The 115,343-nt window shown below is 59.3% G+C and carries 93 protein-coding genes and 2 tRNA genes (1 of these 95 running past the window's edge); 54 read left to right on the forward strand and 41 right to left on the reverse strand.

The genetic code is table 11. From position 1 onward, the window contains the following. The 4 genes from hemE to hemA form a co-directional block, all read right to left on the reverse strand. Nucleotides 1–1,039: uroporphyrinogen decarboxylase (hemE, locus tag EPD60_RS12540; protein WP_131449832.1), on the reverse strand; the 1,039-nt coding region annotated here is incomplete at its 3' end. Next, nucleotides 1,036–1,752 carry a uroporphyrinogen-III synthase gene (locus EPD60_RS12545; RefSeq protein ID WP_131449834.1) on the reverse strand — a complete coding sequence of 239 codons (717 nt, stop codon included), beginning with the start codon at nucleotides 1,750–1,752 and terminating at the stop codon, nucleotides 1,036–1,038. The genes hemE and EPD60_RS12545, both read right to left, overlap by 4 nt. Next, nucleotides 1,739–2,722 (reverse strand): hydroxymethylbilane synthase, encoded by a 984-nt coding sequence (locus EPD60_RS12550; RefSeq protein WP_131449836.1) that lies wholly within the window; start codon nucleotides 2,720–2,722, stop codon nucleotides 1,739–1,741. Before EPD60_RS12550 ends, EPD60_RS12545 begins: the two co-directional genes overlap by 14 nt. Next, a complete protein-coding gene (hemA, locus tag EPD60_RS12555) occupies nucleotides 2,722–3,936 on the reverse strand; it encodes a glutamyl-tRNA reductase (protein ID WP_131449837.1) in 1,215 nt (404 codons plus the stop codon). The genes EPD60_RS12550 and hemA overlap by 1 nt, the downstream gene beginning before the upstream one ends. A gap of 289 nt (nucleotides 3,937–4,225) precedes the next feature. Between hemA and hemH the strand changes: the two genes are divergently transcribed. The 3 genes from hemH to EPD60_RS12570 all read left to right on the forward strand — a co-directional run bounded on the left by hemH (nucleotide 4,226) and on the right by EPD60_RS12570 (nucleotide 6,681). Continuing rightward, on the forward strand, nucleotides 4,226–5,317 hold the full coding sequence (gene hemH, locus EPD60_RS12560) for a ferrochelatase (protein ID WP_131449839.1): 1,092 nt from the start codon (nucleotides 4,226–4,228) through the stop codon (nucleotides 5,315–5,317). 88 nt (nucleotides 5,318–5,405) lie between these two features. Continuing rightward, the gene (locus EPD60_RS12565; protein WP_131449840.1) at nucleotides 5,406–6,134 is read left to right on the forward strand and encodes an SIMPL domain-containing protein; all 729 of its coding nucleotides are present in this window, start codon (nucleotides 5,406–5,408) and stop codon (nucleotides 6,132–6,134) included. Nucleotides 6,135–6,138: 4 nt separating this feature from the next. Beyond that, nucleotides 6,139–6,681: a CopD family protein gene (locus tag EPD60_RS12570; RefSeq protein WP_131449842.1), complete on the forward strand. Its 543-nt coding sequence runs from the start codon at nucleotides 6,139–6,141 to the stop codon at nucleotides 6,679–6,681. A gap of 217 nt (nucleotides 6,682–6,898) precedes the next feature. Here the strand turns inward: EPD60_RS12570 and EPD60_RS12575 are convergent, their stop codons facing one another. Both EPD60_RS12575 and EPD60_RS12580 read right to left on the reverse strand, forming a co-directional pair. Next, complete coding sequence (locus EPD60_RS12575) at nucleotides 6,899–8,077, reverse strand: PepSY-associated TM helix domain-containing protein (RefSeq protein WP_131449844.1); 1,179 nt, start codon at nucleotides 8,075–8,077, stop codon at nucleotides 6,899–6,901. A 133-nt stretch (nucleotides 8,078–8,210) separates the two neighbouring features. Then, the gene (locus EPD60_RS12580) at nucleotides 8,211–10,724 is read right to left on the reverse strand and encodes a TonB-dependent receptor (RefSeq protein WP_243647829.1); all 2,514 of its coding nucleotides are present in this window, start codon (nucleotides 10,722–10,724) and stop codon (nucleotides 8,211–8,213) included. A 466-nt stretch (nucleotides 10,725–11,190) separates the two neighbouring features. On the opposite strand from EPD60_RS12580, the gene EPD60_RS12585 reads away from it, so the two are divergent. From EPD60_RS12585 to EPD60_RS12595, 3 genes are all read left to right on the forward strand, one after another. Next, complete coding sequence (locus EPD60_RS12585) at nucleotides 11,191–11,847, forward strand: YdeI/OmpD-associated family protein (RefSeq protein ID WP_165871533.1); 657 nt, start codon at nucleotides 11,191–11,193, stop codon at nucleotides 11,845–11,847. A 93-nt stretch (nucleotides 11,848–11,940) separates the two neighbouring features. After that, nucleotides 11,941–12,993 (forward strand): serine hydrolase domain-containing protein, encoded by a 1,053-nt coding sequence (locus EPD60_RS12590; RefSeq protein WP_131449847.1) that lies wholly within the window; start codon nucleotides 11,941–11,943, stop codon nucleotides 12,991–12,993. Between the two features lie 70 nt (nucleotides 12,994–13,063). Then, nucleotides 13,064–13,999 carry a hypothetical protein gene (locus EPD60_RS12595; protein ID WP_131449849.1) on the forward strand — a complete coding sequence of 312 codons (936 nt, stop codon included), beginning with the start codon at nucleotides 13,064–13,066 and terminating at the stop codon, nucleotides 13,997–13,999. Nucleotides 14,000–14,068: 69 nt separating this feature from the next. Here the strand turns inward: EPD60_RS12595 and trxA are convergent, their stop codons facing one another. After that, nucleotides 14,069–14,758 (reverse strand): thioredoxin, encoded by a 690-nt coding sequence (gene trxA / locus EPD60_RS12600; RefSeq protein WP_131449851.1) that lies wholly within the window; start codon nucleotides 14,756–14,758, stop codon nucleotides 14,069–14,071. A 248-nt stretch (nucleotides 14,759–15,006) separates the two neighbouring features. Here trxA and EPD60_RS12605 point away from each other — a divergent pair, with 248 nt between their 5' ends. The 8 genes from EPD60_RS12605 (at nucleotide 15,007) to EPD60_RS12640 (ending at nucleotide 24,607) form a co-directional block, all read left to right on the forward strand. After that, nucleotides 15,007–17,439 (forward strand): heavy metal translocating P-type ATPase, encoded by a 2,433-nt coding sequence (locus tag EPD60_RS12605; protein WP_131449852.1) that lies wholly within the window; start codon nucleotides 15,007–15,009, stop codon nucleotides 17,437–17,439. Between the two features lie 432 nt (nucleotides 17,440–17,871). Then, nucleotides 17,872–18,057 (forward strand): cbb3-type cytochrome oxidase assembly protein CcoS, encoded by a 186-nt coding sequence (gene ccoS / locus EPD60_RS12610; RefSeq protein WP_131449854.1) that lies wholly within the window; start codon nucleotides 17,872–17,874, stop codon nucleotides 18,055–18,057. Nucleotides 18,058–18,157: 100 nt separating this feature from the next. Then, on the forward strand, nucleotides 18,158–20,359 hold the full coding sequence (ccoN, locus tag EPD60_RS12615; RefSeq protein ID WP_131449856.1) for a cytochrome-c oxidase, cbb3-type subunit I: 2,202 nt from the start codon (nucleotides 18,158–18,160) through the stop codon (nucleotides 20,357–20,359). A 5-nt stretch (nucleotides 20,360–20,364) separates the two neighbouring features. Continuing rightward, nucleotides 20,365–20,541: a CcoQ/FixQ family Cbb3-type cytochrome c oxidase assembly chaperone gene (locus EPD60_RS12620; protein ID WP_131449858.1), complete on the forward strand. Its 177-nt coding sequence runs from the start codon at nucleotides 20,365–20,367 to the stop codon at nucleotides 20,539–20,541. Between the two features lie 13 nt (nucleotides 20,542–20,554). Continuing rightward, a complete protein-coding gene (locus EPD60_RS12625; protein ID WP_165871534.1) occupies nucleotides 20,555–21,454 on the forward strand; it encodes a cbb3-type cytochrome c oxidase N-terminal domain-containing protein in 900 nt (299 codons plus the stop codon). 216 nt (nucleotides 21,455–21,670) lie between these two features. Then, nucleotides 21,671–23,107 (forward strand): cytochrome c oxidase accessory protein CcoG, encoded by a 1,437-nt coding sequence (gene ccoG, locus EPD60_RS12630; protein WP_131449862.1) that lies wholly within the window; start codon nucleotides 21,671–21,673, stop codon nucleotides 23,105–23,107. A gap of 129 nt (nucleotides 23,108–23,236) precedes the next feature. Further along, nucleotides 23,237–23,674, forward strand: coding sequence for a FixH family protein (locus EPD60_RS12635; protein ID WP_131449864.1), 438 nt, complete (start codon nucleotides 23,237–23,239; stop codon nucleotides 23,672–23,674). A gap of 228 nt (nucleotides 23,675–23,902) precedes the next feature. Next, on the forward strand, nucleotides 23,903–24,607 hold the full coding sequence (locus EPD60_RS12640; RefSeq protein ID WP_131449866.1) for a sulfite exporter TauE/SafE family protein: 705 nt from the start codon (nucleotides 23,903–23,905) through the stop codon (nucleotides 24,605–24,607). A gap of 153 nt (nucleotides 24,608–24,760) precedes the next feature. Here EPD60_RS12640 and EPD60_RS12645 read toward each other — a convergent pair whose 3' ends face one another. The 3 genes from EPD60_RS12645 to EPD60_RS12655 form a co-directional block, all read right to left on the reverse strand. Then, nucleotides 24,761–25,708 (reverse strand): alpha/beta hydrolase, encoded by a 948-nt coding sequence (locus tag EPD60_RS12645; RefSeq protein WP_131449868.1) that lies wholly within the window; start codon nucleotides 25,706–25,708, stop codon nucleotides 24,761–24,763. A 108-nt stretch (nucleotides 25,709–25,816) separates the two neighbouring features. Further along, the gene (locus tag EPD60_RS12650; RefSeq protein WP_131449870.1) at nucleotides 25,817–26,578 is read right to left on the reverse strand and encodes an IS5 family transposase; all 762 of its coding nucleotides are present in this window, start codon (nucleotides 26,576–26,578) and stop codon (nucleotides 25,817–25,819) included. 174 nt (nucleotides 26,579–26,752) lie between these two features. Beyond that, complete coding sequence (locus EPD60_RS12655) at nucleotides 26,753–27,145, reverse strand: DUF3471 domain-containing protein (protein WP_131449872.1); 393 nt, start codon at nucleotides 27,143–27,145, stop codon at nucleotides 26,753–26,755. Between the two features lie 213 nt (nucleotides 27,146–27,358). Here EPD60_RS12655 and EPD60_RS12660 point away from each other — a divergent pair, with 213 nt between their 5' ends. Then, entirely contained in the window at nucleotides 27,359–28,309 is a 951-nt protein-coding gene (locus tag EPD60_RS12660) for an aldo/keto reductase (RefSeq protein WP_131449874.1), read from the forward strand. Nucleotides 28,310–28,362: 53 nt separating this feature from the next. On the opposite strand, the gene EPD60_RS12665 is transcribed toward EPD60_RS12660, so the two are convergent. After that, on the reverse strand, nucleotides 28,363–31,047 hold the full coding sequence (locus tag EPD60_RS12665; protein WP_131449876.1) for a DUF7619 domain-containing protein: 2,685 nt from the start codon (nucleotides 31,045–31,047) through the stop codon (nucleotides 28,363–28,365). A 179-nt stretch (nucleotides 31,048–31,226) separates the two neighbouring features. Between EPD60_RS12665 and EPD60_RS12670 the strand changes: the two genes are divergently transcribed. Next, nucleotides 31,227–32,327 carry a hypothetical protein gene (locus EPD60_RS12670; RefSeq protein WP_131449878.1) on the forward strand — a complete coding sequence of 367 codons (1,101 nt, stop codon included), beginning with the start codon at nucleotides 31,227–31,229 and terminating at the stop codon, nucleotides 32,325–32,327. A gap of 154 nt (nucleotides 32,328–32,481) precedes the next feature. Here EPD60_RS12670 and EPD60_RS12675 read toward each other — a convergent pair whose 3' ends face one another. Together EPD60_RS12675 and EPD60_RS12680 are read right to left on the reverse strand one after the other, a co-directional pair. Beyond that, complete coding sequence (locus tag EPD60_RS12675; RefSeq protein ID WP_131449880.1) at nucleotides 32,482–32,928, reverse strand: hypothetical protein; 447 nt, start codon at nucleotides 32,926–32,928, stop codon at nucleotides 32,482–32,484. 53 nt (nucleotides 32,929–32,981) lie between these two features. After that, nucleotides 32,982–33,575 carry a hypothetical protein gene (locus EPD60_RS12680; RefSeq protein WP_165871535.1) on the reverse strand — a complete coding sequence of 198 codons (594 nt, stop codon included), beginning with the start codon at nucleotides 33,573–33,575 and terminating at the stop codon, nucleotides 32,982–32,984. 133 nt (nucleotides 33,576–33,708) lie between these two features. Between EPD60_RS12680 and EPD60_RS12685 the strand changes: the two genes are divergently transcribed. From EPD60_RS12685 to EPD60_RS12695, 3 genes are all read left to right on the forward strand, one after another. Next, on the forward strand, nucleotides 33,709–36,009 hold the full coding sequence (locus tag EPD60_RS12685; RefSeq protein WP_165871536.1) for a PAS domain S-box protein: 2,301 nt from the start codon (nucleotides 33,709–33,711) through the stop codon (nucleotides 36,007–36,009). A 263-nt stretch (nucleotides 36,010–36,272) separates the two neighbouring features. Beyond that, nucleotides 36,273–37,043 (forward strand): hypothetical protein, encoded by a 771-nt coding sequence (locus EPD60_RS12690; RefSeq protein ID WP_131449885.1) that lies wholly within the window; start codon nucleotides 36,273–36,275, stop codon nucleotides 37,041–37,043. Nucleotides 37,044–37,058: 15 nt separating this feature from the next. After that, nucleotides 37,059–37,820, forward strand: a complete 762-nt coding sequence (locus EPD60_RS12695; protein ID WP_131449887.1) for a hypothetical protein — start codon at nucleotides 37,059–37,061, stop codon at nucleotides 37,818–37,820. Between the two features lie 18 nt (nucleotides 37,821–37,838). On the opposite strand, the gene EPD60_RS12700 is transcribed toward EPD60_RS12695, so the two are convergent. Further along, the gene (locus EPD60_RS12700; RefSeq protein ID WP_131449889.1) at nucleotides 37,839–38,621 is read right to left on the reverse strand and encodes a CPBP family intramembrane glutamic endopeptidase; all 783 of its coding nucleotides are present in this window, start codon (nucleotides 38,619–38,621) and stop codon (nucleotides 37,839–37,841) included. A gap of 344 nt (nucleotides 38,622–38,965) precedes the next feature. Between EPD60_RS12700 and EPD60_RS12705 the strand changes: the two genes are divergently transcribed. The 5 genes from EPD60_RS12705 to EPD60_RS12725 all read left to right on the forward strand — a co-directional run bounded on the left by EPD60_RS12705 (nucleotide 38,966) and on the right by EPD60_RS12725 (nucleotide 48,239). Continuing rightward, nucleotides 38,966–41,404 carry an outer membrane beta-barrel family protein gene (locus EPD60_RS12705; RefSeq protein ID WP_131449891.1) on the forward strand — a complete coding sequence of 813 codons (2,439 nt, stop codon included), beginning with the start codon at nucleotides 38,966–38,968 and terminating at the stop codon, nucleotides 41,402–41,404. Nucleotides 41,405–41,864: 460 nt separating this feature from the next. Beyond that, nucleotides 41,865–45,197: an isoleucine--tRNA ligase gene (gene ileS / locus EPD60_RS12710; protein WP_131449892.1), complete on the forward strand. Its 3,333-nt coding sequence runs from the start codon at nucleotides 41,865–41,867 to the stop codon at nucleotides 45,195–45,197. 6 nt (nucleotides 45,198–45,203) lie between these two features. Beyond that, nucleotides 45,204–46,142, forward strand: a complete 939-nt coding sequence (locus EPD60_RS12715; RefSeq protein ID WP_131449894.1) for a TraR/DksA family transcriptional regulator — start codon at nucleotides 45,204–45,206, stop codon at nucleotides 46,140–46,142. A gap of 259 nt (nucleotides 46,143–46,401) precedes the next feature. After that, nucleotides 46,402–47,766, forward strand: a complete 1,365-nt coding sequence (locus EPD60_RS12720; protein WP_131449896.1) for an alkaline phosphatase D family protein — start codon at nucleotides 46,402–46,404, stop codon at nucleotides 47,764–47,766. Beyond that, nucleotides 47,763–48,239 (forward strand): YcxB family protein, encoded by a 477-nt coding sequence (locus tag EPD60_RS12725; protein WP_131449898.1) that lies wholly within the window; start codon nucleotides 47,763–47,765, stop codon nucleotides 48,237–48,239. Before EPD60_RS12720 ends, EPD60_RS12725 begins: the two co-directional genes overlap by 4 nt. Nucleotides 48,240–48,356: 117 nt before the next feature. Here the strand turns inward: EPD60_RS12725 and EPD60_RS12730 are convergent, their stop codons facing one another. Further along, the gene (locus EPD60_RS12730) at nucleotides 48,357–48,785 is read right to left on the reverse strand and encodes a GNAT family N-acetyltransferase (protein ID WP_131449900.1); all 429 of its coding nucleotides are present in this window, start codon (nucleotides 48,783–48,785) and stop codon (nucleotides 48,357–48,359) included. A gap of 170 nt (nucleotides 48,786–48,955) precedes the next feature. On the opposite strand from EPD60_RS12730, the gene EPD60_RS12735 reads away from it, so the two are divergent. From EPD60_RS12735 to EPD60_RS12750, 4 genes are all read left to right on the forward strand, one after another. Next, nucleotides 48,956–49,192 (forward strand): acyl carrier protein, encoded by a 237-nt coding sequence (locus EPD60_RS12735; RefSeq protein ID WP_072835589.1) that lies wholly within the window; start codon nucleotides 48,956–48,958, stop codon nucleotides 49,190–49,192. Between the two features lie 99 nt (nucleotides 49,193–49,291). Further along, entirely contained in the window at nucleotides 49,292–50,548 is a 1,257-nt protein-coding gene (gene fabF / locus EPD60_RS12740; RefSeq protein WP_131449902.1) for a beta-ketoacyl-ACP synthase II, read from the forward strand. 34 nt (nucleotides 50,549–50,582) lie between these two features. Next, nucleotides 50,583–51,326, forward strand: coding sequence for a ribonuclease III (rnc, locus tag EPD60_RS12745; protein ID WP_131449903.1), 744 nt, complete (start codon nucleotides 50,583–50,585; stop codon nucleotides 51,324–51,326). 385 nt (nucleotides 51,327–51,711) lie between these two features. Then, entirely contained in the window at nucleotides 51,712–52,683 is a 972-nt protein-coding gene (locus EPD60_RS12750; RefSeq protein WP_131449905.1) for a G8 domain-containing protein, read from the forward strand. Nucleotides 52,684–52,976: 293 nt separating this feature from the next. Here EPD60_RS12750 and mce read toward each other — a convergent pair whose 3' ends face one another. Beyond that, on the reverse strand, nucleotides 52,977–53,402 hold the full coding sequence (gene mce, locus EPD60_RS12755; RefSeq protein WP_131449907.1) for a methylmalonyl-CoA epimerase: 426 nt from the start codon (nucleotides 53,400–53,402) through the stop codon (nucleotides 52,977–52,979). 110 nt (nucleotides 53,403–53,512) lie between these two features. Here mce and EPD60_RS12760 point away from each other — a divergent pair, with 110 nt between their 5' ends. The 12 genes from EPD60_RS12760 (at nucleotide 53,513) to EPD60_RS12815 (ending at nucleotide 65,595) form a co-directional block, all read left to right on the forward strand. Then, the gene (locus tag EPD60_RS12760; RefSeq protein WP_131449909.1) at nucleotides 53,513–54,730 is read left to right on the forward strand and encodes an IscS subfamily cysteine desulfurase; all 1,218 of its coding nucleotides are present in this window, start codon (nucleotides 53,513–53,515) and stop codon (nucleotides 54,728–54,730) included. 135 nt (nucleotides 54,731–54,865) lie between these two features. Then, nucleotides 54,866–55,285, forward strand: coding sequence for a Fe-S cluster assembly scaffold IscU (gene iscU / locus EPD60_RS12765; protein WP_131449911.1), 420 nt, complete (start codon nucleotides 54,866–54,868; stop codon nucleotides 55,283–55,285). A gap of 121 nt (nucleotides 55,286–55,406) precedes the next feature. Then, nucleotides 55,407–55,757 (forward strand): HesB/IscA family protein, encoded by a 351-nt coding sequence (locus EPD60_RS12770; RefSeq protein ID WP_131449913.1) that lies wholly within the window; start codon nucleotides 55,407–55,409, stop codon nucleotides 55,755–55,757. A gap of 308 nt (nucleotides 55,758–56,065) precedes the next feature. After that, nucleotides 56,066–56,788, forward strand: a complete 723-nt coding sequence (locus EPD60_RS12775; protein ID WP_131449914.1) for an ABC transporter permease — start codon at nucleotides 56,066–56,068, stop codon at nucleotides 56,786–56,788. Then, a complete protein-coding gene (gldG, locus tag EPD60_RS12780; RefSeq protein WP_131449916.1) occupies nucleotides 56,785–58,488 on the forward strand; it encodes a gliding motility-associated ABC transporter substrate-binding protein GldG in 1,704 nt (567 codons plus the stop codon). The genes EPD60_RS12775 and gldG overlap by 4 nt, the downstream gene beginning before the upstream one ends. A gap of 45 nt (nucleotides 58,489–58,533) precedes the next feature. Continuing rightward, nucleotides 58,534–59,496 (forward strand): TerC/Alx family metal homeostasis membrane protein, encoded by a 963-nt coding sequence (locus EPD60_RS12785; RefSeq protein WP_131449918.1) that lies wholly within the window; start codon nucleotides 58,534–58,536, stop codon nucleotides 59,494–59,496. Nucleotides 59,497–59,640: 144 nt separating this feature from the next. Continuing rightward, nucleotides 59,641–62,079 (forward strand): bifunctional UDP-N-acetylmuramoyl-tripeptide:D-alanyl-D-alanine ligase/alanine racemase, encoded by a 2,439-nt coding sequence (locus tag EPD60_RS12790; RefSeq protein WP_131449920.1) that lies wholly within the window; start codon nucleotides 59,641–59,643, stop codon nucleotides 62,077–62,079. Between the two features lie 21 nt (nucleotides 62,080–62,100). Next, the gene (locus tag EPD60_RS12795; RefSeq protein WP_131449922.1) at nucleotides 62,101–62,700 is read left to right on the forward strand and encodes a helix-turn-helix domain-containing protein; all 600 of its coding nucleotides are present in this window, start codon (nucleotides 62,101–62,103) and stop codon (nucleotides 62,698–62,700) included. Nucleotides 62,701–62,795: 95 nt separating this feature from the next. Next, entirely contained in the window at nucleotides 62,796–63,719 is a 924-nt protein-coding gene (locus tag EPD60_RS12800; protein ID WP_131449924.1) for a hypothetical protein, read from the forward strand. Between the two features lie 22 nt (nucleotides 63,720–63,741). Then, nucleotides 63,742–64,248 (forward strand): GyrI-like domain-containing protein, encoded by a 507-nt coding sequence (locus EPD60_RS12805; protein WP_131449926.1) that lies wholly within the window; start codon nucleotides 63,742–63,744, stop codon nucleotides 64,246–64,248. 34 nt (nucleotides 64,249–64,282) lie between these two features. Continuing rightward, the gene (locus EPD60_RS12810; RefSeq protein ID WP_131449927.1) at nucleotides 64,283–64,819 is read left to right on the forward strand and encodes a hypothetical protein; all 537 of its coding nucleotides are present in this window, start codon (nucleotides 64,283–64,285) and stop codon (nucleotides 64,817–64,819) included. Between the two features lie 104 nt (nucleotides 64,820–64,923). Beyond that, nucleotides 64,924–65,595 carry a lipoprotein signal peptidase gene (locus EPD60_RS12815; RefSeq protein ID WP_243647830.1) on the forward strand — a complete coding sequence of 224 codons (672 nt, stop codon included), beginning with the start codon at nucleotides 64,924–64,926 and terminating at the stop codon, nucleotides 65,593–65,595. Between the two features lie 108 nt (nucleotides 65,596–65,703). On the opposite strand, the gene fumC is transcribed toward EPD60_RS12815, so the two are convergent. Beyond that, nucleotides 65,704–67,113 carry a class II fumarate hydratase gene (gene fumC / locus EPD60_RS12820; RefSeq protein ID WP_131449929.1) on the reverse strand — a complete coding sequence of 470 codons (1,410 nt, stop codon included), beginning with the start codon at nucleotides 67,111–67,113 and terminating at the stop codon, nucleotides 65,704–65,706. Nucleotides 67,114–67,192: 79 nt separating this feature from the next. On the opposite strand from fumC, the gene EPD60_RS12825 reads away from it, so the two are divergent. Continuing rightward, entirely contained in the window at nucleotides 67,193–67,819 is a 627-nt protein-coding gene (locus EPD60_RS12825; RefSeq protein WP_131449930.1) for a C40 family peptidase, read from the forward strand. Between the two features lie 4 nt (nucleotides 67,820–67,823). Here EPD60_RS12825 and EPD60_RS12830 read toward each other — a convergent pair whose 3' ends face one another. From EPD60_RS12830 to gltX, 5 genes are all read right to left on the reverse strand, one after another. Further along, complete coding sequence (locus EPD60_RS12830; protein WP_131449931.1) at nucleotides 67,824–69,227, reverse strand: hypothetical protein; 1,404 nt, start codon at nucleotides 69,225–69,227, stop codon at nucleotides 67,824–67,826. A gap of 159 nt (nucleotides 69,228–69,386) precedes the next feature. Beyond that, the gene (locus EPD60_RS12835) at nucleotides 69,387–70,163 is read right to left on the reverse strand and encodes an enoyl-CoA hydratase/isomerase family protein (RefSeq protein ID WP_131449932.1); all 777 of its coding nucleotides are present in this window, start codon (nucleotides 70,161–70,163) and stop codon (nucleotides 69,387–69,389) included. Nucleotides 70,164–70,213: 50 nt separating this feature from the next. Next, the gene (locus EPD60_RS12840; RefSeq protein WP_131450061.1) at nucleotides 70,214–70,630 is read right to left on the reverse strand and encodes a cobalamin B12-binding domain-containing protein; all 417 of its coding nucleotides are present in this window, start codon (nucleotides 70,628–70,630) and stop codon (nucleotides 70,214–70,216) included. Nucleotides 70,631–70,777: 147 nt separating this feature from the next. Beyond that, nucleotides 70,778–72,316, reverse strand: a complete 1,539-nt coding sequence (locus EPD60_RS12845) for a glycosyltransferase family 39 protein (protein ID WP_131449933.1) — start codon at nucleotides 72,314–72,316, stop codon at nucleotides 70,778–70,780. 125 nt (nucleotides 72,317–72,441) lie between these two features. Then, entirely contained in the window at nucleotides 72,442–73,959 is a 1,518-nt protein-coding gene (gene gltX, locus EPD60_RS12850; RefSeq protein ID WP_131449934.1) for a glutamate--tRNA ligase, read from the reverse strand. A gap of 221 nt (nucleotides 73,960–74,180) precedes the next feature. On the opposite strand from gltX, the gene EPD60_RS12855 reads away from it, so the two are divergent. After that, entirely contained in the window at nucleotides 74,181–74,813 is a 633-nt protein-coding gene (locus EPD60_RS12855) for a polysaccharide deacetylase family protein (RefSeq protein WP_131449935.1), read from the forward strand. Nucleotides 74,814–74,981: 168 nt separating this feature from the next. Here EPD60_RS12855 and EPD60_RS12860 read toward each other — a convergent pair whose 3' ends face one another. Next, nucleotides 74,982–75,875, reverse strand: a complete 894-nt coding sequence (locus EPD60_RS12860) for a hypothetical protein (RefSeq protein ID WP_131449936.1) — start codon at nucleotides 75,873–75,875, stop codon at nucleotides 74,982–74,984. Between the two features lie 165 nt (nucleotides 75,876–76,040). On the opposite strand from EPD60_RS12860, the gene EPD60_RS12865 reads away from it, so the two are divergent. After that, nucleotides 76,041–76,802 (forward strand): TatD family hydrolase, encoded by a 762-nt coding sequence (locus EPD60_RS12865; protein ID WP_131449937.1) that lies wholly within the window; start codon nucleotides 76,041–76,043, stop codon nucleotides 76,800–76,802. Between the two features lie 115 nt (nucleotides 76,803–76,917). After that, nucleotides 76,918–77,274, forward strand: coding sequence for a DUF3127 domain-containing protein (locus tag EPD60_RS12870; protein WP_131449938.1), 357 nt, complete (start codon nucleotides 76,918–76,920; stop codon nucleotides 77,272–77,274). 301 nt (nucleotides 77,275–77,575) lie between these two features. Here the strand turns inward: EPD60_RS12870 and EPD60_RS12875 are convergent. The 3 genes from EPD60_RS12875 to EPD60_RS12885 form a co-directional block, all read right to left on the reverse strand. Then, nucleotides 77,576–77,662 (reverse strand) — tRNA-Ser (locus EPD60_RS12875). An 83-nt stretch (nucleotides 77,663–77,745) separates the two neighbouring features. After that, nucleotides 77,746–78,183: a hypothetical protein gene (locus EPD60_RS12880; protein WP_243647831.1), complete on the reverse strand. Its 438-nt coding sequence runs from the start codon at nucleotides 78,181–78,183 to the stop codon at nucleotides 77,746–77,748. Nucleotides 78,184–78,355: 172 nt separating this feature from the next. Further along, nucleotides 78,356–78,877, reverse strand: coding sequence for a VIT1/CCC1 transporter family protein (locus EPD60_RS12885; protein WP_207896647.1), 522 nt, complete (start codon nucleotides 78,875–78,877; stop codon nucleotides 78,356–78,358). Nucleotides 78,878–79,693: 816 nt separating this feature from the next. Between EPD60_RS12885 and EPD60_RS12890 the strand changes: the two genes are divergently transcribed. Beyond that, nucleotides 79,694–80,023 carry a DUF5763 domain-containing protein gene (locus EPD60_RS12890; protein ID WP_131449939.1) on the forward strand — a complete coding sequence of 110 codons (330 nt, stop codon included), beginning with the start codon at nucleotides 79,694–79,696 and terminating at the stop codon, nucleotides 80,021–80,023. A 9-nt stretch (nucleotides 80,024–80,032) separates the two neighbouring features. On the opposite strand, the gene EPD60_RS12895 is transcribed toward EPD60_RS12890, so the two are convergent. Both EPD60_RS12895 and EPD60_RS12900 read right to left on the reverse strand, forming a co-directional pair. Beyond that, entirely contained in the window at nucleotides 80,033–80,731 is a 699-nt protein-coding gene (locus tag EPD60_RS12895) for a hypothetical protein (protein WP_131449940.1), read from the reverse strand. Between the two features lie 257 nt (nucleotides 80,732–80,988). Then, a complete protein-coding gene (locus tag EPD60_RS12900) occupies nucleotides 80,989–81,507 on the reverse strand; it encodes a glycine zipper domain-containing protein (RefSeq protein WP_207896649.1) in 519 nt (172 codons plus the stop codon). Between the two features lie 197 nt (nucleotides 81,508–81,704). Here EPD60_RS12900 and EPD60_RS12905 point away from each other — a divergent pair, with 197 nt between their 5' ends. Together EPD60_RS12905 and EPD60_RS12910 are read left to right on the forward strand one after the other, a co-directional pair. Next, nucleotides 81,705–82,076, forward strand: a complete 372-nt coding sequence (locus EPD60_RS12905; RefSeq protein ID WP_131449941.1) for a TM2 domain-containing protein — start codon at nucleotides 81,705–81,707, stop codon at nucleotides 82,074–82,076. Nucleotides 82,077–82,282: 206 nt separating this feature from the next. Then, nucleotides 82,283–83,557, forward strand: a complete 1,275-nt coding sequence (locus EPD60_RS12910) for a DUF2779 domain-containing protein (RefSeq protein ID WP_131449942.1) — start codon at nucleotides 82,283–82,285, stop codon at nucleotides 83,555–83,557. On the opposite strand, the gene EPD60_RS12915 is transcribed toward EPD60_RS12910, so the two are convergent. From EPD60_RS12915 to EPD60_RS12945, 8 genes are all read right to left on the reverse strand, one after another. After that, complete coding sequence (locus EPD60_RS12915; protein WP_131449943.1) at nucleotides 83,558–84,514, reverse strand: ligand-gated ion channel; 957 nt, start codon at nucleotides 84,512–84,514, stop codon at nucleotides 83,558–83,560. 124 nt (nucleotides 84,515–84,638) lie between these two features. Then, a complete protein-coding gene (locus tag EPD60_RS12920) occupies nucleotides 84,639–85,841 on the reverse strand; it encodes a cytochrome-c peroxidase (RefSeq protein WP_131449944.1) in 1,203 nt (400 codons plus the stop codon). A gap of 114 nt (nucleotides 85,842–85,955) precedes the next feature. Next, on the reverse strand, nucleotides 85,956–86,399 hold the full coding sequence (locus EPD60_RS12925; RefSeq protein WP_131449945.1) for a hypothetical protein: 444 nt from the start codon (nucleotides 86,397–86,399) through the stop codon (nucleotides 85,956–85,958). A 78-nt stretch (nucleotides 86,400–86,477) separates the two neighbouring features. Continuing rightward, nucleotides 86,478–87,353 (reverse strand): glutamate--tRNA ligase family protein, encoded by an 876-nt coding sequence (locus tag EPD60_RS12930; RefSeq protein ID WP_165871537.1) that lies wholly within the window; start codon nucleotides 87,351–87,353, stop codon nucleotides 86,478–86,480. A gap of 70 nt (nucleotides 87,354–87,423) precedes the next feature. Further along, on the reverse strand, nucleotides 87,424–90,165 hold the full coding sequence (locus EPD60_RS17015) for a hypothetical protein (RefSeq protein WP_165871538.1): 2,742 nt from the start codon (nucleotides 90,163–90,165) through the stop codon (nucleotides 87,424–87,426). Nucleotides 90,166–90,532: 367 nt separating this feature from the next. Beyond that, nucleotides 90,533–90,606, reverse strand: a tRNA-Asp gene (locus tag EPD60_RS12935). Nucleotides 90,607–90,780: 174 nt separating this feature from the next. Next, nucleotides 90,781–91,239 (reverse strand): DoxX family protein, encoded by a 459-nt coding sequence (locus tag EPD60_RS12940; protein WP_131449947.1) that lies wholly within the window; start codon nucleotides 91,237–91,239, stop codon nucleotides 90,781–90,783. A gap of 91 nt (nucleotides 91,240–91,330) precedes the next feature. Further along, complete coding sequence (locus EPD60_RS12945) at nucleotides 91,331–92,257, reverse strand: 1-phosphofructokinase family hexose kinase (protein ID WP_131449948.1); 927 nt, start codon at nucleotides 92,255–92,257, stop codon at nucleotides 91,331–91,333. A gap of 355 nt (nucleotides 92,258–92,612) precedes the next feature. Between EPD60_RS12945 and EPD60_RS12950 the strand changes: the two genes are divergently transcribed. Further along, nucleotides 92,613–92,987: an HAD domain-containing protein gene (locus EPD60_RS12950; RefSeq protein ID WP_131449949.1), complete on the forward strand. Its 375-nt coding sequence runs from the start codon at nucleotides 92,613–92,615 to the stop codon at nucleotides 92,985–92,987. A gap of 12 nt (nucleotides 92,988–92,999) precedes the next feature. Then, nucleotides 93,000–93,563, forward strand: coding sequence for a DsbA family protein (locus EPD60_RS12955; RefSeq protein WP_131449950.1), 564 nt, complete (start codon nucleotides 93,000–93,002; stop codon nucleotides 93,561–93,563). 155 nt (nucleotides 93,564–93,718) lie between these two features. On the opposite strand, the gene EPD60_RS12960 is transcribed toward EPD60_RS12955, so the two are convergent. Next, nucleotides 93,719–93,964: a hypothetical protein gene (locus tag EPD60_RS12960; protein ID WP_131449951.1), complete on the reverse strand. Its 246-nt coding sequence runs from the start codon at nucleotides 93,962–93,964 to the stop codon at nucleotides 93,719–93,721. A 95-nt stretch (nucleotides 93,965–94,059) separates the two neighbouring features. Beyond that, nucleotides 94,060–95,085 (reverse strand): flavin reductase family protein, encoded by a 1,026-nt coding sequence (locus EPD60_RS12965; protein ID WP_131449952.1) that lies wholly within the window; start codon nucleotides 95,083–95,085, stop codon nucleotides 94,060–94,062. 110 nt (nucleotides 95,086–95,195) lie between these two features. On the opposite strand from EPD60_RS12965, the gene EPD60_RS12970 reads away from it, so the two are divergent. From EPD60_RS12970 to EPD60_RS12985, 4 genes are all read left to right on the forward strand, one after another. Then, complete coding sequence (locus EPD60_RS12970; RefSeq protein ID WP_131449953.1) at nucleotides 95,196–95,720, forward strand: CAP domain-containing protein; 525 nt, start codon at nucleotides 95,196–95,198, stop codon at nucleotides 95,718–95,720. A gap of 187 nt (nucleotides 95,721–95,907) precedes the next feature. After that, on the forward strand, nucleotides 95,908–96,495 hold the full coding sequence (locus EPD60_RS12975; RefSeq protein ID WP_131449954.1) for a TMEM175 family protein: 588 nt from the start codon (nucleotides 95,908–95,910) through the stop codon (nucleotides 96,493–96,495). A 1,838-nt stretch (nucleotides 96,496–98,333) separates the two neighbouring features. Then, nucleotides 98,334–111,065: a PKD-like domain-containing protein gene (locus EPD60_RS12980; protein WP_131449955.1), complete on the forward strand. Its 12,732-nt coding sequence runs from the start codon at nucleotides 98,334–98,336 to the stop codon at nucleotides 111,063–111,065. Between the two features lie 5 nt (nucleotides 111,066–111,070). Beyond that, the gene (locus EPD60_RS12985; RefSeq protein WP_165871539.1) at nucleotides 111,071–112,090 is read left to right on the forward strand and encodes a PorP/SprF family type IX secretion system membrane protein; all 1,020 of its coding nucleotides are present in this window, start codon (nucleotides 111,071–111,073) and stop codon (nucleotides 112,088–112,090) included. Between the two features lie 75 nt (nucleotides 112,091–112,165). On the opposite strand, the gene EPD60_RS12990 is transcribed toward EPD60_RS12985, so the two are convergent. The 3 genes from EPD60_RS12990 to EPD60_RS13000 all read right to left on the reverse strand — a co-directional run bounded on the left by EPD60_RS12990 (nucleotide 112,166) and on the right by EPD60_RS13000 (nucleotide 114,468). Further along, entirely contained in the window at nucleotides 112,166–112,621 is a 456-nt protein-coding gene (locus EPD60_RS12990; RefSeq protein WP_207896650.1) for a PPC domain-containing DNA-binding protein, read from the reverse strand. A 98-nt stretch (nucleotides 112,622–112,719) separates the two neighbouring features. After that, the gene (locus EPD60_RS12995; RefSeq protein ID WP_131449957.1) at nucleotides 112,720–113,175 is read right to left on the reverse strand and encodes a DUF983 domain-containing protein; all 456 of its coding nucleotides are present in this window, start codon (nucleotides 113,173–113,175) and stop codon (nucleotides 112,720–112,722) included. A gap of 9 nt (nucleotides 113,176–113,184) precedes the next feature. Further along, nucleotides 113,185–114,468, reverse strand: a complete 1,284-nt coding sequence (locus EPD60_RS13000) for a UDP-N-acetylmuramoyl-tripeptide--D-alanyl-D-alanine ligase (protein WP_131449958.1) — start codon at nucleotides 114,466–114,468, stop codon at nucleotides 113,185–113,187. Nucleotides 114,469–114,536: 68 nt separating this feature from the next. Here EPD60_RS13000 and EPD60_RS13005 point away from each other — a divergent pair, with 68 nt between their 5' ends. Then, nucleotides 114,537–115,343 carry the 5' portion of an MFS transporter gene (locus EPD60_RS13005; protein WP_131449959.1) on the forward strand. It continues 339 nt past the right edge of the window, so only the first 807 of its 1,146 coding nucleotides appear in the window; the start codon lies at nucleotides 114,537–114,539; its stop codon lies off the right edge, out of view.

The raw sequence follows: 115,343 nt of genomic DNA on the forward strand, positions 1-115,343 counted from the left end.
CGATATTCGTTATCCGATATTCCTTCACAGCTTCCACAAAGGCCTTTGCATGATCCACCGGCACATTCGGCGTGATGCCGTGTCCGAGGTTGGCGATATAGCGCTGCGTGCCGAAGCCGTCGATCATTTCCTTTACCCAGGTTTTGATCTGCGGGATGGGTGCCAGCAGCTTTGCCGGGTCGAAGTTGCCCTGGATAGTGATGCGGTCGCCGGTCAGCTCGCGGGCCTTCTTCGGTGATACGGTCCAGTCGATACCGATACCCGCGGCACCCGAGTGGCTCAGGTCTTCGATGGCATACCAGGTGCCTTTGGGGAAGAGGATCACGGGTGCTTCGTCTTTTACGGCATTCGATATCTGCAGCAGGTAGGGCTGGGCGAAGGTTTTGAAATCCTCGGGGCTCAGCGCGCCGGCCCAGGAGTCGAACACCTGCACGGTGTCGGCGCCGGCCTTCACCTGTGCCTTCAGGTAGTCGATGGTGATATCGGTGATCTTCTGGAGCAGGGCATGCGCCAGCTGCGGCTGGGTGTAGGCAAACTGCTTGGCCTTGTCCCAGGTTTTGGAGCCCTTGCCTTCCACCATGTAGCAGAGGATGGTCCAGGGCGCGCCGGCGAAACCGATAAGCGGCGTGCGGCCGTTCAGTTCTTTTTTCGTGAGCGTGAGCGCGTCGAGTACGTACTTCAGGCTTTCTTCTGCGCCTTCGGTGATGAGCGCGTCTATGTCGGCCTGCGTCTGGATGGTCTTCGGCAGCGAGGGGCCTTTGCCTTCTTCCATCAGCACTTCCACGCCCATGGCCTGCGGGATCACGAGGATGTCGGAGAAGATGATGGCCGCGTCCACACCCACCTGGTCGATGGGCTGCAGGGTGATCTCGGTGGCGAGCTCGGGCGTCTGCACGCGGGTAAAGAAATCGTATTTGGCCTTCAGCTTCAGGTAGTCGGGCAGGTAGCGGCCGGCCTGGCGCATCATCCATACCGGCGGGCGTTCTACGGATTCGCCGCGGAGGGCGCGCAGGAGGAGGTCGTTCTTCAGTTCGCTCATAAATTATTCTTCGTTATAAAGGTCTCAAAAAACTCCATCGCTTCGCGCAGCAGGTCTTCTTTGCCCGGCTGCCGGGCGATCACCACCGTACCGCTGAAATGGCGGCGGATGGCGTCGGCGGTGGTGGTGCCGATGGCAAACAGAACGCTATGCTTTGCGGGCTGGTTGACGCTGAAATAGCTTTCCACCGCCGATGGGCTGAAAAAGAGCAGGGCGCGGTAGTCTTTGCCCACGCGCTGCGGGGTGGCGATGGTGCGGTATACTACCTGCTCGTTGATGCGGATGCCGGCTTCCCGTAGTTTTACGGGAAGAGTGTCGCGGCGGATGTCGCCGCAAAAGAAAAGCACTTCGGTTTCGCCCGCGGCGATGATGACGTCGGCGAGGGCCGCGGCATCGTTGGCCGTGCCGGCCACGGGCAGACCGAGCTCGCTTTCCACGAGGGCGCGCGTGCTGTGCCCGATGCAATACACTTTCCAGTCGGGGGCCGTACGCACCTGTGCCGCCACGGCTTCCACGGCGTTCATGCTGGTAAATACGACCGTATGCGCTTCGGTAGCCAGGAAGCGGATCCGTTGCGCCAGTGCAGTATCCTGGATGGCTTCTGTTTCGATAAAAGAAAGGCAGTTGACCTCAAAGCCGCGGGCGGCGGCTTCCAGCACCAGCGCGGCCGGGAGGGGGCGGGTGCTCAGTATGGCGCGATCAGCCTTTGGCATTGCGGATGGCTTCTACGATTTTTAGCACCCGGGGGTTCTGCAGCAGCTCGTTGGCCGCATCCACGCCGAGGTTATTGGCAAAAGCGATATCGGCCTGCTTCTGAATTTCTACCAGCTCCGAGCCGTCCGGCGCGCACAGGTTGCCTTCAAAGCGCACCTGGGCATACTCGATGCGGGCCAGCGCCGATATCGGTGTGGAGCAGCCGCCCATCAGGGTGCGGAGAAAGTCGCGCTCAACGCGCACGCATAATGCTGTTTCGGGATGGTTGAGCGGGCGCACCGACTCATAGGCTTCCGCGTCTTCGCTGCGACACACAATCATGATGGCTCCCTGTGCCGGTGCGGGGAGCATCCAGTCGAGGTCCACCGAAGTTGCCGGGCGCACCTCGATGCGCTCCACACCTGCGGCGGCGAAGATGGCGCCGGCCCAGTCGCTTTCGGCCACCTTGCGCAGGCGGGTGTTGACGTTGCCGCGCAGGTTCTCTACGTCGGTATTGGGATAGCGGTGCTTCCATTGTGCGATGCGGCGGATGGAGCTCGTGCCGATGGTGAATGGTGAATGGTCAATGGTCAGTGCTTGTTCTTCCCTATTCACCTTTGACCATTGACCATTGACCCAACCCAGCTTCGCGAGGTCGGACTCATTCTTATAGACGAAAATATCCTTCGTAGACGCGCGCTCCAGCACGGCCACTTCCTGGATGCCCTGCGCCAGTTGGGTAGGCACATCTTTCATGGAGTGCACGGCGATGTCGATGCGGCCGCTGAGCAGCGCGGCATCGAGGCTGCGGGTAAACACACCCTGTACGCCGAGGGCATAGAGCGGTGTTACCGTGTCGATGTCGCCTTCGCTTTTAATATATATGAGCTCGGAGCTTACGCCCTGCCCTTTCAGGAGGTTCTGAACGAGGGTGGCCTGCCAGACGGCAAGCTGGCTGTCGCGGGTGCCGATGCGGAGTGTGCGGGACATTAGTTCTGTGCGGAGATGAATTCGTTAAGGGCAGCGATATACTGGCATCCGCGCTCGTTGCGCTCTTTGATGCGGCCGGCGGTTTCGTTGAGCACGCGCTGGATCTGCACGTCGAGAAGACGGGCATGATGCGGGCACTCGGGGTGCTCGTGAAGGGCCTTCAGCTTCGCCTTCAGGTCTTTGAGCAGCGGCACGTGGCGGCGCATGTCGCACCACTCGGCAAATTCCTCCATCCCTTCTGCGATGATGGCTTTTGCCTTGGGCACTTCGGCCTGGCGCATGCGGAAAGTCTCGTCTTTGAGCTTCGACAGCTCGTCGACGTTCACCATGCGCACGTTGGGCAGGGTCTGGGCGTCGTCAGCCACGTTATAAGGAATAGAAAGGTCGATGATCAGCTTTTCGCCGGCACCTTCGAGGTGCTGGCGGAGGATGGTCTTTTGCTGCGCGTTGGTGGCCACGATGATGATGTCGGCCGCGCGGAGCTGCTCCTCCAGCGTTTCCACCGGCGCCCATTGCAGGCCCAGCTCGCCGGCGAGCTCCTGCGCTTTTTCAGGCGTACGGTTGATGAGGGTAATATTCTTGTTTCCGAGGTAGTCTACCAGGTTTTTGCAGGTGTTGCGGCCGATCTTGCCGGTGCCCACCAGCAGCATTTTCTTCTGGCTGCACTGCGGCACCTGGGCGCGGATGTATTGAACGGCGGCAAAAGCGGTGGAAACGGTGCCCCCGCTGAGCTCGGTGTTATTCTTTACGTTCTTGGAGGCCTGGAGCACGCTGTTGATGAGGCGCTCGGTGAAGGCGCCCACAAAGCCGCCTTCCTTGGCAAAGCGCACGGCCGTCTTCAGCTGGCCTACGATCTCGTAGTCGCCCAGGATCTGGGAGTCGAGGCCGGCGGCTACGTTATAGGTATGCTCCACGGCCTCGGTGCCCTGCTTGATATAGGCGGAGCGGCGAAAGGTGTCGGCGTCACCGGCGGTCTGGCTGCACAGCAGCTTTACCAGCTGGTTGGGGCAGTGGGCGATGCCGTAGATCTCGGTGCGGTTGCAGGTGGAAAGAACGAACAACTCGCCGATGCCTTCGGCGGCCGCGGCCGCCAGGATGCTGGCGTACTGGTCGTTGCCGATAGCAAAAAGCCCGCGAACGGAGGCGTCGGACTTCTTATAGTTGATGCCGGCAACGAAAAAGTTGTCGATATTTTTAAAGTAGTGGCTGTTCATGTCACAGGGGCTCAGATGCACGAGGGCAAAGGTACTTTGCGCGACGCCCGCGTCCTAACTTCTGTGTCATTGATCTGTCATAAGGAGGGGTGATCTTGCTCAGGGTGCGGCATGACTGCGATGGGATGGGGGCTTTGCCGGATGATTTGCGGGGAGAGAAAGAACGCAGATTTATTATGATCTTTTATGATGAGCGCGGATACCGGTACCAACATCAGCGTAAATCAAAATCAATCTGCGTATTCCGCATGCGGAATCTGCGTGCTTTCTCTACCGATATTTGCCGCCTATGAAGCGTGCTGTCGTACTCATGAACCTCGGCTCCCCCGACTCCACCGATGTAAAGGACGTGAAGCGTTACCTCGACGAGTTTCTGATGGACGGCCGGGTGATCGATAAGCCCCTGCTGTTTCGCGCGATGCTGGTGAAAGGCGTCATTGTTCCCTTCCGCGCGCCGAAGTCGGCAGAGGCCTACAAAAGCATCTGGACCAACGAAGGCTCGCCGCTCATCGTGCTCTCGAAGCAGCTCGCCGCCGCCCTCGACGGGGAGGTGGAAGAGCCCGTGGTGATCGCCATGCGCTACGGCACGCCGTCGCCGAAGGAAACCTTCGATGCCCTGCAGGCCGCGCACCCCGGGCTGGAGCAGGTGCTGCTCATCCCGATGTACCCGCACTATGCCATGAGCTCTTACGAGACAGCCGTGGAGTATGCCAAAGAACAGCACAAGGAAGGACGCTACCGCTTCCGCCTCGACTATATCAAGCCTTATTACGACAACGAAGACTACCTGCACGCGCTTTGCGAGAGCATCCGCCCTCACCTCGAAAAGGATTACGACCAGATCCTGTTTTCCTACCACGGCGTGCCCGAGCGTCATATCTATAAGGGCGACATCACCGGCCAGCACTGTATGAAGAGCGGGGCCTGCTGCGATACGCCTTCGGCGGCCCACCAGTATTGCTACCGCCACCAGTGCTGGGTGACCACCAAAGAGGTGGCGAAGCGCCTTGCCATCCCCGACGGCAAATGGGGCTTTTCCTTCCAGAGCCGCCTTGGCCGCGATCCCTGGCTGCAGCCCTACACGGCGCAGCGCCTGGAGCAGCTCCCGGGAGAGGGCGTGAAGAAAGTGGTGGTGGCCTGCCCGGCTTTTATCAGCGACTGCCTCGAAACCCTCGAGGAGATCGCCGAAGAAGGCAAGGAGACCTTCCTGCATGCCGGCGGTGAAAGCTTCGACATGATCCCCTGCCTCAACGTGCACCCGCTGTGGGTGCGGGCCATGGCCAGGTGGGTGCAGGAATACGCGCTGGGAAAGACGGATATGCTGCAGCGTGGCTCGGCGCACGAGCTGGTGCCGAAGGCGAAGTTTACCGACCTCATTTAGTTGATGGTGATTGGTCCCGCTCATTGACCATTCACCATTGACCATTGACCGATTGCGGCGGGAATACTACTTTCGGAAAAACGATTTTATGCGAAACCTGACGGCGGCCATCATCGGCATAGCAGTAGTAATTGCGGCGGCGCTCGGCGCGGCTGCCTTCCGGTACAAAGCGCGCGGGAGCGAAACCATCGTGGTGACGGGCCTGGCGGAGCGGGATTTCGTGAGTGACCTCGCCGTGTGGAACGGCTCCTATTCGCGCAAGTCGCTCGAGCTGCCCACCGCCTATGCCGCACTCAAGCAGGATGAAAGCACCATCCGCACCTTCCTGCGCGGCCGCGGGGTATCGGATGCGGAGATCGTTTTTTCGGCAGCCCAGATCAACCGCGAGTTCAACAACCGCACGAATGATAACGGCGCGGTGATCAGCCAGGAGTTTACGGGCTACAACCTCACGCAGACCGTCACGGTGCAGTCGAACGACGTGAACAAGGTGGAGCGCCTGTCGCGCGAGGCCACCGACATCATACAAAGCGGCATCGAGTTCAATTCGGCCGCGCCTTCTTACTATTACTCGAAGCTTGCCGATATCAAGATCGACCTGCTGGGCAAGGCCAGCGCCGATGCGCGCAACCGTGCCGAAACCATCGCCAAAAATTCCGGCAGCTCGCTGGGTGCGGTGCGTAAGGCCACCATGGGCGTGTTCCAGATCACCGGCAAGAACAGCAACGAAGACTACAGCTACGGCGGTGCCTTCAATACCTCCGACAAAAACAAAACCGGCTCCATCACCATCCGCATGGAGTTCGCCATCGACTAAAATCATGTACGCCTACCTCAAAGCACTGCACATCGTATTCATCGTTACCTGGTTCGCGGGGATGTTTTACATCGTGCGCCTGTTCATCTACAACACCGAAGCCAACGAAAAGCCCGAGCCCGAGCGCCGCATCCTGCAGGCGCAGTTCGCCATTATGATCAGGCGCCTCTGGCTGGGCATTACCTGGCCCTCGGCCGTCCTTACGCTGATCCTCGGCCCGACGGTGCTCTTCCTGGGCAACTGGCAGGCCACCTTCGGCGAAGAAGGCGGGCGCTGGTTGGAAGTGAAGCTGGCTTTCGTACTCGGACTGTATCTCTACTTCTTTTCGCTTCACCGGATCTATAAACAACAACTTGCCGGCAAATTCACCTGGAGCGCGCAAAAGCTCCGCGTGTGGAATGAGGTGGCCACCATCTTCCTCATCCCCATCGTGATGCTGGCGACGGTGAAGACCGGCATTTCGTGGCTGTGGGGCCTGCTGGGGCTGATCGGGTTTATTGTTGTTTTGATGAGTGCGATTAAGATCTACAAAACACTTAGGAAATAGCGCGCAGGCGCTTGCACAAAAGGGCCGCTTGCGGCCCTTTTGTCATGCTGAGCGGAGCGAAGGATCTGAGGTGGCGAATCGAGGAGACGTGCGTGAAAGCACAGAGCGGTTGCTTCATCTGGACTTTTTACTCTGGTCGTCCCTTCAGATGCTTCGCTCCGCTCAGCATGACAAAGGCAGGCCGAAGGCCTGCCTTTGTGCACCAACCGGTGAGGCCCTACTCCAGCTCCGTCTCAATCTCCTCCGTCAGCAGCACCTTTTTCCCGTCCTTTCTCCGCTTACGCGTGCGGTTCCACCACATGATGGTGCCGGTGATGGGGAAGGTAACGCCGAGGAGGCACACGATAAAGGCGAGGATCCTGGTGGGCGTGCCGCCGATGGAGCCGGTGTGTACGGGTTTGAAGGTGCCGCGTACCCGCGCGCCGAGGGAGCGCTCCTTCCAGGTGAGGTGGCCGAGGGGAGCGGCGCTGTATTGATCGAAGTAGAAGGCGTCGGTGGCCGACTCGTGCGGCGCACCCGTGCCCAGTAATTGTACGGTGAAGGGCGCCACCGAATCCTTCGGTGCCTGCAGGTTGTAGAAGTCGGCCCCGGGGCGCTGCGCCTGCGCGGCGGTCAGCACGGCGTCAAAAGTCGCGGGCTTCGCACCGGCTACGTAGGCCGACTTCGGCGGCTCGGGGCCCTTCATCGGCGAGCCCGTTACCGTATAAATGCTTTTATTGAACCACTCGAAGCTCCAGGCCAGGCCGGTAAAGGCCATGATAAACAGGAAGATGGCCGAGTAGAAGCCGAGCACGATGTGCAGGTCGTGGTTGAGGCGCTTCCAGGAGGCGCCCCACTTTACGGTCAGGCGCCGCTGCAGCACGGTGCGCGTTTTGGGCCACCACAGCACGATGCCGGTGAGCAGGATGAACAGGAAGAGCAAGGTGGACACGCCCACGATGTATTTGCCCACCGAGCCTTCGCCACCCAGCAGCCAGCGGTGCAGGGCGAAAACGGTATAGAAGTTCGACTCCCGGTAGCTGTATTTCTCCAGGATGGCGCCGCTGTAGGGGTTGACAAACACCGTGAAGCCGGGCTGCCGCTCGGGTGCCTTTCCGGCTTCCTTGCCTTCTTTCTTTTTGGCAGCCGTGATGCTCACTTCGGCCGAGCGGCCCGGGTCCGTGTACAGCCGGATGCCCGTCACCTTGGTACCGGGAAAGGCGTCCTTTACCCGCTGCACGAGACCGGCGGCCGGCAGCTTTTGCGAAGCCGGCGACACATAATAGCGCTCCTTGCTGGCGGCCATCATGATGTCTTTTTCAAACACCAGCAGTGCGCCCGTAAGGCAGGCGATGAGGATGACGAGCCCCGCGGCGAAGCTGAGGTAAAGGTGGATACGGCGGAAGAATACTTTCATGGTGGTGAATGGTCAATGGTCAATGGCCCGATGAGGATTAGTATTTGGCTGAACCGGCTGTTAAAGCGAATGGTGAATGGCGAAGGTCCTGATTGACCATTGACCATTCACCATTCACCCTGTCCAGGTTGTCTTAAAATTTATAGGAAAGCGTGCCCATCAACTGCCTCGGCGGGATCGGGTTTACGCTGTAGTTCTCGTGAACATACCAGTTGAAGGTGTTGGTGACGTTGCTCACCTTGGCCATCAGCGCAAAGCGTTTCCAGCTGTAACCGGCGCTCAGGTCGAGGGTGCTGTAGCCTTTCACCTCGAACATGCGGTCGCGCCACGAGAAGGGAGCCTTCGGAACGCTGGAGTTGGTATACGTGTTCTTCACCACGTCGCTGTTCCAGCCGGCATTGCGGTCGCCGATATAGAGGAAGGTGGCACCGAGCTTGAGGCCCTTCAGCTTGCCGGAGCCGATGGTGTAAAAAGCGCTCGCATTAGCCGTATGCGCGGGGTTGTTCACGAGTCGCTCGCCGGTTTTGAAGGCACCCGAAGTAGTGTCGTTTTTCGTGTAGCGCATGTAGTTGTAGCTGTAGCCGGCACGCAGGTCGAGGCCTTCGATGGGGCTGGCGGCGAGATCCAGCTCCACGCCATCGGAAATCGTCTGGCCCGACAGCATCCTGATATTGCTGTTGTTGTTGGGCGTAACGCCGTCCTTCAGGTAGGGCGCCGTTTGCGCGAGGTTGTTGTTCACGATGCGGTAGGCCGTTACGTTGGCCGAGAGGCGGCCGCCGAAGAGCTCGTTCTTCACCCCGACCTCATACTGGTTGATGGTGGAAGGCTTCAGGGGGTTGTTGTCTACGTCGATGCCCGTATTCACCGAAAAGGAATTGGTGTAGGAGGCAAACAGCGAGGTGTTGGACGTGGGCTTGTACACGATGCCGGCACGGGGCGAGAAGGCGCGGTCGATGCGGGTGGTGCCGATGAAGAGCGAGTCGTTGGCCAGCGTGGTGGTCTGCACGCCTTCCGTTACCACGTACGACATGCGGGCGCCGAGCAGGACATTGAACTTATCCGAAAGCTTCACGAGGTCCTGGGCATAGATGCCGAAGCGGTCAATGGGGCTGAAGGTGCGCGTTGCCTTGCTGTATTCGGGCAGGTCGGTGGCAGCGGCATATTTGCCGGGGTTCAGCAGGTTGATGCTGTCGTAGATGCCGGCGGCCAGCAGGCGGCCGTTGAAATTGCGGCGGGCGAAATTAAAGGTATAGGCCTCGGTGCCATAGTGGTCGGCGTCGATGCCCGCCAGGATGGTGTGCTCCCAATTACCGGTGTGCACCTTGCCGTTCAGGTTCAGCTGGCCGGTGTAGTACTGCTCTTCGGTCTGGATGCGGCCGAGCGAGCGGCCCCAGTTACCGGCCGTGTCGGCCTGCACGCGCTCCACCGACATATAGTCGCGCGAGTAGAACTGGTAGTTGAGGGCCGACTGCAGGTTCCAGTTGTCGCTGATGCGGTGCCTGAGGGTAGCACCGGCGGTCGATTGCTGGGTGATATTATACTGCCAGGGCGTACCGAAAAAGGCGCCGCGGGCTACCGGGGTGATGGTCTTGCCGCTCACGCTGCCATAGGCGCCGATGGTGCCGATGCCGAAGTCGGGGGTGAAGTCGTGCTTCAGGTAATCTCCCTCGAGCAGCAGCTCGGTGCGCTTGCCCAGCTTGAAGAGGAAGGAAGGGTTGATGTAGTAGCGGTCGGAGTGAACGCCGGCGCGGTAGGAGTCGGCGCTTTCAAAAGAGCCGTTGAGGCGGTAGGCTACTTTTCCCGACAGCGGACCGTACACGTCGAATGCAGGTTTGAGCAGGTTGTAAGAGCCGGCGCGGAGCGACACTTCGCCGCCGCGGGAGAATTTGGGCTGCTTGGTCACGAGGTTGACCACGCCGCCGGGCGCTACCTGGCCGAAGAGGATGGCGGCCGAGCCTTTCAGCACCTCCACGCGCTCCAGCGAGCCCATCTCGGGCATGGCGCCGGAGTTGAGGCGGGCGCCGTTCTTAAACAGGTTGCTCGATCCGAAGGCGTAGCCGCGGGCCGCGAAGCTTTCCTGCACGGCTCCGCGTGCGGTGGTCATATATACGCCGTTGACGTTGCGGATGGCGTCGGAGAGGCGCTGTACCTGCTGCTCGCGCAGCACGGGGGCGCCCAGCACGGTCACGGCCTGGGGCAGGTCCATCGGGTGGATGGCGGCCTTGCCGATGGCCGGCGTGCGGTCGTTGAGGGTGCGGCCCGAGGTAACGATCACCTCGGTGAGTTGCTTTTCGTTGAGGGCCAGGCGTACTTCGAGCGCCGTGGTGCTGCCCTTGCGCACTTCGATGGCGCGCTCCACCGCCCCGGTGCCGGTCATGCTCACCACGAGGGTATAGCTGCCTTCGGGGAGGTTGCGGAAAACGAAGGTGCCGGTTTCGTCGGTGGTGGTCGTCTTATCGGTGCCGCGTACCTGCACGGTGGCATAGGGGGCGGGCTGTCCGTCGGTGGTGAGCACGCGGCCCTGGATGCTGAATTCGGGTGTTTCGTTGGTGTGGTTCACGGCCGCAAAGGCGGTCAGGTGCTGCTCGGTCTGGGCGGCGGCGCCAAGGCAGCTCAGGGCCAGGATACAGGTAACAAATCCTTTCACTTCTGGAAATTTTTTGCAAAAGGACGACTTCCTGCCGGCATAGCAGTGCCGTATCGGGAAAAGTGGGTTACGGAAGACGGAAAAAGGCGGCAATGCAAAGCGGAAAATGTCTCCGGATTGCCTCCACGGCCGGGAATTGGGACAGAAAGGCTTTTAGCAGTTCCGAAATGACAGGCAGGCATGTGGAGACCGCGGTTATGATTAGCTGGCTGACAGAAATGCGGGTGAACGGGATAGATATGCTTTCGGAGTTCGTAGGTATATGGGCGGAGTCGATGATTATATACCCGGAGACGATAGAAATACAATCGAAAATGACAGGTAGGCAGCCGGAGCTGACAGGTAGGCGGCTGGAGGTGGCATTTACCCGCCCCGGGCGATCAGTTGGCGCTGTAAGTTCATTCGGGAAAAGATGGCTGTAGCAGAATGGTCCGGGGCGCTTATTTTAGCGAAACAAGCCCCTCTTATGCCTACCTCCATCGCCCGGAAACTGAAGATCAAGCCCGGAGCTACTTTATTGACCATCAACGCGCCGGACGATTTCGAACAAACACTCGATCCCCTGCCCGAGGATGTCCGGATCCTGAAAAAAGGAAAGTCCGCCGACCAGCTGCACTGGTTCGTGCGCAACCGCCTTGAAATGGAGAGCGGTCTCGCCGCGGTGCTGGAGCGGGTGCAGGGGGATACGGTGTGCTGGATCTATTACCCCAAGGGCAGCTCGAAACTGCAGACCGACCTCACCCGCGACAAAGGCTGGGAGGCGCTCCTGGCGCAGCCGGGCCTGCAATGGATCAGCCTCATCTCCTTCGACCCCACCTGGTCGGTGTTCGGGTTCCGGCGGCAGAACGAGGCCGACAAGAAGCGGGCGGCGGCCCCGAAAGAGCGGCCCATCTTCGACTACATCGACCCGGTAAAAAAGGAAGTGCGGCTCCCCGACGACCTGGCGGCGGCCCTGCACCCGGACAAGGCGGCGACCGCCTTTTTCAACAGCCTTTCCTTTAGCAACAGGAAGGAATACGTGGAGTGGATCGTAACCGCAAAGCGCGAAGAAACGCGCCGCCAGCGCGTGGAAGGCACGCTGGAGCGGCTGGCGAAGGGGTGGAAGAACCCAAGGAATATGTAGCCGCGCTCCCCGGGCCAGACTGCACCCTACTCCGGAACTCCCGGGGACCGGTGTTACGGCGGCGCTGGTCTGCGTTTTGCTGCAATACCCCCGATGAAATCCCTGCTACTTCCCCTCTTCCTGATCCTGTGCCTGGCGGGTGCCGCCCAGGATTCGGCCTACCAGAGCGTACTCAACCGCTGGCAGCGCGAGCACGGCTTCAGCGGAACCGTGTTGGTGTCGCGCGGCGGCCGCCTGCTGTGGAGCGGCGCCGTGGGCCATGCCAACCGCGAGACCTCCGCGGCGGCACAAAGCACCACGCCCTACCGCATCGCCGGGCTTACCCAGCCCTTTACCGCGGTCATGATCCTCCAGCTGAAAGAAGAAGGCAAGCTCGCCCTCGACGACACCATTGCCAAATACCTCCCGGGCTATACCGGCCCCGGCCGGGCCCGCGTCACCATCCGGCAGCTGCTCACCTACAGCTCGGGCATCCCCGAGTGCGGCGGCGGCACCGCCCGCGACATCGACCGGGCCACCCTCAAGCTCGACACCTTTATCAGCCGCTACTGCAGCGGCCCGCTGGAGTTCGAGCCGGGAACAAAGGCCCGGATGGGCAACGGCGACTATATCCTCCTCGGAAAGATCATCGAGCAGGCCACGGGCCGTACCTGGGTGGATAACCTGGAACGCCGCATCCTGCGTCCCCTGCGCATGAACAGCACCGGGGTAGTCGACGACAGCAAGCCCGTGCCCCGCCTCGCGCGGTCGTATAACTACAAGGACTCGGCAACGGGCTACCAGCCCGACAAGCCCTATTACACCGGCAACTACTACAGCGCCGGATCGCTCTATTCCACGGCCTACGACCTGATGCGTTTCGATGCAGCGCTTTTCGCGCACCAGTTGCTGCGGCCGGGCACCCTAGCCGATATGATCCACGGCAACGAAAAGCTGGGCAACGTAGCCCAGGGTGTGTGGGCCTCGGCGGGCCGCGGCTCCATCAGTTTGCCGTATATCTACGGGTCGGGGGCCATCAGCGGCAGCCGCGCCAACTGGATCCATGTGCTCAAGGGCGATATCGCGGTGCTGGTGCTGAGCAACACCAACCGCGGCGACCTGGCGCGCCTGTCGGAAGACCTGTACACCGTGGCGGTTCGGAAATAAAGGCAGGGCCCCGGTCGCGGCCTGCCCGGCTTCAGCCCGGCTTCCGTAAATTTGGTAAAACACACCTGCAATGAAGTTTACCAAAACACTGCTGGCCGCAGCTTCGGCCCTCCTGGTAGCCGGCGCCGCACAGGCACAGATCTTCGACAAGACAAAGGGTAAGAACGTGCAAAAGCTTCTCAGCGGGCCGGCCCACGTATATACCCGCAGCAGCGGTCCGTACAACGACCGCCTGCGCGCCGCTTTTACTAATTACTGGAAAGCCACGCCCGTTGAGTTTCATGATATCTCCAAAAGCTATCCCCGCCTCGAAAGTTCTTCGCTCGTATTTGCGCCCGCCGTGGTCGGCCTCACCGTGCGCGACCATGCCACGGCCATGAACAATCCTTTTTACGTAATGGCGGCCGCCAACCAGCTCGGCGAGATCGACGGCGACGCGATCGTGGCGGCCTTTCCCATCAACGGCTTTCACTACGAGTTCGACGTAACCGCTAGCGACAATATGTACGACCGCTCCCTGCTCCGCATCCCCTATATGGTGCAGACCATGAATGAGATGGTAACCCTGGTAAAGGCCGGCGGCAGCGAAAAGGAATTCTTCAAAACCGTCGACAGCCGCACGGCGCGCATTGCGGGCAAGACCCTGCTGATCCCCGCCGAGTTGCTGCAGGAGTGGGACGTAAACCCCAACACCACCGCCATGATGAAAGCCAACCTGGAAGCCGGCAAGAAGCCGATGAAGGCGATCCGGGTAGCCATCATGGAGCAGGGCGACATCAGCTTCGCCGGTAAATACAAGGTGCTGCCCGCCGCCGATATCATGAAGCTGGAGGAAAGTGCCGATGCCGACAAATACACGCTCTTCCTGCCCGCCATCGACAACAAGAAATACGTGATGGTGTACGACCTGAAGTCGAAGGAGCTGCTTTATTTCGAAACCACCAACATGGGCATGCGGGTGAAAAGCAAGGACTTTGAAAAGCTGAATAAGGCCATCGGCCAGTAAGCACCGGTTTCCATGAATAAAAATGCCGCCTGGGAAGGCGGCGTTTTTATTTGTATTTCTACGGATAGATTACTTGAGTTGCTTCACCACCGTCTTCTTCGGCACATAGCCCACGTTCCACCACTTCACCTTTTCGCCTTTGTACAGCACCAGCGTCGGCAGTGCCGCGATCTGGAGTTCGCGGGCCAGGATGGGGTTCTGGTCTACGTCGATGCGCACTACTTCAACGCTGCCGGCTTTTTCTTTGGCGATCTCTTCAAGGTAAGGCTTCATCACCTTGCAGGGGCCGCACCATTCGGCGTAAAAATCAACAAGCACGAGTTTGTCGGTTTTGAGCAGTGCATTGTACTGGCTCATATTCATCCCGCGGAGGGCGGCGCCTTCTTCCATGAGGCCCGCCTGGCGCCACTTCATGATGCCGCCGTCGAGCTCGTATACCTCGGTGAAGCCGAGGGCGCGCAGCTTGGCCGAGGCCGAAGCCGAGCGGCCGCCGCCCAGGCAATACACGAAGAGAGGCGTATTCTTATCGAGCGTCGCCACCTCCTGCTCGAAGCTGCCGCCGTTCCAGTTGATGTTGCGGGCATGCTCGAGGTGTCCTTTGGAGAACTCGTCGGGCGTGCGCACGTCGAGCACCACTTTTTTGGGCGTCTCGAAGATCTTGCGGGCGAAATCGTTCGCGGCCAGCAGGTTGGCGGATTGCGTCTGGGCCGAAGCGGCGAGCGCAATGAAGAGGGAGAGGACGGTCAGGAGGCGTTTCATGGAGTAAAAGTACGCCGGCCGGCGCTAGGAGAGAAGGAACGCGGATTTTTTATGATTTGTTATGATGAATGCGGATTTCGGTACCGACATCTGCGTAAATCATAAAAGATCTGCGTATTCCGCCTGCGGAATCAGCGTTCCTGCTCTCTGCCGTCGCGGAATATGACCGTAATCATCCTTTGCCTTGAGCCGTCTCACGGCTTCCCGCCTTTCCAAAAAAGACTTTTGCATCCTGATACGTCCCCCTCATGCCCACTACCCAAGCACCTCCGAAAGCCCCCGTGCTCAGCCCCGCCCCCGCGGCGGTGAGCTGCTACCACTGCGGCGAGGCCTGCGACCGCAGCCTGCCGCAGGACGACCACTTCTTCTGCTGCGAGGGCTGCCGCTTTGTGTATGGGCTGCTGCAGGAGAACGGGCTTTGCAACTACTACGACCTGAGCAAGACGCCCGGCATCAGGGTGCGCGGCAAGTTCAGCTCGGATCGGTTTGCCTACCTGGATAACGAGGATGTGCAGCGCCAGCTGCTGCGCTTTACCGATGGTCGCCAGAGCCACGCGCAGTTTCACCTGCCGCAGATGCACTGCGCCTCCTGCATCTGGCTGCTCGAAAACCTCCACGCCATCCGCCCCGGCGTGCTCCACAGCACGGTCAACTTCGGGCGCAAGGAGCTGTTCATCGCCTTCGACCCGGCGCAGGTGTCGCTGCGGCAGGTGGTGGAGCTGCTGGCCTTCGTGGGCTACGAGCCCGAGATCCGCCTCGGCGACGCCGACAAGAAGCGGGCGAAAACGGTCAGCCGCAAAGCCTGGTACCAGATCGGGGTGGCAGGCTTCTGCTTTTCCAATATCATGATGCTGGCCTTTCCCGACTATTTCGCTTCGGGTAAGATCGAGCAGGAGTCGCTCAAGCACCTGTTCAGCTACGTGAGCCTGCTGCTGGCCCTGCCCGTATTCTTTTACAGCGCCTCCGGGTTTTTCATCTCGGCCTTCCAGGGCCTGCGCCAGAAGATGCTCAACATCGACGCGCCGATTGCACTCTCCATCGGCATCACCTTTTCGCGCTCCGTGTACGAGGTGCTGAGCGGCGCAGGTCCCGGCTATTTCGACTCTATGAGCGGCATCGTGCTGTTCATGCTCGTGGGTCGCTGGTTTCAAAACAAGACCTACGACGCCTTTTCCTTCGACCGCGACTATAAATCCTATTTCCCGCTGGGCATCACGCGCCTCGTGGAAGGCGCCGAACAGCCCGGCACCATCTCCGACCTCAAAGCCGGCGACCGCATCGTGGTGCGCCATGGCGAGCTGGTGCCCGCAGATGCGGTGCTGCGCCGGGGCGAAGGCTATATTGACTACAGCTTCGTGTCGGGCGAAAACACGCCCCTGCACAAGCGCTCGGGCGAACTCGTATATGCCGGTGCCCGCCAGACGGGCGGCCGCATCGAGCTGGAGGTGGTGAAGACCGTTTCGCAGAGCTATATCACGCAACTCTGGAATAACAACGAAGGCGGCAGCCGTAAGCATACGGAGCAGAGCTTTATCCACCCGTGGAGCCGCTACTTCACGCTGGCCCTGTTTTCGGTGGCCGCCGGCGCGGGACTTTTCTGGAGTATCGTCAATCCCGCCAACGTGCTGCCGGCCGTGTCGGCGGCGCTCATCGTGGCTTGTCCCTGCTCGTTGCTGCTGTCGGCCACCTTTACGTTCGGCAATATGCTGCGGCACTTTGGCAGGCGGCGCCTCTACCTGAAGAACGCCTCGGTGATCGAGTCGCTGGCAAAGGTGGATACCGTGGTGCTCGACAAAACCGGCACGCTCACCTGCGCCGATGCCGCCGATATCAGCTTCACCGGCAAGCCGCTTTCCGATGCAGAGCGCGCCGCCGTATACAGTCTTGCCAAAGAATCGGTGCATCCCCTGAGCCGCCTGCTGGCCCGCGAGCTGCTGGCACAGGGCGCCGAAGCGCTGCCCCTCGATGCTTTTGAAGAAGTAACGGGTAAAGGCCTTGTCGCCCGCCTGGCGGGGCAGGAGCTGAAGCTCGGGTCCTTTGCCTTTGTCAACGGCAGCATGGCGAAAGGGAAAGGCATGGAGGTATGGATTGCCTTTGACGGCACGGTGCGCGGCTGTTTCAGCATCCGCAACCGCTACCGCGCCGGTGTGCCCGAACTGGTGGCGGCACTGCAGCAACGCGACTACCGGGTGCACCTGCTGTCGGGTGATAACGACGCCGAGCGGGAGCGACTTGTAGAACTACTGGGTGATAATGTTACGCTGGCTTTCAACCACACGCCGCAATCGAAACTTGAATATATCAAACTGCTCCAGGCCGGCGGCGCAACCGTGCTGATGCTGGGCGACGGCCTCAACGACGCCGGCGCGCTGATGCAAGCCAACGCCGGCGTCGCCGTGACGGAGAACACGGGCCAGTTCACCCCTGCCTGCGACGCCATCCTCGACGCCCCGGGCGTGCGCCTGGTGGAGCGCTTCCTCGCCTATGCCCGCAGCGGCAAGCGCGTGGTGACGGCTTCCTTCATCCTCTCCATCTGCTACAACATTGTGGGCGTTTCCATCGCCGTGCAAGCCGCTATGAAGCCGATGGTGGCGGCGATCCTGATGCCTGTTTCTTCGATCTCGATTGTGACGCTGGCTACCCTGGCAACGGGCTGGGTGGCTCGGAAAGTCTTTCGGTAGGCGAAGCCGACGCGAAGTGGTTTGGTAGCGCGCGAAGCGACCGCAAAGCGGTCATTGCGAGCGTAGCGAAGCAAACTCCTGCTTTACGTAGGGTGATCGGGGCAAGACGACTTTGCGAATTGAATCTCTTACTGGCTCCAGTCAGCGTTCAGGTCGGGGAGTTTACTTCGCTTCGCTCGCAATGACGGCCGAAGGCCGTCGCTTCGCGAGCTACCAACAGCATTCGCCCATTGCGCAAAGCGGAGCCGGGTTCGTCCTCCCTCATTACCTCATTCCCTCGTGCCTCACCCTCACTCCTCCATTATTCAAGTACTCCAGTATTCAAGTATTCCATGCTTCTCTCATCCACCTGACGAACGTCATCTTTTCCTTTGAGCCGCCTCACCGCGTCACGGAATTGTAAAAGCGAGTTTTGTGTCTTCAAGCAACAACATGAGTGTCTTAATCGTCCTGGTCGTGCTCTCCGTGATCGTCGCCGGCACCTTTCTCTACCTCTTCATCATCAGCGTGCGCAAGGGCCAGTTCGACGACGACTACACACCCTCGGTACGCATGCTCTTCGACGATACTCCTGCGGCAATACCGAATAATGAATATCGAATAACGGATAACGAATAACGAATATCGAATAACGAATATCGACGCTGGCGTCAATACAAGCAGCTAACACCGTTTACCTATCAAAACCGCTAAAACTTCTTAAACCCTTCTTTTTCTCATGGAAACGATCCGACAGGAAGCCGCGGTGCACGTTGAAGGCACCGCAACCGTTCAAAGAGAGCAGTTCTACTACGACAACGCCATCGTGCGCAACTTCGCGTTTGCCACGGCCGTATGGGGCGTAGTAGGCATGCTCGCCGGCCTCTGGGCGGCACTTATGCTGGTGTTCCCCACCTCCGTCAACCTGGGTGAATATTTCAGCTTTGGCCGCATCCGCCCGCTGCACACCAACGCCGTCATCTTCGCCTTCGTGGGCAACGGCATCTTCATGGGCTACTACTACTCCATCCAGCGCCTGCTTAAAACGCGCATGTGGAGCGACAAGCTCTCGAAGATCCACTTCTGGGGATGGCAGCTGATCATCGTGGCCGCCGCCATCACGCTTCCGCTCGGGTACACGTCGGGTAAAGAATACGCCGAGCTCGAATGGCCCATCGACATCGCCATTACCGTCATCTGGGTGGTGTTTGGCCTCAACATGTTCATCACCATCCTGAAGCGCCGCGAGCGCCACCTCTACGTGGCCATCTGGTTCTACATCGCCACCTTCATCACGGTTGCCGTGCTGCACATCGTCAACTCCGTAGAACTACCGGTGTCGTTCATGAAAAGCTACCCGGTATACGCTGGTGTGCAGGACGCGCTGGTGCAGTGGTGGTACGGGCACAACGCCGTAGCCTTCTTCCTCACCACGCCCTACCTGGGCCTCATGTACTACTTCCTGCCCAAGGCGGCCAACCGCCCGGTGTATTCGTACAAGCTTTCCATCATTCACTTCTGGGCCCTTATCTTCATCTATATCTGGGCCGGCCCGCACCACCTGCTTTATTCCGCGCTGCCCAACTGGGCGCAATCGCTCGGCATCGTGTTCTCCTTCACGCTCATCTTCCCCAGCTGGGGCGGTATGATCAACGGCCTGCTCACCCTGCGCGGTGCCTGGGATAAGGTGCGCGAAGACGTAGTGCTCAAGTTCCTCGTGGTAGCCGTTACCGCCTACGGTATGGCCACCTTCGAAGGACCGATGATGTCGCTGAAGAACGTCAACGCCATCTCTCACTTCACCGACTGGACCGTGGCCCACGTACACGTTGGCGGTCTCGGCTGGAACGGCATGCTCACCTTCGGCATCCTCTACTGGCTGCTGCCGAAGATCTTCCGCACGGAGCTGTACTCGAAGAAGCTCGCCAACGCGCACTTCTGGATCGCTACACTCGGCATCCTGTTCTGGGCCATCCCGATGTACTGGGCCGGCATCATGCAATCGCTGATGTGGAAGCAGTTCACCCCCAGCGGCCAGCTGAAGTATTCCTTCCTGGAGACCGTTACCTACATGAAGCCCTTCTACGCCCTCCGCGGCTTTGGCGGTGCGCTGTACGTGGCCGGTGCCATCCTGATGGTGTACAACCTGGTGAAGACCGTACGCAGCGGCAAGTTGCTGGCCAACGAAGCCGCCGAAGCCCCCGCGCTGGTGAAAGAATACAAGAAGCACAAAGGCGAGCACTGGCACCGCTGGATCGAGCGCCGCCCCACGCCGCTGCTCGTGTTCACCCTCATCGTAGTGCTGATCGGTGGTGCCGTGGAAATGATCCCCACCTTTATGGTGCAGAGCAACATCCCCACCATCGCCTCGGTGAAACCCTATACGCCGCTCGAATTGCAGGGCCGCGATATCTACGTCCGCGAAGGCTGCTACGTCTGCCACTCGCAGATGATCCGTCCCTTCCGTTCCGAAACGGAGCGCTACGGCGAATACTCGAAGGCCGGTGAGTTCGTGTACGACCACCCCTTCCAGTGGGGCTCCAAGCGCATCGGTCCCGACCTGGCCCGTGAAGGTGCCGGTAACAACCGCAAGAGCGACACCTGGCACTTCAACCACCTCGACGACCCGCAGTCGATCTCCACGGGCTCGGTGATGCCGTCTTACGCACACCTGGTGCGTCGCTCGCTCGATGTAGGTACCACGCCGGTGAAGATCAGGGCCATGCAGAAGCTGGGCGTGCCCTACCCTGAAGGCTACGAGCGCCAGGCCGTGAACGACCTCACTACGCAGGCCAAAGGCATCCAGGCCAACCTGAAGAAGGACTCGATCAACGTACCGGCCGACCGCGAGATCATCGCCGTGATCGCTTACCTGCAGCGCCTCGGCACCGACATCAGCAGGAAAGACACCACCAAAAATCCCATCGCACTCAATAAGTAAATGCCATGCTCAAGTTCATCAAGCAATACGCCGAAACGATCCAGGGGATCGATATCTACCCGGTCATTTCCATGGTGCTCTTTTTCGCTGTCTTTGTGGGCATGCTGTGGTTCGTGAAGATCATGACCCGCGATCATGCCAAAGAGCTCGCCGCACAGCCCTTCGAAGACGGAACCCTCTAAACTACCGACGCTCATGAAACGCAATAACTGCCTCCGCTATAGCCTCCTGCTGGCCGCCACCCTGGGCGCCGGCCTCATCGCCCGGGCCGAAGACGGCACCGCGGTACAACTGAAAGAAACCACCGGCTCGTCCATCAACGGCTACCTGCTGCTCGACGTGCTCTTCTTCCTGCTCCTGGTGCTGCTGCCCGTGATGCGCCGCATGGCCGGCCTCATCAACCCGAAAGAAGAAGCCGCCCCCCGCACCCTGCGCCAGTGGTGGAGCGACCTCAACCACCGCACCCTCACCAGGTCGATCCCGCTCGACCAGGAAGAAGCGCACCTGCTCGACCACGAATACGACGGCATCCGCGAGCTCGATAACTCGCTGCCGCCCTGGTGGAAATGGGGCTTCTACATCAGCGCCGTGCTGTCGGTAGCCTACTTTGTCTATTACACCTACGGCTCCGGGATGAACCCCGAACAGGAGTATGCCGCCGAGATGAAGCAAGCAGCACTCGACATCGAGGCTTACCGCAAGCTGGCCAATGATAACGTGGACGAAAAGACCGTCACTATGGCCGACGCCGCGGGCATCGCCAAGGGCAAGGAGGTCTTTCTGAAGAACTGCTTTATGTGCCACGGCTCCAACGGCGAAGGCGGTGTAGGTCCCAACCTCACCGACGACTACTGGCTGCACGGCGGCTCCATCAACGACGTGTTCAAGACCATCAAGTACGGCTACCCCGACAAGGGCATGCAAAGCTGGCAAAAGATGCTTTCGCCCGGCGAGATCAAGAACATCGCGTCTTTTGTAAAATCGCTCCGCGGCAGCAAGCCCGCCAATGGCAAGGCACCGCAAGGCGAGGAGTATAAGGAGGGGGGTGCGCCCGTTGCTGCGAAGGATAGCAGTAATGCGGTGGCCGCGAAATAGAGAAGGAACGCTGATCCCGCACGCGGGATACGCAGATCGCTTATGATTTACGCGGATGCCGGTACCGAAATCCGCATTCATCATAACAAATCATAAAAAATCCGCGTTCTTTCTCTCCGCCGAAGGCGGCATGACGAATGTTAGGTTTTGTTGTTCTGAAGGTCAGGACTTGCGCCATTAGCAAGACTGACCTTTGTTCTTTCCGACACCAGCATCATGGAAACGAACAAAACGCATACAACCTATACGACACCCCAAGCCTTCACCGGCGCCCGCGACGAGTCCTTCCGCGACACCATCGCCACGGTAGACGGCGACGGCAAGCGCCGCTTCATCTTTCCGAAAAAGCCGAAGGGCAAACTGTACAACCTGCGCACGCTGGCTTCGCTGGTATACCTAACGATCTTCTTCTCGCTGCCCTTCATCAGGTCGGGCGGGCACCCGCTCTTCCTGTTCAACGTGGTGGAGCGCAAGTTCATTCTCTTCGGACAGATATTCTGGCCCCAGGACTTCTTCATCTTCGCCATCGGCTTCCTCACCTTCATGGTGTTCGTGATCCTGTTTACCGTGGTGTTCGGCCGGGTGTTCTGCGGCTGGGCCTGCCCGCAAACGGTGTTCATGGAAATGGTGTTCCGCAAGATCGAATACTGGCTCGACGGCGATGCCAGCGCTCAGAAAAAACTCAAGGAGCTGCCCTGGAACGCCTTCAAGATCCGCAAGCGTGTCACTAAGATGGCCGTGTTCTATGCCATCTCCTTCATCATCGGCAACTGGGCCCTCGCCTACGTGATCGGGATGGAGAACGTAGTGAAGATGGTACACGACGGCATCGGCGCGCACCCCGTTACCTTCTCCACGCTTATCGGCTTTACCACCGTTTTCTTTTTCGTGTTCTACTGGTTCCGTGAGCAGGCCTGCATCGTGGTATGTCCCTACGGCCGCCTGCAGGGCGTGCTGCTGGATCGCAAGAGCATGGTGGTGGCCTACGACTACACCCGCGGCGAGCCACGCGGCAAGCTGAAGAAAGCCGGGACCCTCGACACCGGCGACTGCATCGACTGTGCCGCCTGCGTGCGTGTTTGTCCCACCGGCATCGACATCCGTAACGGCACCCAGCTGGAGTGCATCAACTGCACCGCCTGCATCGACGCCTGCAACGACATCATGACGAAAATTAACCGCGACCTCGGTCTCATCCGCATCGACTCGGAAGAGAACATCGCCCGCGGCAACAAGAAGTTGTTTACCGGCCGCACCCGCGCCTATTCGGCCCTGCTGGTGCTGCTGCTCGGCGTGCTGGTGACGCTCCTCGTTACCCGCCGCGACGTGGATGCCACCATCCTCCGCACCGCCGGCCAGATCTTCCAGACGCAGGCCGACGGCCGCCTGAGCAACATGTACAGCATCAAGCTGGCCAACAAGACCCGCCGCGATATTCCTATCACCCTCAAGGTGGAAAACCTTCCCGGCGAGATCGGCCTCATCGGCACCAACGTAGTCGCCCTGAAGGAAGCCTACTTCCAGACGCCCTTCTTCGTCAAGATCCCGCGCAGCGCCATCCATGCCCGCAAAACACCGATCGTGATCGGGGTGTATGAAGGCGACAAGCGGATAAGAAAGGTGGAGACGACGTTTTTCGGACCGGGGTATTGATCTCAGATCCCAGATGTCGGATCTCAGATCGGGGTGTACCGGACTAAAATCAAACATGCATCGATCGCCAAACAAATCAGACACCGGAGGTCGAAACATTTACACCGAACAATTCAAAAATCTTGAAATATGCAAATCTCCTGGGGCTACAAGATCGCGGCCATCTACATCCTCTTCGTCATCGGCATCCTCGCCCTCGTGTTCAAAGCCAGCTCGCAGGATGTGGAGCTGGTGACCGCCAACTACTACGAGCAGGAGCTCAAATACCAGGAGGTGATCGACCAGAAGGCCGCCGCGGCCAACTTGTCGGCACCGCCCAGGTACACGCCCACCACCGGCACCCTGCAGCTGCAGTTACCTAAAGAGTTTGCCGGCACCGCCTGGAAGGGTCATATCTATCTCTATCGCCCTTCCGATGCCGCGCTTGACGTACGCAAAGACATCAGCGTCACCGGCCGCGACTATACCCTCGTGCTGCCACGCGTGGCCCCCGGTATTTATACGGTAAAGCTGGCGTGGGAAGCGGGCGGGAAGAAATACTTTGATGAACAGACGGTGCGCTACTAAAAGCTGGCTCCAAAGCGCAGGTTTTAGTTCCTGATGCTGTGCATCAGGATGACAGGAGTCCGGGTTCTTGAAAGGCGGCCCGGGTTGTATTCCGAATCCGGGAGCTGCACCGCGGGCCGCCTGGTGTCATCCCTCGTTCCGCTTGTCATCCTGATCGCCCGCGATCAGGATCTATTTCCATGGTTGCTCCAGGAGTTATTTAAAGACAGCCTCTAAAACCTTTTCCAGATGTCAACCCCCGAAATAATCGTAACCGCTTTTTTGATGGGTGCCGCCGGCTCCCTCCACTGCCTCGGCATGTGCGGGCCCCTGGCCCTGTCGCTGCCGCTGCCGCAACAGGATATGGCGGGCCGTCTCAAGGGCGGGCTGCTGTACAACGCGGGCCGTATTACTACCTATACGGTGCTCGGGCTGGTGCTGGGATCATTCGGCGAGGTGCTGCTGCGTTCCGAATGGCAGCGCGGCCTCTCCATCGGCATCGGGCTGTTGCTGCTGCTCTATCTCTTTGGCGGGCAAAAACGGCTGGAGGGCGCGGGCGCCACGGCGAAGCCATTCCTGAAGCTGCGGAGCGCGCTCGGCGGGCTCTTTCAGAAACATAATTATGCCTCGGTATTCAGCATCGGCCTGCTCAATGGCCTGCTTCCCTGCGGGACCGTGTACCTGGCGCTGCTCACATCTTTTATGACCGGCTCCGTTTTGAAAGGCGGGCTCTTCCTCGCCTTCTTCGGTATGGGCACCCTGCCCGCGATGCTGCTGATGGTATTCTGGGGCGCGGCCTTGGGGCCGATGGTACGCACCAGGCTGCGCCGGCTGGCGCCGGTGGCGCTGGGTTTGATGGGCCTGCTGCTGGTGCTCCGCGGCATGAACCTGGGCATTCCCTACCTGAGCCCGCGATTTGCGGAAGCCACCGCCGGGGGCGTTGGATGTCACTAATCATCTGTTCGGCTACACCCCGGGGCCTGCAGCCCCCACTGCCCAGGCTGTGGGAGGGCATGGGACCTGTAGGACATTCGCAAAAACTGTAAGCGCAGAACAGGCATTGTGCCCTCTGCGAAATGCTGTGCGCCCTCTGCGGGAAATCAACCCCTATTGCCCGATATACCGCTCCAGGAACTGGCCCGTGTATTGCTTCCACTCCGGTGCATAGCGGCGCAGGTAGTTCTCGTGTCCGGCACCCGGGAAGGTATGCAGCTCCTTGGGGCCGGCGAGTCTTCCGAAGATGGCCTCGGTCTCTTCGCGCGTTACCTTTTCGTCTTTGTCACCCCAGAGCAGTAGGGTGGGGGTGCGGATGTGCGCGGCATAGTCTTCGGGGTTGTGGGCAAAGGCGTTGAAGCCGTTCTCGGCGCCGCCCCAGAAGAGCAGCAGGTAAGCCATCGGGAAGGCGGGTACACCCTGCGTGCGGAAGCGATTCTTTACGGTTTGCGTCATCGTGCCGAAAGGGCATTCCACGATGATGGCGGCGGCGCCCAGGCTGTCGGTGGCCAGCGCCCGCATGATGGCGGCCGCACCCATGGAGGTGCCGAAGAGCACGATAGGTCCGGGCTGCTGCCGGCGCATCCAGCGCGCGGCGTCCCGTACTTCTACGGCTTCGCTCCAGCCGATGGTGCACTGGTTGCCGGGCGAGCCGCCGGCACCGCGGAAGTCGAGCAGCAGGGTGCTGAAGCCCATGGCGCGGAAGGCGGCAGCCTTGTCGGTCATGCCGCCCTTGGAGCCGCCGTAGCCATGACAGAGCAGCACCGACCCGCGCGGGCGGGCCACGGGTACCCACCAGGCTTCGAGTGCCGCGTCGCTAAGGATCTGCACGCGCTGGAAGGCCGTGTCGGGCACCGCCATGTTGCGGGGGCGTGGATTGTGCGCGCCAAGAAAGAGCACACCCAGCTTTTGCGTAAAGCTCAGGCCCCGCTCGGGCGTTTTTGCAACAGCACCTTCCTGGAAGTGCGTGAAACGCCAGGCGTGCATCGCCGCAACGAGGTTGAGCAACACAAATAAAAGGAGCAGGGCAATACCGGTACGGCGAAGAAGGCGGCGGCGCATGGCTTAAAGATAAGCGCCCGGGCCTCCGCTGCCTGCAGCTCTCCCGTTGCCTTGTTCCGGGACACCGTGGGATCTCTAGGATATTCTCCAGAAACTGTAAGAGGCTGTCTAAAAATAAGTCATTAGTTTTTTGAGGGTTATGTGGATGGCGCACATCACGAGCATAGCGCGGGACATGAGGATGGTTTTTTCATAGTCTTTTGCGAGTCTTCGGTAGTTGATGATCCAGGCGAAGGTTCTTTCCACCACCCAGCGCACCGGAAGGGGCGAGAACCGGTGGGTGTGCCTGCGCGCAATCAGGATCCAGCGGATACGGCCTGAGGCGGTGAAGGGTGGGGTGCCCTCGTAGCCGCCGTCGGCGACAATAGTGCGCACCGAAGGACGGTCCTCCACATCATCACGCAGCACACGGGCACCTGTTTTGTCATGAACAAAAGCCGAAGTAACGCCGGCAGCCATGACCGTTCCCTGCGTATCGACGGCGAGGTGGCGCTTGCGGCCCTTGACCTTTTTTCCGGCATCATAACCTACTTCATCGCCCGATCCGGCAACGGTTTTCACCGACTGGGCATCAATGAGCAGCATCGAAGGCTCGCCGCTTCTGCCTTGACGGCGCCGCAGCTGGATGCCCAGAATATGCAGGGCCTGGTCCAGCACTCCGTAGCGTGCCCACTTGTTCAAATAGTACCATACCAGCCGGTAATCGCCATACTGCGGTGGAAGCGACCGCCATTTGCAGCCGTTTTGCAGCAGGTAGATAATACCGCTCAGGATCACCTGAAGGGAGCGCTTGCGCCGGCGTACCTTCGGCTCAAATATTGTAGCTACTTTATTCCAAAGGGCGTCAGGCACCTGATACAGAGTTTGCATTGTAACCAATGTTTGTTCACCTCTCTATCAGCAAGCAAGACGCCCTTTTCCTTTGGATCAGCTCAAACCAGACATACTGAAAACCAACTAACTAATTTTAGACAGCCTCTAAGCGAAGAACATACTCCGCGCACGCTGCGAAACGCTCCCTGCCCGCTGCGGAAAATAACCCTGCTACTCCTTCGTAAACAGCAGCTCCTTCCCGTGCTGGGTCAGCTTCATGGTCTTCGCCTTCGCGTCGAACTCCAGGGTCACATCGGCCCCGTCGAAGCGGAAGGTTTTGTCGTCCAGGGCATCGAGCAGTATGCTGCCCTGGCCGGTGGCCTCCGCTTCGAGGGTGCCGTCTTTTACGCGGATGGTGATCTTGCGGTGGAAGTTGGGGCAGCTGTAGGTGCCGGCATAAGCCGCCAGCCGCGCGGTGTCGGACGCGGCCGCCAGCGGCGCAGATACGGCGGTAATGACGGAGTTACTCACCGGCACGGAACCGGGCTTCAGCCCTCCGGGCGACTGTGCAAAGAGAACGGGCGAGAGGGCAAAAGCGAAGGCGGCAAGTAAAATTTTTTTCATGGTGGTTTTGGCGCCCCGGTTTAATGATCCGGGTAGCAGCCGGTCGTTAGACGCCGGGTGGAAGCAGTGGGTTACCGGTGAGTGGGTGTTTCCTGCGAAGGTTTTCTCGCAGAGCGCGCGAAACGCTCTGCGCCCTCTGCGAGAAGTCGCCCGAACAGCACCACCTGAGCTTGCCGAAGACGCCCGTCCCTAACTTTCCGCAAACTTTTAACCATGCAACTCCGCCCCCTCGGCCATACTTCTTTCCGCGTCGCGCCGCTGGCCCTTGGCACCAACGTCTTTGGCTGGACCGTCAGCGAATCCGAATCCTTTCCCATCCTCGACGCCTTCGTGGATGCGGGCCTGCAGCTCATTGATACGGCCGATTCTTATTCCACCTGGGTGCCCGGCAACAAGGGCGGTGAGTCGGAGACCATCATCGGCCACTGGCTCGCGCAGGGCGGGCGTCGCCACAAGATCGTGCTCGCCACAAAGGTGGGCTCCGATATGGGCGAAGGCAAGCGCCTCGACAAAGCCTACGTGAAGCGCGCCTGCGAGGCTTCGCTGCGCCGCCTCCGCACCGACGTGATCGACCTTTACCAGGCCCACTTCGATGATGAAAGCCTGCCCGTCAGCGAGCCCCTTGAAGCCTTCGATGAATTGATCCGCGAGGGCAAGGTGAAGGCCATCGGCGCCTCCAACTTCAGCCCGGCGCGCCTGCGCGAGGCGATCGGTTATTCGAAGGCCAACGGCCTGCCGGTGTACAGCGTGCTGCAGCCCGAATACAACCTTTATGCGCGGGAGCGCTTCGAAACCGAGTACCTGCCCATCGTGCGGGAGCACGGGATGGGTGTGATCAACTACTATGCGCTGGCCTCCGGTTTTCTTTCGGGTAAATACCGCAAGCCCGAAGACGCGGCCAAGAGCCCGCGCGGTGGCGGTATCGTAGGCAAGTACCTCAACGACCGCGGCCTTCGCATCCTGGCGGCGCTCGACAGCGTGGCGGCGCGCTACGGATCCGATCCCGCCACCATAGCCCTCGCCTGGACGATGGCCCAGCCCGGCATCACGGCGCCCATCGCCAGTGCCACCGGCACGATGCAGCTGCAGGAGCTGCTGCGGTCCGTAGAACTACGGCTCGACGAGGCGGCGCTGCAGGAGCTGAAGGAGGCGAGCAACTATTAAAACACAAAGCCGGGATCCAAGATCCCGGCTTTTGCATATAAGAGACATGCGATTTATTGCTTCACCACTTTCGTGCTGAAGGTCTGTCCCCCGGCCTGGACACGCACCCAGTATGCCGCCCCCGGCAGGTGGCTGATGGGTAGCGCGACCAGGTTCAGGCCGCGACGCAACGATACACGGGCCTGTGTTACAAGCGTGCCGTCCATCGCCCGTATTTCTACAGGAACCTTGTTGTAGGTCCGGTCGCTCTCCACGCGGAGCTGCAGCACATTGCCCGCCGGGTTGGGCGCGGCTACGATGGACAGGGTGCGCACTTCGAGGCCGGGCACCGCGGTCGTCACGGCTGTAAACACCGTGGTAAGCTCGTTGTTGGTGATCACCGGCGGGTTGTAGTCGAAATAGATAGCCGCCTTGTTGGCAATCACGTCGCCCGCCGCGATACCGGCGCGGGGCTTCACCGAAAAAGTAATATAGCCGTGGCTGGCCGGCTCGTTGTGCAAGGAGTCGGGGAGGTTGATATAGTCGAAGGCCCACTCCAGCTCGTTGCCATTGGTGACGGTGAGGCGGTAGGCGTGGCTGGCGGCCAGCATTTTGAGGCTCGACGGATCGATGCCGGCGCCGAGGGTGTCGCGTACCACCACGGTGGCCGCGGGGTAGTTGCCCGTATTCTGAAAACGGATCGTATAGGTCAGTGCCTCGCCACCCGCCGCCTGGGCCGTAGAAATACGGCCACCGTGTATTTCGCGCTTGTCGTTGGGATCGTAGGCGCCCAGCACGCGCTGCACCACGGTCATCGAGTCGTTGGCCAGTTCCATCTGCGCGCGGGGCTGCACGATGCGGATGCTGCTGCGCACCGTGTCGCCGAAATTGAGTGCCGGCGGCGGGTTGAACCGGATGATGATGCTGAAGGTGTCCGACTGTAGCGGCTGCAGGTTGAAGTAATTGAAGGTGATGGTGTCGGCAACATTGGTGGCCGGGGTGCGGGAGCTGCGCACGAAGGTGCTGCGGGCCGGCTTTACAAAGCGGAGCGACCCGGAGGAAGAGCCATTGTAAGTCAGGTTGGAGTAGGTTACCAGGTAGGTTGCCTCAAAGCCGGGCCGGGCAAGGGAGAGCGGTGTGAGGGTGGTCGACACATCGAACTTATCCCATTCGGGGGCGGCCGCGAAGTGCAGCGTATCGGAGAAGCTAAAGCCCGGGCGGTTGACCACGTGGTTTCCTCCTGCATCGAGGTTAGCCTCGAGCGAGAGTTCGTAGCGGCCGGTATCCGTATTGATGGTGTAATAGCCTTTGGCGTCGGTGTAGCCGAAGGTGGCGATGCCGTTTGCCTTGCGGGCCACCACTTTCTGGTAAGGCAGGTATTCGTCGCCAGGGTCGCGCGATCCGTTGCCGTTCAGGTCGAGAAACACCGATCCGGTAACGCGGTTGGTGGCGCCGAAGCATCCGTAGAGGATCGAGATATTGTAGATGGATATGTTGGTGAGCTGCGACTGGTGTTCATAGCCCCAGTAATAGGTGCGGTCGCCGCTGGTGCGGAGCAGGCGGTAGTCGCGCATATCGCTGAAGTTGCCGCCGCCGCCGAGGAAGGAGACGGTCAGCGGCCGGCTGCCCAACTCGGTACCATTGGCATAGCTCAGGCGAACCAGGGTCGGTGTGTCGATGATTGAGTTGGAACCTGCCCGGTATGCATAAAAGCTGCTTCCATCGCCTGCGTCGGCAAATGAATAAAGCGCCCCGCCGCGGTGGTTTTCGCGAACCCACAGCAGGTTGCCCAGGGTATCGATCTTAAAGACCCGTGGCGCCGGGGGGGTGGAAGCAAAGCCCGTACAGGATGAAGAGGCGAACAGGAAGCTATTGGCGTTCTGGCGGAGCGGCCGGTAAGTGGAAAGCAAATGCCCCGATGTTTGCGTGTAGGCACTAAGGGGTTGGGTCCAGATCGTTCCCATCGTATCGTTGATCATCGAGATCGAGGGGCCTAGGGGCGTCTGGCAATTATAGGGGTCGCCCAGCGCGAGAAAGAAGTATTTGCCGGGGGTAGCGGGTTCCACCACAAAAGCCGGACGGCCGTAGGTGGTGGATACCGGGATACATTTTTCAAGCAGGACGTTGAAGTTGTTATCCAGTTTCAGGAACTTATAGCTGGATGGATTGTTGGGATCGCACTGGCCTGCGGTGCTGCCGGATTGCGCATAGTAATTGAATTGCGCTGTCATCAGGTAGCCACTGCCGTCACTGAGTGGTGCAAGGCTCATGGGGGAATCTCCCACGCCGTCGGATAGCAAAGATTTTTGTGACAACAGTTGTCCCTGTGCGTTGAATTTGCCGATCCAGATATTGCCGGTGTTGCCGGTATTGCCTGCCACGTCGCCGTCGGTGGAATTGCTGGAGACGGCAAACAGGAAATTGCCGTCATTGGCGCGCTGCAGCAACACAATGCCGCTTTCTACGAGCGAGCCGCCGAAGCTGCGTTTCCAAACTACCTGCCCCATCGAGTCCACCCGGGTCAGCACAACGTCTTGCTGCCGGCCGGCAATAGGGTTATTGGGCTGGCGAATTTCCGATAAGCCGAAGATGTAGCCGCCATCGGGGAGCGCCAACGGGGGAACCGATAGCTCGGTGTTTCCATAGACGATGCCCATGTCGGCATAGTGTCGTTCCCAGCGAACCTGGGGTACCTGTGCCCTTGTGGTCCACGTACCGCATAGGAACAAGATGAGCAGCAGCAATTGGTTTGGCTTCATAAAGCGGTTTGGTTAGTTAGGCAGACAGCAGGCAGCAGGGTTCTGCTGCCCGGCCGTCTAAATATACGGAGGCTGGCAAAATTCTGCTTTGCGGCGGCTCATCCCATAAATCCGGCCGCTCCCCACATTTTGCCCCGATGTGCTTCGCGCTTTGCGCCTTTCGCACGAACTTCATCACCATGAAAGCGAATCAACTTCTTTTCGCCGTCCTGATGGCCTTCCAGGGCCTCGCCTGCGGCGCCCAGGGCAGCCGCACCTCCATCAGCAACCATAACGGAGAAACGCAGATCATCATCGAAAACAACAAGGAAGACCTTGACCTTACCTATAAGGGCGAGCTCGTGTTCAACGAGGCCGAGACGGCGATCGAGCGGCTTACGCCGGGCTCGCGCCTGCGCTTCCGCAACGGCGACAACAAGCTCGAAGTATCGGCCGACGCTTCGGGCGCCCTGCAATACCGCTGCAACGGCGGCACGGCCAGCGCGCAGCTGTCGGCCGGATGCGCGCCCCTGATGAAGCAGCTCGTCGACCTCGTGATCCGCAGCGGCGCAGGCGCCAAAGAGCGCGCCGCCCGCATCTATGCAAAAGGAGGCTTCAACACCCTGATGAAAGAAGTGGACCGCCTGCCCGGCGATTACGTCCGCAGCCTGTACCTCAAGGCAGCCATGGAGCAGCCCGCGCTTACGCCCGACAACTGGTCGTCACTGGCGGGCCGTATCCGCACCATCGAATCCGATTATGAAAAAGGCGTGCTCCTGAAGAAGCTGCTGGAAAGCCCCGCCGCCGCCGCCACCGCGCTGCCCGCTGTCTTCGACGCAGCTTCTACGATGGGCTCCGACTACGAGAAGGCCAATGTGCTGCAGGCCGCCTTCCGCCAGAAGGTCGACGCTTCCTGGTATCCCAAAGTGATGACGGTGGCCACCTCCATCAAGTCGGACTATGAGAAGGCGCGCGTGCTGAAGGCCGCCGCTGTCAGCCCCGGCATCGCTCCCGACGCCCTGCTGCCCGTAGCCGCCACCATCGGCTCCGATTATGAAAAGGCCGGCGTGCTCAAAATGCTGGCCGATAAAGCCGGAAATAACGAAGCCTTCTGGCTTTCGCTGCTCAACACCGCTCGCGGTATTCAATCCGATTACGAAAAAGCCGGTGTGCTGATCCAGGCGGCGAAGCGCATGCCGCGCACCCAGAAAGTGGTGGCCGAATACCGCAAGACAGCCGCCACCATTCAGTCGGAGTACGAGCTTGGACGCGCTACCAAGGCGATCGGCACGGAAGCGTGAGGAAAAATGAATATCGAATAACGAATAAGGAATATCGAATATCGAAGTGGCAAAGCCCGGGTGATTGTGCCCGGGCTTTGCTTGTTCGATACTTAATGTTCAATGCGCAATGTTCAATTGGGTTAGTACTTGTGCCTTGAAAATTGATCGTTGATTATTGAATATTCTCTTCATCCGTGTACACGCCCCACCAGTTGTCAGGGAAGGTGGCGATGCCTTCTTCGAGATGGTAAGGAAAGGTGTACTGCACCTGTCTTTTGGCGAGGCCGTGCCAGGTGTCGAGCACAACGGCGTCGGTGCCTTCGGGATAATTTTCGCCGGTGACCCGTGCATCCCAGGCAATGGCCCAGGCGGTGGCGCTGCCCTGCGCTACGAGCTTGCCGAAAACTTTTTGGTATTGCGCAATGACCGCTGCGCTCTCCGGCTGCTCGTTGCCTTCATAAACGCCAAGGGGTACCAGACCGCCGCTGACATCGAGATACGCACCTACCGGAAAGAACTCGCCATACTTTTCAATGAGGTCGGCACAAAAACCGACCAGGTATTGGATCAGCTCGTTGAGGTCCTGCTCGATGCGGGCTTCGTTTGGTTGGTTGGACATCGGGTAAAGATAGTCGGGAAAGAGCGACGTGCTTCGTCGTGCTCCATCGTGCCCTACAGGATCAGCATGCCTTTGGCGGACGCTTTGCGCCACGTTTTTCCGTCGGAATAAAAAACTGCGAGCAGTACGGCCCACTGGTCGCTCCATTGCGGGTCGGCAGACCGAAGGATGATGGCGGCCGACAGGAAGGCATAGCGTCTGTCGGTGCTGTACACAGGCTCCGAAATTTCAATCCGCAGGGGCGCTGCTTTTGCTTTCGCAGAAGTTGCGTAGCCTGCGCCCGACAGCCTTAGCGGGCGGGGACGCGCATTTCCAACTGCCCGCTGCAAGGCTTGCATTTCAGGTAAGGTGGAGATGTATCCGGGGAACTCCTCCGGCACAAAGCGGTTAAAGGGATGGTGTTCATCGCGCCGCCACTGCAGCAGCGTGGCGTAGGTGGCGGTATCAAGACCATTGATCCAGAAGGGCCCGGCGCACCACGCTATGGTGCTATCTGCCACCACGAGTGTCCGGGGTAGTTTCCACCCTGATGATTTCAGGAACTCAAAGTTAGACCGGTCGGAGAGCAGCAGCCGGAACAGGGTGCTGTCCTGCGCCATAGCGACGGAGCCGCACAGCAACAGCAGCAGGAGCTGGAGTTTTCGCATCGCATTCTATTTGGTAGGTATGAAGATAGCTTTCCGGCTTTTTGCCGCGGCGGTGCTCAGGAGGCGTTTGTTGGTTTTAGCCTACTTTCGGCTTTGCCGCAACGCAATCGTGACGGCGCAACCCTTAGCCTGCATGAAACAGAAAGCGGAGACGGATCCTCAACCCAAAAGCCTGTTCGGAAACGACGATGCGCGCTTCCGCAACCTGATACAACAGTCGTCGGCGGTCATCGCCGTGTTGCTGGGCGAGGAGTTGCGCATAGCCGAGGCCAACCCGGCGGCGCTGGAGCTCTGGCAGGTCGGCAGCGAAGTCATCGGCGAGCCGATCTTTGAGGTACTCCCGGAATTGCGCACGCAAGGTTTTCCCGAGTTGATGCGGCAGGTGCTGCATACGGGCATCCCGTACCGCGGCACTCAGTTGCCTACCCGCTTCGAGCGACCCGGCGGCGTGGCCGACACCCGCTACTTCAATACGGAATACACGCCGTTTTACGAGCAGGACACCATCACCGGCGTTATGCTGCTTGCTACCGATGTTACCGGACAGGTGCTGGCCCGCCAGCAACGCAGCATCGCCGAAGACGAGGTGCAGTCGGCTATTGCCGCCGCCGACCTGGGCTACTGGAACGTCGATCCGCGCAACTTCACTCTCAAGAGCAACCGCCGCACCCGCGAGCTCTTCGGGCTGCCGGCCGACCAGGAAGATGTAGACATGAAGTTCGCCATCGCGGCGATACACGACGACGACCGCGACCGCGTAGTGGCCGCCATCACGCGCACCATTACCGACCCGGCGCACAGCAACTACGATATCGAGTACCGCGTCGTTCATCCCGAAGACGGCGGCACCCGTTATGTGCGGGCCATCGGCAAATCCTATTTCGACAATGGGGTGGCTTACCGCTTCAGCGGCACCATACAGGACATCACCCGCAAGAAGCTGGCGGAAGAAAGGCTCCGCGCTTCCGAGCAGCGCTTCGGCGCGGCCATTTCCGCGGTGCAGGGCGTACTCTGGACCAACAATGCCGAAGGCAGGATGGTGGGCGAGCAGCCCGGCTGGTCGGCGCTCACCGGGCAGACGCAGGCCGAGTACGAAGGCTTCGGCTGGGCCACGGCCGTGCACCCCGACGACGCGCAGCCTACCGTGGAGGCCTGGACGGACGCCGTGCGCGCGAAAAAGAAGTTCGTTTTTGAGCACCGTCTCCGGCGCCGCGACGGCAGCTGGGGACGCTATTCGATACAGGCCATCCCCATCCTTTCCGATGACGGGTCGATACGCGAATGGGTAGGTGTGCACACCGACATCACCGAGCAGCGGGCCGCCGAAGAGGCGCTCCGGAACTCGGAGGCGCAGCTGCGGCTGCTCGCCGACTTCATGCCACAGATCGTGTGGGCCACCGACGCTACGGGCTACCATGATTTCTTCAACCAGCGCTGGTACGAGTTTACCGGCCTCAGCTATGAGCAAACGAAAGGCGAAGGCTGGTCGCTGGTGCTGCACCCCGAGGATGTAGCGCGCACCCAGCTGGTATGGCACCACTGCCTCGACACCGGTGCTTATTACGAGGTGGAATACCGGATGCGCCGTGCCGACGGCGAATATCGCTGGCTGCTGGCACGGGCAACGCCGGTACGCAACGACGAGGGCATCATCGTCCGCTGGTTTGGCACCTGCACCGACATTCACGACCAGAAAGCCTTTGCCAATACACTGGAGCGGCTGGTGGCGGAACGTACCGTAGAACTACAACGCTCCAATGACGACCTGCAGCAGTTCGCCCATGTGGCCTCGCACGACCTGAAGGAGCCGGTGCGCAAGATCGCCACCTTCGAAAGCCGCCTCTCCCACGAGTTCGGCGCCGAGCTTCCGGAGCGGGCGAAGGCCTATCTCGAAAAGATCCGCAACGCGGCCCGCCGCATGTATACAATGATCGAGGGCGTGCTCCGTTATTCGTCCATCAGTGAGGGCGAGCAGGCTGCCGGGCAGGTAGATCTCAACGAGATCATTGCCCAGATCCGTTCCGACCTCGAAGTGTTGATCGCCGACAAAGAAGCCCGCATTGAAGCAGGGCCCCTGCCGGTGCTTCCCGGCTCATCGACGCTGCTCTACCAGCTTTTTTACAACATTCTCAACAACGCGCTCAAGTTTGCGGCGCCGGGCCGCCCGCTGCAGGTGCGCATCAGCGCCGAAGCGTTGCCGGGCGCCACGCGCATCTCGGTTGCCGACAACGGCATCGGCTTCTCGCCTGCCAACCGCGAGCGCATCTTCAAGACCTTTACCCGCCTGCATCCCAAAGACCGCTACGAAGGCACGGGCCTCGGCCTCGCGCTTTGCCAGAAGATCGTGAGCCGGCACGGGGGCACCATCAGCGCCGAAGGCCAGGAAGGGGAGGGGGCTACGTTTATTGTTACGCTGCCGCTGCAGGCACGCTGAAAACCGGAAACGTCCAGAGCCTCGCGACGCGAGGCTCTGGACGTCATTGCGAGCGTAGCAAACTCCCTGACCTGAAGACTGACTGTAACCAGCAGAAGCTTCGATTCAAAGGTGTTTACGTCTGCGACCACCCTGCGGAAATTTGGAGTTTGCTTCGCTTCGCTCGCAATGACGATTATGCGGGGAAAAATCCCATAAAATCCTGTTCTTTTTCCCATGGCGGCGCCTGCCGGGGATTCTAGCTTGCGGTAAAAGAACCGATCATGCAAGAGAATATTCCCGGTGTATACAACTACTGCGACCGCTGGTGCGAGCGATGCCCGTTTACGGCGCGCTGCGCGGTGTTCGGGATGGATCGCGACCTCGACGCCGGGGCATCAGACCCGGAGGACGCGCAGTTTGCCGAAGCGATCTCCTCCCGCCTCACCGGTGCGCTGACACTGCTGCAGGAGGCCGCCGGGCGCTGGGGGCTGGAGCTGGAAGAGCCCACGCCCGAAGAAGCGGCAGCCTGCGCGGCACGGGAGGCATCCATCGAAGAAGCGCTCGACGGCAGCCCCCTGTTGGAGGCCTGCACCGAATTTGCCGATACCGTAGAATTACTGTTTGCCGACCTTGAAGCCTGGGACAGCCAGGGCCGTGAGCTTGCCCGCGCGGCCGCCCTCGGCATCAAAACCATCGACGAAGGCCTGGCCGAGATCGAGCTGCTTGCCGACTGCCGCCATGTGCTGGGCTGGTACCAGTATTTTATCGGCGTGAAGTTTCGCCGCGCGCTGCATGGCCGGTATTCCCATGATGAAGAGGACATGGGACTGCAGTGTGATTCCAACGGCTCGGCGAAGGTGGCACTCCTGGCGGTAGATCGCTCGCGCCTCGCGCTGACCACCCTGCTCCGCCTGTTTTCAAATGAAGACCGCATACTCGGACTGCTCGGCCTGCTCGGGCGCATCGAGCGCCTTGGGCGGGAAGCTTTTCCGGACGCCGAACACTTTTGCCGCCCGGGCTTCGACGAACAGCCCGCAATTGCCAACGTGTAACCCAAACCCCTGCTTATGCATACTTATATCGACGGTATTTACTGCTATTGCGATCATTGGTGCGAGCGCTGTTCCTTTACGGAGCGCTGCGCGGTATTCACGGGTACGCGGCTCCAGCCCGATGGCGACCCGGCCAGCCCGGAGTTCTGGCAGCAGGCCCTCGCTCATTTTGCTGCCACGCACGCAGGTCTTGCCGGCGAAGCGCTGGAACTGGATATTGATGTGCGGCCGCCTACCGAGGCGGAACTCGAGGCCGCGGAACAGCGGCAGGCGCTGATCGATGCGCGCCTCAGCGTGGAGCCCTTGCTTCGCCTGGCCGGTGCCTGGCAGGCGCAGCTCCTGGCACTGATGGAAGACACGCCTTACTGGCGGCGCCTCGCCCGCGCGGCCGCGCAACAGGCAACACTCGGCATCCGATCCCCGGATGCGGCGATGCGCGAAGCGGGTGAAGTGACCGAATACCTCCATGCGCTCCGTCGTTATGCCGAAGTGGTGACCGATCGCATCTCAGGTGCGTTGCTTTGCGACTTCGATGAGGCCGAAGGTCTTGCGGGCGGTGTGCCGGAGGGTTTGGTGAAGGTGGCCCTGGTGAGCCTCGATCGCTCACGGGAGGCGCTGTCGGGCCTTTACGGGATCTTCGCCGACGAGGATCGCATGTTGCCGCTCTTCTCCCTGCTCGGGAACCTGGAGCGAGCCATCACAACGGCCTATCCCGGTGCGCGTGCTTTTGTGCGTCCCGGGTTCGACGAGGCGCCGCCGTTGCTGGCAGCGAGCTGAGCCTGCGGTCTTCGGGGCTTACCCGGTGGCCAGCGGGCGCCGGCAGCGGAAGGTCAGCCAAAGCGATAGTCCGAGAATAGCAGCCTGCGTGACCAGGCCTGCCAGCTGCATCGCCTGCGGGTGATCGGGTATTCCCGCCTTCCACAGCGACCGGTAGCCCGGAAAGCCGCCTGCCAATGCCTGCATCACGTTGACGCCGAAGTGCAGTCCGGTAGGGAGGGCGATTCCGCCGCTCCTGGCCGCCGCGATGCCGAAGAGGAAGGACCAGACGCCGGGGCCTGCCAGGGCCTGAAGCGGGTGCCAGCCCGAAGCCATGTGGTAGACCGCAAAAGCGACGGCCACGATCAGCTGGGCGACGGGCAGCCCGTAGCGCTCTTCCAACAGGCGGAACGGGTAGCCGCGAAAAGCGATCTCTTCCATCCAGGCGAGGAACAACAGTGCCAGGTAGGGGAGGAGTTCCAGGGCACTGAAAGGTGCATGCGTACGGTAAAGCCCCGCGCCGCCGGTGCCGTACACCACGAGGAACAGGAGGGCGGTAAGCAAAAGCCCGGCGGCAAAGCCGGCAACGGCCAAGCCCGGCTGACGCCTTGCGGAAGTAACGACTGTCGCCCTTGAAGCAAACAGGTAGCAGCAGGCACCGGCGGCGATCATCCCTTGCAGCCCATACACGAAGCGTTCGTAAGCCGGGGGAAAGAACGGCTTGATCATACTGCCCTGCAGGAAAAGGAGTATTACAAACAGGGTCCAGAAGAGTGCTGCCCGGGCCAGCGGGTTTCGGGGGCGCGATAGCGGAAGGGGCATGTTAGCAATTTACCGGTGAAAGGCAAAGTAGGGCTTTTCTCCGACCTTTCGGCCGGGCTGAAACGTTTCACGGGCTAGCGCGGACGAAGAGCCCGGTGGCTTGGGCAGGTAGCTGATTGTCAATACTTTCGGCCAGGGGCTGGGGTTACAGAACCCATTTTTTAGGGAGTGATTCGGATGGATCCGGGCCGCAAACCATTCTACGAAAACGTTCGTCCTTGCATTCCGTCAATTCATCCCCGAATCTTCCCAATCATACACATTTAGGATGGTCACCCAATGGCATTGGGTCAAGTTTACGACACATTTCGTAAAACCATTCCAGCCTGACCAAACCACTTGTTATGAAGAAGACCTCTAACCTCCGTCGACTCCTGCTGCTCCTTTGCGCCCAGCTGACCGTCGTCCTTGCTTTTGCCCAGGGCAGCATCAACGGCACCGTGAAGGACAGCACCAGTGCCAAAGGCCTGCAGTATGCCACCATCGAGCTCTTTGCAGCCGCCGACCCGGCCAAGGCCGTGAAAAGCGGGTACACCAATGATAAGGGCCGCTTTAATATTACCGGTCTCGACAGCGGCCGCTACCTCGTGATCATCTCCCACACCGGCTTTGGCGAACGCCAGCAAACGGTGAACGTGGGCAGGAACGAAGCGGTAGCCATAGGCGAGGTGAGCCTCGGCGCCGTACCCAAGGAAATGCAGGGTGTGGTGGTGAAGATGCGGAAGCCGCTGATCGAATCGTCGGACGATAAGATCTCCTATAATGTCGCCAACGACCCCGTGGCCAAGACGGAAACCGCTATCGACATCCTCCGCCGCACGCCTTATGTGAGCGTGGACGGCGACGGCAACGTAACGGTCAACGGGCAGAGCAACTTCAAGGTGCTGCTCAACGGCCGCGAAACAGCCATGTTTGCCCAGAACGTGAAGGAGGCGCTCAAGGGCTTCCCCGGCGCGCTCATCACCAGGATCGAAGTGATCACTTCGCCCTCGGCCAAGTATGATGCCGAAGGTGTGGGCGGCATCATCAACATCATCACCGCCAAGAAGGTGGTGGGTTACAACGGCTCTGTCAATACCTATTATACCAGCACCGGCTGGTGGAATGCCAATGCCAACATCTCTGCCAAGTACGGCAAGCTGGGCTTCACCCTGTATTACGGCTCGGGCGGCGGTGTGAACATACCCGGTATCAACCGCACCACCACCACCAGCTTCGATCCGAATGCCCGTTATGCGAAGCGCGAGCTGTTCGGCAAGCGCTACAGCAACAACTTCTGGAATTTCGGCAACGCGGAGATCAACTATGAGCTCGACTCACTCAACACCGTAAGTGTGTACGGCAATATCTCGGGTGGCAAGGGCCGCCGCTCGCTCGACCAGACCATCACCACGTCTTACGCCGATGGCCGCCCGGATTCGATGAGCCTCTACATGGAAAACGCCCGCAACGAATATCCCACCAAGAGCGTCGGCGCCGACTACGTACGCAAGTTTGCCAATAACAAGGAGCGTGAGTTCAGCCTGCGCTTTAACGGCGAGTTCGGCACCAGCAACTCGTTCAATGACGCCGTGACGGACAACCCGGTTGCCAGCGACCGCTACGTGGTGAACAACAGTGAGGCCATGAACCGCCAGTATACGCTGCAGGCCGACTACGTGCACCCGATGAAAAAAGACATGAAGATCGAAGGCGGTGTCAAGACGATCCTGCGCCGCGCTTCTTCCGACTTCGAAAGCCTCGACCGCACGTCGGCGGTGGAGTCGTACAAGACCAACCCGGCCAACACCGACTTCTTCAACTACAACCAGGAGGTGTACAGCGCCTATGCCTCGTACAGCTTCAAGGTGAAGAAGGTGAGCTTCCGGGTGGGCGGCCGCTTCGAGCACACCGATGTAGACGGCAACTTCACGTCGGGCGCCACCCGCGTGCAGCAGGCCTACAATAACTTCCTCCCGAACGTGCAGATCAGCACCAAGGTGGGGCAGACCAACCTCGTATTCAACTTCAGCCAGCGGATCCAGCGTCCGTTCATCTGGAACCTGAATCCCTTCCGGATCAACAACGACTCGTTCAACGTCACCTTTGGCAACCCCGGCCTGCAGCCGCAGCTGATCCACAGTGCTTCGATCGCGGCCCGCGTAAGCAAGGGAAGCACCTTCTTCGGTCTCACCCTCAACGGCACGTACAGCGACAATATGATCGTGCAATACGCTACGTTCGACCCGGCCACCGGGGTTACCAGCACTACGAGCGGCAACCTGGGCAAGGAAACCGGCCTTAACCTCAGCGGTAACGTCAACGCCAAACTCTCCGAAAAATGGAACGTGTCGGTTAACGGTAACGTGCGCTGGTCGCAGGTGGAAAGCCGCGCCGATGCCCGGCAGAAGGCCAGCGGCTTCGGCGGAAATGCCAACCTCAACAGTAACTTTAACTGGAGCAAGAAGATCTACAGCTACGCTTACGCCGGCTATTTTAAGAACGCTGTAACCTTCCAGACCAACTACGCGTTGAACCTCTGGTACGGGATTGGTACAGGAGTAAAACTGTGGAACGATAAGTTCAACGTCTCGCTCGGTATCTCCAACTTCTTTGAGAAGGACCGCGACTACCGCAACGTGACCACGGCCCCGAACTTCCAGACCGTAAGCGTATCGACGCTGCCCAACCGCGGCTTCTCGCTCGGTCTCACCTGGAACTTCGGCAAGATGACCGAGAACGTATCGAAGAAGAAAGGCGTCACCAACGATGACCTCGTGGGCGGCTCCGGCGGCGGAAGATAAATGTCAGATCCCGGATCTCAGATCTCAGATTTGGCTTCGCAAACCAGATCGCAGATCTGAGATCTGACATCTGAAATGAATTACGCGTGTTTTTTTAAGTGTTAATAAGCCTTAAGTACAAAGCCCTTTTTTTGGGGCTTTTCTCTTTGAGGGAAAGGCATTGGAAGGGAAAGAAGGTTTTTGAACCGCGAAGAAAAGAAGTCAAAGAAGCGTTACACTAAGAATACGGGTCCCGCCTGGTGGCGGGACTTTTGTTGGCGATGAACCAACGTAAAAGCTTAGCGTAAACCTTAGCCCCTTCTTTCCTTAGCGGTGAAAGACCTTATTATCCTTTGCCTCCTTTCGGGTACGGAAAAGGCCGCCCGGAAAAGGGCCCACCGGGCCACCCGCAAATCAGACATCAGACATCCGACATCCGACATCCTCTTTGTACCTTCGCCCACATTTTCAAGTTTGAACAATGGAAAATCGATATAAAGAGTTCCGCCAGCTCAACCTTCCGGCTATCGAGAAGGACGTGCTGGCCCGCTGGGAGGCCGAACAGGCTTTTCAGAAAAGCGTGGAAGTACGCGAAGGCGCCCAGCCTTTCGTGTTTTATGAAGGTCCGCCGAGCGCCAACGGCATGCCCGGCATCCACCACGTGATTTCCCGTACCCTGAAAGACCTCGTGTGCCGCTACAAGACGATGCAGGGCTTCCAGGTGCAGCGGAAGGGCGGCTGGGATACCCATGGCCTGCCGGTAGAGCTGGGCGTGGAAAAGGAACTCGGCATTACCAAAGAGGATATCGGTAAGAAGATCTCGGTTGCCGAATACAACCAGAAATGCCGCGAGGCCGTGCTCCGCTACAAGCATAAGTGGGACGAGCTGACCACCAAAATGGGCTATTGGGTAGACCTGGAGCACCCTTATATCACCTTCACCAACGAGTATATCGAGAGCCTGTGGTGGTGCCTGAAGGAGCTGTACAACAAGGGCTTCCTTTATAAGAGCGTGTCCATCCAGCCCTATTCGCCGGCAGCCGGCACCGGTCTTTCCTCGCATGAACTCAACCAGCCGGGTACCTACCGCAACGTCAAGGACACCTCGGCCACGGTACTGTTCAAGGCGAAGGACGCCCGCTTTGGCGAAGACCACGGCGACTATTATTATATGGCCTGGACCACCACGCCCTGGACCCTGCCGTCGAACCTCGGTCTTACGGTAGGCCCGAATATCGACTATGTGCTGGTGGAGACCTTCAACCCCTACACCCACGAGCGCCAGAAAGTAGTGCTTGCCAAGGCCCTGCTGCACAAATACTTCAAGCCCGAGGGCGAGAACGGCGACCTCAGCACCGTGGCGCCCGACCAGAAGGTGCTGCCCTGGATGATCGTTGGCGAGCTGAAAGGCAGGGACCTCGAAGGCGCTGAATACGAGCAGTTGCTGCCTTTTGAAGCCAATTCGCTCGAGGCCGTTCAGGCCATCACCCCCGACGCGAAGCCCTGGCGGATCCTGCTGGGCGACTTTGTGACCACCGACGACGGCACCGGCATCGTGCATACAGCCCCGGCCTTTGGCGCGGACGACTACCGCGTGGGCAAAAAATACGGCATCGGCATCCTCACCCTCGTTGACCGCGAAGGCAAATTCGTGGAAGGCGTCGGCCCGTACAGCAACCGCTATATCAAAGATTATAAAAGCGCACCTGACTATGCGGATGTCAACGTCGACATCTCGGTTGACCTCAAAAAGGAAGGCCGCGCGTTTAAAGTAGAGAAATACGAGCACAGCTATCCCCACTGCTGGCGCACCGACAAGCCGGTGGTGTACTACCCGCTTGACGCCTGGTTCATCAAGACCACGGCCGTGCGCGACCGCATGGTGGAGCTCAACAAGACCATCAACTGGAAACCCGCCTCCACCGGCACCGGACGCTTTGGCCAGTGGCTGGAGAATATGGTGGACTGGAACCTGAGCCGCTCCCGCTACTGGGGCACCCCGCTGCCCATCTGGCGCACCGAGGATGGCTCGGAAGAAAAATGCATCGGCTCCATCGAAGAGCTGAATGCCGAGATCCGCAAAGCTTCCGAAGTGCTGGGCGGCGAAACCAACAAGCATTACCTGCACGACGGTATCCTCGACCTCCACAAGCCGTACGTGGACGAGGTGGTGCTGGTGTCTGATTCCGGCAAGCCCATGCGCCGCGAGCCCGACCTCATCGACGTGTGGTTTGACTCGGGTGCGATGCCCTATGCCCAGTGGCACTACCCGTTTGAAAATAGGGAGACGTTCAGGAAGAGCTTCCCCGCCGACTTTATCGCCGAGGGCGTAGACCAGACCCGTGGCTGGTTCTATACGCTTCACGCGCTGGGTGTGATGCTGTTTGACTCCGTGGCCTATAAGACCGTGGTTTCCAACGGCTTGGTGCTCGACAAGAACGGCCAGAAGATGTCGAAGCGCCTAGGCAATGTGGTGGATCCCTTTGCTACGATCGAGCAATATGGCGCCGACGCCACCCGCTGGTACCTCATCACCAATGCCTCGCCCTGGGACAACCTCAAGTTTGACCTGGAAGGCATCAAGGAAGTGCAGCGCAAGTTCTTCGGTACCTTATTTAATACCTATGGCTTCTTCTCACTTTATGCCAACGTGGATGGCTTTACGTATAAAGAGGCCGACATCCCGGTGGCCGAGCGCCCGGAGATCGACCGCTGGATCCTTTCGAGCCTGCAGACCCTGGTAAAAAAGGTGACCGCGGCCCTTGATGAGTATGAACCTACCCAGGCCGGGCGTCTCATCGAGGATTTTGTGGACGAGCACCTGTCCAACTGGTATGTGCGTCTCTGCCGCCGCCGGTTCTGGAAGGGTGAGTACGAAGGCGACAAGATCGCCGCCTACCAGACGCTTTATACGTGCCTGGAGACCGTGGTGCGGCTGATGGCTCCGATCTCGCCCTTCTTCTCCGACGAGCTCTTCCGTGCGCTCAACGCGGTTACGGGGCGATTTGCAGAGGCTTCGGTACACCATGTGCGCTTCCCGGAAGCTAAGGAAGAGCTTGTGGACACCCTGCTGGAAGAGCGGATGAGTGCGGCCCAGGAGGCTTCCTCGCTGATCCTGTCGATCCGCAAAAAGGTCAACATCAAGGTGCGCCAGCCCCTGCAAAAGGCGCTCATCCCGGTATTTAACCCGCTGATGCAGCAACAGTTGCAAAAAGTGGAAGATCTCATCAAGAATGAGGTCAATGTCAAGGAAATGGTATACCTTACCGACACGGAAGGCTTCATCCGCAAGAAGATCAAGCCCAACTTCATCGCCCTTGGCAAAAAGCTCGGCCCTAAAATGAAGGCCGTGTCGACTGCCCTGGGCGGCCTCGACCAGCACCAGATCGTACTTTTTGAAAAAGAAGGCCGTTATAACCTGGAACTGGAAGGTGGGGAGCTGGTAGAATTATTGCTGAGTGAGGTAGAGATCACTTCTGAGGACATCCCGGGCTGGTCGGTGGCCAGCAAAGGAGCCCTCACCGTGGCGCTGGACATCCAGGTGACACCCGAGCTGGAACAGGAAGGCAACGCCCGCGAGTTCGTCAACCGGATCCAGAAGATCCGCAAGGACAGCGGCTTTGAAGTGACCGACCGCATTGAGGTGCAGGTAGCCGCCGAGGGCGGGCTGGCCGACTCATTAGCGAAATTTAATGACTATATTCGCGCCGAAATTGGGGCCGATAAGCTGGAGATCTTACCCGGCTTGTCTGGTGGTACCGAAATCGAGGTGAATGATAAGACCCTCAGCGTCAATGTTTTAAAAAAGGGGTAAACCAACATGGCAACAAAGAAAGCAGCACCGAAGAAAGCCGCCGCGAAGACGGCAAAGCCGGCGCCCAAGAAGGCGCCAGCCAAAGCGGCCGTGAAAGCATCCGTCAAGCCTGCTGCCTCCAAAAACACCAAACCCGCGCCTAAGAAGGCGGTAGCTGTCAAAGCAGCTCCTGCCAAAAAGTCGGCCCCGGCCAAAGCGGCCCCCAAGGCAGCGCCCAAGAAAGCAGCCGTAAAGGCGGCTCCTAAAAAGGCAGCCCCGGTGCCCGCCAAAAAGGCCGCCCCGGCGGCAAAGCCGGTAGCAAAGGCCCCGGTCAAGGCTGCCCCGAAGGCTGCCGCGCCTCCTGCGCCTGCCAGGAAAAGCGCCGCCGAGCCGGTAAAAAAGCCGGCCGTTTCTGCTCCTTCCACGCCCGAGGTAAAGCCGGCTATCAAGCCGCTGACCCCGGCCAAAAAGAAAGAGGAGCCGAAAAAACCCTTTGTCATCCCTAAAACAACCACTACGAAATCCGTGAAGTACGATCCTGAGTTTACCAAGTCCGTTCTCGACAGCAATGGAAAGCCCCAGGAAGCGCCGCGTTCCTCGCAGCGTTATTCCGACGCCGACCTGACCGAGTTCCGCGAGCTGATCAACCGCAAGCTGGAGACCGCCAAGAAGGAACTGCTGTACCTGCAGGGCCTCATCACCCGCAAGGATGAAGGCGGCGACCTCGACGAAGGCCGCTACATGACCATGGAAGACGGCTCGATGTCAATGGAGCGCGAGCAGCTGAGCCAGATGGCCAGCCGCCAGATCCAGTTCATCGACCACCTAGAAAAGGCCATCATGCGCATCGAGAATAAGACCTACGGCATCTGCCGCGTCACCGGGAAGCTGATCGACAAGGCCCGCCTCCGCGCGGTGCCCCACGCGACGCTCTCTATCGAAGCGAAACAGATGATGAACAAGTAAATTGAAAACCCCGGCTGACGCCGGGGTTTTTTGATTTTACGATGTCCGATGTCTGATGTCTGATTTGGCTGGCGCACCCTTCCTGAGCCCGTCATTGCGAGCGTAGCGAAGCAAGCCCCTGCGGAAGGCACTGCCAATGACCGATGGGGCCGGAATATGCCGCAGGAGTTTGGTTTCAGGCTTTGCTTTTCTCAACGACGACCGGGAGCGTTCATTGTGACGAACTGCCGCCTATATTTGAAATCCAATCCCCCTTCCCATGAGCCGCCTCCTGCTTGCCTTCCTCGCCCTGATTTCGTTGAATGCCTCCGCACAGGTCATTTCGGGTCCCATGCTCGGGCCCGTGGAATTGCGCGATGCGATCATCTGGCTGGAGGTGGCGCCCACTGTGCGCTCCGTGAAGGTGGTCTATACCCCGGTGAGCAATATTGGCAAAAAGGTGGCGCAGCCTTCCGTTACTTATACAGGAAAGCTCGGCGCCGCCTCCAACCCGGTAAGCCTCGTGCTGGCTGACCTGGAGCCGAATACCGTTTACAATTACTCTATCATTATCGACGGCAAAGCCGTTCCCGGTGCCGGCGGCGCCTTCCGCACCAAGGAGCTGTGGCAGTGGCGCAAGCCCGCGCCCGACTTTTCGTTCCTGACCGGCTCCTGCGCTTACTTCAACGAGCCGGTGTACGACCGCCCGGGCACGCCTTATGGGGGTGATTCGAGCATCTTTCTTACGATGGCGAAGGAGAATGCCGCCTTTACCCTCTGGCTCGGCGACAACTGGTACTACCGCGAAGTTGACTTTTTCTCGCCCTCCGGACTCTGGTACCGCGCCCGCCGCGATCGGGCACAGCCCGTGCTGCAGCCCCTGTTGCGCAAGATGCCGCACTATGCCATCTGGGATGACCATGATTTCGGCCCCAACGACTCCGACAAAAGCTATACGCTCCGCGAAGAATCGCGCAAGGTCTTTACCAGCTATTGGCCCAATTCCTCGGCGGGTAGTGGCGGCGAAGGCATCTATACCAAGGTGAGCTACGGCGATGTGGACATCTTTATGATGGACGACCGCTGGTTTCGCAGTGCCAACGCCATGAATCCCGACGACAGCAGCGGCGCCCCGAACGCCGCTAAGCGGATGTGGGGCGCGCAGCAGCTGGAATGGCTGAAGAATGCGCTCCTGTCGAGCAACGCCACCTTTAAGATAATCGCCACCGGCAACCAGACCCTCAACCCGATGGCACGCGCCGAGTGCCTCCAGGATTATCCCGCCGAATTCAACGAGTTCCTCAGTTTCCTGCGGCAGGAGCGCATTGACGGTCTCCTTTTCCTTACCGGCGACCGCCACCACAGCGAGGTGATCCGCTGGGAGCGCCCGGGCAGCTACCCGCTGTACGACGTTACCAACTCGCCCTTTACTTCGGGCATTAGCAAGGTGACGGGCACGCCCGAAGCCGCCAACCCGGCGCGCATCGGCGGCACCTTGGTGGAGGCCCAGAACTACTCGCGGGTGCGCGTCAGCGGGGCCGGTGGAAAGCGGCGCCTGCAGGTGGAGTTCGTGGGCATCGACGGCCGCACGCTGGGCGCCTGGTCTGTATCCGAATCCGAATTAAAAACGCCCGCTGCACGATGACCATCCATTTTTCGTACAACCGCAAAGACGTCATCCAGGCACTGCGCTACCATTTCCTGAGCCGACCCGAGATCCGCGTGATGATCATCGTAGTGAATGTGTTTGCGCTCATGTCGGCGATACTTTTTTATATGAACCGCGCCACGCCCCTGGCCTTCCTGATCGGGTCGCTCACCTGGTTTGTGCTGATGACCGTGTTCTGGCTCCTGCTGCCGCTGACCGTTTACCGGCGCAACGACACCTTCCGCGATCACTTTACCATGGCCTTCGGCGACCAGGGCTTTACCCTCGGCAACGAGCGCGGGGAGCGGCCTTTCGCGTGGAGCAAGCTCAGTAAGTTCATGGAAACACCCGGCTTCTTCTACCTGTATTTCGACCCGCGCTCATTTTTTCTTGTTCCGAAGGGCAGCCTCAAAGACAGCGACGAAGTGTATGAGTTGCGGCAGATCTTTAAAGAGAAAATCGGGAAATAATGCGGTAATCCGGTAATGTGATAATGCGGTAATAGAAAAGCCGCTCCTCTGGAGCGGCTTTTCTATTAACTAGCCAAACGTTTTATCACATTACCGGATTACCACATTACCGCATTGCTAAAGTGCTTTTTCCATAACATAGTGGGGGATCGTAATTTCCCTGAATTCCTCGCCCTTTTTCTTGTAGCCCATTTTCTCGTAGAAGCCCTGGGCGTTCTTACGGGCATGCATGGTGATCTTTTTGTAGCCGCGGTCGCGGGCGATATTTTCCGCGAAGGACATGAGGGCTTTGCCGATGCCTTTGCCCTGGAGGTCGTTGAGTACGGCCATCTGGCGCAGGCGCACGGTGTCGGGCGCTTCTTCCACCAGCATGCAACAGCCAAGCAGGTGATCGTCCTCGTAAGCCACCATCAGGATATTGTCTTTTTCTTTTTCCAGCTCTCCCGGCTCAAAAGACAAACCGAGCGGCCGCCGAAGGATCTCCTCGCGCAGCTGCACCATTTCGTCGTATTCGGGCGTTCCGTGATCAATGATTTTCAATGCCATGTTCCCGCTTTGGAAGGCTTCAAGATACAACGAACGGCGGTTACGTGCAAATGCACTTTATTTGTGCCCCGAAGCAGTACCGTTGAACGGCCTTCCGAAAGAAATTCGGCGCGGGTTGTTTTATTCGGAAAACTTCTATTTTTGCAACTCTATAACCAAACTTTTACAAAATGTCAGACATCGCAGCAAGAGTAAAAAAGATCATCGTTGATAAGTTAGGCGTTGATGAGGCAGAAGTTACCAATGAGGCTTCTTTTACGAACGACCTCGGTGCCGATTCGCTCGACACCGTTGAGCTGATCATGGAATTCGAGAAGGAATTCAACATCTCGATCCCTGATGAGCAGGCTGAAACCATTACCACGGTAGGACAAGCGGTTTCTTACCTGGAGGAGCACGCCAAATAACTGCTACCGTCTTTACGGATAACTTATTTCCGCCTTCATGCATCTGCAGCGAAGGCGGTTTTATCTTACGCGAAACACATCTAATCCACCTCAGGCATTATGAAGGGTCTTAAACGTGTAGTTGTCACCGGGATGGGCGCCCTGACGCCGATTGGAAACACCGTCACCGAGTATTGGAATAACCTGCGCAACGGCGTAAGCGGCTGCGATACCATCACCTTGTTCGACGCCTCCAAGTTTAAGACCCGCTTTGCCTGCGAGCTGAAGGGTTTTGATGCGACCAACTTCCTTGATCGTAAGGAAGCGCGCAAGCTCGACCGTTTCACACAGACGGCCCTTGTCGCCTCCGACCAGGCGATGCAGGACTCGCTTCTTGAAAAGGAGACGATGAACCCCGACCGTATCGGCGTTGTGTACGCCTCCGGCATCGGCGGTCTCATCACCTTCCAGGAGGAAGTGATGAACTTCGCCAAGGGTGATGGCACCCCGCGCTTCAACCCCTTCTTCATCCCGAAGATGATCTCGGACATCGCCGCCGGCCACATTTCAATGCGCCACGGCCTGCGCGGTCCCAACTTCTCCGTTACCTCGGCCTGTGCCTCGAGCACCAACGCCATGATGGAGGCCCTCAACCTCATCCGCCTGGGCAAAGCCGACATCATCCTTACCGGCGGCGCCGAAAACGTGATCTCCGAGGCCGGTATCGGTGGCTTCAATGCCATGAAGGCCCTTTCCGAGCGCAACGACGACCCCAAATCGGCTTCCCGCCCCTACGACAAAGACCGCGACGGCTTTGTCATGGGTGAAGGTGCCGGCGTGGTGGTGTTTGAAGAGCTCGAGCATGCCCTCGCCCGCGGCGCCAAGATCTACTGCGAGGTAGCCGGCGCCGGTGCCACCGCCGACGCCCACCACATGACCGCGCCCCACCCCGAAGGCCTCGGCGCGCGCAACGTGATGCTCCAGGCGCTCGAAGACGCCGGCATGATTCCGGGCGATATCGACTACATCAACACCCACGGTACTTCCACGCCCCTCGGCGACGTGGCCGAGGTAAAGGCCATCGAAGCCGTATTTGGTGAAGATGCCTACCGCCTCAACATTTCTTCTACCAAATCGATGACCGGCCACCTCCTCGGTGCCGCCGGCGTAATCGAAGCGATCGCCTGCATTATGGCGGTGCAGAACGACATCTGCCCGCCCACCATCAACCATTTCGTCGCCGACCCCGAGCTTAACCCGCGCCTCAATTTCACCTTTGGTGAAGCCCAGAAGCGCGAAGTACGCGCGGCCCTGAGCAACACCTTTGGTTTTGGTGGCCACAATGCCTGCGTCATCTTTAAGAAATATTCTGCTTAAATTGCCGCAGCGCCATTAACGAAGCGTACCACAATTGGCATTCTGGGATTCCTTTTATAAGAAGAAGAAAGACGGCGACCCCTCTTTTAAAAAGCAGCTGAAAGGCCTGCTGGGCTATAGTCCCGGTAACGTAACCCTGTACAAGACCGCGCTCACGCACCGTTCCATCAAGGAAACCTCCGATGAGAACAACGAGCGCCTCGAATACCTGGGGGATGCCATCCTGAGCGCCCTGGTGGCCGAATACCTCTTCAAGCGCTATCCTTATAAAGGCGAGGGCTACCTCACCGAGATGCGCTCCAAGATGGTCAACCGCGCCCAGCTCAACGATATTGCCATCCGGATGGGGCTCAAAAAGGTGACCCTTTTCAATAAATCGGATGCCTCTCTGAAAACGAGCCAGATCTTCGGCAATACCCTGGAAGCCCTCGTTGGCGCCATTTACCTCGACCTCGGCTATAAAAAGACATCCCGCTGGATTCTGCACCGGATCATTCAGCCGCATATGTTCATGGACGAGCTGGAGGCCCGCGACATCAACCAGAAAAACAAATTGTACGGCTGGGCCAACAAGCATGGCAAGACCCTCGAGTTTGAAACGATCGGGGAGAAGCTCGAGAATGGCCGCCGCCTCTTTACGGTAGCCGCCGTGCTCAACGGCAAGGTCATCGCCGAAGGAAAAGCCTACAATAAAAAAGACGCTTCCCAGATCGCCGCCCAGAACGCGGTGGAGAAGCTCGGCATTGAAAATGCCGATTCTGCCGGCCACGGGTACTAAGCCGGTTCTTCCTATTTTCTTACAAAGTCTTTCTAAGGGTCTAGGTAATTCACTTAGGCTGCTTAAGCGCGTGCCTAAGAATCCTTAGGCCCTCCCTTAGCCTCATTTTTCTGGAGGCAGGGGGCGAACTCCGTATAAATACGTTATTCCTACCCCTATTTTCCGTAAAAATACGGTGTTCATTTTCAGTTGGTTATAAGTCGCTAAGGGTAATCTTTTAAAAAAGTTCAGTATTTCCCGCAAAAAAAATGGTGGAAATACTAGGTAATCTAAAAAGATGCGCTAAATTTGCACTCGCAAGACAAGGTTGATAGTGCGAAACACTTAGAAAAACCTACCAACTTCGTTTAGCGACCGTAAGAAAACTTCTAATCCGTACCTACTCATGAAACAATTTTCACTTACCCTGCTGGCCATCATTGGCTTCGCCATCATCGCACAGGCCCGCATCTTAACCGCAGCAAACAATGGCGACTGGGCCACGGCCTCAACCTGGAGCCCCGCTGTAGTTCCCAATAACAATGACACGGTGGTCGTGCCCCAGGGAAAGACCGTCAGTATCACGAACAATCAGAACATGAACAACGAGTACATGCTGCTCCGCGTCATGGGTAAGCTTGCATTTGTCGGCAATGGTTCAAAGCTGAAAGTGAATGGCAGCAGCGCCGTACTGGTTTATCCCGGCGGCATGATCGACGCCAGCAGCAACTCCCAGTCTATTAGTATCGGCAATACGGACGTGCTGAAAGGCAACGATATCGCCGGCGGTTCTACCGGTTACATGGCTACCAGCACCTCCAACGGCTTTCAGAAATTCAACTTCAACACGCTCCCCGTACGTTTTGTGGCCTTCACAGCCACCCGCCACAGCGGCGATGTGCTCCTCCAGTGGACCACTGCCCAGGAAGTAAACGCTTTCTCCTTTGAGGTGGAAGCCAGCACCGACGGCCGCAACTGGGTTGCACTCGCTACCATTAAAGCCGCCGGCACCACCAGCCTCGAGCAGAACTACAGCTTCCTTGCCCGCAACTCCGGCGCCGGCAGCATCCAGTTCCGCATCAAGCAGATCGACCTCGATGGTAAGTTTATGTACACCGCCGCCCGTATCGTAAAGGGCTCCGGCGAAGCGGGCGAGATCAAAGTAGCCGCCAGCGCCGGCCGCGTGGTGCTGCAATTCGGCCAGGAAGTAAAGGGTGCTACGGTGCGCATCCTCGGTCTCAACGGCCAGGTGCTCCAGGAGCAGAAGCTCGGCACCGCTATCGGCCAGGTGCTGGTTCCCACCACGCAGAAGGGCATCTGCCTCGTAGCCGTGGTCACCGAAAACGAAGTAGCCGCCGCACAGAAAGTGCTGCTCTAAGATATTTTTGTCGGAATCAAATCGAATTGCCCCCGTTGTCCAGCGGGGGCTTTTTGTGACCTCACCCCCAGCCCCCCTCCGGTGGGAGCGGGGTGCCCCTGTTCATCATTGATTACCGGTTTGTACTTTCTCCTGATTGAACTTAAAAAAAAGAGCGGATGCCGCAGGCATCCGCTCTTTGTATCAGGATCTAACAGAAGACAGTTCGAAACAGTAGTCAACTACCCGAGCGTCATCCGTCTCCCTCTGGAGAGGGGCGGGAGTGAGGTCGGGACCATAGCGAAAGCCGGGTGTCAGTCGTAGATCTTCTCTTCCGGCTCCGCCCGCTCCTGGCACAGCTCGATCAGCACCCCGTTGGTGCCTTTCGGGTGCAGGAAGCACACGAGCTTGTTGTCGGCACCCCGCTTCGGCTCGGGGTTGAGGAGTGTAAAGCCTTCATTCTGAAGCCGTTCCATTTCGGAACGGATGTCAGCAACGTCGAAAGCGATGTGGTGAATGCCTTCGCCCTTCTTTTCGAGGAAGCGGGCGATCACCCCGTCGGGGTTGCTCGACTCGAGCAGCTCGATCTTATTGGGCCCGTTCTGGAAAAAGGCCGTTCTGACGGCTTCCGAGGCCACTTCCTCGGTTTTATAGCAGGAGGTGTTCAGGAGTTTTTCGAAGAGCGGGACCGAATCGGCGAGGGAGCGCACCGCGATCCCGATATGTTCCACTTTGAGCATGCAGGCTTGTTTACGAATTGCGTAAAATTAGGATTACAAAAACTGATTTTCCTCAGTCCGCGCCTGTTTTTGAAGTAATTTTGTAGACTGAAATTTTGGAGAACCCGATTATGCTCAAACTTCCTGTATATCTCGACCATAACGCCACCACACCCTGCGACCCGCGGGTCGTGGAGGCCATGATTCCTTACTTCACCGAAAGCTACGGCAATGCCGCGAGCCGCAACCACCCCTTCGGGTGGCAGGCCGAGGAAGCCGTTGACTATGCCCGTGAGCAGGTAGCCAAGCTCATCGGCGCCGATCCGAAAGAGATCATCTTCACCTCCGGCGCTACCGAAGCCGACAACCTGGCCATCAAGGGCGTTTTCGAGATGTATGCCTCCAAGGGCAACCACATCATTACCTGCAACATCGAGCACAAAGCGGTGCTCGATACCTGCAAGCACATCGAAAAGCTCGGCGGCGAGGTAACTTATCTCCAGGTAAATAACGAAGGCCTCGTGACCCCCGAGCAGGTGGAAGCGGCCATCAAACCCAATACGGTACTCATCGCCCTGATGTGGGGCAACAACGAGATCGGCACCCTGATGCCGATCCGCGAGATCGGTGCCATCGCCCGCAAGCACGGTGTGCTGCTCTTCACCGACGCCACCCAGGCGGTAGGTAAGATCCCGGTGGATGTAAACGCCGACAACGTAGACCTGCTGGCCATGACCGCGCACAAGATGTACGGCCCCAAGGGCATCGGTGCCCTTTACGTGCGCCGCAAGAGCCCGCGTGTTAAGGTAACCGCCCAGATGGACGGAGGCGGCCACGAGCGCGGCATGCGTTCCGGTACGCTCAACGTGCCCGGCATCGTGGGTTTCGGCAAGGCCTGTGAGCTTGCCCGCCTTGAAATGGCGCAGGACGCCGAGCGCCTTTCCAAGCTGCGCGACAAGCTGGAGAACGCACTGATGGAGCTCGAGGAAGCCTACGTCAACGGCAGCAAGGAGCACCGCCTCCCCCACGTGACCAATATCTCTTTCAAATACGTGGAAGGCGAAGGCCTGATGATGGGCTTCAACAAGAATATTGCCCTCTCTTCCGGCTCGGCCTGCACCTCGGCTTCCCTGGAGCCTTCCTACGTGCTCAAGGCCCTCGGTCTTGGTGATGATCTGGCACATAGTTCGCTCCGTTTTGGACTGGGCCGCTACACCACGGAGGAGCAGATCGACTATACCATCGAACAGGTTCGCAACACGGTGACCAAGCTCCGCGAAATGAGCCCGCTGTGGGAGATGTACAAGGATGGTATCGATATGAACTCCATTGAGTGGGCACACCACTAAGATTTTCAGATCTCCGATGTCTGATGTCTGATTTGTTTTGCAGTCGGAAAAAGACGAAGGGATCAAACAATAAAGGTTGGTAGGTACCCGGTACTAATTAACCAATAGACTAATTAACCAATAAATACATAAGCCATGGCTTACTCTGATAAACTTCTCGATCATTATAATAACCCCAAGAACGTGGGTACGCTCGACAAGGGCAACAAGAACGTGGGCACCGGCCTGGTGGGCGCTCCCGAATGCGGCGACGTTATGCGCCTGCAGATCGAGGTGGACGATGCTACCGGTCTCATCAAGGACGCAAAGTTCAAGACCTTCGGTTGCGGCTCGGCGATCGCTTCTTCTTCGGTGGCTACCGAGTGGCTGAAGGGCAAGACCATCGACGAGGCCGTCAAAATCGACAATATGGATATCGTGGAGGAGCTGAACCTTCCCCCCGTAAAGATCCACTGCTCGGTGCTTGCTGAAGACGCCATCAAGGCGGCCATCAACGATTACCGCGTTAAGAATGGTCTCGAAGAGCTGAAGTTCGACGACAGCATTGTTCACTAAGAGCAAGTTTGCTAGTGGGGTAGTATGCTGATGGATTCTCTTTTAAATGAGAATAGCCCTTTGGCACCGAAGCACCATCCACTAGCGCACTAGCAAGTTTGCACATTAGCACATTAAACCTATGGTTGCAACAGACAACGGAATTTACGTAAGTGATAAGGCCCGCGACAAGGTGCGGCAGCTGATGCTGGAAGCCGGTGTAGGCGACGATCCCTCGTACTTTGTACGCGTGGGCGTCGTTGGCGGCGGTTGCTCGGGATTGAGCTACAAGCTCGATTTCGACAACGAGCAAAAGCCGATGGACCAGGTGTTTGAAGACAACGGCGTGAAAGTGGTCACCGACCTCAAAAGCTTCCTGTACCTCGTAAACACGATGCTCGATTTCTCCGACGGCCTCAACGGCAAGGGCTTCTTCTTCAACAACCCGAATGCATCGCGCACCTGCGGTTGCGGGGAGAGCTTCGCGGTGTAATCGTGAATCGTCAATCCTGAATGCCGAAGGCGTCGCGCAAGCGACGCCTTCGGCGTCATTGCGAGCGAAGCGAAGCAAACTCCGGCGTTACGCAGAGTGGTCGTGGTCGAAAGAACTTTCAAATTGAAGCGCTTGCGGGTTACAGTCAGTCTTCAGGTAGGAGAGTTTGCTTCGCGTTGCTCGCAATGACGGCTTCGCCGTCGCCTGGCGGCGGATTTAGCGTTTCGTTTCACATGTTTTCCGCGCTTTCCGCGTTTTCTGCGTGCGCACCTTCCTCCGCGTTTTATTCTTTACTTACTTTACACCCTATGTGGTCCATCTGTAAAAAAGAGCTCGGGCAGTTCTTCGGCAGTCTCACGGGCATCATTGCCATCGTGGTGTTCCTGCTGGTGAACGGGCTGGTGCTCTTTGTTTTCCGAAACAATATCCTCGACAATGGCTACGCCACCCTCGAAGACTTCTTCCGCTTTGCGCCCTGGATCCTGATCTTCCTGATCCCCGCTATCACCATGCGTTCCTTTGCCGACGAATACCGAAGCGGCACCTTCGAGATACTGCGTACGCGGCCACTCACACCCGCGCAGATCGTGGGCGGTAAGTTCCTGGGCGCCTTCATTATCGTGCTCATTGCGCTGTTGCCTACGCTGGTGTATTACTTCACCGTAAATCATCTCGCCGCCACAACCGGCATCGACGCAGGAGCCGCCGCCGGTGCCTACCTTGGGCTCGTCTTCCTGGCTGCGGTATTTACGGCCATCTCCATCTTTATCGGCAGCCGCACCAGCAACGCCGTCATCGCCTTTATCCTCAGCCTCATCGCCTGCGCGCTGCTGTACTACGGCTTTCACGCGCTCGGGCAGCTGGAGGCATTCCGTGGATCTGCCGATTACTACCTGGATGCGCTGGGTATCGACGCGCACTACCAAAGCATCAGCCGGGGTGTGCTCGATCTGCGCGACCTGGTGTATTTCGCCAGCCTGACGATCTTCTTTCTTTTCCTCACCCGCCAAAACCTGCTTCAACGCGCATGAACAAACGAAACCGTGCGGGCGCCTTCATTGTGGCCCTGCTGCTGTTGCTGGCGGTAAACCTGGTGGCGCACTTCGCACCGGCCCGCTTCGACCTCACCGAAGAGCACCGCTACTCACTCAGCAAGCCCACGCAGCGCCTTCTGCGCACACTCGACAGCACCGTTACCATCGACGTATACCTTACCGGCAAAGACCTGCCTGCCTTCGTGCGCAAGTTCCAGGGTTCGGTTAGCGATTTTCTCGCAGAGGCACGCGGCTACAGCGGCAACAAGCTGCAGTACCGCTTCATCAATCCTTTTGAAGGCGATACGGCCGCTTCGCGCGCCTTGCTCGACACGCTCCGCAATCAATATGGCCTGGTGCCGGTGGCGGTGCAGGCGCCCGAAAAGGTGGGCGACAAACTCGAAGTAAGCGGTGTGATACATGGCGCCGTCGTGCGTTATGCCGACCGTGCCGTGCCGGTGGATATGCTGAAAGGACAGCGCGCCTTCGGTACATCTTCCGAAGAACTGGCCGCACTGTACAACAACGTGGAAGCCTCGATCGAATACAAATTCGCGAACGCCATTGAAAAGGCAACCACTAAGGAAAAGCCGCTCGTGGCTTACCTCCTGGGCAATGGCGAGGCCTGGGGCTACAATATCAACGACGCCTTCCTAACCCTGCGCGAAAACTATTTCGCCGATACCCTCAACATCAAGGAGGTGCCTTATATCCCCGCGCAGATCGACGCGGTGGTGATCATGAAGCCGACGGTGCCCTTCAGCAACGAAGACAAGCTGAAACTTGACCAGTACGTAACGCATGGCGGCAAGCTGTTCTGGATGGTGGATAATATGTACGCCGAGTTCGACAGCCTGTACAAGACGCAGGGCTTCGTTGCCTACGACCGCGGCCTCAACCTCGAAGACCTGTTCTTCAACTGGGGACTGCGCATCAACCAGGACCTGCTGCAGGACATGCAAAGCGACCAGTTACCGCAGGTGAGCGATGGCAACGGCCAGCAGCGCCTCGTGAGCTGGCCTTTCTTCCCCGTGCTCGACGGCACGCAGCATCCCATCAGCAAAAACCTTGACGGCATCCGCAGCTTCTTTCCCACCACGATGGATACGGTGCAGGCCGATGGAATCAAAAAGACGGTGCTTCTTCAGTCTTCCGCCAATGCCCGCGTGCTTGGGGCGCCGGCCAAGATCGATTTCGAGTTCCTGGAGATCGCGCCCGATGAGAAATTGTTCAAGCGCAGGAACGTGCCGGTGGCCTACCTCGCCGAAGGTCCTTTCCGGTCGCTTTATGCGGGCCGGGTGCCGAAGTCGGTAGTGGATACCCTGGCGGCGCAGCAATACGAGATCTTCCCGGTTGCTGAAAAGCCCGGCAAGCTGATCGTAGTGGCTGATGGCGACATCGCGCTTAACCAGTTCAGTTCGTCTTCGGGACCGCTGCCGATGGGCATGAACGCTTTTACCCGTTATACGTATGCCAACAAGGATTTTTTCCTCAACAGCCTTGAGTACCTTGTGAATCCTTCCGATATCCTGCAGACCCGCAGCAAGGAATATACGCTGCGCCTCCTCGACCCGCGCCGGGTGAAAGAGGAGCGTACCCAATGGCAGCTGATTAACATCGCGCTCCCGGTGCTGCTGCTGGTGGGCTTCGGATGGGCTTACGGTGCCGTGCGTAAAAGAAAGTACGCTACCCGTTGACGGTGCCGTATTTGCATCGCCTACTTTTGTCCCAATTGACGAGCGATGAATATTGATCAGCTGAGTTATCTGGTTTTCGGTGTTGTGATCCTGCTGGCCCTTGTACTCGACCTCGGCCTGCTCAGTAAGAAATCGACCGAGATCTCCATCAAAAAAGCGTTGTACCAGACTTTTTTCTGGGTCGCGCTTGCATTTGCCTTTTTCGGGTTTCTCTGGTATGAATACGGCAAGGCACCCGCGCTCGAGTATATCAGCGCTTACCTGATGGAGTGGAGCCTCAGCATCGACAATATCTTCGTATTCATCCTCATCTTTTCCTTCTTCCGCATTTCCTCGGATCATGTGGCGCGGGCACTCCTTTGGGGTATCCTGATGGCCATCATCTTCCGGGTCATCTTCATCTCGGTGGGCGTAGTGCTCGTGGAGCGCTTTCACTGGCTGCTCTATGTGTTCGGCGCCTTCCTCGTATACACTGGTATCAAAATATTCACGGTCAAAGACCACGACGAGGGCTTCGACCCCGGCACCAACCCCGTGTATAAGTTCCTGAACCGCTTTCTTCCCATCATTCACGAGGATGTGGGGGGGAAACTCACCGTTCGTCGTAACGGCAAACACTTCTTCACCAACCTGTTTGTGGTGGTGGTGATGCTGGCAACCACCGACATCGTTTTCGCGCTTGATTCCATCCCGGCGGTATTTGCCATCGTCACCGAATCGAAGCAGCGTAACCTGATCATTTACACTTCCAATATTTTCGCGGTACTCGGCCTTCGTTCGCTCTTCTTCCTGCTCAAAGGCGCGGTGAACCGCTTCTCCTACCTGCAGCAGGGCATTGCCATCGTGCTGGTATTTATCGGTGCCAAGATGCTGCTGCCCCTGGTGGTGGAAGGCTTCCATATGCCCATCACCATCTCGCTCATCGTGATCCTGGTCTGCCTCGTAGGCTCCATTGTTTATTCCATCCAGGTAACAAAGCGACGGAAGCGCGAGAATGATTTGTTTTAGATGTGAGCCGTCAGCCGTGAACCGTCAACGCAGCGACGTTCATTGCCTTTTGCTCCCATAGTTGAAGTTGAGCATTGACGCGCTCATGGCTCACGGCTGACGGTTCACGGCTCACGATCTCCGGCCATCCTGTAATTTCAACCTGTGTACACCCTCTCCAATATAGCAGACGTCATCGGCGCCCGGCCCATCGGCGGCGGCGACAACTCGCGCGTCGTTGCGCACCTGCTCCACGACAGCCGCGGCGTATCATTCCCGGAAAGCTCACTGTTCTTTGCGTTGGTAACGCGGCGCAGCGACGGGCACCACTATATCGGCGATGCCTACCGCAAAGGCGTGCGTGCCTTCGTGGTTTCGGAGCCCATAAACGTCGACGAATTCCCCGCCGCCTCCTTCCTGCAGGTGACCAACAGCCTGCATGCCCTGCAGGCGCTGGCGGCCTGGCACCGCGCACATTTCAGCATACCGGTGATCGGGATCACCGGCTCCAACGGGAAGACCATCGTGAAAGAATGGCTTTTCCAGTTGCTGGAGCCGGAGTACCGCATCGTGCGCAGCCCGCGCAGCTACAACTCGCAGATTGGCGTGGCACTGAGCGTATGGATGCTGCGCCCCGAGCATACGCTGGCGCTTTTCGAGGCCGGCATTTCGGAGGCTGGCGAGATGGAACGTCTGGCCCTCATGATCCGACCCGACATAGGCGTGCTTACCAATATCGGGTCGGCCCACGATGAAGGCTTTGTGTCCACCGAGCAGAAGCGCAGCGAGAAGGGGCGGCTCTTTGAAGGTGCCAGGGTGGTCATCGGCCCCGAGCCCTGGACGGGCCTGCTGCCGCACCACGTGAGCTGGGGGCAGGAGTCGGGTGCCGGCCTCCGGATTGAAAGCATCCGACGCGAAGGCAGCGAGACCAGGGTGGCGGCTTCGTACCGCGGCGTTACCGTAGAAATACGGGCACCGTTTTCCGATGAAGCCTCTGTCGCCAATGCGCTCACCTGCGCTACCGTACTCATTTACCTGGGCTACAGCATCGACACCATCAACAACCGGCTGGCTGCCTTGCAGGCGGTGGATATGCGGCTGCAGCTGAAGCGCGGCGCAAACGGCTGCACGCTTATCAACGACAGCTATAGTGCCGACCTTACCTCGCTGCAGCACGCCCTCCATTTTATGGGCGGGCAGCAAACCGGGCAGCCGCGCACCGTCATCCTTTCCGATTTCACCGAGGCGGGCACGCAGCCTGAGCGTTTTTATACACAGGTGGCGGCCGCACTGGAAGCCGCTGGTGTGCGCAAGTGCGTGCTCATCGGCGAAGGCATCGGCCGCCACCTGGTGCTGCCCGCCGACGTACAGCGTTTTGCCTACCGCGACACCGACGCTTTCCTGGCGCAGTACCGGCCGGGGCTGTTTCGCGATGAGACCATCCTGATAAAAGGGGGGCGCAGCTTTCGTTTCGAGCGGATCGTGGCCGCGCTGGAAACACGCGTGCACCAGACTGTGCTCGAGATCGATCTCAATGCGCTGGCCGGCAACCTGAAGCAATACCGGGCCCTGCTGCGGCCGCAGACGAAAGTGATGGCCATGGTGAAAGCTTTTTCCTATGGCAGCGGCTCCGCCGAGATCGCTTCTATCCTCCAGTACCACCACGTAGATTACCTCGGTGTAGCTTATGCCGACGAAGGCGTGGCCCTGCGGCAGTCGGGCATCGCACTGCCCATCATGGTGATGAACGCCGACGCGTCTTCCTTCGATGCACTGATTGAATACCAGCTGCAGCCGGTAATTTATTCCTTCCCTATCCTCGAGGCCTTTGAGCGTTACCTGCAGCGCGAGGGCCTGCAGTCCTGGCCCGTGCACATCGAGCTGGAGACCGGGATGAACCGCCTCGGCTTTTCCGCCCTCGAGATCGATGCGCTGGCGCGGCACCTGCAGGGCACCGGCTGGCTGCGCGTGCAGTCGGTTTTCAGCCACCTGGCCGCCAGTGAAGACCCGGCGCAGGACGACTTCACGCGGGAGCAGGCGGCGCGCTACGAGGCCATGACGGCAAAGCTGAAGTCCGCGCTCGGCTATCGCTTTCTCGAGCACATTTCAAATTCGGCGGCCATCATCCGTCACCCGCAACTGCAATACGACCTCGTGCGGCTGGGCATCGGTATGTACGGCGTCGAGATCGAAACCAAGCAACTCGAACTGCATGCCGTAGCCACCCTTCGCAGCACCATCGCGCAACTCAAATACCTTGAAGCAGGCGAGACCGTAAGCTACAACCGCCGCGGCGTGGTAAAGGAAGCCTCGGTGATTGCCACGGTACGCATCGGTTATGCCGACGGGTATAGCCGCCGGCTTGGCTACGGCATCGGCAAGATGTGGGTGCGTGGTCACCTGGCGCCGGTCATCGGCACGGTGTGCATGGACATGACCATGATCGACGTCACCCATGTTCCGGGTGTAGAGGTGGGTGATGAAGTGGAAGTGTTCGGGCAGGAGCTGCCGGTGCAGCAGGTGGCCGAATGGATGGGCACCATTCCCTACGAGATTATGACGGGTGTGAGCCAACGCGTGAAGCGGGTGTACTTCCAGGAATAAGGATTCGCTAAATTGCCGCCGATGGAATTGCACCGGATCGTACAGGAGGCGCGCCGCCGAGAGGGACTTACGCAGGAAGAATTGGCGGAACGTACTGGCATTACTGTTCGTACCATCCAGCGGATTGAGAGCGGCGAGACCACCCCGCGTGCTTTTACCCTTAAAACGATCGCTGAAGTTCTTGGACTTTCCTTGTCGGACCTGCAGCCTCCGGCGTCACCCGCGCCCCCAGACGAGCCTTCGCCGCCGGCAGCCTCCGTACCCGCGGCACCAGGTGATGGAAACACCCATTTTCTCCGGTTTGTTTGCCTTTCCTGCTTTAGCTGCCTGCTGCTGCCGATGGTGCATTTCCTGGTACCGCTTTTTATCTACCGCTCCCGAGCGTCCCTGCTGTCGGCCGAAGAGAAGCGCTTTGCCCGGCGGGTGGTATTCGGGCAGATCTACTGGGTCATCGCGCTTGACCTGCTGCTCCTGCTGACCCTGGCCTGGAATCTCTGGCAGGGCCGCGAGGGGTGGCAGATCTCTTATATAACTACCACGCTCCTGCTCTATGCTGCCAACGCCATTCTGATTTTCTGGATGACGCGACAGGCGGGACGCTTGGAAGTGCCCCGCAAGTGATTGATAATCAGTAAATGTCGGGTCAATGTCGGGTGAATGTCGATACGAGGTGGCGCCGAGGCTCCCTAGTTTCGTTGCATACAAAAAAAGTTGTCATGCAACGAATGCTCCTGCTCCTGATCCTATCCTTCCTGCTGAACCGCCCGTCTTTTGCCCAAACCGGCAGGGCGCGTATCCTGCTCGCAGAGCGCGAAAGCGCGGTTCCTTTCCGCTGGGTTTCAAGCCCGGCCCTGCCCAATTCGGCACTGTTGCTGCCCCTGCGCCTACCGGGCTGTCCCGAGACCTATTACCTCCAGTTCGACCTCGGCGCGGCACAGTCGGTGCTGTACCGCGAGGCGTTCGATGACATTGCCGGCAAGTACCCGAAATCCTTTGAAAAGAAGGACGCTCTTATTTCGGTGCGCGACGCCCGCCTTGGTGCTGCCACACTCACGCTTGAAAATATGCCAACGCGCAGCTATGCCGGCAGCAACCCGCGTTGGAAAAAGGGCGCCATCAACATTATTGGCACCGCCGGCGCCGATCTGCTGGAAGGCCGGACCGTACTGATTGATTACCCCGGCGGGCGCCTCCTGCTGAATGCCGATACCACTACCCTTGGCAGCGTTGAGCGTTACAGTCTTGTATACGCGCAGGGACGGATCCTGCTGCCCGCCCAGGTGGAAGGCGAACGCAAGCTCCTCATCTTCGATAGCGGGTCGAGTGCTTTCTCCCTGCTCACCGATGCGGAAACAGCGGTACGCATTGCCACCCCGGGATCGGTGGCAACACAGGTAACCGTGCGGTCCTGGGACCACAATATGACCGCCAACAGCTTCCCCACCACGGCTACGGTACGCCTGGCCGGGCGGGAGCTGCCGCTTGGCATCGTTACGTACATGGAAGGAGCAACGGAGCAGCAGGTGCGCAGTATGAAGGCCCTCGGTATCGGCGGCATGACCGGCAACCGTCTTTTTCTGAAGCACCGCCTCCTGCTGGACCTGCAGCGCCGCCAGTTTGCGCTGCTCGATCCGCGATGACTGGATTCCGTACCTTCCGGCCATGAGCATCAGCAAGGAGCCGCGCGTCGTGCGGACTGAAGAAAAGAAGCTGGCGGGGCGCCGCCTGGAGATGTCTTTTTCGCACAACCGCACCTTTGAGTTGTGGACCACCTTCATGCCGAAGCGGCGGCACTTTACCAATGCCGTGAACGAGTATCTCTATAGTCTCCAGATATATCCCGACACGAACTTTTTCCGGCAGTTCGACCCGAAGCGAACCTTTGTGAAATGGGCGCTGCTGGAAGTTGCGGACTACATCAGCCTGCCCGACGGGATGGAGCCCTTCCTGCTGCCGGGCGGTGAATATGCCGTATTCGATTTCAAAGGTTCTTCGGCGCAGGCCCAAAACGCATTCCAGTATATCTACGGGGAATGGCTGCCGGCATCGGGCTACGAGCTCGACGACCGCCCGCACTTCGAATTACTGGGAAGTAAGTACCGGCGCGAGGATCCGCAATCGGAAGAAGAGATCTGGATACCGGTGCGGCTGCCCGGCGTTTTTCAGTAGCTTTCCCGGAGCCTTCTATAGTCATTGCACTGTTATGCAACTACAAGCCATCAACGAACCCGGTATCCTCGACGAGCTGCAATTGCCGGCCGACGGCAAACGCCGCGGCCCCTGGTGGGTCATCGCTATCCTCGTGTGCCTGGGTTTATGCTACATGAGCATTATCTATAGGTCGGGTAATTTCCTTGTGCGCAACGATGCTTTCCGGCAAGGGAACCCCTGGCTGCTGCTGGTGATGTACAGCGGCGCACTTTTCCGGGTACTGATTATGGCGCTGGTGCTGCGGCGCAGCCGCTGGGCATGGCCCCTTCTTTTTGCCGAGCTCGTTTTCGGTACCCTGCTCTCGCTGGCGCAGCAGCTGCGTTTCGGAAGCACGGCCGAGCCCGTTATGCTGGTTATTATTGGTGTGGTGCTGCTCCTCCGCTTTTTGTGTATCGGCGGCCTCCTGCACCGGCGTGCACTTGCGCATTTCGGCACGCCATCCGGGTGGCGCCTTCCGGCAGCGGTGGCCGGTATTCTGCTGGCGACGGCTTATTGGGTCTATGTTTTCAAGCAGGTGCTGCACGGGTAAGCCCAATTTAACAAGACCCCGGCGCCAACACCCGCAGCAGTGGCGGCGGCTTCCTTATCTTTGGCGCCCCCGGCGACAGGCGCCGGGAAATCTAAATCGGCACCGTGAAACTCAGAACTCCCATATTAATCATCCTGCTGGTGATCTTCGTCGACCAGGCGCTTAAGATCTGGATCAAAACGCATTACACCTTCGGGGAAGTCACCCGGCTCGGCGGCTTTTCGTGGGCCCGCCTTTATTTCATCGAAAACGAAGGCATGGCCTGGGGCTGGAAGTTCGGTGGCTCCTGGGGCAAGACAATCCTGACCCTCTTCCGCCTGATCGCCGTCGGCTTCGGCACCTGGTATATCGGGCGCGTAGTGAAGCAGGGTTATACGCGCGGCTTTATCGTCTGCGCGGCGCTGATCTATGCCGGCGCCCTCGGCAACCTCATCGACTCGATGGTTTACGGCGTGGTCTTCTCCGCATCCGATTATTCCACCGTGGCCACGGCTTTCCCCCCGGGCGGCGGCTATTCGGGCTTCCTGCACGGACGGGTGGTAGACATGCTTTATTTTCCCTTTATCGAAAACGGTACCTGGCCCAAATGGATGCCTTTCGTTGGCGGCGAAACCTTTACGTTCTTCAGCCCCATCTTCAACGTGGCCGACGCGGCGATATCGGTGGGTGTCATCACGCTGCTGCTGTTTCAAAAACGCTTCCTGCATAAAGAAACGCCCAAGCCGGTAACCACCCCTGGTGTTACGCACGCGGAAAACGCGAAAGCCGCGGAATAAATAAATGACAAAGAGGCCCCGCAACGCGGGGCCTTCTTCGTTACAACAACGCCCTTTGCAAAGCAAAGGGCGTTGTCTATTCTTACTTCTTTATTCCATGTTCTTTGTTCACTTGTTCTCCAGCTTTCCAACCATGTTGGCGGGAACCACCCATTGGTCGAATTCTTCGGGAGAAACATAACCCAGCTTCACGGCCATTTCCTTCAGCGTGGTGCCTTCCTTGTGCGCTTTCTGCGCGATCTCGGCGGCCTTGTAGTAGCCGATCTTGGTGTTGAGCGCGGTAACCAGCATCAGCGAGTTGCTCACGTGCTTCTCGATGTTGGCTTCGATGGGCTCGATGCCGGCGGCGCACTTGTGGGTGAAGCTCACGCAGCCGTCGCCGATGAGGCGGGCGCTGTGCAGGAAGTTGTAGATCATCATCGGCTTGAACACGTTGAGCTCGAAGTGGCCCATGGAGCCGCCGACGTTGATGGCCACGTCGTTGCCGAGTACCTGCGCCGCGATCATGGTGAGGGCTTCCACCTGGGTGGGGTTCACCTTGCCGGGCATGATGGAGGAGCCGGGCTCGTTGTCGGGGATCATGATCTCGCCGATGCCGGAGCGGGGGCCGGAAGAAAGCATACGGATGTCGTTGGCGATCTTCATCAGCGATACGGCTACGGTCTTCAGCGCGCCATGGCTTTCCACGATGGCATCGTGGGCGGCGAGGGCTTCAAATTTATTTTCGGCGGTAACAAAGGGCAGTCCCGTCAGCGCGGCGATGTGCTTCGCTACGTTCTCGGAGTAACCTTCGGGGGTGTTGATGCCGGTGCCCACCGCGGTGCCGCCGAGGGCGAGCTCCGAAAGGTGGGGGAGGGTGTTGCGCAAGGCGCGCAGGCCGTGATCGAGCTGCGACACGTAGCCCGAGAACTCCTGGCCCAGGGTCAGCGGTGTGGCATCCATGAAGTGCGTGCGGCCGATCTTCACCACGTTCATAAAGGCCTTGCTCTTTTCGGCGAGCGTGTTGCGCAGCAGCTCGATGCCGGGGATCGTCGTTTCCACGAGCATCTTGTAGGCGGCGATGTGCATGGCCGTGGGGAAGGTGTCGTTCGACGACTGCGACTTGTTGACGTCGTCGTTGGGATGCAGCACCTTGTCTTTGTCGGTCAGCTGGCCGCCCGACAGCACGTGGGCGCGGTAGGCCACCACCTCGTTTACGTTCATATTGCTTTGGGTACCGGAGCCGGTCTGCCACACCACGAGCGGGAAGGCTTCGTCGCCCAGTTTGCCTTCAAGGATCTCGTCGCACACGCGGCTGATGAGCTCCATCTTTTCCTTGGGCAGCACGCCGGCCTCGAAGTTGGTGATGGCGGCGGCCTTCTTCAGGTAGGCAAAGGCGCGGATGATCTCGCGGGGCATGCGGTTGATGTCCTGTGCAATGCGGAAGTTATCGATGCTGCGCTGCGTCTGCGCACCATAGATGGCGTCTGCAGGAACCTGCACCTCGCCCATCGTATCTTTTTCAATGCGGTACTCCATATGGGGTTGTTTTTGCGCGCCAAAGATAGGGACCGGGCCCCAGCGCCTTAAGTGGTTTTGTTTTTGATAGGTTTCCGGCATGAAAACGCCGTATATCGCCCTTTTCCTGCTCGCGGCCTGTGGCGCCCCGAGGGGAACCGATCCCGGCTGGACCACCGTACCCGATACGCTGCAGGCATCTGATTCGGGACAGGCCTATGCCGACACCGTCCGTACAGAAATGGTCCGTGCTGACAGTCACCGCGTTAACCGCACCGGCCTTAACGACACCGCCATTGTAGCAAAGGCCCAGGGCATCGATACCCGCAACGTGCGCCCCGACGAGTTGCTCGCCTTTGCCAAAACCCTGATCGGGACGCCCTATGTTTACGGTTCTACAAATCCGAAAGTGGGCTTCGATTGCTCGGGCTTCATTACCTACGTATTCAATCATTTCAACATCAAAGTGCCACGTTCCTCGATCGACTTTACCGCCGTCGGTCCTACGATCGACACCGCGGCCGCGCGGCCCGGAGACCTTATCTTATTTACCGGCACCAACCCGCAGGAGCGTGACGTCGGTCATATGGGTATCGTTGTAAGCCGCGACCCATCGGGGCTGCAGTTCATTCATTCCACCTCGGGTAAGATACACGGGGTAACGATCACGCCATTCAACGATTATTACAAGACACGTTTTGTGCGGGTGGCGCGGGTGTTTCCGTAGGCCATCAGCGCTCTGCAACCGGCGGCTCTTTTTCTTCCAGCTTTTGAATGGTCCGGTGTGCGCGGGCGAGCCGGATCCGGTTATTTTTTGCTACCAGCCTGTGCGTGAGCCAGTGTTCGACCTTGTGGTGAAGCGGAACGAGGATCGCGGCGAGGCCCACCATAATCACCAACATCAGGATGGGCGAATGGTGGGTCATCGAACCGATATATGGATGGAGCAACAGGTTCAGAAACTCGAACAGGATCAGCAGCGACACTACGCCCAGGAACCGGATCGCTTTTTCATTGGCAACTGCGGTGTGGCTGAAGGCCAGGAAGCCGGCGATGATGGTTACAAGGGCCAACGCGATTCCTGCGTATTGCAGGTTGTGCTTTCGTTCTTCTTCTGCTTCGGCATGTTTCCTCGCTTCTTCCTGCTCGCGGAGTGTTTCGTTGAACGACATATCCTTGATGGCGTTCAACTTGTCCTTGTTGTAAATCGAATCCTGGTACGCAAGCTGCAACGTTGCGTAGTAATAGGCGCTATCATAGCGATGCAGATTGTTGTAGATCTTCTGCAGCTGTGCCACGTTCTCGAGCAGAGGCCTTTTTGCCTGGCTTGCCTTGGCACTCACTAATCCCTGCAATGCCATCCGGCGTGCCTGTGCAAGCATCCCTTTTTTCAGAAGATACTCGCTGTAGTATCTCGCGGTCATGGCATCAACGTAGGTGTAGCTGGTGCCCGTGCTGTCGATGCTGTTCCGGAAAAAGCTTTCCGCCAGCAGGTCGTTGCCTTTTTCTGCATACACCTGTCCGATCACAGACGACATGATTTTCGACCTTGAGTCATGATATTTAACCGTAAGCTCGAAGGCCGGTTGGGCATAGAATAGTGCTGAATCCAGCTGATGCGTTTCCAGGAAGATCAGCGCCGCAAAGTACTGCACCATTAGGTAGTAAGGATTTTTCGATGTGGCACGCGCGCGAACCCTCCATAAATAACGCTGGGCTTCGGCGTAATTCTGCAGGTCAAAATTCATCGATGCCAGCCCCGTCTCAATATAATTGATGGCCTTGGGATATTCCGCTTCCGCGATCCGCAGTGCTTTTAACAGGTATTCCATTTCCTGCCGGGAATCGGTGCGATAGTCAAAGTACGTCGCGGCAAAATTATAGGCGACCATTTTCAGACTGTCGTTGCCTGATTTTACTGCATCCAGAAGCAGTGTATCCACCTGTAAGCGCGCACGGTCCAATTGTCCATTTATCAGCAACTGGTTCAAAAGCAGACCGCGCAGCCGAAACTTTGGTTGCAATGCTTCAGTTCGGTTCAACACACGTTGAATGGAGTCGATTTTTGGTGTCCCTTGTGCCGATACTGCAAACGACAAAGCGAGAAGGGCCACCAGTAGCCGGATCTTTCTCATTGCACTGATTAGTTTTGGTCTACGAAAGTAGGCTTTCCGGCACAGGAGCCGGATTTTGAGGTGTAGAACTGATCCGACAGCTCTCTTGGATCGCTGGCGAGGCGTAAATACAAAAGCGCCCGGAATGTCCGGGCGCTTTATGTGTGCAATCTATCCGGATTACTTGCCGGCAAATTGAGCTTTCCGCTTTTCGAGGAATGCACTCGTTCCCTCGCGCATATCCTCGGTGCCGAAGCAGGCGGCAAAAGAGCTGACCTCGGTTTCAAAACCGTTTTGCGTTTCATCATATACCGCGTTGGCGGCCTTGATGCAGTGCCCGACGGCGAGCGGTGCCTTGGTGCCGATCAGCTCGAGCAGGGAACGTGTTTTAGCCAGCAGTTCGTCCTGCGGTACCACGTGGTTCACCAGGCCCCACTGCAGCGCGGTTTGCGCGTCGATCATATTGCCGGTGAGTATCAGCTCCAGCGCCCGCCCTTTGCCTACCAGTTGCACAAGTCGTTGCGTGCCGCCATAAGCCGGGATGATGCCCAGGTTTACTTCGGGCTGCCCGAAGCGGGCATTTTCCGCGGCAAGGCGGAAATGGCAACTCATGCTCAGTTCGCAGCCGCCGCCAAGGGCAAAGCCATTGACCGCCGCGACAATAGGTTTACTGCAGCGCTCAATGCGGCTGAATACGTTTTGGCCGCGGCGCGCCAGTTCGGCAGCTTCCTGTTGGGAGAGACCAACAAACTCGCTGATATCGGCGCCCGCGACAAAGCTTTTCGGACCTGCGCCGGTAATGTAGGCCGACTTGATTTCAGGGTTTGTTTCGATCTCAGTCACCACAGAGAAGAGATCATCCATCACCTCTTTATTGAGGGCATTCAGCTTTTCGGGGCGGTTGATGGTGACGGCCAGCACACCGGCCTCCAGTTGCGTCACAAGCGTTTGGTACATGGCAATTCAATTTGGGCAAAGGTAGGCGTTCGGTCATCGGCCATCAGCCATCAAAAACTCCGGTGCTCTTTCACCCACCCGGTGATATAGCCCGAGATCTCGGCGGTGGAAGTGCCGGGCGCGAAAAGTTTGCCTACGCCCCGTTGCTGCAGTGCCTGCATGTCTTCGTCGGGGATGATACCGCCGCCGGTGAGCAGTACGTCCGTCATTCCTTTTTCGTCCATCAGCGCTTTCACTTTCGGGAACACCGTCATATGCGCGCCGGAGAGAATGGAAATACCGATTGCATCCACGTCTTCCTGCAGCGCTGCGGCCACCACCATCTCGGGTGTCTGGCGCAGGCCGGTGTAGATTACCTCCATGCCGGCATCACGCAGGGCCGTGGCTATCACCTTGGCACCGCGGTCGTGCCCGTCAAGCCCAACCTTGGCCACCAGAACGCGTATCGGACGATTGATTTCTTGCATACCCCGCAAAAATAATGTGCTAATGGGAAAATGCGGTAATGCGGTAATGCGGTAATGCGGTAATGCGGTAATGCGGTAATGCGGTAATGCGGTAATGCAATGTGGTAGCGTACAAGGTACCAATAGACCAATTAACCAATAGACTAATTACCGCTGCCTGCGGAACTTCGCTTTCATCTCCTGCAGGCCGCGCCCGGCGAGCGGGAAAGCCGTGGTGTCGGCATTTTCAAAAAAGAGGATCTGGGTGCCATATTGGCGCGACAGCGGGTTGGTGCAGGAGTCGACGACCGTGATGTTGCCGAAATGCTCGAACACCGAGTCGCTCTTCGGCGGGCGCTCTTCACCTACAAAAAGCAGGTGCCGGTAGGGGAGTCGCTCGGGGATCCACAGCAGGAAGGTGCCGTTGTCGCAGATAAGGGACCGGCGAAAACGTTTGTCTTTTACATAATAAAGCAGGCTCCCGGCATAGCCGTAGTTGCGGGCGTAAATGACCGTGCTGTCCTGCACCGAAGAGGGGAGCGCATCGTAAAAGTCATAGGTCTTCCTGGCAATTTCTTTCCAGCCCAGCATGTCGGCGAAGTCCTGCTGCAGCTCGTGGTCGCGCAGGTCTTCCCAGCGAAGAATACCGATATCACGAAAGCCCCAGCGCTCGTTGAATGCGGCCATTTCCCGGGGTGCCTGCAGCGGCAGCATCAGGAAGATTATCGGGAAACCGATCACCAGGATCAGCAGTGCCGCCGCTACCCGTAGATTTACGGTACGCCCCAGGAGGGACTCCATCCAGGCGCCGCCAGCCGCCAGCATCATCGGGTAGATGCCGAGGGCATAATAGCCTTTGCCGCTTCCCAGCATCAGCAACACGAGCACACCCAGGTAGAGCAGGCCGAAGACCCGGAAGCGCGAGGAGCGGAGGAGCCACCACAGCCCGCCGATCCAGAGAAAGCAGGCCGGCAGAAACATCAGCAACTGTTCTTTCAGGAAGGTGGTCTTGCTTAGGTATTTCAGCTGCGTCTCGCGCAGTTCCTCCATATGGTGCACCAGCGGCCAGTTTTGCTGCCACTGCCAGTAGATATTGGGCAGGATCAGCACGAGGCCCAGCGTAATGGCAAGCCAGAAATCACGCCGCGCCAGCCAGCGGCGTTGCGGTGAAAGCACAATCGCACCAAAGAGGGCAAGCACAAAAAAGAGCACCGAGTACTTTGCCCACCAGCCCAGGGCCAGCGTTACGGCAAGAGCAAAGAGGTCGCGCCGCTGCTGCCGCAACAGGTATCGTTGCGTGAACCAGGCTGCCAGCGTCCAGAAAAAGATATCGAGGAAGTTGGGCTGGAAAAGAATGTGAATGCGCAGGAAGGCCGAGAGCAGGAAGCCGATGCCTGTGAGCAGCTGCGCGTAGGGGCCGCCGCCAAAGCCGCGGCAGATCTTCAGTGCCAGCCAGAGCGTGGCTGCGCCGAACACCGCCGGCCACAGCCGGATGGCGAAGAAGCCGCCGCCCGCCAGTGATGACAGCCATCCCAGGAATCCGACCATCGGCGGGTTTTCCAGGAATCCCGGCGCCAGGTGCTGGCCCTGCGCATAATAGAGGTATTCGTCGCGGTGCAGCTCAAAGGCGCCCGCCGGCACCAGGAAGGGTACCAGCAGCTTGATCCCGATCAGTACGATCCAAAGCAGTTTCTCGTTCCGGCTCATCGGGCATCAAAATACAGCTAACAGGACACACATAAAAAAACGGACGCCTGGGCGTCCGTTAAAAGATAGCGTCGTGTTGTAGTGCCGTCGTGTCGTAGTGCTACAATTCCCGTCTGCGGGCATACCTACCCGATCACTTCCAGCGCCTTCCGGATCCGCGCGGCGGTTTCTTCCGCACCGATGACCTCGGCGATTGCAAACACCGGCGGGCCGAATTTTCCGCCCACCAGCATGATGCGCAGCGGCAGCTGCAGCTCACCGGGCTTGATGCCCGCGGCTTCGGCTCCGGCTTTGAAGGTCGACTCAAAAGAAGCGGCATCCGCCACGTTGCTGATCGCGCCGGCATATTGCTCAAAGAAGGCTTTTTTCTCCTGTGTCCACTTCGCGATGAAGGCAGTCGTATCCAGCTCCTGCGGCGCCTGGAAGAAAAAGCCGGCCTGCGCGGGGAAGTCGCTGAGCAACGTGCAGCGTTCTTTCACCAGGTCGATGATGCGAAGCGTCTGCGTATCGTCGGCAGCCGTGATGCCCTTCGCGGCCAGCACAGTCTTTACGTCGGGCAGCAGGCGCTGCGCCGTGCTGCGCTTGATCCATTCATGGTTGAACCACTGCGCTTTTTCGAAGTTGAATTGCGCGCCGCCTTTGTGCACTTTTTCCATTTGAAAACGCCGCACCAGTTCTTCCAGCGAAAAGAGTTCCTGCTCGGTGCCGTCGTTCCAGCCCAGCAGGGCCAGCAGGTTTACAAATGCCTCCGGAAGAAAACCGCGCTCGCGGAAGCCTTCGGTGAGTTCATTGGTCTTCGGGTCGGTCCAGTTCATGGCGAATACGGGGAAGCCGTATTTGGCGCCGTCGCGTTTCGACAGCTTGCCGCTGGGACCGAGGATCAGCGGGAGGTGCGCCCAATGCGGCATCGCTTCTTCGCCAAAAAGCCAGCGCCACAGCAGCACGTGCACGGGCGCGGAGGGCAGCCACTCTTCACCGCGGAAGGCATGCGTGATCTCCATCAGGTGATCGTCGACCACCACGGCAAGGTGATAGGTGGGCATGCCGTCGGCTTTGAGCAGCACTTTATCGTCTACCAGCGCTGTGTCGAACGACACTTCGCCGCGGATCATGTCGGTGAAGGTCACGGTTTCGCCGGGCTCGAGGCGGATACGCACCACGTGCGGGGTGCCGGCGTCGAGCAGGGTTTTCACTTCTTCGGCGGGCAGGGTGAGTGAGTTGCGCATCCCGGTGCGCACACGGTGATCGTATTGCGGCGTGGGGTTGGTGTCGTTCTTGAGCCGCGTGCGCATCGCATCAAGCTCCTCGGGCGTGTCGAAGGCATAGTAGGCGCGGCCGGCATCCACGAGGCGCTCGGCAAAGGCGCGGTAGAGCTCTTTGCGCTCGCTCTGGCGATAAGGGCCGAAGGCACCGCCTTTGCGCGGACTTTCGTCGGGCAGGAGGCCGCACCACTCGAGGGTGTCGTAGATATATTCTTCCGCCCCGGGCACATAGCGGCTCTGGTCGGTGTCTTCAATACGGAGAACGAACTCGCCGCCATGATGGCGGGCAAAGAGATAATTATACAAAACGGTGCGGACGCCGCCCAGGTGCAAACCGCCGGTGGGGCTGGGCGCAAAACGAACACGTACTTTCTTGGCCATAGATGGCAAAAGTAATGGGAGAATGTGCTAATCCCGCTTTGGCGGGGCAGGTGCTGCTATTGTGCTGGTGGGGTAGTGTGCTGGTGGGGTAGTGGAAGGTGTAATGTATAAGTTACGAATAGACCAAGTAGCCATTAACCAACATCCCGCTTGCTGACTTTCGGCCTTTTTACTTTTTAGCACATCAGCACACCAGCACATCAGCACACTATCTTCGCTTCATGCACCGCTACTTCCTCAAGACGCCCTGGCTGCTCAAGCGGCTCTTCCCGCGGTATACGTGGGATGCGCCTGCGGCCGGCAACGCGGTGTACCTCACCTTCGACGACGGCCCGCACCCGGAGATCACACCCTGGGTGCTCGACCAGCTCAAAGCCTGGGGAGCGAAGGCCACCTTTTTCTGCATTGGCAAGAATGTGGTCAATCACCCCGATGTCTTCGCCCGTATTTCTACGGAAGGACATGCCATCGGCAATCATACCCACAACCACCTCAACGGCTGGAAGACGGATGCCGCCACCTATCTCGCCAACGTGCGCACTGCCGCGGAGCATATCCCGGCTAAACTGTTTCGCCCGCCCTATGGCCGCATCCGCGGCGCGCAGGCACGCGGCATCGCAAGCGCCATGGGTGTACCCGCTGCGCGGATCATTATGTGGGACGTTCTGAGCGCCGACTTCGACCGCGGCATCACTCCGGAAAAATGTACCCGCAACGTGCTGCGGCACACCGTTCCCGGCTCCATCATCGTTTTCCACGACAGCGAAAAGGCCTGGCCCAACCTGCAGCACACACTACCCGCCGTGCTCCGGGAGTTTGCGGCACGGGGATACCAGATGAAAACGTTAGTATGAAGGTTTTAGGAGGTTCTGGAAGGTAAGGCTGGAATAGATGGGTAGGTTCGGATACCAATTAACCAATAGACCATTTAACTAATAAACAATAAGGGCCGGGGTTGAAACCCTGGCCCGTTTTTAATCCGTACCCTATGAAAACTGAATCAAAGGTATAGGTTTTTAGTATTAAGGCAAACTAATTTGATAAGTGGAATTATTTAGGGTTAAAGTGGCCGATTTGTCGCAGGTACCCGTGCCATAGTCGAGTAATCCGGCATAGGCAGAGCCGGCGCCGAGGTTGCCGCGCACCGTGCGGATGGTGCCCTGGCCAAACCAGGGGCAGGCAAAGCGCTTCCGGAGGGGCACTTCGATATTGGAGCTCCAGCTGCTGACCAGGTCGCCGGTGCGTACCGTGCCGCGGTAGCCGCCGGTAACGTGAAAAGCATCGTCAACGATGGTCTGTGTGGCCCGGCCTTCTATCTGTACAATGGTGCGCGATCCGTTCCAGTAAATGCTGCTGCCGTTGGGGCGTTCAATCCGGCCGTCGGTAGCCGTGATGGTCCAGGCGCGCTGCGCCGGCGTGCCTACGTTGCGGATCTCGTGACTGCCGCTGATGCTGAAGGAGTCCACCTTGTAGTTTTCAAAGGTTACGAGGGCGCGGGCGCCCGAATCGGTAAGGCGGGCGCTGTATTCAACGACCAGCTTACCCGAGCGGGTACGGCCATCACGGCCGGCGCAGCCGCCGCCGAAGTCGAGGGTGATGCGTACGGGGAACTGCTGGCCCGGTGCCAGGCGGTCGACGTGCACCTGGAGACAGGGCGGCACCGAGTCGGCCTGGTTGAAGCGGCCGAAAAGGCCGGTGCCGCCAAGACCTACTTCCGTGGAGATGCCCATGGCATTGTCGAAGGCGTCGTCGGTATGAAAGGAGGCCTGCGCTTCGCCCCGCACCGCGGCCAGCGCGATCTGCAGCTCTTCCTGCGGCGACAGCTCCGAGGCGCTCTGCTCTTTCTTACAGCCCCAGAGGGCCGCTGCAAGCAGCGGGACCGAAGCAAACAGGGTCAGTTTATAAAGAAGGTTCATGTTTTGCTTGTTTTGTTTGCTGGCGACAGCCGACACGTTTTAGCCTTTGGGGCGAAGCGACGGCCTTCGGCAAAGCGCGGCAGCGAGACACCGCTACCTAAGAGCGTTGTTTCTTCACTCAGGTTTAAAGGTATCTTAAAAAATATTTCGCCAGTTTTGCCCGCTATGACGCCCCTCATCGACACACATGCCCACCTGTACCTGCCCGAATTCCGCGAGCGCTGGCCCGAGCTGCTGGAGCGCTGCGATGTGGCCGGGGTAGGGGACATACTGCTGCCGGCAATCGATTCGGAAACCCATGCCGCCGTGCTGGAGCTGGAGGCGGCCCACCCGCGCTGCCGCGCCATGATGGGGCTGCATCCCTGCTCGGTTCTGGCCAACTACGAGCAGGAGCTGGCACTGGTGCAGCAATACTTTTCCGAGCGGCCCTTTGTTGCGGTAGGGGAGATCGGCCTGGACTTTTACTGGGACAAGACCTTTTCCGAGCAGCAATACGCCGCTTTTCACAGCCAGATCGGGCTGGCCCTGAAGTACGACGTGCCCATCGCGGTGCACTCCCGCAATGCCACGGCCGAAGCCATCGAGGTAGTGCGGCAGTACCCCGGGCTCCGCGGCGTCTTTCACTGCTTCGGCGGCACCCTCCAGCAGGCGGAGGCGCTCATCGGTCTGGGCTTTTACCTCGGCATCGGCGGCGTGCTCACCTTTAAGAACAGCGGCCTCGATGCCATCATCAAGGCTGTGGGCCTCGACCGCGTGGTGCTGGAGACCGACGCGCCCTACCTGGCGCCGGTGCCCTATCGCGGCAAGCGCAACGAGCCGAGCTACGTGCGGCACGTAGCGGAAAAGCTGGTGGATGTCACCGGCAGGCAACTGGCTGAGGTGGCCGACATCACCACCAAAAACGCCCGCGACCTGTTCCGCTTTTAGCCGTTGCCGGCAGGCGGCCCTCCCGCAGGGCCGGGAAAAAAACAGTCCCTGATGTTTTTCCCACCTTGGAATGTATCACCCGGAGGCGCTACTTTCGGGGCTTCAATTAACCGATATGCAATTAACCGCCAAACTCATACAGCTGCTGCCCCTGCAGACCGGCAACGGCAAGAACGGCCAGTGGAAAAAGCAGGATGTCATCGTTGAAACCGAGGGCACCTATCCCAAGAAGGTCTGCATCTCCATCTGGGGCGACAAGATCGACCCCTCCGTACTGCAGCCCGGCTCAATGCTCAATTTCGATTTCGACGTGGAAAGCCGCGAATTCAACGGCCGCTGGTACACCGACGTAAAGGCCTGGCGCGTGCAGCCCGCAGCTGCCGCCGCACCCCAGGGCCCCGCACCCAGCACCGGCGACGCCTACCACGATTTCCCCCCGGGAGATATGGGCAACGAGGACCTGCCGTTTTAGTCGTGAATCGGCAATCGCGAATCGTGAATGCCGGAGGCCGGTGTGCGAAGCTGACAGCGAAGCTGTCATTGCGGGCGTAGCGTAGCAGACTCCACGAACTGAAGACTGTCCAAACCGTCCAAAGGTTCCCAGGTGATTGTTCGTTTTACTTGAGCCCCGACCGATTCAGCAACTTTATCAATATCAAAAAGCCCCTGCTTCCTGCAGGGGCTTTTTCAGGGAGAGCCCGTGGAAGCTCCGGTCGCTTTTGAGCCGCCGGCCACAAAAAAGCCCCTTGCTTCTGGCAGGGGGCTTTTTCTTGCGGAGACGGCGAGATTCGAACTCGCGATACAGTTTCCCGTATACACACTTTCCAGGCGTGCTCCTTCAACCACTCGGACACGTCTCCTTCGAAAGGACGGCAAATATAGGCCGTTTTCCGAAAACCGGCAAAAGGGAATCGGGAATTGTTCCGAGTGCGGGCGCGTTTCCTCAGGACACGTGCTCCCGGTATGCGGCTCCTTCCGGGTGCTCCTGCCACAGCAGGTGCAGGCACCAGGCGCCGATGGCCATGACGGTATCGCGCACCGCGATGTCGAAGTATTTGCCGGTAAGCACGAGGTTCACCGCGATGCCCAGCAGCCAGAGCGCTACCACCACGCTGCCGATGCGCGGCTTCGCCAGCACCAGGATGCCGGCAATGATTTCGATGATGCCCACAATGCTCATGAAGGTACCGGCCGGGATCCGGTCGGCGATAAAGGGCGCGAGGTACTGATTCCAGTCGGTGAGCAAGTGGAAGAACTTGTCGGCCCCCGCCACGATGGGCACGAGCCCGTAGGTGAACCGTAAGATGTTCGCGGCCCGCTGGGCCGGGTCAGCGCTCGCGGCATGTGCCGGTGCGTTGTAAGGAGCGGTTACAGTAGCCATAGTTTGAGGTTTTAGGTATAGAGCCGCCCCACGCCCGAATGGTTACAAAAGCGCCGCAGCGACCCTCGTATCACCCTTCGGCTACGCTATCCTTCGCTCAGGGTGACAAACGCCTGTCAGGCTGAGCGGAGTGCAGCGGAGTCGAAGCCCGAACAGTGAGCAAAGCCGAAGCCTACCCTGCTCCCAGCCAGATCCCTACCCCGAAAACAACCCCGCCACCTACAATCACCTGCCCCACCGTTTTTGCCAGGGGCGAGTCCATGAACTTGTAGCGGATCCAGGCGATGGCCAGCAGCTCGAGCACGACGATAATATAGGCGAGGTGCAGCGCGGCGGTGAGATCGGAGATCAGGAAGGGGATCGTATGCAACATTCCGCCAAGCAGCGTGGCCCCACCCGTGATGAGCCCGCGCATCACCGGCGCCCCGCGCCCTGTTACGGCACCGTCGTCGGAGAGTGCCTCCGCCAGCCCCATCGAGATGCCCGCGCCCAGCGAGGCCGCCAGCCCCACGTAAATGGCGCTCATGGGGTTGTGCGTGATGCCGGCCGTGGCAAAGAGCGGCGCCAGGGTGGATACTGACCCGTCCATCAGGCCCAGCAGTGCGGGCTGCACCTTCTGGATGACGAAAGTGTGGCGCGACTCCTTGGGCTCCGCTGTTTGTTCATTGGCCGGGCTGGGGTTGTAGGCTTCCATGTGGCGGTGTTTTGGGGAAAGGAGAAAAAAGCGGGCCAGCCGGAGGGCTGTTCATCGATGGCCCCACATGTTATTGCCTCTTTGAACAAGCAATCAACCCGCACAGCCGGCCCCCGCATTCAGGATGCCTATGGCCGGCATAAAACAAAGCCTTCCAACGTCAACAAAGACAAACTATCAGGCGGGTTGCCGTTACCGTATAAATACGGGTCTTCACTTTCGCGGATACACGCGTTCCGTTTGCTGCACAATGCAACGTTGTCAAGCGCCTGATCACCGGTCACCGCCCGGTCCTCCCGGTCCAAGTGACGCTTTCCGGTTCACGCGGAATGAGTCGCGACGCTGCACCGGGCTTTCTGTTTTGCCGCCCGGTTCAAAAACAATCAGCCGGAAAACATTCGAAGACGTCAAATTGAAGGCAGGGAAAAGCAATAAAATGAAAGCTGTTTTGTAATTTAATTGCGCTTTCTGCTCATCTCTTCACAGTCATGGAAGATAATCAAGCAGTGGTTTAGTTTAAGGCCAGGTTTCGTCCCGGCCTTTTAGTTTGTGGCTGGAATCATATGGCCAGCGGCGGTACCTCGCCGGGAGGCGCCATCGGTGACGCGTAAGAAAATATTTCCTTACCCGGTAATAGCAATAAAATGAAAGCTGTGCTGTAAATTAGATTTCTGCGCGAGGAGCCAGCACTGGCTTTGCTCAACATGCAGTTGGTTTAGGTGACGAGGCCGGGGTTTGCCCCCGGCTTCTCATTTCAGGTAGCGCCACCATTCCTTCAACTGAGAATCCTTATCTTGACAGCAAACCCAAACCGGCATGCACCTCCTCCTCCTCCTCCTCCTCGCCCTCTTCGTCCATCCCCAGCCCCGAAACGTGCTCGTATGCACCGGTCCGAAAGCCTATGCCTACCACCTCCGCGAAGCCTGTAGCGGCCTGCAGCGCTGCAGTGCCCGTATTATTACGGAAGCCGAAAGCGAGGCCACGAAGGCCGGCCGCACACCTTGCCATATTTGCGTCAGCAGCGCGGTGCCTCCTGCAAAAGTTGTAAGCTCCGGAGATGGCCAGTGCAGCGCCACCACGAAGAAAGGAAGCCGCTGCTCGCGGTCGGCGCGTAGCGGTGGGTATTGCTGGCAGCATGGGGGCTAGCTGCGCCTGCTATGCCAGCGAGTGCCTGCCCGTCTTTACCGGCCACAGCAACCGCCGCAGGCACACCACGTGCGCGAGCAGCACCGCCGGCACCACCAGCCCGGGCAGCAGCGTGAAGGGGAAGTAGCCGATGGCCACCAGGGGCTGGGCAAACGAATAGCGCTGTAACACTGTGGGCGCCGAAAGAAAGGCATGGCACACCACGTTGGCCAGCAGCAGCAGGCAGGCGATATTCCACGCGAGCAGCACCGCGCGCGGCAGCGCCTTTTTCACGTACCCGAAATACCACACGAGCGGCGCCGTCATGCCGGAAAAGATGTCGAAGTTGATCCCCTCGAAAGTAATGAGCCGCGGCGCCACGCCCCAGGCCGCCAGTCCCCACAGCACCAGTTCCACCGGCAGGCGCAGTGTGTGCATCAGCGTCAGCGTTGCCGGGTTTAGGCTATCCAGAAAGGCGCGGCCGCGTGCCGTGGCCAGCGCCCCGATTAAGGTGAGCAGCGGCGGCAGCACAAGCGCCAGCATCCGCGGCGGCACACCCGCGAAATGGGTATAGAAGCCGGCCATGGAGAGCAGCGATTGTACGATCGTGAGCCCCAGCAGGAAGGACCCGAATTTGCGGTCGTAACGCGCGGCGCTTGCCAGCGCAAAAAGCGTAAGTACAACGATGAGCCCGAAGCCGAGCGGCAGGTAGAACGGGAGCGATTTCATGGTTGCTGGTTTAATAAAACAAAGCCACCAAAGTGGTACCGGACTTCACTTGCCATTTGAGAAAAAAACGGCCGGGGCGACGAATGCAGGTTGATCCGATCAATCATAGTTTGATAATACGCTTGTTGAGCTGACGGCACCTTTCATAAAGTCCTAAGCATGGCAGGAGGCGGCCTGCTTCAGCGGCGTTGCCGGCTTTGGCCGCTTGAAAAAGAAAAGCCCCGCCATCGGCGGGGGCTTTTGTGATGTGTAATCGCTTAATGTCGTCCATCCTTCTTATCCTGCTCATTGCCGATGATCGCACCGGCGCCTGCACCTACAACGCCGCCGATCACAGCGCCGGCAGCGCGGTTCTTTTTATTGATGATGGCGCCCGCGGCCGCACCCGTTACACCGCCGATGACGGCGCCTTTGGCGGTCTTGCTCCAGCCTTTCTTGGCCGGCGCGGCAGCCGTGCCGGCACCGCTGCCGGTGCCGCTGTTGGAGCCCGAGCCGGAGTTGCTGCTGCTGCCCGCATTTGAGTTGCTGGTGCTGCTGCTGTGTCGCGCGCTCGTTTCGGTACGGTGCTTCGTTGCTGCGGCAGTAGCCGGGGTGGCGCCTGCAGCAGGTGCCTGCGTGGAGTCGATCTCGGAGGCTACGTATAAGGCTTTTTGCTTCTGGAATTCGGCCAGCCCGGCAGTGTCGAGCGGGTTGGCGGTTGTGGTGTTGGCGGCAGGCGTAGAGTTGCAGGCCGCAAGGAAAGCGATGGCGCATACGGCCAGTGTCATCTTTTTCATGGGGGTTAAGGTTTTGGCAAAAATAGGGGAACCGGCCCTTCGGATTGTGGATAAGCCGGTTTCACGCAGTTCCTGTGGATTACGTAGCTGAAAGCATCCTTGCTGTTTCGCTGCCAGTACTTTATGCCCTGTGTAGAAATAAAGGGTTCCGAACCTTCACTGGAAGCCTTTTGTTCCCGCTAAGTTTATCACAGATTATGCCCGCACCGCCTTCCCTTCAGCAAGCCTACAAGTGGTGGCTCCTCGGTGGCTTCGGCCTCCTTGGTCTCCACCGCCGCTACCTGCGCAAGCCGCGTACCGCTATGCTCTGGCTCTGCACCGCCGGTTTCTTTGGCATTGGTGCCTTGCTTGATCTTTTCCTGCTTCACTGGCTCGTCAACCGTATGCATATGATCCATCGCATCAAAGAACTTCAGTCCGAGATCGAAAAGACCGCCGCCCACCGCGAGCAGCTCGCCGCCGCGCATCAATACGAGGAGGCGGCGTATAACCGCGACAAGGAACTGCTGCTGCGCCGCCGGCTGGAGCAGCTGCGGCTGCAGCTGCGGCAGTACCGCAAAGACAACTAGGGGGGCCGGAGCATTAGTATTTGCGGCCGCTGCCTCCTCCCAAACCCTTACTTATGATTTCAGCAAGGGCAGCTTTCTTTCCCGCGGCCTGCAGGCCAATGGCCGCGTGAAGCCGCAGTTGCACAGCAGCTTTACCTCATTGCGGGTCATGATCAACGACGGGCGGCAGATTCGGCGTATTTTGCGGCCACGCTTTAATTATCCGAATGCATTCATCACAGTCGTCAGCCCGCCCCTTAGTCAATGCCTCCGTCGATGCCGACGAGCGCCTGCGCCCGCTGGTGCAGCAGCGCTTCCCGGGCGGGGTAGCAGTGCCGCGTGGCGACGATCGTGCAGCCGTGGCTGAAACAAAGCGCCTCCTCGACGAGGGCGCCACCCTTTTGTACGACGCGGCATTTGTGCACGACGGCATCCTGGTGGTAGTGGATGTGCTGGCGGAGCGCCGCGGCAAGTGGACCGCCTACCTGCAGCGTCCCAACACACGCATCAAGGAAAAGCTGCTGGCCGATGCCGCCCTGCACGAGCAGGTGCTGCACGGTGCCGGCTTCCCGCTGGGCGAAGTGGTGCTGCTGCTGCTCAACCCGCAATACATCCGCCGCGGTCCGGTTGACCCGGTGGCGCTTTTCGCCGAGGAGCGCATACAGCGCCGCCTGCGCTTCGTGCAGGGGCTGGTGCACGGCCGCGTTCAGATGCTGCGCGGAATGGCGGCCAAGAAAGCGCGTGCCGCCGCCCGCAGGGAAGCTGCGGCAGATGCCGCAACTCCGGTAGTGCCGCCGCCTCCGCCACCCCCGCCCGCCCCACGCAAGCAGGTGCCGCCACCCGAGGTCATCGTAGACAAGGGCGCGCTCCGCGCCTTCCTGAAAAGGCTTCATTACCCGCTTTACTTCATGGATTTCGAGGCCTACCAGACGCCCATACCCGAATGGGACGGGCACTGGTCGTTCCGGCAGATACCCTTCCAGTTTTCAGTGCACTGCCTCGACGCACCCGGTGGCGAGCTGCAGCACATCGGGTACATCGCGCCCGCCGCAGTGGAGCCTACCGCCGCCTTCGGCGAAGCGCTGCTGGCGGCCACCGGCGACGCCGGCTCGGTAATCGTATACAACCGGGATTCGGAAGGGCTTATCCTGGAGCAGCTCAAAGGCACGCACCCGGAGCTGACACCGCGCGTGGACGCGCTGCTGGCCCGCCTCGTAGACCTCATGGACCCTTTCAGCGCGGGACATATCCGCATCCCCGATATCGGCAACAAGCTCTCGCTCAAGTTCATCCTGCCTTCGCTGCTGCCCCATATGAATTACGACGCGCTCGCCATCGGCAACGGCGTGGATGCCAACCGCGCGTACCTCGCCATCCGTAGTTCTACAGACGAAGCTTTCGTCAATACCACCCGCGAGGCGCTGCTTGAATACTGCCGCCTCGATACGCTCGCCATGGTGCGCATCCTGGAGCGGATGGAGGAACTGGCGGCGGACGCCTGATCAGCCTTCCCAGGCGCTCAGGATGAAATACGCATTCAGCAGCAGGTAGGAGATGCCCACCGCCAGGGCGGCGCGGAAGTCGAAGCTGCGCGCGGCCTGCAGTTTATCCTTTTTCGCTAATGTCAACGAGTGGATCGTGGCCGAAACGATGGCGAGGATCATGAACAGCGTAAGCCCGTGCAGGGCGTCTACCAGGGTAAATGAACTTGACTCAGGCAGCGCGGAATCGATGATGTATTTGTTACCGATAACGGCAAAGAGGGCGCCCACGGAAAGGCCGAAGCGTGAGTCGATGCTGTCGGAATGAATGAAGAAACACACGAAGGCGATAAAGAAGGCAATGTACATCCCGAGGAACATTTTCCAGAAAAGGCCGCCCGCTTCGCGGCGCACCACCATCCGCACGCGGAAGGTGCTGTAGGTGCTCCGCGCATCGTGGATGCTGGTATCGCCGAACCCGGTTTCATACACCTTGTTGCCCGTGGCCAGCACGCAGCTGTCGATGTTCCAGCCGCGCAGCGCAAAGCGCGAATCATAGTGCGCGCCCACGGTATCGGCCGCGAACACCAGCTCGCTCGAATCAAACTGAGAGTTCTCGATCGACAACCGGAGCGTTTGCCGGTCGAAGGGGAAGTTGCCGATCTTCCACGAGTCCTTCATCAGGCATTGCAGCTTCATCAGCACGTACACGCCGCCGTTGGAAGTGTCGATGGTGGAAAAGGATTTTTCTACAGTCTTCGCCTGCGGGATCTCCAGGTTTTGCAGGAAGTCGAACTTCCGGTTTTTATAGCGCAGCCACAGCCAGAGGTTCATGGCGTATTCCTTTTGCTTGAAGTCGATGTCGTGGATGGAGGTGATGTAAACGCCCGTGCGCACGGTGTCGGGCGGAGCTGCCTGTGCGGAAGCTGTTCGTGCGAGGATGAATAGAAAGGCGGTCAGCAGGATAGGGATTCTCATAAGGCTGTTGTGCGGTAATATTGACAGCGGAAAGATAGGAGTTCCCGCCGGCCATCGTTCCGCGCCCGAATGCCGGACCCTGCGGACCGGATTTGTGACTTGTATATCTACGGTTTCTTTTCTTTCAACGGAACGGGTTGCTCCACTTCGCATCGGTATATACATTGGTGCCCGAAAGGGTTTGCAGGAAGGCCGTGACGGCAGCGATCTCCGCCCCGGTTAGGTTGAGCTGCTGCGGGTTGCCGCCAGGGCGCAGGCGCGGGTCGAGGTTGGTATTGCCCGGCGCGGCGCTGATGTTCCCGTAATGCCCCAGCACCTGCTGGATGCTGCGGAAGTTGGCGGTGTGCATCATGGGGCCGTTGAGCGTGCCGTCGGCGCGCATCAGGTTGCGGAGCGAAGGCGCGCGGGTGTTGTTGAGATCGAGGGCGCTGCTGCCGATGGTAGCGATGATGCCGTTGTTGCGGCTCTGCGGGTCGATGTCGAACTCGGGCGCCGCATGGCAGCCGGCGCAGCCAAGACCGCCGCCCGTGCGCTGGCCGCCGGCACCAAACCGGGGCGGCTGCAGGAAGAGCGCCTTGCCCTGGTTCTCCTGTGCGGTGAAGTTGGCGAAGGGCGCGCCGTCGTTCGGGGCCGTGGCGCGGCCGGCGTCGTATCTCGAATCAAAGCTTTGAATGCTCCGCACAAATTGCGCGAGGCATTCCTGCAGGCGGCTTTCGCTGATGTGCTGATCGCCGTATGTAAACTGAAAGAGCTCCTTGTAATAACCAATGCCCTGCAGCTTCACCAGCAGTGCCTCCAGGTTGGGGCGCCCGCTCTGCCCGCTGAAGCCCATCTCCGCATGGTCCTGTATTGGTGCCGTGGTCTGCTGCTCCAAGGTGGCGGCGCGCTTGTTCCAGAAAAATCGGACCTCGTTGGCAAAGCGCGCGTTGACGAGCCGCATCGAGTGCCGGCCGGTGCTGCCGCCCGCTACACCGGCGCTGACAAAGGCGGTGTCGCTGAAAGCAAACTGCTGCTTGTGACAGGAGGCGCAGGCAACGGTGTTGTCGATACTCAGGTCCTTGTCGTAAAACAAGACGCGTCCCAGCGTCGCCTTTGCGTTGGAAATGGGATTGTTGACGCCGTTGTCTTTGGTGATGTAGGCCGGCTTGCCCTGCGCCGCGTAGTTGGCAAGCGCATTCAGGTTGATACTGTTCCCGAAAGCCGCTTCCACGGCAGGATAGCTGATCGTGGCCGTAGGGGCCGATGGATCCGTGTCTTTCCTGGAGCAGCTGAGGATGGCGCCGACGGTGGTGCCGAGCAGCAGGAGGACGGTTGTTGTTTTGCGCATGCGGTGCAAGTTTGATAGCAAAGCGATTCCGTGGAGCGCCGGGTGAAAAGTGCCCGTGCCCCACGGTGTCGCTTATTGGACGCGCTTTGCCAACAATTCCTGCGGTAGCTGGAATTATTTCCCGAAAAGTCCGCCCAGCTTTCCGCCCAGCCCGCCAAGGTTGCCCAGGTTCCCGAACAGGCCGCCAAGGCCTTCGGGGGTGATGCTGTGATCGTTGGGGTCTTTGGCTTTGTTGGCGAATTTTTCCAGCAGCCCGGGCAGGGCGCCGGCGATGGCACCCGTGGCAGCTGGAGGCAGCCCGAACTTGGAGCCGAGCGCGCTCACCAGCCCGCCCGAAATGGCGCCGGTGATGGGTGAGTTGTTGGCGAGGCCGCCCTGCAACTGGTCGAGCAGTCCGCCAACCCCGCCATGCTGCGGTGCCTGCGCGGCGAGGCCCTGGGTCATTTGTGTGGCCACCTCGTGGCTTACCGCGTCCTGCTGGTCGGGCGGGACGGCCTGCCGCACCTGTGGGTTGTTGTTGAGGTGCTCTTTCACCATGTTTACTACCTGTTCGAACATAGATGTCGTTTTTAGAACGGCATTGCTGCGAATCCTGTGCCCACCCCGGCCGTGTGCTCATTAGGGTGCGCCCTGCAATCAGCGAAGGGGCAATTCCCGCAGGCGCGCACGCAATTGTGCGCGGAAAGCAGCCGGCTCGGCTCCGGTAAGCAGCAGGTGACGGATGGAGGTGGCGCCGGCCGACTTGGAAAGTTTTTCGCCACTGTCGTCGGCAATGAGGCCGTGATGCACAAAGGTGGTGCGGCAGAAGTCGTTCCAGCCGAGCCGGCGGGCCAGGTAAAGCTGTGCGAGTGTGGAATCCCAGAGGTCTTCGCCACGCACCACGAAGTCGATACCGAAATGGCGGTCGTCGGCAACGGAGCTCAGCTGGTAGGCGGGGAAGCCGTCTTTCTTGCGCACAATAAAGTCGCGTTGTGCGGCTGGCAGTGCGGCACGCACGTTCTCTTTGTTCCGTAGAAATACAGTTAACGGTTCTTCGTCGTCCGTGCGCAGGCGCCAGGCGGCACCGGGTGTATCGAGGGGCAGCATCCGCGCGCGGCAGGTGCCGGGGTAGCTACAGTCTGGGCTCACCCGCAGGATGTCGGCACGCGAGCAGTTGCAGGCAAAGACAGCACCCTCGTTTGCCAGTTGCCGCAGCGCTTCATTGTAAAGTTCCAGTCGCCGGAGTTGCGACCAATGCTGTTCGAAGTCGCCGGCGCCGCGCGGGCCTTCGTCCCAGCCGATCCCGAGAAAGCGCAGCGTATCAAACACATCCTGCACATATTCGGGACGTACACGGGCGCGGTCCATATCGTCGATGCGCAGGAGAATGCGTGCGCCGTGCGCTTCGGCCAGCTGCTGCGTGAGCAGGAAGGAGAGGGCATTACCCAGGTGCAGAAAGCCGCTGGGCGTTGGAGCGATGCGGGTTTTCAGAAAGCGCGGCGCGTGCGTCATCACCGATGTAAAATGCATCATTTCGCGTAGATGCCCTGCAAAGAAAACCCCAACGGCGACGTCGGGGCTCTCTTTGTTCGGATGGTGTTGTCTATTGAAGCAGCACCGGCATACCGGCACGCGTATCCTTGCCTTCGATGCGCAGCTGGTAAACACCGGCGGGCAATCCGCCGGGGAGTGTGAAGCGGCTGCTGCTGCCACCGGCATCCTGCGCGAGGCGCTGGCGGTATACGGGGCGGCCGATGGGATCCAGGAGCACGAGGTCATAGGTGCCGGCGGCAAATCCGGTTGTTTGCACGTTCAGTTCGCGGCCGCTGAGCGGGTTGGGGGTCACCAGCAGCTCGGGCGCTGCGTCTCTACCGGCGAGGCGCACCGTGCTGCTGTAGGTGAGGCGTCCGTCGATGTCGACGGACTTCACGCGGTAGTACACGTTGCCGGAGGGCGCTCCCGCGTCGCGTCCCTCGTAGCTGGCACCGCTGCCGTTATTGCCGCGGGGTGCCGCCTGCGCTACGGGCTCGAAGCTGCGGCCGTTTGCGGAGCGTTCGATCTCGTAGCGGGCTACGTTCACCTCGGTGGCCGTTGTCCAGCGAACCGAAACGGCACCTTGCAGGCGGCTGGCCTTTACGGTGATAAAGCGAACCGGCAGCGGATTGAGCAGGCCTTCGGTTGCGAGGGTGATAAAGTCGAAGGCAGGCTCCGCGTCGGTGGTGATGGTGCCGGCACCGGCACCGGTACTGCTGGCGCTGCCCGCGAGCGGCACCGTCTGCCATCCGCCGGCGGAGAGACGGGCCACCCGCAGGTTCGCCAGGTCGTTAACGTATTGGTTGCCGCCGCAGCCGCTTTGGGGGCTCCAGGTAAGCGCTGCCTGGATATCGGGCCCCGACACTTTGTTGACGCTCCAGTATTCGCAGGCGCTGATACGGCTGAGCGGTGCCACCACGGTACCGTTGAGTGTGTAGGCGGAGCCGCGGAAATATTGGGCAATAACGTCGCCGATAGCTGAAGAAGCCGTGATCGTTACCGGCGCATACGTGCCGGATGCACCAAGCGGGAAGGTGAACGAGGTAGCGCCGCCGGGCCACTCCATCGGGCTCGATACGTAGCTCGTGCTGTTGCCGGCGGTAGTGGTGGCGCCGGGCAGAAGCACAAGTGTTCCGCTGCCGGCCAGGGCGCCGTTAGTAAGCGTGAGGGTGCCTGCGAGACGTATGGTTGTCAGCAGGTTTTTGGTGCCACTGCCGTTTATCGCCAGGTTGTTGAAAACGAAATTGCCGGCCGGCGCGCTGGTTTGCGTCGCTGTTACCGAAATGGTTTGCGTGCCGGTGCCGTTTAGTTCGATGGTGTTGCCGGCATTGCTGTAAACCGCACCGTTTTCAGTGGTGAAAGTCAGGCTGAGGTTGCCGCTCACCTGGATGGTAGCGGCCGGAAAAGTAAGGTTGCCCGTGGCGGGAGGTGTTACACCCGGATTGCGGAACGTGCTTACAGTTAAGTTGTGGTATTGGTTGGCAACTACCGTTTGTGTCCGGTTGCCATTGTATTCCACGGTGCCGCCAAAGGTTTTCCCGGTAGGGAAAGGTGTTTCTCCCTGCACCAGCAGCTTGCCCGCATGACCGGAGGCATCGTAGGTGCCCGTCAGCGTTTCCGAAGCCAGATCAATGATGGTAGTGGCGGAAGTGACAAAGTTTCCGTTGACCACGATATCGGACGATCCCAAGTCAGTGCCATTGGTCAGTACCGAAAGATTCTGATACGTGCCCGAGATGATCTTTTGTCCGCCTGAGGGTGCGTCGTACACGATGGTGCCGCCCCAGGTGCGGCCGGAGGGAAGCGCCGGGTTGGCATTGCTTCCGCCGATGTATTGCGTGCGGATGGTACCCACGTTTGTTTGCGCGCCGATGCCGCCCGAGCTCGAGTTGGTAAGCTGATTGTTTCCCATATTGAGCGTGGTGCCGGTGGTGAGGGTCGCGATCTGCCCGCCAACCACCAGCGCGCCACCCGCGGCGCTTTCCAGTGCGCCTGCGCCGGCATGCTGTAGGTAGAGGTTGTTATACGTACCCGCCACGACGGTCTGTCCGCCGCCACTGGCGTTATACAGCACCGAGCCGCCCGTGGTGCCGCGCCAGTCGATGTTTGGGGGCAGGGGTGTGGCCGACGTGCTTTGCGTTGCGACGGTGCCGTTGTTGACGATGCTGCCCCCGGAAAGAGAAAGCGCCGATGTGCCCATATTCAGGATCGAAAAGGCGTTGGTGGTGAGGGTGCCGGAGATCGAGAGCGGCGCACTGACGTTGGTGGTCTTGCTGTTGCCGCTGCTGCCGGCCGCCAGTGTCAGGTTGTTGAAGGTGCCGAAGCCGATCGCGGGGATGGTGTTGTTGGCGGTAAGAGTGACCGTGCCATCGCCGGGCGTAAACAGCGAGCCGGTAGCGTTGCTGTTGACGCTGAAGCCGCCGGTGCTGAGCGTATTGCCGGTGGTCATGGTCAGAAAGCCCGGGGCAAGCGGGTTATTGGTACCCAATGATGTGATGCCCGTCACGGTGAGTGAGGCGGCGTTGCCGAAGGTCAGCGTGGCGCCTGTGTTGGCGGTGCCGTCGTTCACCTGTACGGAAGCGGCCGTGGCGGCAAAGGAAGGATCGATGGTAACGGTGATGCCTGCGGGGATGACCACAAAGTCGGAGGCGCCGGGCACCACGTTGGGGCTCCAGGTGGCGGCGCTGTTCCAGAAGCCGCTGGCCAGGGCGGTTTTTTGTGCGTCAGCGGTTGAAGGCAGGAGTGATGCGGACAGGAGCAGCATTGCACACAGGGCTGGGCAGAGCCCTTCCAGGCGGATTAATCGTTTCATGTCGATGTTTTGACGGGTTAAGGTTGGATCCCATCTAGCGATTTGCCTGGAGAGAGATTTACAAGATGCAATTTGTACGCCAGCCGGTGTTAGGAACGAAGCCTTCGCGAAAGCCAGATTCGTGGTCGGTTTCCTCGAGTTGGGTCGGGTGTTGAATTCCCCATGTGCAATGGCGTTTTTTGCAGGCCGGCAAAATTGGTTGGTGGAGGGCGAAAATTTTCTCCGGAGCTTTTCGTGTAACCGGTAATATGCCGGGGCGAATCGGGCTGTGTTGTTTCATCCTTGAAAAAGATGACGTCCACCAGATTTTCAATGATATTAGCGAATTGGCATAACGAAAAAGCCCCTGCTGTTGCAAGGGCTTTTGCGGACTGGACGGGACTCGAACCCGCGACCTCCGCCGTGACAGGGCGGCATTCTAACCAACTGAACTACCAATCCAAAATCTAAAGAACAGGCGCTGGAGAGCAGGTAGCTGTTCCGGCGGGGTGCAAATATAAGAGCGGCTTTTTATTCTCCAAACAATTGAAAAAAATGGATGTGTTTTTTTAGACAAAAAGATTCACTGACCCCGGTAATTGGCGGAGTTAGCGATATCGGCACGACGCTGCCTATTTAATGGCCCGACACGTCGGTCTTTACCTGCCCGTTGTACCGGAAAAGCACCCGGTCGAGCGAGAAGGGGCCGCTGCCGACGATCAGGAAGTAAATCAGCAGCAGGAGCGTGAGAATCGACACCGGGAGCAGGGTCATATAATGCATCGCCTGCCAGTTGACGAACACCAGCGCGCCCAGCAGGATCGGGATGTTCACCGCGCAGGAGGCGCGGGTGAGCAGGCCCGTGGCGATGAAGAAGCCGCCCACGATATGTGCGAAAATGATGAAATGCGCGAGCAGCACCACCGGGAAGGAATCGAAGTTTTCGCGTGCGATGAGGCTGCTGAGGGCTTCGGTGTCGCGGGCGAAGGCAATGCCCTTGACGAAGAGAAAGATCCCGAGTGCGATCCGCAGAATGTCGACCCACCCCGGGTGGTGCCGTTCGCCCCAGTGCTCGATGCGTTTTGCGTAAGTCATGATACGGCGTTTTATGGTTAAAGAAGTGCTCTTTTAAAGTTACACTTCTTCCTCCGCATTACCCATGGCCGGGCTTCACGCCGATCGCTGTTTAGCTATGGGTGCGGATCCACTCGTACAGGCGCTCCGCGTCTTCTTTTTTAAACAGCTGGCTTCCGGGATTCATGGTGGCGGCGGTGCCGCAGGCCACGCCAAAGCGGGCGGCGTCGGGGAGCGGCCTGCCCTGCAGGAGGGCGTGGCAGATACCGGCGATCATGCTGTCGCCGGCGCCCACGGTGCTTTGCTTGCGTACCACCGGCGCGGGGATCCGCCATTCGCCTTCCGACGTTACGGCAAGCGCGCCCGAAGGACCCATGGATACGATGAGGGCGCTGCAGCCGCCGCGGCCGAGCACCTCGCGGGCGGCATCGTCTACTTCGTGCAGCTCCAGGTGGGTGCGCCCGGTAAGCGCACAGAGCTCCGACAGGTTGGGTTTGATGAGGAAGACGCCGGTATCCACGGCCCGTTGCAGCGGAACTCCCGAGGTGTCCACCACCAGGCGGGCGCCGATGCGGCGGCAGTGCGCCGCCAGCTGCGCGTAGAGGTCGTCGGGGGCGCCGGGCGGAAGGCTCCCGCTGGCCACAACGAACTCCGGTCGCGGCGCCGCCTCCAGGGCCCGGAACAGGGCCGCGCCGTCAGCTTCGTCGTAGGGGTCGCCGGGGAGCACAAAGCGGTATTGGGCATTGGTGCCCCTTTCGAGCACGGTGAAGCTCTCGCGCGTTTCGCCCTTTGCGGGTACCGCCTCGAAGGGAAGCCCGCGCTCGTTCAGAAGACGTTCCAGCACCGCGCCGTTGACACCGCCCGACAGGAAGAGCGCCTTTGCCGGCGCGCCGAGCTCCTGGAGGGCCTTGCTCACGTTGATACCGCCGCCGCCGGGTTCCGACACGAGGCGGTCGCCACGGAGCTTCTTGTCCGGCACCAGCCGGTCGATGGACGTGCTCTTGTCGATGGCCGGGTTGAAAGTGACGGTCAGGATCATGGGGAGCGTTTTCGGGTTACCGCTAAATTAACGGGTTGCCGCGCACCGGGAAGGATCGTTAAAAACACGCGGAATGGAGTAAAAAAAAGGGGCCCTTGTGGAAACAAGGGCCGAGCGCATATTAGTATGCACATGAGATGCCGCAAAGCTATCCGCTTTGTTTAGAGTTCAAGGTTAAAAGAAGTTAATTCGCTGAAACTGAGGACAAGATGTGCATATCCTGCTATGAACGGTAATTGTCCGGACCGTGCCTGACGCGACGGCGCATTAACATTCCCTTAGCCGACAGGGCGGCAGAAATACTGCCGATAAAGTACCGGCGCAACGGTAGCATATTCTTTGTGGTATCAGGTGTATGAATGCGAAAAGAATCCTGATCATCACAGCCAGCGACCCGGCCTGTATGGGCGCCTGGCCTTCCGGTTACGAAACGGTTTGCGCCAGCGGCGACGAGGCCGCCATCGAGCTGGCCCAGCAGCAGGCCTTTGCCGCCATCGTCATCGACACTTCGGACGCGGCCCTGCACCAGCGCAAGCTGGATGCCATCCTGCCGATCCTCCAGCCCGATACGCCCCTGTTCCGCTACCGCACCGGCGCCCGCACCCCTGTGCCCGCGGCCGTGCAGGAGCACTTCCGCCAGGAGCGCAACGCGCGCATCCGCCGCTACCTCGTGCTCGACGACCTGGAGCCCTACAACGGGCCGGAGCTGCCTGCTTTTTCGGCCAACTAAAAACAAGCGACCATGAAACAAAAAGAGATCGTACCGGTAAAGCCCACCAGCGAGCTTTTTCTCGGCACCGCCAAGGCGCCGGTGAAGCTGCTGCTCTTTGGTGACTACGAGAGCGCGCCCACCGGCGCCGCCCACCATGTCATCAAGGCACTGCTGGATGAATACCCGGGACAGCTCCGCTACAGCTTCCGGCACTTCCCGCTCACCCGCCTGCACCAGAAGGCGCACAAGGCGGCAGAGGCCGCTATCGGCGCGGCGCAGGAAGGGCTTTTCTGGGAGATGCACGAGCTGCTGTTCGCGGCGCGTCCGGCCCTGGGCACCATCAGCCTGAAGTCCTATGCCCGCGAAGCCGGCGTAAAAGGCAAGCATTTCCTCGACCAGCTGCTCAACGGCGACTGGGGTTGGTATGTGCAGGATGACCTGCGCGAAGGCATCCGCCTGGGCGTACACACGATCCCGGCGCTTTTTGTGAATGGTGTGCTGGTGACCGGCGAGCTCACGACCCGCAACGTGCGCGCGGCGATCGAAGAGGCACTCGGCGCCCCGGTGGCGAAGAGCACGAAAAAAAGAGCCTGAAAAAAGGAATAAGGAATAACGAAGGATGAAGCAAATGACAATAGACAGCTAGGCGAGCCCTCTGAATGGAGGGCTCGCTTTTTTATTGCATTAGGTAGTGTATTCTTTTCCCGGTTCGGTGGCCCGGCCGGAACCGCCGGTGCCGGTTTCTTCCGCTACGAATGATTGCCTTCATTGTGCTCGATGGCCGCGCGCAGATCCGCCTCGGCGGCGCGCACATAATGCGGCAGCGCCATGGGCACGATCACCCAGTGGCCCTGCCCGTTGCGGCGCATCCGGAAAACGGTGTGCTGGTGCCAGTCGGTAAAATGTACATGATAAGTCAACGGGAGCTCCGGGTGCTCCATCCGCTTGAAATGAAAATCCACCTGTTCAATGGTGATCGTAAATTCCTCCTGCATAATTATCGGTCGCCCCTGCAAAGCTAGCCCTCCTGAAGGTGCGGAACTATAGTAGAAATACGCCGTATAATTACCCGTATTTGTGACTATCAGGTTCAATAAGTCAGGATGCGCACCCCGTCGTCGAGCGGGAAGGCGGTGCAGGTAAGGACGAGGCCCTTCTCCAGGTCGGCGTCGGTGAGCACCTCGTTGCGAGCCATCCACACATGTCCCGACGCGCAACGGGCTGTGCAGGCGCCGCAGCGGCCGGCGGCGCAGCTCCAGGGCAGGCTGAGCCCTGCCCGCAGGGCCGCCTTCAGGATGGTTTCGGGCGGCACTACCGTAACGACGGCGCTGCCTTCGCGCGTTTCCACCGTAACGGCCCGCGGCTGCAGCCCGGGATGCGCCGGCGGCGGTGGGGCCGGCGCGGGCAGGAAGTCTTCGCGGCGCAGCCGGTTTGCCGGAACCCCCTCGGTGCGCAGCACAAAGGTGCAGAGCCGCATGTAGTTTTCGGGTCCGCAGGTATAGAACCAGTCGGCGGCGGTGCGGGCGCCCGCGGCCTGCAGCAGCTCCAGCAGCAGGGGGCGGTTGAGGCGCGCCCGGCGCAGGTTGGGGTCGGTGCTGAAAAGCAGGTGCAGGGTGAAGGCGCGGGGATGGTCTGCTGCCAGTTGCTGCAGCAGCGGCAGGAAGAGCGCGTCGGAGCGGTCGTGGCTGCTGTACACCAGCAGAGCGCGCCACCGCGGGCGCGTGGCCAGCGCGGTGCGGAGCAGGGAAAGCACTGGGGTGATGCCGGTGCCCGCAGCGAAAAAGAAAAGCGTTGCCGGTGGCGCATCGTCGGGCGGCAGCTGGAAGCGGCCCGTGGCACCGGCCGTCCAGAGCTGGTCGCCGGGATGGATATTTTCAAAGAGATGGCGGGAGAAGATGCCGTTGGCGATGCGGCGCACCCCGATGGTCAGCGGCTCGTCGAAGGCGGGGCTTGAGAGCAGCGAGTAGGAGCGGCGCACCGTCTGGCCGCCGAGGCGGGCCTCGAAGGTGAGAAACTGCCCGGCCGCGTAGGGCAGCCGCTCCGCGAAGGTGATGGTGCGAAAGCCGGGCGCTTCTTCGCGGATGTCGGTTATGGTCAGCGGCAGGAGGGCGGGCATGGATTAAAAGTACGCCGTGGGCCTGCCTCCGCCCATCCACATTTGCACAATCTTCACATGCGGCGCGTGTATTTTCGGAACGATTGGCCGTTACTGATCAAACCGCCCGGATGAAGCCGCTCCTCTTACTTTCCACTCTCCTGATTACAGCAGCCGCAGGTGCGCAGTCGCCCAAAACGGGCTCGGCCGTGCCCGTCGCCGAGGCACGCGCGGCCCTCGAAGCCCATAACCGCATCCGCGCCGAGGTGGGCACGCCGCCCCTGCAGTGGTCGCCGTCGCTGGCCACCTACGCCCAGGCCTGGGCCGATCACCTCGCCGCCGACGGTAGCTGCCGCATGCAGCACCGCCCCATGGGCGGGCAATGGGCGCAGCAATACGGCGAAAATCTCTTCTGGGGCAATGGCCGCTACTTCGACGCCGCCGACGCCACCAACGCCTGGTACGGCGAGCGCAAGGACTTCCGCTACGGGCCCGTCACTGAAAGCAACTATGCCCGCATCGGGCACTATACGCAACTCGTATGGAGCAACACCACCCAGGTAGGCATGGGCGCCGCCCGCTGCCGCAACGGCGCCTGGATCATTGTGGCCAACTACAACCCGAGGGGGAACTTCGTGGGGGTGAAACCCTATTAAAGAATCTATTTATCTCGGATCTCGGATCTTGGTTACTATGTAGGCGCCCCCAGTGATTGCGAATGGCCGGAAGCATGAAAAAGAAAAGCGCCGGGCCTTCCTTTTTCATTGGTACCCGGAGGCAGATCAGACATCTGCGATCTGAGATCCGAGATCTTGGATTTATCTTCCGGCCCAAAACCGGCTTATGGGAAAAGGTCGCCTGGAGGCATTCAGTGATGGCGTGCTGGCCATCATCATCACCATCATGGTGCTGGAGTTGCGCGTGCCGCACGGAAGTACCATCGCCGACCTCCGGCCCCTGCTGCCGGTGGGCCTGGGCTATGTGCTCAGTTTTATCTACATCGGTATTTACTGGAACAACCACCACCACCTGCTGCAGGCGGCGCACCACATCCGGGGCGGCGTGCTGTGGGCCAATATGCACTTGCTGTTCTGGCTGTCGCTGGTGCCTTTCGTCACGGGATGGATGGGTGCGCACCCCGGCGCCCGCGGGCCCGTGGTATGCTATGGTATCGTGCTGCTCTGCGCCGGCATCGCTTACTACATCCTCGCGCATGCCCTCGTGGCCATCCACGAAAAAGGATCCGCCATCGCGCTTGCCATCGGCCGCGACCGGAAAGGAATGCTTTCGGTGGCGCTTTATGCTTCGGCCATCGGCCTTGCCTTTGTAAACACCTGGATCAGCATCGGCATCTATACGGCGGTAGCCCTGATCTGGGTCGTACCCGAAACGCGGATTGAGCGGCGGCTGGACGAGGAACACCCGCTGTGAAAACCTGCTTTGCGTCCCGTTTTTACAATACCCGCTAACAGGTATTTTTGTCCTTGCCCCTCCCGGTTCATCCGGCTTTTGTGTCATTTCAACGCCCCGGAGCTGGGCTTTGCCGCCAGATTTCAGTTTCTTTGTATACGTTTTCCTGTGTAAGAACCAACTGCCTTTCGTTTACTGTATTTATACCCAACCTGTAACTGCTTATGAAGTTGAGAATCCTACCCCGTGCCCGGGCGCCGTTGCCCGCCGCATTTTTTTAGGTGCCCGCCGGGCGGCCGCCGATTTTCTACGACCAAATTTTCCGTTCGAACTAATACTGCTGAATCATGAGATTGTTTCGTTTCCTGTTGTCTTTCGTTTTCGTAGGTTTTTCATTTACCGCTATTGCGCAACCCGTTATCACGATGGATACAATTGAAACCGGGCCCTATGGCCAGGGGTCTTCAATTGCGGTACTCTTTCGCGTAAAAGGAGTGGTTAAATCCACAGCAACCTATGAACTCTATCTTTCGAATTCTTCGGGCGCATTTTCAGGTGGGGGCACGCAGATAGGACAATACGCCGGACATTATACAACTTTCATTAATGGTGTAATCCCCAATGGGACACTTGCGTCCGGGAGTTACAAGGTGATGGTTCGTTTGAAAGACGGAGCATCAACATTAGCTACTGCAATATCGTTTTACAACATCAACATAGTTTCTGCGGCTGGGCGGAGTGGCAATTTTATTACCGTAGAAGGACATGGATCTGCAATCGCAAGCAAGTGGCTATGGGTTGCTTGCTCCGGTGATCAATCAAGCGTTGATGTGTCAAATAATCTGCCAGTACCTGTATCAACAACAATCAAAAATGAATTCGATTCTATCGCATTCTTTGCGACCGATGTGCCGCGAACTTTTTCGATCCCTGGCAACGGATTGATTACGATTGATCCGATAAAATCAGTTCATTACCGGTTGCTTAATAAAGTGGTCGAGTCTGGAAGCGGTGTTATTTCGACTCAAGGATGGTTTTTCGTCAACAACAAGACAGTTGGACCATTTTCTGCTGTTTTATCAGTAGTATGTTACAGCCCCGGAAGCCCGGGAAATTTCAGGTTCAAGGTTGATATTGATAGGGTAATAACAAGTTCTTCTCAGAGTGCATTCTATAACTTTCCCGGCTATACATATGAGGCAGATTGGGACGACCCAACGGCAAATACCGTATATACAATAATGGAGTTGGACTCTACAGCTGGAATTATGAGCCACGGTTATTCTATTACCTCATGTAATAGCACTGTTACCAATAATGGAACTGTATTTCAGAACTCGATCGGACCAGCTTTAAAAGTTCAAAACTTCAATCCTCCTTGTGATAACTCCGTCAGTTCAATCTCGCCAATTCGGGTCTTTGAAAAACCAGAGACAAAGCTGGAAGGTCCAAACATTAAATGCTTCGGTCAACCTGTAACATTTGAAAATAATTCAACAGTAGGCGTCCAAGGAAACGCTACAACTCCTGGTTGTGTTGCGCCTACCATACTTTATGATTGGTATGTTGATGGAAGCAGAGTAGAACAGGACAAGCCGATTTCATTTGACTATATCACAAGTTCACTTTCAATTGGACAGCATACTATTGTCCTTCGCCCGAAATATAATTCCAATAATATCAGCTGTGCACCTTCGAATGATACACTTATTATTTGTATCCAGCCGAAGCCCAATCCGGCCTTCCTGATGAACGGACAAAATGTGAACTCCATTTCCGGCTGTTCCCCGGTAGTGATAAATCTCACTAATCAAACAACCAACGTAATCTGCGGTGGCGCGATAAGCTATATGTGGACGGTGGAGCTATTAGACGGGAGCCCGGCCCCATCAAGTGCATATCAGTTTACCAATAGCACCACAAACAGCTCGCAGCACCCGCAGATCACTTTCACGCAGCAAGGCACGTACTACATTAAACTTACTTCAGACAACGGTACCTGCGCCGCCGAAAGCATCCGGAAAGAAGTCATTGTGCTCGCAGCTACAGGCCTCACCATCCCCGGCCAGCAGCGCTACTGCGGCGTGCCGACGATCATTGACTTCGGTTCCAACAACAACCACAAGCCCAATTACAACAACGGCCTCGCCGCGGTTGGCGAAAGCTACCTGTGGACCGTCACCGGCGGCACCTACAACTTCGTGGGCACCACCAGCTCGGGCAGCCGCTATCCCAAGATCGAATTCACACAATATGGTACCTACACGGTGAGCCTGCAGTACATCAACTCCTGCGGTACTAAAAACGTTTCGCAGACCATCATCTTCGACCAGCCTGTTACCTCCAATGCCGGCGCCGACACAACCGTGTGCTATAATGTTACTTCCATTACGCTCTCTGCCAGCAGCACCGGCCCGGCCGGCATCACCAGCGCCTGGACCAGCTCAGGCAGCGGATCGTTCTCACCAAACAATGCTCCCGGTACTACTTATACTTTCAGCAGCTCCGACCGCAACGTCAACGGCAACAACATCACGCTTACCTATACGGTGACGCCGCCGGCAGGGTCGGCTTGTTTGCCGGCAAGCGATAGCCGCGTGGTAACGATCCGTCCGGAAAACCATATCTCGAGCGCAAACAACAAAACGATTTGCGGCGGCAACTCCGTAGCGTATACCCCCACCGCCAGCCAGACCGGCAGCACGTTTACCTGGACCTCGGTAGTTTCGGGAACCGTAACCGGTAACAATGCTTCCGGCAGCGGCCCGATCAACGACGTTCTTAACAACAGCGGCCCCAACAGCGGCACGGTCACTTATACCATCATCCCCGTAAAAGACGGTTGCGACGGTACCGCCTTTTCGTTTACGGTTACCGTGAAGCCGACACCGGTGATCGCCACGGCTGTCAAGACCGATCCCACCACCTGCGGCGGCAGCGATGGTAAGATCACGCTCACCGGCCTCATTGCCGGGCAGTACACGGTTACATTTACGAAGAGCGGCTCGGGCAACCAGGGCCCGCTGACCATTTCGGCTAACACATTGGGCGAGCTCGTTATCCCCAACCTGACGCAGGGCACTTACAGCAACTTTGTAGTAACGTTCAATAGTTGCGCATCGCCCGCTTTCGCCGGCCCTGTAACGCTTTCCGATCCGCCACTCCCGGCGGCGCCCGCCGTAGGCAGCAACAGTCCCATCTGCAGCGGCGCCACACTCAACCTCACTGCCAGCTCGGTAACACCGGGTGTTGACTATACCTGGACCGGTCCTGGGATCAGCGGTAACAGCACACAGCAAAATCCCAGCATCGCCAACGCGCCAACAAGCGCTACCGGCACCTATACCGTTGTGGTAAATAAAGCCAACTGTAAGGTGCAGGCCACGGTCACTGTCACCGTTGACCCGACTCCGGTCGCCAACAGCGTGCCGGACGCGACCTTCTGCAACGGCACCGCTACCTCCGCCATCGCTCTTGCCGGCACGCCCGCTACGGGCACTGTTTACAGCTGGACCAACAGCAATACCGCCATCGGCCTCGGCGCCACCGGCAACGGAAACATTCCATCCTTCAATGCCGTCAATGCCGGCAACACCGCGGCAACGGCTACCGTTACCATTACGCCGAAGTTCACCAACGGCGCAAACTCCTGCACCGGCACCGACAAGACCTTCACCATCACCATCAACCCAACGCCCGCCGCCGATGCGGTGACAGGACAGGTGCTCTGCGCCGGATCTCCTGTGGCAGCCATCAACTTCAGCGGCACCGCCACCAGCTACAGCTGGACCAACAGCAATACGAGCATCGGCCTTGGCGCCAGCGGCAACGGCAATATCCCTTCCTTTAACGCGGTGAACGGCGGTACGTCGGTGCAGACGGCCACGATCACCGTAACGCCGCGCTACACCGGTGGATCTGTGGGCTGCGATGGTCCCACCAAAACCTTTACGATCGTAGTGGTGCCCAATCCCACCGTTAATAATGTAAGCGCACAAACGGTCTGCGATGGGGCCAGCACGAGCGCGGTCAACTTCAGCGGATCGGTCAGCGGCACGGTATACAACTGGACGAACAACAACCCCGCCATCGGTCTTGCGGCCAGCGGCACGGGCAATATCCCTGCCTTTACCGCCACCAACGGCGGCACTACAGCAGTGACCGCCACCATTACGGTAACGCCTTCTTTCACGAGCAACGGAATTACGTGTACCGGCGCACCCAAAACATTTACGATCACGGTCAACCCGACGCCTTCAGTGAATAACAGCACTGCGCAGACCCTCTGCGCCGGCACCGCCACTACGGCCGTCGGCTTCAGCGGCACTGCGGGCGCTACCTTCGACTGGACAAACAGCAATACCGCCATCGGCCTTGCCGCTTCGGGCTCCGGAAACATCGCGACCTTCACCGCCGCCAACGCTACCAATGTGCCGCTTGCGGCAACCATCACGGTAATCCCGCGGATCGGCAACTGTGCCGGCCCGGTTAAGACCTTCACCATCACGGTGAACCCACGCCCGGTGATCACCAACCTGGCGCAGGCGATGTGCTCGAACAATACCTTTAACGGCACACCTGTACACGGCGTACCCGCCAGCACCGTGGTGCCTGCCGGTACCACTTACACCTGGGGCACGCCGGTGAGCAGTCCCGGTGGCGCCATCACAGGTGGCAGCGCCCAGTCGACGCCGGTGACCACCATTGGCCAGACCCTGATCAACACCACCACCGCCAGCGCCACGCTGACCTATACGATCACGCCGGTGTCGGGCGCCGACGGCAACTGCCCCGGTGATCCGTTTACGGTTACCGTTACCGTGAACCCGCAGCCCGGCATCTCCGACCGCAACGTCACAGCCTGCAGTGGCACGGCCAACAACCTGACGCCCACGGGCGTTCCGGCAAGCACTTCGTATTCGTGGGGGCTTCCCGTTATTACGCCTTCGGGCGCACTGGCCGGTGCTACTGCCGGGTCGGGTGCTTCGGCCATCAACCAAACGCTTACCAACAGCACCAACGCGCCTGCTACGGCGGTGTATACGGTAACGCCCACCGCGGGCACCTGCGGCAACGGCACCTTCACCATCACCCTTACGGTAAATCCGAAGCCGGCGATCGCCAGCTATACTCCCGCAGATATCTGCTCGGGTGATGCCTTTACAGTAACACCGACGCAAGGCACGCCGGCCGGTAACGTGGTTCCCGCGGGCACCACCTATTCCTGGACCGTAAGTGCGCCTTCCGGCGTCGGTGGAGCAGTTGCGGGCAACTCCGCCACTGGTGCTATCAGCCAGACGCTAACCAACAGCACAACGACGCTGCAGACCGTAGTTTATACTGTTACGCCCACGTCGGGTACCTGCGCCGGCGGTACGTTTACCATCACGGTGCGTGTGGCCCCGCGCCCCGTGGTTGCCAATGCAAGCGCCACCATCTGCAGCGGTGCTGCCTTTGATGCAACGCCTTCGGGTGTTCCGACAGGCACCACCTACACCTGGTCGGCGCCGGTGATCGCTCCTTCGGGCGCCATCACGGGTGCCGCGGCACAGGCTTCGGCGGTAAGCACCGTGGGACAAACACTGACGAATACCACCAATAGTGCTGCTACAGCTACCTACACGGTAACGCCGAAGTCGGGCGCCTGCGAGGGCCAGCCCTTCACGGTTACGGTGACGGTGCAGCCCAAGGCAGTCATCGCCAACTATACCGATGCGATCTGCAGCGGTGCTTCCTTCACTATTACTCCTGCCGACGGACAGCCTACGGCGGCCACGGTGATCCCGGCCGGCACCACCTATACCTGGGGAGTACCGGCAAGCAACCCGGCGGGCGCTATCAGCGGCGGGGCAGCACAGGCGAGCGGTGTCAGCACGATCGGCGCTGCACTTACCAACGGCACCAATACTCCCGCTGCGCTCACCTATACGGTTACCCCGAAGAGCGGCAGTTGCAACGGCGCAATGTTCACCGTTGCAGTCACCGTAAATCCGAAGCCCGTAATCCCCGCGCAGAGCGCCATTACCTGTAGCGATGCCACGTTCACGGTAAGCCCGGTGAACGGTGCTGCGGGTACCATCGTTCCCGGGGGAACCACCTATAGCTGGAGCGTGCCTACGGTTACCGGCGGTATGACCGGCGGCACTGCCGGCAATGGACAGACGAGCATTTCGGGTACGCTCAACAATCCCACCAACGTAGCGCAGACAGCCACTTATACCGTAACGCCGGTTTCGGGTGCGGCCGGCAGTTGCCCGGGTGCGCCGTTCACCGTAACGGTAACTGTAAATCCGCAGCCGGGCATCTCGAGCCAAACGGCCTCCATCTGCAGCGGCGGCACCTTTACGGTTAATCCCGCCGGCGCCCCCGCCAACACCCAGTATACCTGGGGCGCGCCTGTGAGCACACCTGCCGGTGCGGTTACCGGCGGCTCGGCGCAAAGCAGCCAGGGTTCAATCAGCCAAACGCTGACCAATACGACCAACACGCCGGCAACGCTTACTTACAGTGTGACACCGACTGCAGGCTCCTGCGGTAATAGCGCTTTCTCCGTGACTGTTTCCGTAAACCCGAAACCTAAGATGCCGGCACTCGCAGCGGATATATGCGGCGGCGATGCCTTCAGTATTTCACCTGTCGATAACCCGCCCGGAACGATCGTTCCGGCTAATACGAAATACAGCTGGACCGCTCCGGCCATCGTGCCTGCATCAGCAATTACCGGCGGCTCCGCGCAAAACAATATGGCGAGCATCGGTCAGACCCTGAGCAATACGACTAATGCCAGCGCCACCGCCACCTACACGGTAACGCCAACTTCGGGTGATGCCGGCTCCTGCGTCGGCAATGCTTTCCAGGTGACGGTTACCGTGCGCCCACGCCCGGCAGTTGCCAACAAAACTGCGGCCATCTGCAGCGGCGGCACTTTCTCGGAAACGCCCGCCAATAGCGGTGCCGACATCGTACCCGCGGGCACTACCTACAGCTGGAGCACGCCGGTCGTTACCGGCGGCATCACCGGCGGTGCCGCGGGCACGGCACAGACCAGCATTACGGGCACGCTCATCAACCCGACGTCGGCCGTGCAAACAGCGACCTACACGGTGACGCCTAAATCGGGCACCTGCGAAGGCTCGCCCTTTACGGTAACCGTAACGGTCAAGCCCACCCCCGTGGTGACGGCACAAACCGCCACGATCTGCAGTGGTGCCGCCTTCGGCATCACGCTTGCCGACAACCCACCCGCAACGGTGCTGCCTTCGGGTACCACCTTCAGCTGGACGGCCCCGGCGATCAACCCGGCTTTGGCCATCACCGGCGCTTCGGCACAAACCGCGCAGACGGCCATCGGCCAGGCGCTGACCAACGTCACGAATGCACCGGCTACGGCCACCTATACAGTTACACCTTCGTACGATGGCTGTACGGGCAGCCCCTTCACGGTGACCGTGACGGTGAACCCGAAGCCGGTGATCGGCAACCAGACGATGATCACCTGTAGTAATACGGGCTTCAGCTTTACACCGGCGAATGCCCAGCCCACGACGATCGTTCCCGGCGGCACCACCTACAGCTGGAGCGCGCCGGTGGTAACCGGCGTTATGACCGGCGGCGCGGCCGGCACGGCACAGGCCAGCATCACGGGCACGCTCATCAACCCCACAAATGTGGCCCAGACCGCTACGTATACGGTCAGCCCGGTATCGGGTGCGGCCGGCAACTGCCCGGGTGCCGACTTCCAGCTTGTTGTTACCGTGAACCCCCAGCCCGGTATCAGCGCACAGGCGGCAACCATCTGCTCGGGTGCTCCGTTTGCCGTGAGCCCCGCGGGCGCACCGGCAAACACCACCTATACATGGGGTACACCGGTAAGCAACCCGGTTGGCGCCATCACAGGTGGTTCGGCACAGAGCAATCAGAACACGATCGGCCAGACGCTGACCAACAATACCAACACACCGGCAACACTTACCTATAGTGTAACGCCTACGGCCGGCTCTTGCGGGAACAACGCATTTGCTGTAACGGTTACGGTTAATCCGAAACCGGTAGTGACCGGCACCGTGGCCGACATCTGCAGCGGCGAAACCTTTGCCGCCACGCCCGCCAATGGAGCGCCTGCCGGAACCATCATCCCGGCAAACACCACTTATATGTGGGGCGTTCCGGTAAGCAACCCTTCGGGTGCGATCACCGGCGGCACAGCGCAGATGGCGCAGGCCACCATCAGCGGAACATTGGTCAATACAACGAATGCGGTGGCGACGCTCACCTATACCGTCACGCCTACTTCGGGTGATGCCGGCAACTGCGTGGGCGCTTCTTTTACAACAGTGGTCAGCGTGCGCCCGCGCCCGGCTATTGCCAACAAAACCGATAATATCTGCAGCGGCGGCACATTTACCGTAAGCCCCGCGAACGCCGGTGCCGATATTGTTCCTGCAGGTACTACCTACAGCTGGAGTGTCCCGGTGGTTACCGGCGGCATCACCGGCGGCGCGGCCGGCAGTGGACAAACGAATATTTCGGGTACGCTCAACAACCCAACCAGCGGGCCGCAGACGGCAACCTATACGGTGACGCCGAAGTCGGGCGCCTGCGAGGGTGCACCCTTTACGATCACGGTTACCGTCAACCCGACGCCGGTGCTGCCGGCGCAGGTGGCGGAGATCTGCAGCGGCGCTACGTTCAACGTGGCACCTGCCGACAACCCGCCGGCCGCAATCGTGCCGACAGGTACAACCTATAGCTGGCCTGTTCCCGCCAGCAACCCGGCAGGTGCGGTCACCGGCGGCTCGGCGCAGAGCGGGCAGGCAGCCGTCAGCCAGGCGCTGACCAACACAACGAACGCGGTGGCGACACTCACCTATACGGTGACGCCTGCCGTGTCGGGCTGCGCCGGCCAGGCCTTTGCAGTGACGGTGACGGTCAACCCCAAACCCGTCATCGGTCCGAAAGACCTTGAGATATGCAGCGGCCAGAACTTCAGCTATACCCCGGCCAACAACGCCCCGGCTACCATCGTGCCCACCGGCACTACGTATAGCTGGAGCGCGCCTGTAATTACCGGTGGTCTTACAGGTGGCGCTCCCGGTACGGCGCAAACCACGATCGGCGGCAACCTGGTCAACCCGACCAACGTTCCGCAGACCGCTACCTATACGGTGATCCCTACCTCGGGCGCCGCGGGCAATTGCGTGGGTGCTGCCTTCACCGTCACGGTCACCGTCAACCCGCAGCCGGGCATTACCGACCAGGTAGCCACGATCTGCTCGGGTACGGCCTTCACCGTGAGTCCGGCGGGCGCGCCTGCCAATACCGTGTACACCTGGACCGTCCCTGTCAGCAACCCCGCCGGTGTTGTTACCGGCGGCTCCGCACAGGCCACCCCGCAGCCGAACATCAGCCAGCCGCTGACCAATACAAGCAATGTGCCCGCGAGCATCGTCTATACGGTAACGCCAACCGCGGGCTCCTGCGGAAACATTGCCTTCAATGTAACATTGACCGTGAACCCGACACCCGTGGTGAGCGGAACCGTTGCCGAGATCTGCAGCGGCGACGCCTTTGCCGCAACGCCGGTGAACGGAACGCCGGCAGGAACGATCATTCCCGCGAATACAAGCTATAGCTGGAGCACCCCGGTAAGCAACCCCGCCGGTGCCATCACCGGCGGCGCGGCCGCAAGCAGCCAGGCCGCCATCGCCGGAACGCTGACCAACACCACGAATGCGTCGGCTACGCTCACCTATACGGTAACACCCGTTTCGGGTGACGCGGGCAGCTGCGCCGGCGCTTCCTTCCCGGCTGTGATTACGGTGCGTCCGCGCCCGCGTCTTGCCGACAAGACACTGACCGTGTGCAGCGGAGCCCCCTTTACGGTGACGCCGGCTAACGCACCGCCGGGGGATATCGTGCCTGCGAACATTACCTATAGCTGGAGTGCGCCTGCCGTCACCGGTGGCATCACCGGCGGCACTTCGGGCACTGCCCAGGCCTCCATCAGCGGCACCCTGCTGAACCCAACCTCCACGGTGCAAACCGCCACGTATACCATCACGCCGAAGGCCGGCGACTGCGAGGGACCTGCCTTTACGCTGACGGTAACCGTGAACCCGACACCGCTGGTGCCGGCACAGGTGGCCGAGATCTGTAGCGGTTCTACGTTTGCCGTAAACCCTGCCGACAACCCACCGGGTGTTGTTGTGCCGGCGGGGACGACCTACAGCTGGCCCGCGCCGGTAAGCAACCCGGCAGGAGCCATCGCAGGCGGTTCTGCCCAAAGCGGCCAGGGTGGCATCAGCCAGGTGCTGACCAACACCACAAATGCAGTGGCTACGCTTATCTATACAGTGACGCCTTCGATCGGCAACTGTTCGGGCACTCCGTTTACAGTAACTGTAACGGTCAACCCGCGCCCGCTGATCGGGCCGATGAGTGATATTGTTTGCTCGGGTGCTTCCTTTAATGCAGCGCCGGTGAACGCCGCCCCGGGCACGATCGTTCCGGCCAACACGACCTTTAGCTGGGGCGCGCCGACCAGCAACCCGGCCGGTGCGCTTACCGGCGGCTCGGCACAAAGCGGTCAGCCTTTCATCAGCCAGACACTGATCAACAACACCATCGCCGTGGCCACCGCAACTTACACGGTAACGCCCACTTCGGGTGCCGCAGGCGGCTGCGTCGGTGCGCCGTTCACGGTTACCGTTACGGTGAAGCCGCAGCCCAGTATCCCCGACCAGCAGGCGACGATCTGCAGCGGCGGTAACTTCAGCATCACACCTGCCAACGCACCGGTGGGCACTGTGTATACCTGGGCGCTGCCCACGAGCAACCCTGCGGGCGCCGTCACCGGCGGTGCGGCCGGCAACAGCCAGCCGGGCATCAGCGGCACACTTACCAACGTGACCAATGCGCCGGCTGTGTTGCTGTACACCGTAACACCGGTTGCTTCTGATTGCTCCAACAGCACCTTCACCGTAGCGGTGACGGTGAATCCGAAACCTGTGATCGGCAACATGGCGGCTGTGACCTGCTCGGATGTTGCCTTTGATATCGCGCCTGCAAACAACCAGCCCACCACCATCGTGCCGGTGAATACTACCTACACGTGGACGGCACCGGTGAGCAGCCCGGCGGGCGCCCTTACGGGTGGCTTGGCACAGGTGGCGCCGCAGCCTTCCATCAGCCAGCTGCTGGCCAATACTACGGCAGCGCCGGCTACCATGACCTATACGGTAACCCCCGTTTCGGGTGACGCTGGTAACTGCCCGGGCGCTCCGTTCACGGCTGTGGTAACCGTCAACCCCGATGCCCGCGCGGTGTTCGTGCCGACGGACACGATCGAGTGCCCGCCCTTCGTAATCACACCCGCAGTGGTAGGCCTGCAAACCTTCCCGCAGGCCAACAGCACCTATAGCTGGTATGCCAACGGGGTGCTCATCGGAAACGGCACTACCTTTCCGGGCTATACGATCGCGAACGAGAACGACTCCATCGACATCAAGCTGGTGGCCGGCTCGCAGTATGGCTGTAAAGCCGACAGCATGGTGTTCCGCTTCTTCTCGCACAAGCTTCCGCACCCCGACTTCACCCTGGCGCCCCCGAACGGTTGCGGCCCGCTGTCGGTGAACATCACCAACACAACGCCGTACACCGACTTCTTCCAATACCAGTGGAACTTCGGCCAGGGCCAGTCGTCCACGAACGTGCAGCCCGGCGTCGTTGTCTTCCCCCCGAACCCGACCTATGGCGATACGACCTATATCGTGACGCTCAAGGCCTGGAACGAGTGCGACACGGTTACGATCACGAAAAATGTGCAGGTGGCTTCACGGCCCAAGGCACTCTTTACTCCCGATCGCACCGTGGGATGCTCGCCGATGCGGGTAAACTTCTCGAATACCTCGCTTGGTATTGGTGTTACCTACACGTGGATCTGGGATGACGGCACCAGCCAGAACAGCCCCACCCGCGATATGGTGACGCATACCTTCAACACATCGGTGCAGGATACCTTCTATGTAAAGCTGGTGGCGCATAACCAGTGTGGCGATGATACAGCCACCTATGCCATCGTTGTTTCGCCGAACCCGATCCAGCTCTTTATGGCGGTTAACGGAACAGAGGCAAACGGCTGCGCACCGCACACCGTTAACTTCATCAACAACACCATCGGCGCCACCGGCTTCCAGTGGGACTTTGGTGACGGCAATACACTGAGCACAACGCGGGGTATCGATACGGTAACGCATACCTATCTTGCCGCCGGCACGTATACGGTGCAGCTGAAAGCCTTCAACGGTTGTACGGATACGACTATGTTCCTTACGATCAACGTATTCCCGAAGCCCGACGCATCCTTTGTAGCCAGTCGCTACACGGCCTGCCTCGGCGATACGATCCAGTTCACCAACACCTCGCAGGGCGCGACCTCCTATCTCTGGAAGTTCGGCGACGGCGATGTGACAACGCTTGTAATCCCGGCGCATGCCTGGAGCACACCGGGCGTTTACAATGTGACGCTGGTGGCCTACCGCATCAACGGTCCGGGCAATGTGTGTCCCGATTCCGTTAAAGTACCGGTGCAGATCGTAGCCAGCGTACCGGGCGGCATTACGGTAAGCGACTCGCTGACCAACTGCGTGCCCTTCACGGTTACGTTCAGCAATCCCAACCAGCCGGCTTCGGTGGTGACCTGGGATTTCGGCGACGGCTTCACCGGCACCGGCAACGTGGTGACGCACACCTACCAGCGTGCGGGCACCTTCCTGGCGCAGCTCACGAGCCTCGCGCCGGGCGGCTGTACCTACACGGCGCAGCGTACCATCCGCGTCAATGCGCCCGCCGGTACCTTGCAGTATACAGGAGGCTACGTGTGCGGCCCCCGCGCCGTGCGCTTCGATGCCACCGTAAGCGGCACCGATACGCTTATCTGGAACTTCGGTAACGGTGTAACCCAATCGACGCTTTCGCCGTTTGTTTATTACCAGTATCCCAACCCGGGGCTATACGTGCCTTCGGTTACCCTGGCTTCCGCTTCGGGCTGCCGCGTGCCGGTAACAGGTGTAGACACGATCAAGGTCGATCGCCTTGTGACCGGCTTCACCGCGGCGCAAAACCGCCTGTGCGGATCCACGCCCGTTACCTTCAGCGATACTTCGCATGTGTTCTTCGGAGTACGTGAAGTGCGCTGGGATTTTGGCGACAACACGAGCGGTGTCGGCTCCGTGGTGCAGCATACCTACACCAGCCCCGGTCAGTACAACATCCGCCAGGTGGTGATCAGCAACAGCGGCTGCTCCGACACGGTTTACAAAGTGGTAGACGTGGTAGTGTTTGGTATCCCCACAGCCGCGATCAGCGCCGACCCGCTCGGGTGTACCCGTATTGCCACGACACTCACCGCCAACGTGCAATCGGCCGATCCCATTAGCATTTATGAGTGGACGGTGAACGGTACGATCCAGTCGCGTGTGAACCCGTTTGTAACCACGTTTACGGCAGGCGGCACTTACAACATCCGCCTCATCGTGGGTACGGTGAACGGTTGCTTTGATACAGCCTTCCATACCATCACGGTACGGCCTTCGCCGATCGTAACGGCAACCAACAGCAACGACCTCTGCCTCGGCCAGTCGCAGCAGCTCAATGCCTCCGGCATCGGCGTGGTGGATTGGCAATGGTCGCCGGTAGATGGCCTGAGCTGCACCACCTGCCCGAACCCGCTGGCAACACCCAGGGCCACTACCACGTATGTCGTGACCGGCACGAACGGCTTCGGCTGCCCCGGCTACGACACGGTGCTGCTCTCGGTGCATGGCCCGATCAGCATGGTGGTATCGCCGAGCGACAGCATTTGCATCGGCGACACCCTGCTCCTGCTGGCCAGCGGTGCTACCAGCTACCAGTGGACGCCCAACCAGGACATCAGCAACACTTCGGTGCCCAACCCGTCGGTATGGCCGCGGGTAAGCACTACCTACCGCGTGGTGGGCTTCGACGGATTCAATTGCTTTACCGACACAGCCTTCGTGACTGTGGGTGTGGGGCAATACCCGACCGTTAACCTGGGCCCCGACCTGGTGCTGGCCACCGGCACCCGCCAGTTGCTGACGCCTGTGGTGACCAACGGCCCCATTCGCACCTGGAGCTGGTCGCCTGCCGCCAATCTCTCGTGCGCCAACTGTCCGCAGCCGGTGGCGGAGATCCGGAACGACGTGTTGTATACGGTTACCGTAACCACCGCTTACGGATGCTCCGACACCGACACAATGCAGATCAAAGCCTTCTGCCGCGATGTGCAGGTGTTCCTGCCCAACGCCTTCAGCCCCGACGGCGATGGCGTCAACGATGTATTCATGGTGCAGGCTTCGGGCATTGCTACGGTAAAGACGTTCCGCATCTTCAACCGCTGGGGCGAGCTGGTGTTCGAGAAGAACGCGGTGCAGCCCAACGATCCGCGCTTCGGTTGGGACGGCCGCGTGGGTGGCGTAGCGGCTGCGCCGGATGTATTCGTGTATACCGTAGAAGTACTGTGCGAGAACGGAACTCCCTATACATATAAAGGAAACGTAACCATTCTAAAATGAGGTGTATGAAAAAGTTATTGACGGGATTGACGATTTTTTGCGGTGCCTTCGCGGCCCGCGCCCAGGATGTGAACTTTTCGCAGTTTTACGAGCTGCCGATGCTGCGCAACCCGGCACTGGCGGGCAACTTCCGCGGCGACATCAAAGCGGTGGGTGCCTTCCGCAGCCAGTGGGGAAGCGTTACCACCCCTTATAAAACGATGGCCCTGGGCACCGAAATGCGCTTTGGTGTGGGCGGCTCCGATAACTATCTCTCGATAGGTGCGCAGGTCACCAACGATGTGGCGGGCGATTCGAAGCTGAGTCGCACGCAGGTGCTGCCGGTGCTTGCTTTTCACAAGTCGCTCAACGCGGAGCAGGACGCTTATCTTTCGGCGGGCTTTATCGGCGGCTTTGTGCAGCAACGCTACGATGCCTCGGGCCTCACCTTTGCCGATCAGTTTGTGAACGGTGCTTACAGTCCGATGAACCCGACGCGGCAGCGCCTGCCCGGTTCCAACGTAACCTATATGGATGCGGGCGCGGGCATCACCTACAGCAATGTGATGGGCTACGATACGCGTTATTATATAGGCGCCGCGCTGTTTCATTTCAACCAGCCGCGTGTGGCCTTCGATAATGCCAACGATGTGCGGCTCAACCAAAAAGTGATGATCAATGCCGGTCTGTCCACGCCAACGAGCGATAAGGACCGCGTCATTCTTTATGGTGACTATTTCTCACAAGGAGGCCATCACCAGGCGCAGGGCGGGGTGTTGTACCGGCATGCACTCGTAGAGGAAGACGCCGACTACGGCGTGGCGCTTTCGCTCGGCGGCTTTTACCGCTGGAACGACGCCGTGGTGCCCGTGGTGAAGCTGGATTATTACAACTTCGCCTTCGGGCTTACTTACGACGTCAACATGAGTAAGCTGACAAAGGCTTCGAGCGCGCGCGGCGGCTTTGAACTGACCGTGTCGTACAGCAACTTTCTGAATATCCGTAACTCGTCGTCGATGAAGGTGCGGTGCCCGGTAAGTTTCTAGCATGGGAAATACGCGGAAAAAGTCAAAAGCCTCGCACTGCGGGGCTTTTGACGTTATAAGGCGTGCATTTCGTGTCTATTTCCTTTTCACCTGCAGTTCCTCCCACGGAGTTGTGCCATCTTTTTCGCGCGTGAACTGAAGTTCCGTGTCTTCCTGCAGCACGATCTCGGCGGTGGTATAGATGATATTATTTTCAAGCAGATGCCCGCCGATGGTGCGCCCGGTGGAGTCGCTGACGGCGATGTGAAGGTGGGAGCCGTTTTTCGAAAGGGTGCCGCTGAGGCTAACAATCTCGAAATGTCCTTCCCCGGTGCTGCCTTCGGGCTGGTTGGCAAAGCGGATGTTGTAACGGGTGAGGCTGCCGGCGCAGGTAGCGATCCAGCCCGCTTCGATGTTGTGCTGATTGGCAAAGGCCTGGAGCTCCTTTCGGAGATCGGCGCCGGGCCTGAGGCGCAGGGCATGGGTCTTGTTCATAGCTTGCCGGCAGGAGAGGAGCGGCAGCAGGGCCGCAATGAATAAAAAGCATTTCACGGGGTGAAGCTACACGATCGTCGTTAAGATCGTGATAGGAAGGATCAGGCCTGAGTCGGGTCCGGGATTCAGAGAATCAGGATCGAAGGATTTCGATGCTACCAGTTGCCCATCTGGTCTTTGTTGATGCGTTCGTGGTATTCTACCGGGTGCTTGCGCCACTCGGGGTCATACGACACGAACCACGAAAGCCACAAGCTGCGCGAGAAGCGCATCAGGAAGGGCTGTAGCACCAGCAGCAGCAGGCTGTTGAATCCGATCCACCAGGCAAATCGCCGGTCGCTGAACGAAAAGCCGATGAAGAGCCACCACAGCAGGAGCGTGGCTACGGTGATGAAGATGCAGATGAAATAACTCACATAGCCGGTGCCGTAATAAAATCCTACTTCGATATCGGTAGGCTGCCCGCACACCGGGCACTGGTCGTACATCTCCATGGTGCCGCGCAGGCGCAGGGTGAGCGACTTCCGGAAAAGCCGGCCCTCGCGGCAGCGCGGGCAGTAACACCCGAAGATGGTGGCCAGGTAGCCGCGGTGCGGCTTAGCATCGTTCATGATGCAGGTTTATAGATAATCCAATACTTTTTCCATTCCGGTGCTGCGCGAGCCTTTTACCAGCAGGCTGGTACCCTGCAGCGACTGGGCGCGCAGCCATTCACCCGCTTCCGTGGCGCTGTTGAAGCGCCGGTAAGGGTGATCGATCTTCTGGAAGTCGCCGCCCACCAGCAGCACTTCTTTCCAGGAATAATTTCCGATGAGGCCCGCCAGCGCGGCGTGTTCTTTCTGGCTTTCCGTGCCGAGTTCGGCCATCGCGCCCAGCACCAGCACTTTGTCGTCGCCGGCGGTGCGCGCAAAATTCTCCACGGCCAGCTTCATGCTGCTTGGGTTGGCGTTATACGCATCGAGGATAATGCGGTTACTGCCCTTCTGCACCAGCTGTGAGCGGCTGTTGGAGGGATGGTAGGCTTCGAGCGCGGCCCGGATCTTTTCGGGCGGAACGCCGAAGTGCGTGCCGACGGCAACGGCCGCCAAAACATTGGGCAGGTTATAGCTGCCTACCAGTTGTGTGCGCACCGTTCCTTCGAAACCTTTGTGAAAGGCCACTTCCAGGAAGGGGTCTGACTGTACGGCAACGCCTTCAATACCGGCATCCGCAGTGCCATAGGTGACGAGCTCCACGATGCCCTTGCTCATGTCGCGGAGGTAGCCGTAGTCCCACATCACGAAGGCCGTGCCGCCGGTTGCGCGCAGGTGATCAAACAGCTCACCCTTGCCTTTGCGTACGCCCTCTTCGCCGCCAAAGCCCTCCAGGTGCGCCTTGCCACAGTTGGTGATGAGGCCATGGGTGGGCAGGGCCACGCGGCAGTAGGAGGCAATCTCCTTCTGGTGGTTGGCCCCCATTTCAATGACTGCGTATTCCGCATCGTCGCGGATCTTCAGCAGGGTGAGCGGCACGCCGATGTGGTTATTGAGGTTGCCCTCGGTTGTATAAGTACGGTAGTGCGCCGAAAGCACGGCGTGAATGAGCTCCTTGGTCGTAGTCTTACCGTTGGAGCCGGTAATGGCCAGGAAAGGAATCTCGAATCGGCTCCGGTGGTGGCGCGCCAGCTCCTGCAAGGCTTCGAGCGCGTCGTCGACGAGGAAGGTCTTGCCTTCCACCACGTATTCCTTTTCATCGATCACGCAAGCGCCGGCACCGGCTTCCAGCGCCTTTTGCACAAAGGTGTTGCCGTTGAAGTTCGGACCCTTTAGTGCGAAAAAAAGGTCGCCCGGCTGCAGCTTGCGGGTGTCGGTCTGCACATTGGGAAAGCGCCGGTAGAGTTCGTAAAGCCGTTCGATGGAAGCCATACACAAATGTAAGATGTCAGATCTCAGATCTGAGATCTGACATCTGAGATCAAACATTACTTTCGTCTATGGCCCCTTCCCGTCCGCTTGTGATTATCGTGCTGGCGCAGGCGCTGTGCACCTCGCTCTGGTTTGGCGGCAATGCCGTGCTTCCCACGCTGGCACAGCGGCTTGGCCTTCCGCCGGGTGCCGCCGGCTCGATGTCGGCGGCGGTGCAGGCCGGTTTTATCGGCGGCACGCTGCTCTTCGCGGTGCTGGCCATCGCCGACCGCTACCGCAGCACGCGGGTTTTCTTTTGCTGTGCCCTGGCCGGCGCAGCCCTCAATGCCGGGATCCCGTTTTGTACTTCCTACCCGGCAATGCTCGGTCTTCGTTTCGGCACGGGCTTCCTGCTGGCGGGCATTTACCCGGTTGGGATGAAGATCGCAGCAGAAGCATCGCCGGCTGGCCTTGGTAAAGCCCTGGGCTACCTGGTGGGCGCCCTGGTGGTTGGCACGGCCCTGCCGCACGGACTTCGGGGTTTGTCCGTTCAGCTTCCTGCCGATGTCGTGCTGTTTACTCTTTCGGGACTGGCGGTGCTTGGCGGCACGCTGCTGCTGCTCCTTGTGCCGGTGCCCCGGCCGGCCGGCGGGACCGCGGTACAGTTGGGCGCTGCCTTCGGCATTTTTGGTAATGCGCCGCTCCGCCGGGCCGCCTTTGGTTATTTCGGGCATATGTGGGAGCTCTATGCTTTCTGGACCTTTCTCCCCCTTTATATCATGGCCTACCGGCACGCGGATGTCAATGTCGCTGCGCTCTCCTTTGCCGGTATCCTGGCCGGTGCGGCGGGCTGCGTCTGGGCCGGTTACCGGGCTTTGCGCAGCGGGGCCGCGGCG

The organism is Flaviaestuariibacter flavus (genome assembly GCF_004337505.1).
Taxonomy (GTDB): Bacteria; Bacteroidota; Bacteroidia; order Chitinophagales; family Chitinophagaceae; genus Flavisolibacter; species Flavisolibacter flavus.

Coding starts and splice junctions, on each gene's coding strand:
- EPD60_RS12545 (WP_131449834.1), bottom strand. CDS start 1,752: ATGCCAAAGGCTGATCGCGCCATACTGAGCACCCGCCCCCTCCCGGCC.
- EPD60_RS12550 (WP_131449836.1), bottom strand. CDS start 2,722: ATGTCCCGCACACTCCGCATCGGCACCCGCGACAGCCAGCTTGCCGTC.
- hemA (WP_131449837.1), bottom strand. CDS start 3,936: ATGAACAGCCACTACTTTAAAAATATCGACAACTTTTTCGTTGCCGGC.
- hemH (WP_131449839.1), top strand. CDS start 4,226: ATGAAGCGTGCTGTCGTACTCATGAACCTCGGCTCCCCCGACTCCACC.
- EPD60_RS12565 (WP_131449840.1), top strand. CDS start 5,406: ATGCGAAACCTGACGGCGGCCATCATCGGCATAGCAGTAGTAATTGCG.
- EPD60_RS12570 (WP_131449842.1), top strand. CDS start 6,139: ATGTACGCCTACCTCAAAGCACTGCACATCGTATTCATCGTTACCTGG.
- EPD60_RS12575 (WP_131449844.1), bottom strand. CDS start 8,077: ATGAAAGTATTCTTCCGCCGTATCCACCTTTACCTCAGCTTCGCCGCG.
- EPD60_RS12585 (WP_165871533.1), top strand. CDS start 11,191: ATGCCTACCTCCATCGCCCGGAAACTGAAGATCAAGCCCGGAGCTACT.
- EPD60_RS12590 (WP_131449847.1), top strand. CDS start 11,941: ATGAAATCCCTGCTACTTCCCCTCTTCCTGATCCTGTGCCTGGCGGGT.
- EPD60_RS12595 (WP_131449849.1), top strand. CDS start 13,064: ATGAAGTTTACCAAAACACTGCTGGCCGCAGCTTCGGCCCTCCTGGTA.
- trxA (WP_131449851.1), bottom strand. CDS start 14,758: ATGAAACGCCTCCTGACCGTCCTCTCCCTCTTCATTGCGCTCGCCGCT.
- EPD60_RS12605 (WP_131449852.1), top strand. CDS start 15,007: ATGCCCACTACCCAAGCACCTCCGAAAGCCCCCGTGCTCAGCCCCGCC.
- ccoS (WP_131449854.1), top strand. CDS start 17,872: ATGAGTGTCTTAATCGTCCTGGTCGTGCTCTCCGTGATCGTCGCCGGC.
- ccoN (WP_131449856.1), top strand. CDS start 18,158: ATGGAAACGATCCGACAGGAAGCCGCGGTGCACGTTGAAGGCACCGCA.
- EPD60_RS12620 (WP_131449858.1), top strand. CDS start 20,365: ATGCTCAAGTTCATCAAGCAATACGCCGAAACGATCCAGGGGATCGAT.
- EPD60_RS12625 (WP_165871534.1), top strand. CDS start 20,555: ATGAAACGCAATAACTGCCTCCGCTATAGCCTCCTGCTGGCCGCCACC.
- ccoG (WP_131449862.1), top strand. CDS start 21,671: ATGGAAACGAACAAAACGCATACAACCTATACGACACCCCAAGCCTTC.
- EPD60_RS12635 (WP_131449864.1), top strand. CDS start 23,237: ATGCAAATCTCCTGGGGCTACAAGATCGCGGCCATCTACATCCTCTTC.
- EPD60_RS12640 (WP_131449866.1), top strand. CDS start 23,903: ATGTCAACCCCCGAAATAATCGTAACCGCTTTTTTGATGGGTGCCGCC.
- EPD60_RS12645 (WP_131449868.1), bottom strand. CDS start 25,708: ATGCGCCGCCGCCTTCTTCGCCGTACCGGTATTGCCCTGCTCCTTTTA.
- EPD60_RS12650 (WP_131449870.1), bottom strand. CDS start 26,578: ATGCAAACTCTGTATCAGGTGCCTGACGCCCTTTGGAATAAAGTAGCT.
- EPD60_RS12655 (WP_131449872.1), bottom strand. CDS start 27,145: ATGAAAAAAATTTTACTTGCCGCCTTCGCTTTTGCCCTCTCGCCCGTT.
- EPD60_RS12660 (WP_131449874.1), top strand. CDS start 27,359: ATGCAACTCCGCCCCCTCGGCCATACTTCTTTCCGCGTCGCGCCGCTG.
- EPD60_RS12665 (WP_131449876.1), bottom strand. CDS start 31,047: ATGAAGCCAAACCAATTGCTGCTGCTCATCTTGTTCCTATGCGGTACG.
- EPD60_RS12670 (WP_131449878.1), top strand. CDS start 31,227: ATGAAAGCGAATCAACTTCTTTTCGCCGTCCTGATGGCCTTCCAGGGC.
- EPD60_RS12675 (WP_131449880.1), bottom strand. CDS start 32,928: ATGTCCAACCAACCAAACGAAGCCCGCATCGAGCAGGACCTCAACGAG.
- EPD60_RS12680 (WP_165871535.1), bottom strand. CDS start 33,575: ATGCGAAAACTCCAGCTCCTGCTGCTGTTGCTGTGCGGCTCCGTCGCT.
- EPD60_RS12685 (WP_165871536.1), top strand. CDS start 33,709: ATGAAACAGAAAGCGGAGACGGATCCTCAACCCAAAAGCCTGTTCGGA.
- EPD60_RS12690 (WP_131449885.1), top strand. CDS start 36,273: ATGCAAGAGAATATTCCCGGTGTATACAACTACTGCGACCGCTGGTGC.
- EPD60_RS12695 (WP_131449887.1), top strand. CDS start 37,059: ATGCATACTTATATCGACGGTATTTACTGCTATTGCGATCATTGGTGC.
- EPD60_RS12700 (WP_131449889.1), bottom strand. CDS start 38,621: ATGCCCCTTCCGCTATCGCGCCCCCGAAACCCGCTGGCCCGGGCAGCA.
- EPD60_RS12705 (WP_131449891.1), top strand. CDS start 38,966: ATGAAGAAGACCTCTAACCTCCGTCGACTCCTGCTGCTCCTTTGCGCC.
- ileS (WP_131449892.1), top strand. CDS start 41,865: ATGGAAAATCGATATAAAGAGTTCCGCCAGCTCAACCTTCCGGCTATC.
- EPD60_RS12715 (WP_131449894.1), top strand. CDS start 45,204: ATGGCAACAAAGAAAGCAGCACCGAAGAAAGCCGCCGCGAAGACGGCA.
- EPD60_RS12720 (WP_131449896.1), top strand. CDS start 46,402: ATGAGCCGCCTCCTGCTTGCCTTCCTCGCCCTGATTTCGTTGAATGCC.
- EPD60_RS12725 (WP_131449898.1), top strand. CDS start 47,763: ATGACCATCCATTTTTCGTACAACCGCAAAGACGTCATCCAGGCACTG.
- EPD60_RS12730 (WP_131449900.1), bottom strand. CDS start 48,785: ATGGCATTGAAAATCATTGATCACGGAACGCCCGAATACGACGAAATG.
- EPD60_RS12735 (WP_072835589.1), top strand. CDS start 48,956: ATGTCAGACATCGCAGCAAGAGTAAAAAAGATCATCGTTGATAAGTTA.
- fabF (WP_131449902.1), top strand. CDS start 49,292: ATGAAGGGTCTTAAACGTGTAGTTGTCACCGGGATGGGCGCCCTGACG.
- EPD60_RS12750 (WP_131449905.1), top strand. CDS start 51,712: ATGAAACAATTTTCACTTACCCTGCTGGCCATCATTGGCTTCGCCATC.
- mce (WP_131449907.1), bottom strand. CDS start 53,402: ATGCTCAAAGTGGAACATATCGGGATCGCGGTGCGCTCCCTCGCCGAT.
- EPD60_RS12760 (WP_131449909.1), top strand. CDS start 53,513: ATGCTCAAACTTCCTGTATATCTCGACCATAACGCCACCACACCCTGC.
- iscU (WP_131449911.1), top strand. CDS start 54,866: ATGGCTTACTCTGATAAACTTCTCGATCATTATAATAACCCCAAGAAC.
- EPD60_RS12770 (WP_131449913.1), top strand. CDS start 55,407: ATGGTTGCAACAGACAACGGAATTTACGTAAGTGATAAGGCCCGCGAC.
- EPD60_RS12775 (WP_131449914.1), top strand. CDS start 56,066: ATGTGGTCCATCTGTAAAAAAGAGCTCGGGCAGTTCTTCGGCAGTCTC.
- gldG (WP_131449916.1), top strand. CDS start 56,785: ATGAACAAACGAAACCGTGCGGGCGCCTTCATTGTGGCCCTGCTGCTG.
- EPD60_RS12785 (WP_131449918.1), top strand. CDS start 58,534: ATGAATATTGATCAGCTGAGTTATCTGGTTTTCGGTGTTGTGATCCTG.
- EPD60_RS12795 (WP_131449922.1), top strand. CDS start 62,101: ATGGAATTGCACCGGATCGTACAGGAGGCGCGCCGCCGAGAGGGACTT.
- EPD60_RS12800 (WP_131449924.1), top strand. CDS start 62,796: ATGCAACGAATGCTCCTGCTCCTGATCCTATCCTTCCTGCTGAACCGC.
- EPD60_RS12805 (WP_131449926.1), top strand. CDS start 63,742: ATGAGCATCAGCAAGGAGCCGCGCGTCGTGCGGACTGAAGAAAAGAAG.
- EPD60_RS12810 (WP_131449927.1), top strand. CDS start 64,283: ATGCAACTACAAGCCATCAACGAACCCGGTATCCTCGACGAGCTGCAA.
- fumC (WP_131449929.1), bottom strand. CDS start 67,113: ATGGAGTACCGCATTGAAAAAGATACGATGGGCGAGGTGCAGGTTCCT.
- EPD60_RS12825 (WP_131449930.1), top strand. CDS start 67,193: ATGAAAACGCCGTATATCGCCCTTTTCCTGCTCGCGGCCTGTGGCGCC.
- EPD60_RS12830 (WP_131449931.1), bottom strand. CDS start 69,227: ATGAGAAAGATCCGGCTACTGGTGGCCCTTCTCGCTTTGTCGTTTGCA.
- EPD60_RS12835 (WP_131449932.1), bottom strand. CDS start 70,163: ATGTACCAAACGCTTGTGACGCAACTGGAGGCCGGTGTGCTGGCCGTC.
- EPD60_RS12840 (WP_131450061.1), bottom strand. CDS start 70,630: ATGCAAGAAATCAATCGTCCGATACGCGTTCTGGTGGCCAAGGTTGGG.
- EPD60_RS12845 (WP_131449933.1), bottom strand. CDS start 72,316: ATGAGCCGGAACGAGAAACTGCTTTGGATCGTACTGATCGGGATCAAG.
- gltX (WP_131449934.1), bottom strand. CDS start 73,959: ATGGCCAAGAAAGTACGTGTTCGTTTTGCGCCCAGCCCCACCGGCGGT.
- EPD60_RS12855 (WP_131449935.1), top strand. CDS start 74,181: ATGCACCGCTACTTCCTCAAGACGCCCTGGCTGCTCAAGCGGCTCTTC.
- EPD60_RS12860 (WP_131449936.1), bottom strand. CDS start 75,875: ATGAACCTTCTTTATAAACTGACCCTGTTTGCTTCGGTCCCGCTGCTT.
- EPD60_RS12865 (WP_131449937.1), top strand. CDS start 76,041: ATGACGCCCCTCATCGACACACATGCCCACCTGTACCTGCCCGAATTC.
- EPD60_RS12870 (WP_131449938.1), top strand. CDS start 76,918: ATGCAATTAACCGCCAAACTCATACAGCTGCTGCCCCTGCAGACCGGC.
- EPD60_RS12880 (WP_243647831.1), bottom strand. CDS start 78,183: ATGGCTACTGTAACCGCTCCTTACAACGCACCGGCACATGCCGCGAGC.
- EPD60_RS12885 (WP_207896647.1), bottom strand. CDS start 78,877: ATGGAAGCCTACAACCCCAGCCCGGCCAATGAACAAACAGCGGAGCCC.
- EPD60_RS12890 (WP_131449939.1), top strand. CDS start 79,694: ATGCACCTCCTCCTCCTCCTCCTCCTCGCCCTCTTCGTCCATCCCCAG.
- EPD60_RS12895 (WP_131449940.1), bottom strand. CDS start 80,731: ATGAAATCGCTCCCGTTCTACCTGCCGCTCGGCTTCGGGCTCATCGTT.
- EPD60_RS12900 (WP_207896649.1), bottom strand. CDS start 81,507: ATGAAAAAGATGACACTGGCCGTATGCGCCATCGCTTTCCTTGCGGCC.
- EPD60_RS12905 (WP_131449941.1), top strand. CDS start 81,705: ATGCCCGCACCGCCTTCCCTTCAGCAAGCCTACAAGTGGTGGCTCCTC.
- EPD60_RS12910 (WP_131449942.1), top strand. CDS start 82,283: ATGCATTCATCACAGTCGTCAGCCCGCCCCTTAGTCAATGCCTCCGTC.
- EPD60_RS12915 (WP_131449943.1), bottom strand. CDS start 84,514: ATGAGAATCCCTATCCTGCTGACCGCCTTTCTATTCATCCTCGCACGA.
- EPD60_RS12920 (WP_131449944.1), bottom strand. CDS start 85,841: ATGCGCAAAACAACAACCGTCCTCCTGCTGCTCGGCACCACCGTCGGC.
- EPD60_RS12925 (WP_131449945.1), bottom strand. CDS start 86,399: ATGTTCGAACAGGTAGTAAACATGGTGAAAGAGCACCTCAACAACAAC.
- EPD60_RS12930 (WP_165871537.1), bottom strand. CDS start 87,353: ATGATGCATTTTACATCGGTGATGACGCACGCGCCGCGCTTTCTGAAA.
- EPD60_RS17015 (WP_165871538.1), bottom strand. CDS start 90,165: ATGAAACGATTAATCCGCCTGGAAGGGCTCTGCCCAGCCCTGTGTGCA.
- EPD60_RS12940 (WP_131449947.1), bottom strand. CDS start 91,239: ATGACTTACGCAAAACGCATCGAGCACTGGGGCGAACGGCACCACCCG.
- EPD60_RS12945 (WP_131449948.1), bottom strand. CDS start 92,257: ATGATCCTGACCGTCACTTTCAACCCGGCCATCGACAAGAGCACGTCC.
- EPD60_RS12950 (WP_131449949.1), top strand. CDS start 92,613: ATGAATGCGAAAAGAATCCTGATCATCACAGCCAGCGACCCGGCCTGT.
- EPD60_RS12955 (WP_131449950.1), top strand. CDS start 93,000: ATGAAACAAAAAGAGATCGTACCGGTAAAGCCCACCAGCGAGCTTTTT.
- EPD60_RS12960 (WP_131449951.1), bottom strand. CDS start 93,964: ATGCAGGAGGAATTTACGATCACCATTGAACAGGTGGATTTTCATTTC.
- EPD60_RS12965 (WP_131449952.1), bottom strand. CDS start 95,085: ATGCCCGCCCTCCTGCCGCTGACCATAACCGACATCCGCGAAGAAGCG.
- EPD60_RS12970 (WP_131449953.1), top strand. CDS start 95,196: ATGAAGCCGCTCCTCTTACTTTCCACTCTCCTGATTACAGCAGCCGCA.
- EPD60_RS12975 (WP_131449954.1), top strand. CDS start 95,908: ATGGGAAAAGGTCGCCTGGAGGCATTCAGTGATGGCGTGCTGGCCATC.
- EPD60_RS12985 (WP_165871539.1), top strand. CDS start 111,071: ATGAAAAAGTTATTGACGGGATTGACGATTTTTTGCGGTGCCTTCGCG.
- EPD60_RS12995 (WP_131449957.1), bottom strand. CDS start 113,175: ATGAACGATGCTAAGCCGCACCGCGGCTACCTGGCCACCATCTTCGGG.
- EPD60_RS13000 (WP_131449958.1), bottom strand. CDS start 114,468: ATGGCTTCCATCGAACGGCTTTACGAACTCTACCGGCGCTTTCCCAAT.